The sequence below is a fragment of the Haloferax sp. Q22 genome, assembly GCF_001482285.1.
Classification (GTDB): Archaea; Halobacteriota; Halobacteria; order Halobacteriales; family Haloferacaceae; genus Haloferax.
The window spans coordinates 1-91,412 of record NZ_LOEP01000021.1; the positions used below are offsets into that span (position 1 = coordinate 1).

Below are 91,412 nucleotides of genomic sequence, written 5' to 3' on the forward strand. Positions count from 1 at the left end.
GAAGCCGCCGCGGGTCGAAACCGCGTCCTCGGCGGCGTCGGCGGCCGCGGCGAAGTTCTCGCCGGCGAGCGCGCCGCCGGGCTCAACCGCCGGGTCGATGGGTCGCGCGGGGGCGGACAGGTCGGCCGGGTCGACGACGGCCGCGAGGTCGACGCGCGTCTCCGTCTCCGTCGTCTCCTCGGTGTAGAACGTCTCGTTGCCCCGCCGCCACGTTCGGGTGGTCGTCTCGCTCGTCGTCACGATTCGGGAGCCGGCGTCGACGACGATTGTGTCGGCTTCGAGCGCCGGCGTTCGCGTCGCCACCGTCTCGACCGACGACGACGCCTCGGTCGCGGTGTCGACGAGCTCCCATTCGGTTCCGAGGTCGACCGACGGGTCATTACTCCGGGCGACGACGGTCGCGTCGGCTTCGACTGCGACGGTGGCACGATGGGCGTCCGCGACCACGTCGTCGTAAGCGGGCGCGTCGCCGTGGCCGTCGAGGAGACCGACCAGCGCGTGGTCGGCCGCGGAGCCGACGGAGGCGTTGATCGTCCGATTCGTCGGAATCTCGTTCGCGGCCGACTCGGCGGACGGATTGGGTGCGGGGAGCGTGTTCGCCAGTTCGGGCGCGGCGGGGACGCCGGTCTGCGAGAGCAGGCTCTGGGCACCGGCGCGGACGGCGGCGCGACCGGTCGCCCCGCGGGCGTCGGCGTCAGTCGCCCCGAACGCCTGCTGTTCGGCGAGCAGGACGCCGGCGTTCGTCGCCAGTGCCGCGTGATCGTTCGAAACGACGTTGTCAACGGGCGCGCCGACGTACTGGCTCCAGCCACGAGTCCACGCTGACGCCCACAGCGCCGTCGTCACCGTTGCGTCGAGCGTCCCGCCGTCCAGCGCGTTCGCGTCGAGACGGCGCTCGAAGGCCTCGGTTCGGTCGTGGAGCGCGAGGACGGGCGTCCGAACGCCGACCGTCGCGGTGACGGACTCGGCGGCGACGGTGCGACCGCCGCGAACGACTTCGACCGAGACGTTCTCGACGGTCGCGACGAGGACGGTCCCGTTCTCGCGGCCCGAGATGGAGACGCGATCCATCGCCTCGCGGAGGGTCGACTCGTTCGTCGGTCGCGGCAGGGTCGCGGTCGCGTTCACGTCGCCGCTGGCGACGGAAACGGCCCGAAGCCGCTCCGTCGCGGCGAGAGCGATGCGGAGCCTGAGATAGTCGCGGAAGGGGCGCTCGTCGGAGAGCAGTCGTCCGACGGTCGTGTTCGCGGGCGAGGTGACGGGGTTCGCCGCGACCTCACGAGCCGCGTCGCCGACGGCCGCGCGGACGGCGGCGTCGGCCTGTGCTGTCGCGCGGTCCATCGCGTCGTCGACGCGGCGGTCGGCCACGGGGTCGTGACCCGCGAGCGCGCCGGAGAACGTCGCGCTCCCGACGAGGAGCAACACGCCGAGCAGGGCGAAGGGAACCCGACCGCGGTTGTCGTCGGCGAGCCTCACGCTGACCACGTCCTGACGGCGATAGTGACGCGACCGACGGAGACGGCCTCGGCGGCGGCGCGCGGGGTGTCGTACCGGGCGCGCATCGCGTCGGCGAAGCGCGGGGCCAGCGCCGCCGCGAGGTCGGCGTTGGCGGCGCGAGTCTCCTCGCGGGCGACTTCGGGCGCGACGGAGGCGTTCACCAGCGTCCCGGCCCGCTCGTACCGGTGGGTCATCAGCGTCGAAACCGGCTCGTCGCCCCGGAGCGCGAGACGGGCGAGCGCGGGCGGGAACAGCCCCGAGACGGTCCGATTTGCGACGACGCGAGCGACGGCGTCGAAGCTGTCGTCGCTGGCGGCGAGCGCGTCTTCGCGGGCGGCGGGGAACCCGCTCGGCACGTCGAGCGTCGCGGAGTGGACCGTCGTCGAGGACGGCGGTTCGGGACCGAGCGTGTCGGTCGCGCGGACCGGCGCACCGGGGAACGGCCTCCACGCGACGGCGACGGAGACGCCGCGAGTCGGGAGTTCAGAGGCGACGCGAGCGGCGGTCCGCGTCCGGAAGTCGTCGCGGGCGCGGGTCAGGCGAACGCCGTCGACGGTGACCGCGCCGAGCGTCGCGCGGGCGAGGAGGCCGGCGAGGCTGCCATGGGCGGTCCGGTCGAGTTCACGGGCGTCGACGCCGCCGGCATCGAGGAGCGACGGGTCCGCGGCCTCGACACCGGGGGCGAGCGAGTAGGTGACCGTGGCGGTGCTCGTCGCCAGCGACGAGGCGACCCCGTTGGCGTCGATAGCGGCGTGGTTGGCGCTTGCACCCGCGCCGGCGTCCGCGGTGACGACGAGGCCAATGCTCGCGCTTACGAGCAGCAGGCAGACGGTCACGTCGAAAACGAGGTCAGTCATCGCCACACCTCGACCCGGAGCGTTCCGAAGCCGACGCGACCGGGTTCGACGCGGACGCTGACGTGGGTCGAATCGGCGTCGGCCTCGGTTGGCGCGTCAGGGCCGACGGCTCGGCGGTCGCCGTCGACCGCGACGACGACGCGGCAGGAAAACCCGTCCGGACAGGCGTCGGGCGCGTCCGAGAGTCGCGAGACGGCGACGACGCCCGAGTCGTCGGTGAGGGTGGATTCGACGTTCGACAGCGTCGCCGGTGCGAGGTCGCGGTCGGTGGTCGGCAGCGAGTCGTCGAGGACCGTCGCGTAGCCCGAAATCGCCGCGCAGACGACGAATAACGCGGTGAGCGCGGCGACGGGCGAGGTTTGTGCCCTACGCCGAGACGATAGTGACATCCGTTCCCTCCCAACTGATGTGGCGGACGACGAGCGGTTCGCTGACGGGGTGCCACGAGGCGTTCCGGTCGCGTGCGGTCTCGGCCGCGGCGGCGAACGCGGCGGGCGAGTCGAAGACGGCGCTCGGAGATGCGCCGGCGGCGACCGACCCGAGTCGGGAGTCGGGCGTTACCGGCGTCACCGGGCCGAACGCGAACGCGGCGTGTGCCGCGCCGCCGTCGTTTCGGAGGCCGATTCGGTGCGCGCCGAGGCGGACGGCGTCGGCATCGAGGTCGTGTTCGGCGGTCGCGTCGTACTCGGCGACGGCCACGGCGTCGACGGCGTCGGCGACTCCCGAGGCGTCGGGCGCGGGTGTCGTCGGGAGGCCGGCGACCGTCCCGACGAGGACGGTCGCGGCCAGCGAGAGCGCGGCCCACGTGTAGAGCGTATCGAGCGGTGCGTCGAGCATAGACCGGGGTGGTCCCGTTCGAGTATATAAACCTCAGCACGAGATGGCGACGGAAACGAAACCGGTGACGAGCGCCGCGAAGACCGCGACTCAAACGAGTGTTCCCGCGGCGGCGAATGCGACTGCGAACGTCGTCGTCGCCGACGCGAGCGCGCGGCCGACGCGGGAGGCAACGAGGTGGCGGTCGAGACCGTGTTCGACGCCGACCGAGAGCGTCGTCAAGATGACCGCCGAGAGGAGGACGTACGCGCCGACGGCCAGCCCGAGGTCGGCGGTCGAAAGCGGCGTTGCGACGGCCGTCTGGTCGAGCGTCTTCGCGGGGGCCATCCCGTCGGCGAGCGCGACGGTCGCGCCGGCGACGAGCGGCCCGAAGACGGCCGCCGTGTTCGACAGCGTCTCCGTGACTGACGCGAGTTCGCGTCGGGCCTCGGCGTCGAGTCGGGAGAGCGCCGAAAGTTGGTCGGCCATCGAGACGATTGCGCGGCCGGCGGGGCGGCCCTCGCTGGCTGCGAGTCCGAGGAGCGTCGCCACGCCCGCGACGCGGGAGCTCGGCGTCGATTCGAGGACGCCGTACTCGCCGCGGAAAGATTCGACGACGCCCACGCGGAGGCGGCGCTGGACGCCGACGGCCTCGTTCAGTAGGTCGCCCGTCTCGCCCGGGACGGAGGTGGCCGCGCGGGCGAGCGCGGATTCGACGGCCTCGCCCTCGCCGACGGCACGGCCGACGAGGTAGAGCGCGTCGGAGAGGCCGTCTTCGACCGCGCGGACGCGGGCTCTGAGCGCCACGACCGGACGGGCCGCGACGAACAGCGCGGTTCCGGTTCCGAGGCCAACGGCGGCGAGCGGCGCGAGCCACGGCGCGACGAGCGCGTCGGCGGCGACGAAGCCGACGATGCCGGCGACTGTGCCACCGACGACGCCGAGAGCACGGTGGTCGTCGACCGCGGGGTGGGACGAGTCGACCGAGAGCGGCGCGAACGCGACCGGCCGCCGAACGAGCACCCATCCGACGGCGGCGAGGAGGCACGCGGGAAGCGCCACGTCGTAGACGAAGGCGACGTGCGCGGCGGTGACGCCGACGCCGGCGACGCGGGCGGCCGGGAGCGCGCCGACCAGCGCGAGCGGGAGCAGGACGCCGAAGGCGTAGACCGCCGTCACCGGCCCGCGGACGGAGCCGACGAAGTCGGCGAGGCGGTCGCGGGTGCCCTCGCGGACGACCTCGTGGGCCCGGTCGAGCGCCCGGTCGCGCTCGCCGGCGGGAACGTCCGCGGCGGTCTGCAAGAGCGCAGTCGAGCGGTCGAGCGCCGGGAACCACGCGCGCCACGCGTCGGCGAACTCGGAGAGCCCCGCAGTCGGCGTCCCGCGTGCGCGGTCGACGTGTGCGGCGAGCGAGGCCGAAAGCGGGTCGTCGTCGCCGTGTGCGGCGAACGCGCTGGCCCGCTCGACCGAGGGCTCGATCCGCATCCGGAGTGCGATACGGCCGACGAGTTCCGGCGCGTTCCCGAGTGCCCGCGTCCGGCGGAGCGTCGCCAGCCAGACGGGGAGGGTGTGAACCGCGTGGGCCGCACCGAGCGCGGCCGCGAGCGCGACGAAGACGACCGTCACGGTCGGAAGCCGAGCGAGGAGAGCGACGACTCCGCCGAGCAATCCGGCGGGGGCGGCCGTGCCGTAGCCCGCGGCGACGACCGTCTCGGGAGCGAGATTCGAGCCGAGGAACGCGAGCGACCGGTGGAGTTCGTCGCTCGGTTCGGCGTCGATGGAGTCGGGCGAAAGCCGTGCGAGCGTCGTCGTGGCCGCGTGAAGTATCCGGGTCGAAGCGGCGTCCGCGCTCGCGCTCGTGGCCGTGTCCGGGTTCAGCATCCCGAACCACGCTCCGCGCGGGCCGCGGCGAGGTCGTCCGGTGTCGTTCGTCCCGTGTCAGCCAGCGATTCGAGACGCGCGGCGCGGGCGTCGAGCGCGTCGAGCACGTCCGCGTACGACTCGCCGGGGTGGGCCACGGATTCGACCGCGAGACTGTCGCCGCGGGCGACCGACCCCGTGGGTTCGAGGGCGCGCCCGTCGTGTTCGAACAGCGGCTCGAACGCGGCGTCGTCACCGACGGGGCGGACCTCCTCGACGCGGGCGACGCGGTGTGCGTCCGCGTGTTCGCAGGTGACGACGAGGTCGGTGGCGGCGAACGACGACGCCGGGACGCCGAGGTCGGAGACGACGCGCTCGCACACGTCGGCGGCCCCGTCGCCGTGAATCGTCCCGAGGACCGCGTTGGCGTTCGCGCCGACGCGCATCGCCTCGTAGAGGACGGCGGCCTCCTCGCCCCGGACTTCACCGAGTGCGAGCGCGCCGTCGCCAAGTCGGAGCGCCGCGTGGAGCGCCTCCTGCGGCGTCGGCTCCGGGCCGCCGGTCGTGTCGGTTCGGAGCGCCTGCACGTCGCGGTCGGCATCCAGCAGGCTCGACGCCGGGAGCTCCGGCGTGTCTTCGATGAGTACCGTGCGAACGTCGCGCGGGAGTTCCCACAGGAGCGACCCAAGGAACGTCGTCTTGCCGGCCCCGCGCGACCCGGCGACGAGGACCGAGGCACCGCGTTCGACCGCGAGCGAGCAGAGCGCCGCGGCGTCGGCCGACAGCGTCCCGTTGGCGACGAGCGCGGGGAGCGTCAGCGGCGTCTCGTCGTGGCGGCGGAACGCGAAACCGAGGCCGTCGCTTGCGGGCGCGGTCACGCCCGCAACCCGAACGGTCGCACCGCCGGCCTCGACCACGGTGTCGAGTGTCGGGTCGGCACGGGAGAACGACGCGCCACTCACGCGACGCAGGCGGGAGGCAAGCGACTCCGTGCCGCCGGGCGCGAGGCGGACGTTCGTCGGCATCGAGACGCCGTCGGCGACGACGCGAATCGGGTTCTCGTCGGCGGGCGTCGAGACGTACACGTCCGAGACCGTGGGGTCCGAAAACAGGTCGTCGAGGACGCCGTGGCCCGCGGTGTGCTTCGCCAGAATCGCCGCGAGCGTCTCGACCGGGTCGTCCGGGTCCGCGACGAGTCTGACGGCACGGCCCGGCGCGCGCGGGCCGGCATCGACAGCGCCGCGGGCGAGTTGGTCGTGGGCGGCTTCGAGCGTGCGCGCGGCGCGCTCGTCGAGCGTCGATTCGGGCGGCGTGAGGTGGTAGACGGGACCGCGCGGGCACTCGTACCGGCGGGCGACTGCGCCGGTGGCGAGGTCGGTCGTTCCGACGAGTCGCCCGTCGGACGGGGGGCGAGGGTCGACACGGGAGCGCGCGAGCGTCGGGCCGATGACCGCCCGGAGCGCGTCGCCGTAGTCGGCGCTTCGAGACGCGCCCTCCGCGAGGCCGGTTTCGACGGCCGCGCGGCGAACCGGTCCCGCGCGACCCGTTGCCTCGTGGGCGGCCCCGAGTGGGTCCTCGCGGGCGCGCTCGGCGAGGCGGTCGTCGCGAAAGCGGACGCGCTCTGCGAATCGACCCGCGGCGACGAGCAGGCCGGTCGCGGCGTCGTCGTACCGGCGTTCCAGTCCGTCGGCGCGGACGACGAGCCGGTCGGCGTCGCGGGTTTCGAGCGCCTCGACGACCGTCGCTCGACAGGCGGGCGCGGTCGAGAGCGACCCGCGATGTGGGCAGCCGCTGGCGTCGACTGCGAGTGTCACGGTATCGTCGTCGGGGCGGTCCGTGGGCGTCGAGAACGCGGTCACACAGCCACACCCGTCGGTCGAATCGCAGGGCGCGACCCGAGCACCGGTCACGTCGGCGAGTCGGTCGCCGAGCGCGTTCGGGAGCGCCGCGGCGACGGTTTCGGAGAGGGAGCCGATGGAAGAGGAGTCGAGGGGCATACGGGGGCGTGGTCCCGTCCGGGTATTTGAACCTACGCCGCCGGCGGGTCGGCCGTCGCGGGGGCGAGAACGACGACAGAACCGCCCGCGTCGGCTTCGAGCGTCAGTCTGAGGCGGTGTTCGCCCGGCCCGAGGACGAGTCGGTCGCCGACGACACGAATCCGCGGCCCACCGACGCGGCGGACGACGGTCGGGCCGCCGACGACGCTCGCCGATAGCTCGACGCCGTCGCCGCCGCGAACCGCGAGTTCGGAGACGCCGGCGGCCCGCCACGAACCGGCGGGAACGTCGAGGACGACGTGACGGCACGCACCCGCCACACCGGCGGGTGTCGGGTCTTCCGCGGCCGCGAGCGCCGTCGCGGCGTGCGCGATGTCGTCGGCCATCGAGCCGATTGTGACGGTCGTCGCGTCCGCTCTCGCGGCGTCGGCCGCCGGGAAGACGACGCCGGCGATAGCAACCGCGAGGAGACACGTCAGAACGACGCGAATCACAGCGCGTCGCGGAGACGGGCGGCCAGTCCGCGGTCTGCGGAGTCGTCGCGAGAGTCGGCGGCGTGAATGTCGGATTCGCGCCTAGGAGTACCGCCGCGCCCCTCGGTGGGTCGTTCGGCGTGGGACGCCGCCTCCGCGGCGAGCGCGTTGGCCGACCAAGAGGGTGTGGGAGACGCCGTCTCGTCGACGAGTTCCGCTTCGAGCGATTCGGCCTTGGCGAGCGCGGCGTTCGCCCGTCGCTCGACGTCCTCGTTGACCGCGCGGACGCCGCCGAGGTAGCCGCGCATCGCCTGCGTCGCGGCGTCCATCTCGTCGAGGCGCTCGGTGAGCGACTCGACCGACGATTCGAGTTCGGAGACCCGGCGCTCGACGGCCGCGAGGTCCTCCAGCGACGAGAAGTCGGCGTCGCCGTCGGTGAGGGTTCGCTCGACCGCGTCGAGCCGCGCGGCGAGGTCGGCAGTGCGGTCGGCGGTGTGGTCCGCCGCGACCGGTCCGCGGGAAGCGGGTGTTCCGGTGTCTGTGTCACCGTTAGCGTCGAAGTGGACTGGGTCGGTCGTCATGTGGCGGCCTGGTCCCGTCATCTGATATAAAGCTCCGGCGCGGTCGGAGCCGACCACGACCCGAGCGGTCGAACAGTTCGCCCGTGGGGAATGTTCAAGACGAGCGACGGAGTGGATTGTGGTATGAAAACCGTCCTGATTGGTGTGGGGCAAGCGGGTGGGAAGCTCACCACCGCTCTCCAGTCGTTCGACCGACAGATGGGGTTCGGCGCGGTACTCGACGCCGTCGCGGTGAACACCGCAAAAGCGGACCTCCAGCCGCTTCCTGTCGAGACCGTCCTCATCGGCCAAGACCGCGTCAACGGTCACGGCGTCGGCGGCGACAACGAGCTCGGAGCCGAGGTCATGGAGTCGGACCAGACCGAGATCATGTCCGCCCTCGACGGCCGCGTCACGGCCGAAGCGGAATCGATTTTCGTCGTCGCCGGGCTCGGCGGCGGCTCGGGTTCCGGCGGCGCACCCGTCCTCGCGAAGGCGCTTCGCCGCGTCTACGACGTGCCGGTGTACGTCCTCGGAATCCTGCCCGGACAGGACGAGGGGGCGATGTATCAGGTGAACGCCGGTCGGTCGCTCAAGACCATCGCCCGCGAGTCCGACGCTGTCCTCCTCGTCGACAACGACGCCTTCCGCTCGTCCGGCGAGTCGATGAGCGAGGGCTACGACGCCATCAACGAGGCCATCGCCCGGCGCGTCGGTCTGCTCTTGGCGGCCGGTGAGGCGACCGAGGGCGTCGGCGAGAGCGTCGTCGACACCTCCGAAGTCATTAACACCCTCCGTTCCGGGGGCATCGCCGCGCTCGGCTACGCGAGCGCCGAGGCCTCCCCGGACGCCGAGGACAACATCAACACCATCATGAGCACGACCCGCCGCGCCGTCCTGACGGGAACGAGCCTGCCGGACGCGAGCGACGCGGACTCCGCGCTCGTCATCGCCGCCGGCGAACCCGACACCATCCCGCGGAAGGGCGTCGAGCGAGCGCGCCGCTGGGTCGAAGAGGAGACCGGCAGTCTGCAGGTCCGCGGCGGCGACTTCCCGCTGGAGAGCGGCCGTCTCGCGTCGCTCGTCCTCCTCGGCGGCGTCGAGCGCTCCGAGCGGGTCGAGTCGTTCATGGAACGCGCCCGCGAGGCCATCGACCAGGCCAAGACCGAGAAACGAGAGGATCCCAAAGAGATGTGGCACAACGACGACCTCGATGACCTGCTGTGATAGCGACCGGCCGCCACTGACGCGACTAACGACCACATAATCTCACGTTTTCAAGACGTTCGTCCACCGAATGGCGGTCTCCTCCTCAATCTGCGAATGATTTTTCCGTCATGCCGCCAATCCGTGCTATGTGTTAACAATAACTGGAGGTGGGTGGGACGAAACGATACGTGTGAGACTCGACTCGGCACGCCACCGGTGTCATCATGTCTGAATCGACTGACCCGCTCCGGCGAAGTATCGAAGTCGAGTACTGGGTCGTCGAGGACGACGGGTCGTTCAGCGACCCGGACGACCTGCTCGACGCCTCGCCGGGGGCCGAACGGGAGTTCGTCGAGCCCGTGTTGGAGGTGAAGACGACGCCGTGTGACTCGGGGGCCGAGTTGCGCGCGGAGTTGTACGAACGACTCGGCGACGTGCTCTCGCGGGCCGAGGAGGTCGGAAAGCGACTCGTCCCGCTCGCCACGCCGGTGAGTTCCGAGGCGGTGACGGAGCGCCGGAGCGACCGGACCCGCATCCAGAACCGCGTCGTCGGGTCGGACTTCCAGTACGCGCGGCACTGCGTGGGGACGCACGTCCACGTCGAACAGCGGCCCGGCCGCGAAATCGACCAGTACAACGCGCTCGTGGCGCTGGACCCCGCGCTGGCGCTCGTGAACTCCTCGCCGTACTACGACGGAAAGCGGCTGGCGGCGGGCGCGCGGTCGAAGCTGTACCGGCGGATGACCTACGACGACGTGCCGCATCAGGGTCGGCTGTGGCGCTACGCCGACGACACGCGGGAGTGGTCGCGCCGTCTCGAACGCCGGTTCGAGGAGTTCCTCGTGCGCGCCGAGGAGGAGGGCGTCGACCGGGCGACCATCGAGGCGAACTTCGACCCCGAGAGCGCAATCTGGACGCCGGTGCAACTCAGAGCCGAGTTCGGCACGGTCGAGTGGCGCTCGCCCGACTGCGGCCTCCCGAGCGACGTGCTCAGGCTGGCGAACAGCGTCGCGGACGTGGTGAACCGCCTCGACGACGCGGAACTCAGAATCGAGGGTGACAGGGGGCGCGTGGCGGACGACCAGGTCGTCCTTCCCGAGTTCGACGCGGTTCTCGGCTACGTCAACGCCGCCATCGAAGACGGACTCGACTCCGAGGCGGTGCGGTCGTACCTCGACCGGATGGGCTTCGACGTGGATGCCTACAGCCCGGTGTCGCACGAGATAGACGGCCGCGAGACGGTCACGGCCGCGGAGGCGCGGGAGATGCGACTGGCCCACGCGGACCGACTGGAACGGGACGTGCGGAGCGCAGTCCGGCAGTAAACCGCGAATCGCCGCGAGCGACTGCGAAAAAACGAATCCGGAAGCCGAAGCGGTCGCTTACTGCTGGATGAGGCTCGCGCCGTCGAGTTCGGTGCGGCTGTACTCGATGTCCATGAGGTCGAGGATGGTCGGTGCGATATCGTAGAGGTCGGCGTCCTCGATGACCGCGCCGGGGTCGTCGACGTAGAGCGTCGCGTTGTCGAACGAGTGCATGCCGTTGCGGGGGCCGACGCCGAACACGTCGTCGTGGCCTTTGAACCCGGACTTCAGGTCGAAGCCGTGGTTCGGGATGACGACGAGGTCGGGGGCGATGTCGTCGTGGTCGCCGCGGAAGGCGTCTTCCTTGACGACGACGCGGTCTGCGACCTTGTTGCCGTCGGGCCCTTCGAGCGCTTCGAGTTCGGCCTTGAGTTCGTCGCGGACGTCCTCGTACTCGGATTGCGGGACCGACCCGCGGGGCTCGCGCCCTTCGAGGTTGATGAAGAACCGGCCGGGGATGAGCGAGTACGCCTTCGAGTCCTCGTCGATATCCGAAAGCGAGTCGTGGTCGTCGTCCTCGTAGGAGAGCCAGCCGTTCTCCTCGAGCCACGTGTTGCAGTGGACCTCGTAGTCGAGCGAGGTGAAGCCGTGGTCGGACGCGACGATGAGCGTCACGTCCTCGGGAAGGGCGTCGCGGATGCGACCGAGGTAGTCGTCGACGGTGCGGTAGAACTCCATGAAGGCGTCCTTGTTCTTCCCGTCGCGCTCGTAGTCCTTGAACAGGAAGTGGTTGACGCGGTCGGTCGTCATGAAGACGCCGAAAAAGAGGTCCCAGTCGTCCTGGTCGATGTAGCGCTCGAACGCCTCGTAGCGCCGGTCGAGCGTCTTACGGGCGTCCTCCATGAACGCGGTCTTGTCGTCGTCGTGACCGAGTTTCGCGTTCACGTCGATTTTGTAGTTCATCTCGGTGAGCGCGTCGCGGAAGTCGTCGGGGTAGGCGGCCTTGTCGACGCCGGGCGAGAGGAAACCGGAGACCATGCGCTGGACGTTGCGCTGAGGCGGGAACGTCACGGGGACGTTCATGACGGTGGCCTTGCGGCCGGCATCGGTGACGCGGTCCCAGACGCGGGTGGCCTGCACGTCCCGACCCATCGGGACGTAGGTGTCGTAGGAGCCGACCTCGCGGTCTTGGAAGCCGTAGACGCCGGTCTCGCCGGGGTTGACGCCGGTCGTGAGCGCCGGCCAACACGCCGAGGACTCGGGCGGGACGATGCTGTCGATGTCGCCCGCCGAGCCCGCGTCGGCCAGCGCCGCGAAGTTGGGGAACTCGTCGGGATGCTCAGAGAGGAGAGTGAACGGGACCCCGTCGATGCCGATGAAGGCGACGCGGGGGTGGTCTTTGCCGCGGAGTCGGTCGAACAAACCCATACCTCACGGTATCCAAGAGAACCATAAGAAGGTTCGTCTCTCCGCCGGAGTTTGCGACGAGAGACGACGGATACGGGGCCGCTGTCGGAGAAAGCGGCGAATCTCTCCGGGCGGGAGCGACCGGTGACGCCGACGAGGACGTGTCAGACGCGAATCAGGCTATCTCGCCCGGTCGGCGGTGCGCGTGCGGGACCGTTCGCGGAAAGCCTAGGCCCGCGGCTGCCCGGGCATCGAGAACGGGCGCTCCTGGGCGACAGCGGTCCGGCCGCTGACCCGAAGCTCGCTCGCGACGACGAACGCCAGCCCCCACGCGACGAGCGCGACCGCCCACATCATCCCCACGCTGGACACCTGCGTCGGGAACGCGAGCGAGACCGCGCCGAAGTAGACGGCGAGGCCGCCGGTCAGCCACGCGACGAAGCGATGGCCGGGCGCGCCGGCGGCCGAAACGAGGCCGAGCAGCAACAGCCCGATTGCCATCGTCGTCATCTCCATGTAGTGGCCGGCGACGGCGTGAATGTCGCCGGTCGCCTGCAGGCCGAACTGGTTGACCGCGAACGCGAGCACCGGGAGCGCCGCGACCGCGACGAGGCCGAGGAGCGCCGGGCTGTAGTCGTCGCCGACCGAGACGATATCGCGGCCCGCGGGGTGGAACAGCACCATGAGCCCGGTGAGCACGAAGAAGGGGATGACCTCCTCGACCGGCCCGCCGCCGACGATGGTTCCGACGAGCACGAGCGTCGTCACCGCGAAGGCGACCTGCATGAGCGCGACGCGCTTCAGCGGGCGGTACAGTTGGCTCGCGACGCCGAGGATGATTATCCAGACGTTCGCCGCGATGACCATCAGGTGCAGGCGGTGCTCGGCGAGCACGTCGCCGCCCGCGCCCCAGCCGACGATGGCGAACGAAAGCAGTTCGCTGACGAAGACGGCCGCCATCCCGAGCGTCACGACCGTGAGCAGGTAGAACGCGTACAGCCGGGCCTGAACGAACGCAGCCGGCGAGTCGCCGGCGGCGTCCGGGGCGTCGGCACTATTATGTGGATTGGTGTCAATTGACATGGTTCAGAAGAGAGTACGACGGCCGAGAGAATAACCGTTATTCGGGGGTTTCGGACCTGTTTCTCGGCAGGACGCTCAGCGGATCGAGAGAGTTGAGCCGGACCGGGCGAAGGAGCGAAGTGCCGCGCGGGACAACGATCGGACGTGAAGGAGTTCGAGCGTAAACAGCTCTTGGAGCGCGTCAATCGGGAGGGTGCGACCGTCGGCACGCAGATTCCCGATCGCATCGAGGTCCAAGGCGAGGAGATAGACCTCAGGGAGTTCGTCTTCGAGATAAAGCGCCGCGACACCATCCCGTCGGGGGAGCGAGAACGCGTCGACCAAGCGAAGCGGAACCTCCGCCGCGAGCGCCTCGAACGGCTCCAGCGAATCGAGGACAACGAGGTGAGCTACGAAGAGGGGCGGCGACTGGCCGAGGACATCGTCGGCATCGACCGGGCGCTGAACGCCCTCGAACAGCTTCGGCCGGTCGACCTCGAACAGGAAGAACACCGCCAGAACGCCGCAGACCAGAAGCGCTGGATGAACTTCCTGAAGAAGGCGCTGGGCCGCGACGGCGGCAAGGGCAAGCGAGGGGGCCGATGAGCCGAAACGACGAGATAGCGAGCCTGCTGGAGGAGTTCGCCGACCTGCTGGAGGCGAAAGACGTGGCCTACAAGCCGTCGAGCTACCGCCGGGCCGCCGAGAACGTCCGCGAGTACCCGAAGCCCGTCGAGGAACTCGCCGAGGCGGGCGAGGACGCAGTCCAGGAAATCGACCGTGTCGGCGACGCCATCGCCTCGAAGATCGTCGAGTACGTCGAAACCGGCCGCATCGAGGAGTTAGCGGAACTCCGCGAGGAGTTGCCGGTTGACATGGCCGGCCTGACGAGCGTCGAGGGCGTCGGCCCGAAGACGGTCGGCAAACTGTACGAGGCGCTCGGCGTCGCCGACCTCGACGACCTCGAAGCGGCCGCCCGCGACGGAAAGATACAGGAGGTCAAGGGATTCGGCGTGAAGACGGAGGCGAACATCCTCGACGGCATCGAGTTCGCCCGCGAGGCGACCGGTCGCGAACTGCTCGGAAAGGCGCGACCCGTCGCCGACGACCTGCTCGCGTACCTCGGCGACCACGACGCCGTCGGCAGGGTCGAACCCGCGGGGTCGATGCGGCGGTGGCGCGAGACGGTCGGCGACATCGACGTGCTCGCCGAGAGCGCCGACGCCGCGGCGGTCATCGACCGCTTCCTCGCGTGGGACCTCGTCGGCGACACCATCGAGGCGGGCGAGCAGAAGGCGAGCGTCCGGGTGAACGGGATTCGGGTCGACCTCCGCGTCGTCGCCCCCGCGGAGTACGGCGCGGCGCTCCAGTATTTCACCGGGAGCAAGGACCACAACGTCCACCTCCGCAACATCGCCATCGACCGCGGCCTCAAGATGAACGAGTACGGGATGTTCGACATCTCGGACGTGGACGACCCCGACGACGGCCCGCGGGCCGGAACCCGCGTCGCCGGCGACACCGAGGAGTCGATGTACGCCGCGCTCGACCTCCCGCTCGTCCCGCCGGAGATGCGCGAGGACACCGGCGAAATCGAGCGCGCCGCCGACGGCGACCTGCCAGATCTCCTCGCGGAGGGCGACCTCCGCGGCGATCTCCACACCCACACCGACTGGTCCGACGGCGACAACAGCATCGCCGAGATGGTCGCGGCCGCCGCGGAGCGCGGCTACGACTACCACGCCGTCACCGACCACGCCACCGGCCCCGGCATGGTCGGCGGCGTCGGCGTCGAGGACGACGACCTGCTCGACCAGATTGACGAGGTCCGCGCAGTCGGCGAAGACGCCGACATCGCGGTGTTCACCGGCGTCGAGGCCAACATCGACGCCGAGGGCGGCATCTCCGTCGCCGACGACGTGCTCAGTGAACTCGACGTGGTGGTGGCCTCGCCTCACAGCGCGCTCGACCAGGACCGCGAGACGGCGACCGAGCGACTCGTCACCGCGATGGAACACCCCGCGGTGAACATCCTCGGCCACCCGACCGGCCGACTCATCAACCAGCGGCCCGGCCTGCCCCTCGACTACGAGCGACTCGCCGAGGCCGCCGTCGAACACGGCGTCGCGCTCGAACTCAACGCCAGCCCGTACCGCCTCGACCTGAACGGTGAGGCGCTCAAAATCGCCGTCGAGGCGGGCGCGACGGTCGTCATCGACACTGACGCCCACCGACCGGCCGAACTCGACCACGCCCGCTACGGGGTCCACACGGCCCGCCGCGGCTGGGTCGAGACCGCGGACGTGCTGAACGCGCGGTCGGTCGAGGAACTGTCTGACTTCCTCGCGTGACCGACGACGTTGGGGCCGACCACCCCGGCACGGTCGCCTCGGGCGTCGACCGCGCCGCACCCGGCGACACCGCGCTCCTCGTGGACGTGATGCTCGGCAAACTCGCCACATATCTGCGGATGTGCGGCTACGACGCCGAATACGTGCTCGACAGCGAGGACGAGGCGGGTGATTCTGAAGGTAACCACGACCCCCGAACCGACCCCGGCGACGACAGCCTGCTCGCGCGGGCGGACGCCGAGGGGCGCGTCCTTCTCACCCGCGACGTGCGACTGGCCGAGCGAGCCTCGCGGAGTGTCCTCCTCACCGAACGGGAGCCAATCGCGCAACTCCGCGAACTCGAATCAGTCGGGTTCGCGGTCTCGTTGGACGAGGAACCGTCGCGATGTGGCGTCTGTAACGGCCGCGTGGAGGCGGTCGGCCGCGACGAGTCGGTTCCCGACTACGCGCCGAGTCCCGCTGAGACGGCGCTGTGGCGGTGTCGCGACTGCGGGCAGGTGTTCTGGCGCGGGAGTCACTGGGGCGACGTGGAAGCGAGATTGAACGGCGGAGAACAGTGACGGTCGGCGGTGCGCCGGCGGTGTGTCGGTTCGCTGGCGGGACTACTCGCGGCGGCGCGGGAACCACTCGTCGCAGGCTTCCATGTCCTGCATCATCTCGTCGTGGGCCGCGCAGTAGGGCTTGAGTCCGTCGGAGGTGCGGACGTACTCGAAGTACGTGCAGTTGCCGCAGTAGCGGTCGCCGACCGTGGCGGTCGCCGGGCGGTCGGCGGCGGGGTGGTCGGCCGCGCCCGCCGGCGAACGCTCGGAATCGCTCGACTGGACGGTGTCGACGCCGGACTGGCTCGCCGCCGAGGCGTCGGGGGCGTTCGACCCGTCCGGCGACGCCGAGGCCGAGGCCGATGGTTCGGCGTCAAGCGGGGTGATGTCCTGCGTCGACGCGCCGCCGTCGGTCGCGCCGGCGTTCGGGGTGGCCCCGGCGCTGTTCGTCTGCGTCTGGACGTCCCCGTCGGGCGTGCCGCCGAGGAAACCGATTCCACCGAGACCGCCGCCGGACTTCTCGACTTCGACGACGCGGGTTTCGCCCTTCTTCGTCACCTGAACTGTGGCCGTGCCGCCGGGGTCGTTCCGCGTCTTGAAGTTGGCGACGCCGACGAACAGGCACCAGAACGTCGTGACCGTGCCGAAGAAGTAGACGCCGACGGTTTCGAGGGTGAGGTCGGGAAGGCCGGCCCCGCAGGTCGCGCCGGTCCACTGACACGGGTAGGCGTGCGAGAAGAGCGCAACGCCGAGAACGGCGATGCTCGCCCCGATGAGCGACGCGGCGCGGGTTCGACGGCTCGCGGGGAGGACCGCGAGGACGCCGAGGAAGACGGCGGGGACGCCGATGCCTCCGAGGATGCCCCCGAGTTCGCGCGCTTCGCCGAGGGTCGCCCCGCCGGACGTGTACACGTCGGTCGTCGCGACGACGATGCCCGCGACGACGAGCAACACGCCGAGGAGGAAGCCCCCGAAGCCCAGGGACAGCCGTCGGAGACTCGGCCCGCCCCGGCCGCCGTGGTACGCCTCCGAAAGACTGGTCATGGCCCCGACTACGAAAGCAGCCCCTAAAACGATGCGTCAGACGATTATCTGTTTCTCGACACGTCGCGGGCTGTCGATATCCCTAACCAGCCCGCCGGACGCGTCGCCGGCCCGTCATCGTGCATGCGAATCTCGAAGGGATTATCATGCGCGGTGGCTAACTCTCGCGCATGGCTGACGAGGAAGCAGACGAGGCACCCGCCGTCGAACTCGGTACGGGCGCGTCCGTCGAAGGTGCGCCCCTCGCGCGCGTCGCCTCCCGACTGACGTGGCCGCAAGAAAAGAGCAGCATCCTGAACAAAGAAGGCGACGCGGTCATCCGCACGCCCGACGGTCCCCAGACCCTCGACGACGTGCTCGCCGAGGCCGACGAGACCTACTTCGAGACGCGACAGACCTTCGTCGACGACGTGCTCGACATCGTCGGCCGCGGCCCGGTCCAGACGGAATAACGGTGCTGCGCCGCCGGCTCGCCCGCCTCCCGTGGCTCTACCGCGCCCTCATCGTCGGGGGCGTCGTCGGGGCCGCGTGGAGTCTCTGGCCGCTTCCCGCCGGCGACCTCACCTACCGCGCGGTCCACGACGCCCTCCTGTTCATCCTCGTACCCGGAGCGCTCGCGCTCGCCCACGGCCGCAACCTCGGCTGGAACGTCGACCGCGCGGCGCTCCGCAACACGGTTCTCCTCGCGCTGTTCGTTCTCCCCTTCTACCTCGTCGGGTCGAGCCTGCCGTCGATTCGGACGTACTACCCGATGTGGCACACCTCGACCGCGCTCGCGGAGTTTCTCCCGCACGCCGCCCAGCAGTTGCTCGTCGTCGTCGCGGCCGAGACGTACTACCGCGGCCTGCTCTGCGTCGGCGTCCGCGAAATCGGCCGGAAGAGCGCCCTCATCAGTCCGATTCTCTACGCCTTCCACCACGTCGGCAAGCCGCCGATAGAGCTTCTCCTGTCGGCCCCGACGGACGTGCTGTTCGGCCTCGTCGACTACGAGAGCGACTCGATTCTCCCCTCTATCGTCGCCCACGGCGGCGGCCTCATCCTCTTGGACTGGCTCGTGCTCCACCCACCGCTGTTGCCGCCCGACCGGGTCGCGGCGGCGCTCCAGTGGCTCCCGATTCCGCTATGAGCGACGACGACCGCAAGGACCGGTCCGCGGAGGACGCCGAGCCGTCTCCATCGCTCGGCCTCGCCCGCGGCACCGTCGAACTCGTCACGCACGACCCGCGCTGGCGCGAGGCGTACGAGCGCGAGGTCGAGCGTCTGCGACCGCGACTCTGTGCCGACGACGAGAACGGCATCCGGTTCGAACACGTCGGGAGCACCGCGGTTCCGGGACTGGCCGCGAAACCCATCGTCGACCTGCTCGTCCTCGTCTCCGACCGCGACGACGCTGGCGGCGTCGCGCGGGCGCTCGAAGCCGCGGGCTACGAGGAACGACCCGACGACGACGTTCCCGGCCGCCGATTTTTCGTCCGTGGCCCGCCCGAACGCCGAACCCACTACCTCTCTCTGACCGAAGTCGGGAGCGACTGCCACCGCGAGCAGGTCGCCTTCCGCGACGACCTCCGCGCGGACGACGACCTCGCGGCCGAGTACGAGCGACGCAAGCGCAAACTGGCCGAGGCGCACCCGGACGAGCGGAGTCAGTACACGAACGCGAAGGCGTCGTTCGTCGAATCGGTGCTCGGCGACGTGCTGTACTCGGGTGACGGCGACTCGCTCGTGTAGGGTGAGCACACTACCATACCTTTTCACCGACGGAGAGCAAAGGGTTGGTCATGGCACTCCCAATCGACCCCAGCGCCATCAAACCGGAAGACATCGGCGAGGAACGCGTCGTCCTCGAGATGGAACACGAGGCGGCAATCGAGCGCGTCCGCGAGGCGTTCACCGACGCCGGGTTCGGTGTCGCCACCGAATTTTCGCCCTCCGAGATGCTCAACGAGAAAGTGGACGCCGGCCGCGACCCCTACTACGTCCTCGGCGCGTGTAACCCGAACATGGCGGACCGCGCGCTCGACGCCACCGACAAGAAGATGGGCGGACTCTTCCCGTGTAACGTGGTCATCTGGGAGGAAGAACCGGGCAAGCAGGTGGTCTACCACCTGAGCATCATGCGTGTCGCCCGACTCATCGGTATCGCACCCGACAACGACGAGATGGCCGACATCATCGCCGACACGGGCGAACTCGTCGAACAGGCGCTCGCCAACCTCGACGCGGCCGAGGCGTAGGCGAGATAGCAAGTGGACGCGGCCGTCTCGACTTACAGTCCGTCTCGCGCGTCGAGCGCGTCCGCGATGCGCTTCACGTCGCCGCGAATCTTGTACAGCAGGTAGAGCGCGACGAGCGCCGCGACCACGGGGAGGAGCGCGAAAATGCCGTAGATGAGGATGATGATGAGCAGTTCGGGACCGCCGGGAACCTGTAACGGGACCATGCGGAAACGTATTATCCGGCTGTCAAAATACGTTGCTCACGTGAAGTCGAAGATGTCGGTCTGGAGGCCCGCGGCCATCGTGGATTTCCGCCGGAGGTCTGCAAGCGACACCGGGAGGTACTCCGTCACGTCGCGGACGGCGTCGCCGAACGTCTCGGCTTCGGCCATCTCGCCCTCGAACGCGTGGCGGATAGACTCGCGTATCTGCCAGACGCCGACGGGTCCCCAGTAGTCGTCGGAGACGTGTCTGATGACGAGCGCCTTCGCCTGTCGGCCGCGTTCTTGGAGGTGTTCGAGGACGCCGAGTCGGGAGGCGTGGTACGCGCCGGCCGTCTCGTTCACGTAGCCGGTCCGGCCCTCGTAGCCCTCGCGGTCGGCCGCGAGGTACATCCCCGCCTCGGGGTCGGGGTTCCAGACGCTCCCCGGCGCTTTCAGCTCTATCAGTTCGAACTCCCAGCGACCCGGCGTGAGGATGACCCAGAAGGCGTTGCCGATGAACTCGTTGCGGTAGATTTCGACGCCGTCGATGCTGTCGGCGTGTTTGACCTGCCCGCGGAGATACTGTCCGAGCGTGTCGTCGACGGCGGTGATAGACCAGCGCGTCGGGACGAGTCGGCGCTGTTCGGTCTGGCCGAGCGCGCCCGCAGAGAGGATGGTGTTGATGTCGTACACGTCGAAGCCGCGGCGGTAGAGGTACGTCATCGCGCCCTCGGCGTTCCAGTCGTCGTCTTCGAGCGTCTTTTTCACCAGTTTGGGGACGTGCGGGTTCTCCGCGAGGTCGGCCGAGCGGGCGCGGGCCCGCGGGCCGACCGGCGTCGCCACGTCGTCGGCGCTGGCGTCGAGGTCGAGAGAGGGCTTCCCGTCGAGGCCGATTTCGACCGTCACGGGGCGGTCGGCGATGGCGACCTCGCGTTGCGTCCCGAGGAAGCCGTCCCACGAGTCGGCGACGTTCGTCACCTTCGTCCCGCGATTTGAGTTCAGAAGCGAGGTGCGCCGCTGGAACACGTCGTCGATGCTCACGCCCTCGTCGTACCACGCGGCGCTCGTCTCGAACGAAGCCGCGTCCTCGTCGTGGCCGACCGGCGAGAGGATTCCCGTCGAGACGTTCGGGTAGTTCGACCGCCCGACGAAGATAGACGGGGAGACGCCGCCGTACAGCGAGTCTCCCTGCACCGTCTCCTCGAACCGGTCTTGGAACGTTTCGAGGTGGTCGAGGATGCCGTAGGACTTCTCCTCGGCGAGTCGCCGCCGCTCGGCGCGCTCGTCCCGCTCGATGTCCATGTACTCGTCGAGCCGCATTCACCCGATGTGGGTCGCCCGCGGGTATGAACCTTCGGCGACGCGTCCGGGGTCAGAAAGGGATGCGACTCGCGTGGGCGGGCTCAGGTGTGGATGCCCATCGCTTCGATCTGTTCTTGGTAGCGGTTCCGGATGGTGACCTCCGTCACCTGCGCGACCTCCGCGACCTCGCGCTGGGTCTTCTTCTCGTTGCAGAGAAGCGACGCGGCGTAGATTGCGGCGGCGGCGAAGCCAGTCGGCGACTTCCCGGAGAGAAGCCCCTGTTCCGCGGTCGTCTCGATAATCTCGTTCGCCTTCGACTGGACCTCCTTCGAGAGGTCGAGTTCGGACGAGAATCGCGGGACGTACTTCTTCGGGTCCACCGGCCGCATCTCCAGGCCGAGTTCCTGCGAGATGTAGCGGTACGTGCGCCCGATTTCCTTGCGCTCGACGCGCGATACCTCGGAAATCTCTTCGAGGGAACGGGGAATACCCTCCTTCCGACAGGCGGCGTACAGCGCCGAGGTGGCGACGCCCTCGATGGAGCGCCCGCGAATCAGGTCCTCGCTGAGCGCCCGGCGGTAGATGACCGAGGCGACCTCGCGGACCGACCGCGGGACGCCGAGCGCCGACGCCATGCGGTCGATTTCGCTGAGGGCGAACTGGAGGTTGCGCTCGCCGGCGTCTTTCGTCCGAATGCGCTCTTGCCACTTGCGCAGGCGGTGCATCTGCGACCGCTTCTTCGAGGAGATAGAGCGGCCGTAGGCGTCTTTGTCCTTCCAGTCGATAGTCGTCGTCAGCCCCTTGTCGTGCATCGTCTGCGTGGTCGGCGCGCCCACGCGAGACTTCGACTGCCGCTCGGAGTGGTTGAACGCCCGCCACTCCGGGCCGGGGTCGATGCGCTCTTCTTCGATGATGATGCCGGTCTCTTCGTGAATCAACTCGCCGTCGCCGGTCCGAACGACTTCCTCGGGGTCGAGGTCGTCGAGGTCCAACTCCTCTTCTGATGTCTCGTCGTCCTGTGACTCGTCTCCCCATCGAGTCCGGTCGTGCTCACGCTCCCGCTGGCGGGTAGGCCGTTTCATCGCATTTATATATTGTCTATTTCCTTGCACTTCAACCTTTGGCGGGGTTCGTCGGAGTGTCGCTGCGCTCTCAGCGGCGAACGGAGCGCCTTTACCGAATCACCGGTGAGGTGACGGTATGCCGACCGTCGAGTGCGACCCCGACGAAGCCCGACGACGACTCGAAGCCGCGGGCGTGTCCGTCTCGCCCGGAAACACCGACCACGAGCGGTGGCGCGCCGAACGCGGTGACGCCAGCGCCGTCGCCTACGACGGGAAAGTCGTCGTACAGGGGTCGCGGCCAACGGATCTGCTCGCGCTCATCCAGCCGAAAGGCGGCCGCGCGCACGTCTACTTCGACGGCGCGAGCCGCGGGAACCCCGGCCCTGCGGCCATCGGTTGGGCTATCGTGACCAGCAACGGTATCGTCGCCGAGGGCTCGAAGCGAATCGGCGAGACGACCAACAACCGCGCGGAGTACGAGGCGCTCGTGGAGGCGCTGTCGGTCGCCGAGGAGTACGGTTACGACGAGGTCGACGTGCGCGGGGACTCGCAGTTGATCGTCAAGCAGGTCCGCGGCGAGTGGAACACGAACGACCCCGGTCTCAAAGAGCGCCGCGTGAAGGCCCGAGAGCTGCTGTCGGCGTTCGACCGCTGGTCGCTGGAGCACGTACCGCGAGAGATAAACGACCGCGCCGACTCCCTAGCCAACGAGGCCCTCGACGATGCCTGAGTCAGAACTCCCCGAAGACGTGCTCGCGGAGGCAGAGCGGTTGACGCGGCTGGCCCGCGACGCCGTGGACCCCGACGAGGCCGCGACGTACCGGTCCGTCCGCGACGACCTCGTGAGCGACTACGAGTTCCGCGCGCGACACCGCGAAGAGGACGACGTGTTGGTGCTCCACCCCGACGAGTGGGTCGACGACGACGGAGTCGTCAACCCGACCGAGATAGACGACGTTGACCGCGGAATCGAGCGCCCCCTGTCGGGGGCCGGAGAGGACCACGAGTGGGGCGCGGTCGAAGAGCACAACGCGGCGTACGTCGAGGCCGTCGCCGAGGAACACGGCGCGGACCACGCGGCGAACGCGCGGGCGTTCGCGGACTTCCTCGGGAACCACTACGTCCGGCGAATCGAGATGGCTGGCGCTCCCGAAGTGCACGAGTTCGTCGAAGAATATTATCCACGCAACGCGTGGCCGACCGCTGAACAGCGGTCGTTGTTACCGGAGTCGCTCGAGTTGCTCTTCGACGCCGCAGACGCCGAAGTGCCCGAATACAACTGAGCGAACCCCGCGGTTCGTGCGGTGTGTTCAGCCGATTACAGCTTGCCTTCGACGAGCTCCGAGACCATCTCGGCGCGCTCGTCGTCGGTGACGAACTTCGAGAGCATCCAGTCGAAGCGGTTAAGGACCGCCTGGAGGCCGTCGTCGGTCAGTTCGTACTGGTTCGTCCGCTTGTCGAGTTCGCTCTTTTCCACCAGACCCATCTCGACGAGGTCGTCGAGGTTGGGGTACAGACGCCCGTGGTTGACCTCGGTGTCGTAGTACGATTCGAGGTGACGCTTGATAGCCAGGCCGTACATCGGTTCCTCGGCGAGAATGACGAGGATGTTCTGTTGGAACGCGGTGAGGTCCCGAGCCGCACCGGATTTGTTGCCAATTGTTTGTGCCTCTGACATGCATATGGAAATGTCACCTTCCTATTTAAACTTTGTCAACGAGCAGTCTGTTTCGCCGTCGTACGGAGGGCCATTATACAAAGAAATTGGGGCGGAGCGCACACGAGTGCCGGGTATTGCACAGAGTCGAGTCACGGAGACAAACGGAAGACGACGCGTAGTAGCCGGACGGGCATACCCGGGGAATATCTCAGACGCATAGGAGTAGCGTCGTGGGATTCTGTGGGGAATACCTCTACATATAGAGGGGTTCGAAGCGGCCGACGGGACTCGGATGACAGCGGTACGAGACCAATCCCGAAAGGACTTTTGCCCGCATCGAGGATGGGTTCGGTATGGTGAACCTCTGGGAAGACATGGAGACCGGCCCGAACGCGCCGGACGAAATCTACGCAGTCGTCGAGTGCCTCAAAGGTGAGCGCAACAAGTACGAGTACGACAAGGACATCCCCGGCGTCGTCCTCGACCGCGTGCTCCACTCCAACGTCCACTACCCGTCGGACTACGGCTTCATCCCGCAGACGTACTACGACGACGAGGACCCCTTCGACGTGCTCGTCCTCGTCGAGGACCAGACGTTCCCCGGCTGCGTCATCGAGGCCCGCCCGGTCGCGCTCATGAAGATGGACGACGACGGCGAGCAGGACGACAAGGTCATCGCCGTCCCCATCGAGGACCCCCGCTACGACCACATCGAGGACCTCGAAGACATCCCGCAGCAGACGCTCGACGAGATTGACGAGTTCTTCGCGACCTACAAGAACCTCGAGGCCGGCAAGGAAGTCGAGACGCTGGGCTGGGAAGACAAGCAGGCCGCAAAGGACGCCATCGAGCACGCGATGGACCTCTACGAAGAGAACTTCGCGTAAGCGACTTCGCCGCGCGCTTTTTTCGACGCCACCCTTCGAGCGAGAGCGTCGCCGCCGACCGCGGCGTCGACTCCCGAGACGCGTCCGACGGAAACCGACCAGCGTCGGCGGCGCGGATACCCGACAGTTATCGCCGGCGCATCGACCGATAAATTATGCGCATGGGTAATCTTTAGTTCCTGTGTCGGGTACGTCGAGACGAGTATGGCAGCCAAGCAACCCCGTCTCGGGCTTCAGCACCCGACCGTCGTCCCCACGAACTTCACGCCCGCCGACGAGGCGGACGAAGACGCCGAGGAAGCGTCCTCCGAAGACGCGTAACCCCGAATTTCTCGCGCGGTGACTACCGAGAGCGACAGCGATGTCTCCGAGGACAACAGCCACGCGACCGCCTCTGAGATAGCGCACGACCGACGGGTTGGAGCGACGAAACGCCTGAATCCATCCGCCGAAACGTCGTATGTTCACACACCGCATTCATGAGGGAACCCCTTTTTATCTCGCCGCTGTAAGGCGTTGGTAATGCCTATCTGCGACGTGTGCGGCAAAGACGAGAGTCTGCCGTACCGCTGTTCACGGTGTGGCGGGACGTTCTGTTCCGAACACCGCCTCCCCGAGAACCACGACTGCGCGGGGCTCTCCGACTGGGACGACCCCGCTGGCGTCTTCGATAGCTCTTTCGACGACTCGGTGAACAACAAGGGCGGCCGCGGCGGCGGACTGCTGAGTTCGCTCACGGGCGCCGGCGGCGTGCTCGGCTACTTCCGCGGGAACGTCACCTACCTGTTCCTCGCGCTGATGTGGCTCACGTTCTTCGCCCAACTCGTCTTGGAGCAGTTCCTCGGACTGCCCAACCTCTCGATCAGCGCCTTTTACCTCACGAGCATTCACCCCGAGTACGTCTGGACGTGGGTCACCTCGATATTCGCCCACGGCGGCTTCTACCACATCGTCGGCAACTCCATCGTGTTGTTCTTCTTCGGCCCGCTGGTGGAGCGCTACGTCGGGTCGCGGAAGTTCGCGGCGCTGTTCCTCATCAGCGGGATGCTCGCCGGACTGGCGCAGGTCGGCTCGTCGATGCTCCTGTCACCGCTTGATCCGAGCGCCGTCGTCGGCGCGAGCGGAGCCATCATGGCCGTCCTCGGCGTCCTGACGGTGCTCAACCCGGGGCTCCGAATCTATCTATACTTCATCATTCCCGTGCCGCTGTGGCTGTTCACGCTCGGGTTCGCCGGCATCTCGGTGTTCTTCTTCGTCAGCCAGAGCGCCGACGGTATCGCCCACTTCGCGCACCTCATCGGCCTCGTCATCGGCCTCGTCTACGGCCAGCGCGTGAAGGGTCGCCAGAGCGTCCCCTCGCAGATGTCGCTCGGCGGTCGTGGCCCCGGTGGCCCCGGTGGCCCCGGCCGCGGCCGGTTCTGAGATGCGCCCGGTCCGCTCCGACCTCGCGCCGCGCCCCGGACTCTCGCGCGACGAAATGGAGTCGCTTCAGCGCCGAGTCGCCGAGGCCGCTGTCTTCGAAGACGACCTGCCGTTCGACCCGGCGCGCGTCTCGCTCGACTCGCCGGAACGAGAAAGCGAGACGCTCACGGACGCAACGGTACCCGGCGGTGACGCCGATTCGCCACCGCCGCTCGTCGCCGGCATCGACCAGTCGTTTCTGGACGACCGCGCGCTGAGCGCCGTTGTCGTCCTCCGCGGCGGCGAGGTGGTCGAGCGCGTCCACGCCGTCTCGGACCTCGACCTGCCGTACATCCCCGGCCTGCTCTCGTTCCGTGAGGGCGGCCCCATCCTCGACGCACTCGCCGAACTCGACTGCGACCCCGACCTGCTCGTCTTCGACGGCTCCGGCCGCATCCACTTCCGGCAGGCCGGCCTCGCCACCCACCTCGGCGTCGTCTGCGACGCGCCGAGCATCGGCGTCGCCAAGTCCCTCCTCTGCGGGACGCCGGGCGAGGACGTTGACGGCCGGCCGGAGGGCTGGCGAACGCCGATTCGCGCCGACGACTCGGTCGACCCGGTCGGCGGCCACCCCGCCGACCCCGAGACGACTATCGGCTACGCCTTCCAGTCGCGGCAGTACGACTCGCGGCCCATCGTGAACCCGCTGTACGTCAGCCCCGGTCACCGCCTCTCCGCGGAGACGGCGGTCGACCTCGTCTCCCGGCTCTCGGGGTCCTACAAGCTCCCCGAACCGACTCGACTGGCCGACGCCTACGCCGACGAGGCGAAAGCGCAGTACGAAGCGTGAGCTGAGCCCGCGGGCACTTCGAACCCGCGCGCGCTCGCATCGGCTTCTCCGGCCGCCGTCCCGACGAACGAGACCCAATCGTGGCGAACCGCGTACACTTAACAGCGCGCGGTTCGACCTACCGACGTGCATCAAAAGACGGTCCTCATCACCGGTTGCTCCTCGGGAATCGGGCGCGCGACGGCGCTCGACTTCCTCGACGAGGAGTGGGAGGTTTACGCCACCGCCCGGAACCCGGCCGACATCGAGACGCTGGGGGAACGCGGCGCGAACATCGCGACGCTCGACGTGACCGACCAGGGGGACGTCGACCGCGTGGTCGACCGCATCGCCGACGAGCAGGGCCGCATCGACTGTCTCGTCAACAACGCCGGCTACGGCCAGATGGGCCCCGTTGAGGACGTGCCGACCGAGAAGGTCCACGACCAGTTCGACGTGAACGTCTACGGCCCGCACCGACTCATCCGGGCCGTGTTGCCCCACATGCGCTCGCAGGGCGACGGCACCATCGTCAACGTCTCCAGCGTCGTCGGCCGCGTCGCCTTCCCCGGCACCGGCATTTACGCCGGCTCGAAGTTCGCGCTCGAAGCGATGACCGACGCGCTCCGCACCGAGGTCGAGGAGTACGGCATCGACGCCGTCCTCGTCGAACCCGGACCGGTCGAGACGCAGTTTTCGAACCGCGTCGACGACGAGGTCAACGGCAACGGCGAAGACGCCGACGGCCTCGAACGCTCGGGCGCGTACGAGAAACTCTACAAGCTGTTCGACGACTCGCAGGCGCTCGGCAGCAGCGGTCCCGGCGCGATTCCGCCCGAGCGGGTCGCAGAAGACATCGTCAACGCCGCGAGTTCGACCAAGCCGCGGGCGCGCTACCAGCCCGGAACCGTCGCCCGCGTCGGCGTCCTCGCGCGCTTCCTACCCGACGCGTGGCGCGACGCGCTCTACGGTTTCGCCCGCAAACTTCCCTGAATCCGACCCGTCGCGATCGGCCTGCGCCGACGGCCCGCGCTGACGACCCCTTCGACTCCGCACGGCGTCAGTCGAGACAGGTCGCGACGACTCGGAGGGCGTCTTCGCCCTGTACTTGTTCTGCGAGCAGCGGCACCCGCTTCACGTCGCGGCCGCGGAAGAGGTTCGTCGCCGAGCGGAGCGCGTCCTGTTGGACCTGCCAGCGGCGCTGGCAGAAGCCGCAGTTCTCCAGGTCGGGCGACTCTATCCACTTGGGGTCCACGTTCGCCACGTCCTCGACGGACTCCATGACGCGATTGACGACGAGCGTCTGGACGGGGATGCCGAACTCGTCGAGCCGCGAGACGAGGCGCTTGGACTCCACGACGCTCATCTCCTCGGGAATCATGACGACGCGGAAGTCGGTCCGCGTCGGGTCGCGGAGGACCGCGCGCAGGCGTTCGATGCGCTCGCGGAGGTCGTCGAGGTCCGCCATGCCGGCCTGCGGGTCGTCGGGGCCGCCGCCGAACATCCCCTTGAGGTTGTCCATCATGCCGGAGAAGCGCTGGCGCATGCGGGCGATGCGGCCGAGCATGGAATCCATCAGTTCGGGGAGTTCGAGCAGGCGGAGCGTGTGGCCCGTGGGGGCGGTGTCGATGACGACGCGGTCGAACCGCGGGTCGTCCATGTATTCGAGGAGCTGCTGCATCGCCGCGGCCTCGTCCGCGCCGGGCATCGGCCCGCCCATCCCCATCGGCCCGTCGCCGCCGAGGAGGTCCTCGAAGCCGCCCATTCCGCCACCCATCCCGCCGAACGGGGAGTCCGAGTCGCCGCCGGCGAAGGGGTTGTCGTCGTCGTACTCGCCGGTCTCGAAGTCGGTCTCGTCGTCGAACTCTTCGCCCGAGCCGTCGCCGCCGGCGAACGGCCCGTCCATGACCGCGTCGGGGTCGATTTCGGCCGCGTAGAGGGGGATCTCCTCCCGAATCCGAGTCGGCTTGTCGGGGATCGGCACGCCGAGCGTGTCGGAAAGAGAGTGCGCGGGGTCCGTGGAAACGACGAGTGTCGCGGTGCCGTCGGCCGCGCTGGCGAGCGCCGTCGCCGCGGCCATCGTGGTCTTCCCGACGCCGCCCTTGCCGCCGTAGAGGACGTAATCCGGGGCGTCGATGCCCTCGGGGAGGTCCTCGGTGTCGGTCGACGTGACCTCGTCGGGGTCGGTGACTTCCACCTCGATTTCGGCCGGCCCGTCGTCGCCGGCGTCGTCGTCTTCGTCGGCGTCGGGTCGCTCCGTCGGCTCAACGTCGATGTCCATGTCGGACCCGACACCGCGGGGCTTTGTGTACTTCTCGGTCTCGGAACCGCCGGTGGACTTTTAGCCGGTCGCTTCGGTGCCGACCGCGGCACCAACCCCGCAGGTAACTTCCCCGACCGCTTTTGTCCCGACCGCCCGTCGTCGGTCGTATGCGCGAGTTCGCATCCGACCCGCCCGAGGAGGTCCACGTCGGCGACGCCCTCCGCGAGGCGGACCACACCGTCGCGGTCGCGGAGTCCTGCACCGGCGGTCTCATCGGGTCGCTCCTGACTGACGTGCCCGGCTCCAGCGACTACTTCGACCGCTCGCTCGTCACCTACTCCTACGACGCCAAGCGCCACGAACTGGCAGTCTCACGGGAGTCGCTGGACGAACACGGAGCCGTCTCAGAACCAGTCGCCCGCGAGATGGCCGCCGGTGTCCGCGACGTGGCCGACGCGACGTGGGGGCTGGCGACGACAGGTATCGCCGGCCCCGAGGGCGGCCTCCCCGGCAAGCCGGTCGGCACCGTCTTCGTCGGCGTCGCCTTCGCCGCGCCGTGGGGGTCCGGCGACTCGTACGCCCGCGTCGAGCGCTTCGAGTACGACGGGTCGCGGACGCAGGTCAAAGAACAGATTGCACGTGGGGCGCTCGCACTCCTCCACGAGGAAATCGAGTCCGCCACGACCGGCTGAGCCGGTCGCACGGCCGCCGTCGGTCGGTTCCGTGGGAAAGCTTTGTATCCCGCCGGACCAGTCTGCATCCATGAACAAGAAGGGACACGTGCTCAACGCCATCCTGTTGGCGCTCGGGCTCGGCGTCATCCTCACCGTGGACCCGCGGTCGTTCGAACCGACGATGGATTCGGCGTTCCTCCTCGCCCAGAAAATCGGTCAGTTGTCGCTTCCCGTCGTCCTCGGCGCGCTGTTCCCCGACGTTGACACCGCCTTCGGCAAGCACCGCAAGACGCTCCACAACCTCCCGGTGCTGGCGATATTCCTCGCGTTCCCGCTCGTCTTCGGCAACCTCCACTTCGTCTGGATCGGTGTCGCCACCCACTACGTCCTCGACATGGTCGGCTCGAAGCGCGGCATCGCGCTGTTCTACCCGCTTTCGCCGCAGGAGTACGACCTGCCGACCGGCGTGGCGACGAGTTCGAAACACGCCGACGCGGTGACCGTCGTCGTCACGGTCGCCGAACTTGGCGTTCTCGCGGGCGTCCACTACTACCTCTTTTCGCTCGACGTGTCCCTCGCGGACGCCGCGGCGACGTTCACCGCGGTGCTCTGAGGGCGGGGCGGCCGCGATGCTGACGGATTCTGGCGGGGTCAACAGAACTCCGCTCAACTCCGCTCCGCGAAACTCAGTAGACGCTCACGTCGTCGAACCGACCGTCGTAGGCGATGTGGCTCGGGTGCGTCGGCTCCATCCCCGAAAGCAGGAGTCGGTCGACCTTCCCCCACGAGTTCTCGTAGCCGAGGTGGGCGAACTCGGCCGCACCGCGGAGCGCGTGGGAGACCCCTGTGCGGCGGACGACCCGGCGTTCCGCTCCCTCGCGGAGTGCAGTGACGAGGTCGGCCTCGGAGTCGATGTCGCAGTCGAACTCAGTCCACGCCTCGCCGACGGTGCCGCGGAGGTGCGCGTAGGACGACGCGAACCCCGGCAGCCCCGTCTCGCGGGCGATGTCGCGCCCGCGGCGGTTGTCCCGCGGTAGGGTCTTCGTGTTGTACGTCTCGACGGCGTCGATGTCGTCGCGGCGGGCGGCCACGTCCTCAGCGGTGAGACTCACCGTCAGGAACTCGGGGTGCGGGACGAGCGTCGCCGCGTCCTGCCGGTCGAACTCCGCGAAGGCCCCGTCGAGGGTGATGAAGTCGGGCACTGGGTCCGAGAGGCCGACCGCGAGGACGTGTTTCCGGTCGCGCCACGACCCCGTGAACACCTCGCGGGCGGGGACGACGAGCAGGTCGTCGTCGGAGAATCGTTCCGCGCGGGCGCGGATGTCGGGCAGGCGGACGAAATGCGGCGCGTAGACGAGCACGTCGACACCGCGGGCTTTCGCGCGCGAGACGACCCGCTCGTCGAGAATCTTCACGTGCATATCGACCCGCGTCGTCGTGGTCGCGCTCACACGGTACGGTCGGGTCAGCCATCAGTTAGTGGTTGCTATTTGTCGAACGCCGGGCGGTCGAAGAAACGGTTTTGTCGCTCACGTCCGTCGGTGGGAACATGTCCCGGTGGAAGTGCGGAATCGAAGGGTGTGACGGTCGGTTCGAAGACGCGGAAAGCGCGGTCATCCACCAGACGGTGGAACACGAGCGCCACGAGTGCAAGGTGTGCGGGACCATCGTCCCCGAGGGCTACTTCGCGATTCGACACGCCTTCGACGAGCACACCCGCGCCGAGTTCGTCCGCGCGTACGACGCCGACTCCTCCGCGGTCCGCATCCGCGAGGACGTAAAGGACGCCGTCGAGGCGGACGCCGACCTCAACAGCGTCGTCGAGACGCTCCGCGAGCAGGGCGCGCTGTAGACGAGTCGGAGAGTCAGGCTGGTCGCGGTGGGACGCGACACGGTCGTGCGAGACGGCCTCGTCGGTGACTGTCGGGGGACATGGGAGTCACCGGGTGGGTGGATATCGACGGGGGACGCGGCGCTCTTCGCGCGGTGAGTCGAGCCGAGACTGAGAGAGAAGAGAGTCCTCGTCGGGGCGGACGCTTACCGCTCGTCGGAGTCGAGGACGCGAATCTGGTCCCCGCGGACGGTGACCGGAATCGGGACCGTCGCCTCGTACAGTTCGACGGTGACCTGGTCTTTCGTCTCGTCGATGCGCTGGACGCGCGCCTTCTCGCCTTTGAACGGGCCGGCGATGAGTTCGACGATGTCGCCCTCCGCGATACCCTCCACGTCCGGCGTCGGCGAGAGGAAGTGTTCGACTTCGGCCATGCTGGAGGTGCCGACCGCGCCGCCGCTCTCGACGAGGCCGCGGGCGTGCGGAATCTCCTCGAGGACGCGCGTGACGATACCGTCGTCGTCGGCTTCGACCATCACGTAACTCGTGAGCGAGTCGGGCGCGAGGACGGCGTGAATCTCGGCGAAGTCCTTCGACGCGATCATGTCTGCAACCGTTCGCTCCTGGCGAGCGGTGGTCTTTACGGCGAAGATGGGCATCTCAGACCCCTCCGGGGAGGAAGCTCATGACCGCGAAGATGATGAAACCGAGCAGTCCGACGAGGAAGATACCCGCGCCGGCGATTTTGGAGATCTGGGAGAACTCCTGCCAGGACGGGGTGCTCGCGAGTTTCAACACGCGAACGTAGCTGTTCAGGTCGTACTTAACGTCCATGTTGCTGGGGCCTAAGGCGTCGGGCTTTTTCTATCTATTGATGCACCGTCGAGCCGAATTCGGTCTCGAAGGCGAGCGAGAACGCCGAATCCGGCGGAGTGACGCCACTACTCGGAACGCGAGGGGAGGAGAACGGAGGGCATCCGGACCGCGAGGACCGGTGGACGCGTTCCCGGCCGCGTCGCCGACGGCGACTACTCGACGTAGTCGATGTCTTCGAGGCGACCTTCGGCCTGCGACTGCACCTCGCCGTTGCGGCCGTAGATTTGAGGCGACTCGACGCCGGTGACGACGATCATCGTCCGCATCATGCCTTCGAGCTCGTCGTCGACCGAGGTCCCCCAGATGATGCGCGCGTCGGGGTCGATGCGGTCGTAAATCTCCTCGACGACGCCTTCGGCCTCCTCGATGCTCATGTCGGAGCCGCCGGTGACGTTGACCAGCGCGGAGTTCGCGCCGGAGATGTCCACGTCGAGAAGCGGCGAGCGGAGGGCGGACTTGACGGACTCTTGGGCCTTGGACTCGGAGTCGGACTCGCCGAGACCGATCATGGCGACGCCGCCGCGCTCCATGACCGTCTTCACGTCGGCGAAGTCGAGGTTGACGAGACCGGGCTTGGTGATGAGTTCGGTGATGCCCTTGACCGAGCGCATCAGTACCTCGTCGGAGACCTTGAACGCCTGCCGGACGGGGAGTTTGCCCACGGCGTCGAGCAGGCGGTCGTTCGGCACGACGATGACCGTGTCCGAAACGTCGCGGAGCCGTTCGAGACCGGCTTCGGCGTTCGTTCGTCGCACCTCGCCTTCGGCCGTAAAGGGCGTCGTGACGATGGCGATGGTGAGCGCGCCCGACTCGCGGGCCGCCTTGGCGACCACGGGGGCCGAGCCGGTACCGGTACCGCCGCCGAGTCCGGCGGTGACGAACACCATGTCGGAGCCCTCGATGGCGTCGTAAATCTCCTCTTGGGATTCGAGGGCGGCCTCCTCGCCGACCTGCGGGAGCGAGCCCGCGCCGCGGCCTTGGGTCTTCTGCTCGCCCATGAGAATCTTCGTGTCAGCCCCGATCTCCACGAGGTGTTGCACGTCGGTGTTGGCGGCGACGAGCTTCGCCCCCTTGATTCCCTCCTCGTGCATCCGATTGACGGTGTTCCCGCCGGCACCGCCGCACCCGACCACCGTGATGTTGGTCTGGAGGTCTTTGAGAACCGCTTTCAGTTCGTCGTCAGTCATCGTCCCGGACCGGTTGATGTTGGTCGAGTCGTCGACCTGAACCGACTCATCCCCCATGTCCTCGGCCTCGGCCTCGTCAATTGCGTCGCCGACGATAGAGTCCATATTTATGGAGACGGTTTACGGAGGACGACTAATTATCTTTCCCCCTTCCGTCAGACATCTGTCCGACGAGCCGCCGATTCGTGCCGAAACGTGACATGTGAGCCCGCGGCACAGAACGGCTCACGGGCCGAAATCGGTTGGCCGCGCTCCGCCGGGGGTCACACCGTGAACTCGACCAGCCGCTCTTTCGAGACGTCTTCGGGCGCGACGGTCTCGCCGTCAATCTCGACCGGTTGCCCGGCCGAGAGCTTGCCGAACGCCGGGCCCTCGGGAACGCCAAACTCGCGTGCGGCGGCGGGGTCGAACGCCCGAGCCGCCGCCGTGACCGCCCCGTCGTCGCGGACGACGCTGTCGTATTTCTCGCGAAGCACGTCGCAGAGCCGCGACACGAGTTCGTCGTAGCCGTCGCCCGCGACGGCGGCGCGACCCACCGCGCGCGTCCCGCCCTCGGTCGTGTGGAAGGCGACGGTCGTCTCACGGACCGCGTCGAGCGCGGCGTCGAGGTCGATGCCCTGCGCCTCGCCGAGCAGGCCGTCGGGGAGCGAGACGACCGCGTAGTCGTCGGCGTGGACGTGCGCGCCGAAGCGGAGGCCCTCGTCGACCGCGGTGATGTCCGCTTCGAGAGCGGCGACGCGGTCGAGGGGGACGCCCGAGGTCTCGCGGACCCACGTCTCGGAGACGACCCGAAACCCCTCGGCTTCGAGGGCGGCCGCGAGGTCGTCGCGGTCGCCGTCGACCAGCGCGAGGTCGGCCGCGGAGGCCTCGAACGCCCGGCGGAGCACGTCGCGGTTGTTCTCGGGCGCGCCCATCGCCTTGAGCTGCCAGTCGGCAGCGATGTGGCCGACGCGCCAGTCGGTCTCGCGGAGGACGCGCTCGAACCGCGGGGCGTAGTGGCCGCCGCCGAAGCCGACGAGTTGACGGTCCGCGTCGGGCGCGACGCCCTCGATGTCGAGGACGGCCGCCGCGACGGCGCGGGCCCCCTCGGGGTCTCCCCACTGTTCCTCGTCGCTCCCGAGTTCGACGAACATCGAGGGGACCGTCGGCTCGGTCGGGCCGTGGTGGGTCGCTTCGATGCCGACTTCGTAGTCGTCCGGCGCGCGCTCGCGGAGCGCCTCGACGACGGCGCGCTGGGCGTTGGGGCACGCGCGGGCGAACTGCCCCGGATCGCCACCGTAGTCGGCGGGGCCGAAGTTCCCGGTGAAGTGCGCGGTCAAGAGCGCGCCGGTCTCGCCGGAGTGCCGGGAGACGACGACGAGGAGGTCGAGGTCGGCGTCGAACGCCGCAGCCGGGTCGTCGAGGTCGATGTGCAGGTCGTCGAACTCGCGGAGTTCGAAGCCGTCGCAGAAGAAGACGGTGCCGCCGCCGTCGGCGTCGGGTCGGTCCCCGTCGGTTCGTTCGTCCCAGTCGGCGAGTTCGAGCAGGTGCTCGCCGATGTGAACCGATGCGCTGTCGGCGCGGCTGACGACGATTCCAATCACGATACGAGGGTCGCCGAGGTCGGCGAAAAGGGCGTCGGAAGCGGCGAGGGAAGCCGGTCAGTCTTCGACCGCGGCCGGAATCTCGTTCGCGCCGTAGTCGCCGCGAACGCGTCGAACAGAGAGCTTTGCGACCGCAGCGAGTTGCTTGCGCCGCCGGACGAAAAGCGCCGTCCCGACGACCAGATAGATGACCGAAAAGCCAATGAGCGAGGTTGCGCCGTCGAAGGTGACCACCCCAAGTCCCGGAATCGGGAGCGTGAGCGCCAGTCCGGTGACGGAGTAGACGAACTGCGCCAAGAAAAGCCCAAGCAGGGCAACCGCTTCGCGGAGACTGATGGAGAACGTGATGAGGATGGCGATGGCGAAGTAGCTCTGGGCGGCCGTCAGCCAGAGTTCGCCCATCTGGTGGGTGTCGAGCGGGAGCGGGCCGTAGTAGCCGAGCGAGAGGCTGTAGACGAGCACGAGCGTCCCGATGAGGAGCGTCCACTGGTTGAGCTTCGAGGAGATGAGCGCGTTGAAGCCGGCGGTCGACCGCGCCTTGTTGACGAGGTAGGCCACGACGATGAGTTCGGGGCTCTCGCTCGCCAGCGGCGCGACCCACTGAATCATCAGGAACGAGGGGATGCCGACCGACTTCCCGAGCGCTTCGAGGCCGTGAGCGAACGGTTCGACGGCGACGAGGATGACGATACCCGAGAAGACGAACAGCGCGAGCGTCGTGGCGATGCGCTTTGGTTTCCGATACGACTGGAGGTACGCGGGCACACCGATCTGCTCTTCGTCCTCGTGCGGCGAGTTCATCGCCACGAAGATGTACGCGGCGTAGAGGCCGACGAGGACGAACATGTCAACCGCGCCGATGCCCGCGCCGAGCGGGACGAAGAAGGCGAACACGGTCGCAGCGAAGAGGAACAGAATCTCGGTCGCGATGCCGTGGTCGAGACGGACCACGTCCGCGAGGAAGCCGGGACGGGACTCGACCGCCTCGTCGCCGGTGTCACGGGCGCGGTAGACGGTGAAGAGGGCGATTGCGGACCAGCCGATGCCGATGAGGATGCGATTTGCGCCGGTCATGTTGGCGACCGCGAGGCTCGCGGCCTCGGCCGATTCGGGGGAGCCGGGGTTGATGCCAGCCTCCCAAGCGTAGAGGGCGTCAACGGCGTATTCGGGGGCGACCGCGAGGACCGCGAGGATGGCGAGCGCGAACGCCCGCGGCACGTCGGCCTCGGCGGTCTCCGCGCCCCACGCGAGGAGGAACGAAGCGCCGAGAACGGCGATACCGCTGAGGGCGACGGTGACGCCGGTCGTGAGGTCAACGCCGAACACCGTGTGGAGGCCCAGCCACGGGACCGTCAGGAGCGCGGCGCCGAACACCGCGGTCAGCGGGTGACTGAGTCGTTGTCCGACCATCGTGGCTACAAGGGCGAAGCCGAAGCCGGTAGCTCTTGTGTTTCAAAATCGGCCCGACACGGCGTGTAGGACGCCCGAAGTCGTCAGCGTGCTCGTTAGGGGAGAATGAGCCAGAAGAACACGAGGTAGCCGCAGACGAGGATGCCGCCGTCGAGGCGGGACACGTCGCGGTTGCGGAGCATCAGCGCGATGACCCCGAAAGTGAACACGAGAAGCGCCGGGAAGTCCAGCGAGATGGTGCTCGCGGGGACGTTCACGGGAACCATGATGGCGAGGATACCGAGGACGGCGACGACGTTGTAGATGTTGGAACCGACGACGTTGCCGATGCTGAACTCCGACTCGCCGCGGACCGCGCTGATGACGGACGCCGCGAGTTCCGGCAGCGACGTGCCGAACGCGAGGACCGTCAGCCCGATGAACCGCGGACCGAACCCAAAGGATTCGAGCAGTCCCTGTCCGCCCTGAATGAGCCAGTTCGAGCCGACGAACAGGAGGAGCAGACCGAGTCCGAGGTAGACGACGTCCTTGAACTGCGCGGAGACCTCGTCTTCGTCCTCGATGTCGATTTCGTCCGCGCCGATGGCGTCTGCCGTCGCCGACCGGGCGCGGTAGAGCAGATAGCCCGTGAACGCGACGAGGATGAGCAGGAGGACACCGCCGTCGACGGCGCTGAGGTTCCCGTCCATCCCGAGGGCAACGAGCGCGACCGCCGCGGCAATCATGAACGGGACGTGCCGGCGGAGCGTCGCGGTCGAGACGCCCATCGGCTGGATGAGCGCCGAGATTCCGAGGACGAGGCCGATGTTGGCGATGTTCGAACCAACGATAGCGCCGAGGCCGAGGTCGGAGCTGTAGCCCAGACCGCTCAGGACCGCGACGAAGAGTTCGGGAGTGGTCGTCGCGAACGCGACGATGGTCACACCGACGATGGCCGCCCGAAGACCGAGGCCGATGGCGAGTCGAGATGCGCCCTCGACGAGCGCCTCGGCCCCGAGGTAGAGCGCGACGATACCCGCCACGAGGAGCGCGGTATCGAAGGAAAGCAGGGTTGCGAGTGCCGACATACGCGGGAGTAGACCAACGGGGGACTAAAAGCGCGCCGGTACACCGTGGGCCCGCGACAATCTATCACGGGAGAACAGACGGGTGGACATCCGCGCCTCGCGGGTCACTGAGTCCCGGCGGAATCCGACGCGGACGGGCGAGTTATATCGTCGGCAGGTCACCTCCCGCCCATGCAAGTCTACGGTCTCGTCGGCAACCCCGTCGGGCACTCGCTGTCGCCGCCGATGCACGAGGCGGCCTACGAGGAAGCCGGTCTCGACGCCCGGTACGTCACGTTCGAGCCCGCCCGCGACGACATCGCGGCGGCGGTCGGGGGCGCGGACGCTCTCGGAATCTCGGGGCTGAACGTCACCATCCCGTTCAAACAGGACGTCCTCGAACTGGTCGACCCCGACCCGCTCGCCGAGCGCATCGGCGCGGTCAACACGGTCGATTTCGGCGGGGAGACGCCGAAAGGGTACAACACCGACGCGGCGGGCGTCACCCGGTCGTTCGAGCGCCACGGCGTCGGCCTCGACGGACGGGAGGCCGTGGTCGTCGGTGCCGGCGGGGCGGGGCGGGCCGCCGCGTTCGCCCTCGCCGACGCGGGCGCGTCGGTCCACGTCGCCAACCGGACCGCCGAGACCGCGGTCGAACTCGCTGAGGCCGTCCCCGGCGCGACCGGCGGCGGACTGGACACGCTCGACCGGATTCGGGACGCGGACGCCCTCGTCAACGCGACCAGCGTCGGGATGGAGTCGCCCGACGAGACGCCCGTGTCGTCGGAGTACCTCCACGGCGACCTCGCGGTGCTCGACGCGGTCTACACGCCGCTTGAGACTCGACTCCTCCGCGAGGCGGCCGCGGCCGGCGCGGTCACCATCGACGGCGCGTGGATGCTTCTCCTACAGGGCGTCGAAGCCTTCGAACTGTGGACCGACCGCGACGCGCCCGTCGAAGCGATGAACGCCGCGCTCCGGGGCCACCTTGAGAGCGACTGAGGCCGCTGGTTTTTAAATAACGGGATTGCATAGGAGAAGGTAACATGGGCTTGCTTGACACTATTTCGTCGCTCTGGAAATCCCTCGTTGGTGGCGACTCGTCGTCTTCCTCGAAGGAGGGACGTGACGACACGGCGACCGTTACGGTCGAACGCGACACCAGAACCGAGCGCGAGGAACCGGACACCGAGACCGAGGCCGCGGTGAAGGAACCGGTCGAAGAGACGGAATCGGCGGACGAGACGGCGGACGAAGAGACCGACGACGCGGTCGAATCAGCGGTCGAAGACGAAGCCGACGCGGAGTCCCAAGTGGACGACGAGGACGCCCGCGATGACGCCGAGGTGGCGGCCGACGCCATCGAGGAAGCCGAACCGGAGGACGAAGACGCCGAAGCGGAGCCCGAGTCCGAGTCCGAATCCGAATCCGAGGACGAACCCGAACCCGAGGACGAACCCGAACCCGAGGACGAACCCGAACCCGAGGACGAACCCGAACCCGAGGTCGAAGACGAGTCTGAATCCACTGACCCCGACGAAGACGAAGCCGAGGAATCGGACGAAGAAGCAGTCGACGAAGGCGACGAAGAAGCGGAGGCTGAAGACGAAGCGGACGACGAGGAAACTGCAGACGACGAAACGGCCGATGAGTCGGCCGCCGACCCCGACGCGCCGACCGTCGACACGATTCGCGGCATCGGCCCGGCGTACGCCGAGCGCCTCTCGGAAATCGGTATCGAGACCATCGCGGACCTCGCGGCGGCCGACGCCGACGAGGTCGGCGACGAGATCGACGTGTCGCCGAAGCGCGTCCAGCGCTGGATTGACCGCGCCGGCGACGCGTAACCGACGCGCGTCTCGGGCGACCGACGCGACTTTTCTCCCGACTGGCGACCGCTTCCGACATCTCGTAGATACGTCGCGAAACCGTTTACTCGGCGGACAGACTGGTGTGCGTAATGACCGCATTGACCGTCGTCACCGACCGCGACGACTTTCGTGCGACCGCCGCGGTCGCGCCCGCCGGTGCACGCGTCCCCGTCGAGGTCCGTGTCGTCGTCTCGGACCCCCTCGACGCCTATCGACGCGCCCGCCGGAACACCGGCGGCTTCTTTTACGAGACGACCGGCGGGCAACCCGGCTGGGGTGCCTTCGGCGTCTCCCCCGCCGAGCGCCTGACCGTCGACGACCCGACCGACGACGACTGGGGCGACCCCGGCGTCGACACCGCGCCGAGCCTCGCCGCGCTCGAATCGCTCGTCGACTCGGAGACGCTCGTCCGCGGCGACTGCGACGTGCCGTACCCCTGCGGCCTGTTCGGGTGGCTCTCGTACGACGCCGCCCGCGAACTCGAATCGCTCCCCAAGCAGACGACTGACGACCGGGGGCTCCCGCACCTCCAACTCGGCCTGTACGACCTCGTGGCGTCGTGGGCGGAACCCCGACCCGACGACGGCGAGACGACGCTCCGCGTCACCTGCTGTCCCGTCGTCGAGAACGACGCTGACCTCGACGCCGTCTACGACGAGGCGAGAACGCGGGCGACCGACCTCGCCGTCGAAGCGGTCGAAGGCGACCCTGCGCCGGTCTCCGCGCCCGTCGAGGCCGACGAGGCGACGTTCGAGAGCGCCTGCGGCCGCGAGGCGTTCGCCGACCGCGTTCGCGCCGCGAAGCAGTACATTCGCGACGGCGACACGTTTCAGGCGAACCTCTCGCAGCGACTCGTCGCACCCGCCGCGGTCCACCCGGTGGACGCCTACGCGGCGCTCCGGGAGGTCAACCCCGCGCCGTACTCGGGCCTGCTCGAACTCCCCGGCGTCGACCTCGTGAGCGCCAGCCCCGAACTCCTCTTGCGCGTCGAGGGCGACCGCCTCGTCACCGAGCCCATCGCCGGCACCCGCCCGCGAGGGGCGACGCCCGAGGAGGACGACGCGCTGGAGGACGACCTGACGACCGACGAGAAGGAGCGCGCCGAGCACGCGATGCTCGTCGACCTCGAACGCAACGACCTCGGAAAGGTCTCCGAGTACGGGTCGGTCGAGGTGACGGAGTACCGCCGGGTAGACCGCTACTCGGAGGTGATGCACCTCGTCTCGCTGGTCGAGGGAATCCGACGCGAGGGGACCAGCCTCGCCGACGCCATCGCCGCGGTGTTCCCCGGCGGGACCATCACGGGCGCGCCGAAACCCCGGACGATGGAGATAATCGACGAACTCGAAGCCACCCGGCGCGGCCCCTACACCGGGAGCATGTTCGCCGTCGGCTTCGACGACCGCGCGGTGCTGAACATCGTCATTCGGACGCTCGTCCGCTTCGAAGACGAGTACCATCTCCGCGTGGGCGCGGGCATCGTCCACGACTCCGACCCCGACAGCGAGTACGACGAGACGCTTGCGAAAGCGCGGGCGCTCATCACCGCCATCGACGAGGCGCTCGGCGAGCGCGCGGACATGACCGTGGGGGCCGAGCGATGACGCGTATCCTCGTCGTCGACAACTACGACTCGTTCGCCTACAACCTCGTGCAGTACGTCGGCGAGGCAGTCGCGGAGGCGCGGGAGGAAAGCGGAGACGAGAGGGGCTCGACCGCCTCGGACGACGTGCTCGTCTACCGCAACGACGCGCTCTCGGCCGACGACATCCGCGACATCGACCCGGACGGCATCGTCGTCTCGCCCGGCCCGGGCACCCCCGCGCAGGCTGGCGTCTCGGTATCGGTCTTCCGCGACCTCAACTACCCGACGCTCGGCGTCTGTCTCGGCCACCAGTCGCTCTGTGCCGCCCTCGGGAGTCGCGTCGGCCACGCGCCCCACGTCGTCCACGGAAAGCCGTCGCTCGTCGAGCACGACGGCGCGGGCGTCTTCTCGGGGCTGCCCGAGCGAATCGAAGTCGGACGCTACCACTCACTCGCGGTCGAGCACGACGACGTGCCATCCGAGTTGGCGGTGACCGCCCACACGGTCGCAGCGGGGTCCGAAACCGGCGGGTCCGATACTGACGAGAGAGACGAACCATCGGTCGTGATGGGCGTTCGTCACCGCGAGAAGCCCCACGTCGGCGTGCAGTTCCACCCTGAGAGCATCCTCACCGACTCGGGGAAGGACATCGTCCGCAACTTCGTCGCGCTCGCAGCCGGCGAGAGCCCGGCGGCCGACGCGTGGAGGGCGGAGCGATGAGCGACGACAGCGACGACAGCGACGACGGCGACGACGGCGACGACGGCGACGACGAAAGTCGGTCGCTTCGCTACTACGTCGACGGCGAACTCGTCCCCGCGGAGTCGGCGTCGATTCCGGTCACCGACCGCGGCTTTCTCTACGGCGACGCGGCCTTCGAAACCCTCCGCGCCTACGGCGGTGAGGTGTTCCACTGGGACGCCCACGCCGACCGACTGGCCGAGACGTGCGACGCGCTCGGGATGATCCACGGCCTGTCCGACGACGACCTCCGTGCGCGAATCGACGAGACGCTGGCGGCGAACAGCCTCAACGAGGCGTACGTCAGACTCTCCGTCACCCGCGGCAGTCAGGGCGGCCGCCTCACACCGGCCGAGGCGGTCGACCCCCGCGTCGTCGTCATCGTGGAACCGCTCGCCCGCGGCGGCCGCGGCTCCGACCCCGTGTGGGACGGCCCCGCGTCGGTCCAGACCGTCAAGACCCGGCGCATCCCCGACCGGTCGCTTCCCGCGCGGGCGAAGACGCACAACTACCTCAACGGCATCCTCGCCCGCGTGGAACTCCGCGTCACCGGCGCGGACGAGGCGCTCATGCTCGACGCCGACGGCTACGTCACCGAGGGCGCGACGAGCAACCTCTTTTTCGTCGAGGACGACGCGCTCTGCACGCCGAGTCTCGACGGCCCGGTCCTCCCCGGCATCACCCGCCGCGTCGTCCTCGACCTCGCCCGGCAGGAGGGCATCCCGATTCGTGAACGACGCTTCACGCCGGACGACGTGCGCGGCGCGAACGAGGCGTTCCTCACGAACTCGACGTGGGAACTCCGCCCGGTGGAGACGGTCGACGGCATCCAAGTGGGCGATGGACCGGTGACGAAACTGCTCTCGCGGCTCTACGACGACTACGTGGAGCGACGCCACTACGGCGGCGCAAGCGGCGACAGCGACGGCGACGAGAACTGAGTCGCTCTGCCGCGTCCCCCGTCAGAACTCGACGTTCGAACTCGAACTCCGGTCGGCGGGGTCGGTCTCGATTTCGCCCTGTCCGACGTAGTCGAACTCGTCGTCCGAGAGGAAGACGTGGTCGCCGTCGACCGTGATGTCGAGGTCGTCGAGCACCGCGCCCTCGCAGGGGCCGTAGTTGCAGTAGCCCGTGTCGGCCTCGAAGTACGCGCCGTGGTTCTGGCAGATGACCTCGCCGTTTCGCATCGGCGCGCCCGACCCCTTGTCGAGTTTGATGTGCGTCAGGTGCATGCAGTAGTTCAGCCACCCTTGGATGCCGTCATCGGTGCGCACGAGGATGGCCTCGCGCTCCTCCGCGTCGGCGTCGTCGGCCGCGCGGACCCGAAAGAGAAAGGTCGTGTCGTCGGGCACGTCGCCGACCGCGCAGATTCGTTCGAGGTCGCTCATTGTGCTCTCGTTGGGTCGGGGTCGAAAATCTCCTTCGAAAGCGGTCAGTACGGTCCCGTGTCCGAACCGCGCGACGAGTCATCACCGACCCACAGCAACCACCCGGCGTGTAGGAGGACAGCCACGGCGGCGACACACAGCGGCGCAGCGATAAACAGGGCGATCGCCACGGCTGCACCCGGTGGCAACGGTACGTCCGACGAACGGTCTACGACGACGAACGGAACGACCGGTGCCGCGAGTGCCGAGAGCGTTTCGACCGTCCGAAAGACGCCGTGGACGAGATGCTCTCGGCCGTCAAGCACGCCGGTTTTTCGACGCCGAAGCAGTCGCCACGCGTCGCCGAGGGCGTGCGCGACGAGAAGAACCCAGAGCGCCATGAGCGAGAACAGGGCAGGTCCCCACAACCACCCGACTCCAGCCGGTGCGGAAAGCCCCGTCTCCGAGAACAGGACGAACGGAACCACGCCTATGGCGAGAAACACGACGGCGAGGACGACCTCAACGGCGAAAATCCGAGGGAATGGGGTGAGACGTGTCAGGGAGGGCATGGGTGGAGCAAAGCGACAGGGCCGATACGGAGGGTACTGGAGACAACTGAATAAGTTTTGTCGGCGAGGTAGAACGGTCGAGACGCGCTGCTTGGGGTGTCGTTTTCAGGAGAATAACGGGAGGTAGATTTGAACCCCGGTCGCTGACGCTCCCCGGTTCAAATCTACTGAGCTATGAGGCCGACCTCGTGGGTCGCGCCGAGCCGAGACTCGGCGCTCAGGAGTTGAGGTCGGCAAAACCATAGCGGGAGGTAGATTTGAACTACCGATCTCCGGGTTATGAGCCCGGCGGAATCTCCTGGCTATCCCATCCCGCTGAATCAACAAACGAGTCTGCTATTGTTAAGACTTCTGTTTCGGCCGCTGTGTGTCAATTTTCACCGTGAGTCGCGCTGACTCGAACGGGTCGCGATGCGCCACGTGAACAGGCTCTCTGCGACGTAGTTCAGGAGCATCGACGCGCCGATAGCGAGGGGGAGCGGGATGAGTTCCCAGAGGTCGATACCGGCGACCGGAATCGACAGCGGCACCTCGCCGAGCGCCCGGACGACGAGCACCTGCACGAGCAGGCCGCCGCTCCTCACGAGGTTCGACTTCACGAAGCGCCGGACCTTTGCGGTGAGGAGGTCCGAGCCGGCCCCCGCGAACGTCCAGCGGTCGTTGATGACGAACATGACGATGATTGCGAGCTCCGCGCCGGCGAGCTTCGCGAGTTCGTTGGCGACGCCGAAGAAGACGATGAGGAGACTGCTCAGAGAGAGGTCGAACACCGCACCGACCGCGCCCACGGAGGCGAACTTGCCGAACCGGGTGCCGGAGACGAGCGCCGAGAGCCGGTCAGTCATCCGTGACCTCCGCCGAGAACTGCTCGACGAGGGTCCGCTCGTCGTTCCGAGCGTCGATGAGTTCGTGGAGGCGGTCCTCGCGAATCGTCCGGGCGCGGTGGCGCGACCGGAGCAGCCCGCGGGCCATCTTGAGCGTCGTATCGACCGGCGAGACCGTCGAGTTGGGCTGGTCTTCCCAGACGACCGGTACCTCGGCCACACGGTGACCGAACGCGCCCGAGACGGCGATGAGTTCGATGTCCCACGCGAACCCGGGCTCGTACAGGTGAGTCCGAACGTCGTTCCACGCCGCGGCGGTGATGGCCTTCGCGCCGCACTGGTAGTCGTACAGCGGGACTTCGGTCAAGTGGCGAGCCAGCCACGCGAAGCCGTCGCCGAGGTAGCGCCGGGCGACCGTCTGGTGGGAGGCGACGGTCGCGTTCGGGTGGCGGCGCGACCCCACGGCGAGGTCGGAGCCGTCGCGGACGGCGGCGACGACGTCGGCCATCGACGCGGCCGGGGTGCTCCCGTCGGCGTCGGCGAACGCGAGGATGTCCGTGCGGAGCGACTCGAACCCGGCGGTGATGGCCGCGCCCTTGCCGCGGCGGGCGTCGACCGGGTTCACGTGAGCGACTGCGGGGAGAGCGTCGAGGGCGTCGAGCGTCTCGGGCCGCGGTGCGTCGAGTTCGACCCGGACCACCTCGGGGTCCAGTTCCTCGACGAGAGCGTGGACGTAGGGGACCAGACGCTCTGGGTCGGGTCGATAGGCGGGGACCACCACCCCGACAGACTGCAACATGCACGACCATTCACTCAACGGGGTAAAAAGCGAACCGCTCTGTTTCGCACCGGCCATCACAAAACGTATTGCACCCGCGGCGCAGTCATCGGACAGATGGAGTACGCCCTCGTTGTCCGGTGGTTGCTGCTGTTCGCGACCCTCTGGGCGGTCGGCCTTCCCCTCGCGACCCGCCTGTTCCGACGCCTTCCGGGTCGCGGTGCCGGACTCGCCCTCCCCGTCTCGCTCGTCGTCTTGACCCTCCCCGCCTACTACGTCGGCCACCTCTCGTTCGGTCCCGTCGCCCTCATCGCCGGCGTCGGGACGCTCCTCGTCACGTCCGCGGTCGCGGGCCTCGACCTCGGCGCGCTCCGCCGTGGCGACCTCCGACTCGCGTCCGACCTCGACATCGACCGGCGCGCCGTCGCCGACGCGGCCGCGGTGTTCCTCGTCGCCTTCCTGTTCGCGGTCTCGCTCCGGGCGCTCGACCCGTCGGTCCACGCCGGCGGCGGCGAGAAGTTCCTCGACTTCGGCCTTCTCCAGTCGCTCGCCCGCGCGTCGGTCCTCCCGCCGGAGGACATGTGGTTCGCCGGCGAACCGGTCCGCTACTACTACGGCGGCCACCTCGTGTCGATTCTCCTCGCGCGGCTCACCGCCACCGACCCGTCGTTCGCCTACAACCTCGCGCTCGCCGGCTTCTTCGGGGTCCTCGTCACCGCGGCGTTCGAACTCGGGCGGGGGGTCGCGGCCGCCTCGGGGGCGAACGGTCGAATCGGCGGCTTGCTCTCGGCGTTCTTCGTCGGCTTCGCCAGCAACCTCGTCACCGCGGGCCGGTTCGCCCTCGCCGCGCTCCCCGAGGGGGTGCGCCGACCCGTCGCGCAGGCCGTCGCCGAGCGGTCGCAATACACCGTCGAGCAGGTGCTTGCCGGGGCCTCGAACTTCTCGTACTGGAGCGCGAGCCGCGTGATTCCGGGTACCATCAACGAGTTCCCGCTTTTCGCGTGGCTCAACGGCGACCTCCACGCCCACATGATGGGCACGCCGTTTCTGCTCCTCGCGGCCGGCCTCGCCTTCGCGTACTTCCGGACGCCGGAGGACGCGGTCGGGGAGCGCCGCCTCCTCGTCGCCGCGACGACGCTCGTCGGCGCGCTCCAAGTCGTCATCGACACGTGGAGTTTCCCGTCGGTGTTCGGCGTGCTGTTCCTTGGGATGGTCTTCGCACCCGCGCGCCCGTGGACGTTGTTCCCGGGCCGAGAGCGCGTTCGCTCGGCCGTCGGCGACAACCCAATCGCCGGCGAACTCGCTCGTCTCGGTGGCACAGTTGCGGCCGTCGGGCTCGCCGGCGTCGTCGCCGCCGTCCTCGCGAGTCCGTTCCTCCTCGGCGCGGTCGCGGGCGGGGGGAGCGCCCGGACGGTCGAGATTCTCTCGCCGGACCAGCGAAGCGGGTTCGGCGCGCTGGCGCTCGTCCACGGGGCGTTCCTCGCGGCGTTCGCGGGCTACTACGTCCGTCGCCTCGGGGCGCAGAACGGCCTCGGCGGCCGCGAGTGGGCTGCACTTCTCGGGAGCTTCGCGGTGCTGACCGTCGTCGCGGCCGTCCACTCGTTCGCCGCGCTCGCGCTCGTCGCGCCCCTCGTCGCCGTCGGCTGGGTACTCCTCCGGTTCGCCGACGACCCGCGGTTCGAGACGGTGCTCGTCGTCGCCGGCGCGGGCCTCGTGACGCTCGTCGAACTCATCTACGTAAACGAGCAGGCCGGTCCCGGTCGGATGAACACGGTGTTCAAGACGTACATGCAGGTCTGGGTGCTCTGGGGGAGCGCGATGGGGGCTGTGTTGGCCGGCTTCGTCGGCGACGCGGTCGCCGCGAGCGACGTGTCGCTTCCGAGCGTCGACCTCAGCGTCCGCGGGGGCGCGGTCAGCGCCGTCGGCGTCGCCTTCGTCGTCCTCCTCGTCGCCTCCACCTCGGTGTACGGCGGACTGGCCGTCGCCGACCACGCGAACTCGCCCCGACAAGAGGAGACGCTGGACGCGACGGCCTTCGCGGAGTGGTGGCACGGAAACGAGTCGACGGCCATCACGTGGCTCGACGAGAACGTCGAGGGTAACCCGACGATGCTCACCGCGCCGGGGACGACGTGGTCCGCGACCGTGAGCGACGAGCGCGAGACCGTCATGTACGGCTGGCGCGGGAACCCTGAATCCAGTCTGACCGGGGTGCCGACGGTCGCCGGCTGGGCACACGAGGTCGGCTACCGCGGCCCCGACACCTACTACGACCGCGTGCGCGATGTGGACGCGATGTACGTCGGCAACGAGTCGACGCGGGCGCGGCTCATCGAGCAGTACGACGTGCAATACGTGTGGGTCGGCCCGGGCGAGCGCGCCCGCTACGGGGAGATAGAGACGGACGTGGCGTGGCTGACGCCGGTCCACCAGTCGGGGTCGGTCGTGGTCTACGAGGTAGAAGAAGCGAGACTACCTTAGGCCGCGCCGCGCTCGCGAACGACCTCGACGGCCTCGGCGTCGACGCCCTCGGTGTCGAGCCAGTGCGGGACGAACTCGCGCTTTTCGAACGCCTCGCGCTCGTCTTCGGTGCCGACGGTACACCACAGCTGGACGCGGTCGGGGCCGTGCCAGTCGCCCTGTCGGTCGACGGAAAACAGGATGTACTCCTCGCCGTCGTACTCGATGACGCCGTCGCGGCGGACGCCGGGGTCGCCGTGGATGATGAGCTTCTTCATGTGCCGGGATTGGCACAGTCACCGCTTAATCGCTTCGGCTTCGGGCGTGCGGTGTGCGGCGGGGGAACCGCGGACGGTGCAGTCACCGTGGGCTGCCCACACGTGACACGGCGAACGCCCGGTTGCGGCGAGTTCAGGGGCCGCGTCGAACCAAACGGGTTTTAACGGGCCACACCAAAACCCAGCACAAGGTCGATATCTATGCAGATGCCACGCCGTTTCAACACGTACTGCCCGAACTGCAAGGGTCACCACGAACACGAAGTGGAGAAGGTCCGGAAGGGACGCCCGACCGGCATGAAGTGGAACGCCCGTCAGACGCGACGCGGCAAGGCCACCATCGGTAACGCCGGTAAGTTCTCCAAGGTTCCCGGTGGCGACAAGCCGACGAAGAAGACCCACCTGAAGTACATCTGCTCCGACTGTGGCAAGGCCCACATGCGCGAGGGCTGGCGCGCCGGTCGCCTGGAGTTCCAGGAGTAAATCATGGCAGGAAACTTCTACAAGGTCGCGTGCAGCGACTGCGAGAACGAACAGGTCGTCTTCGGAAAGGCCTCCTCGGTCGTCAACTGCGCCGTCTGCGGGACGACCCTCGCCACGCCGACCGGCGGCAACGCCGAATTCCACGGCGAGGTCGTCGAGACGGTCGAGCGTCGCGACAGCGACGAACTTGAGGCGTAACTCCCTGGAGGACCTCGTATGAAGTACAGCGGATGGCCTGACCCCGGCGAACTCGTCGTCGGAAAGGTAGACGACATCGCGGACTTCGGCGTCTTCGTCGACCTCGAAGAGTACGAAGACAAACGCGGCCTCTGCCACATCAGCGAGGTCGCCAGCGGATGGATCAAGAACGTTCGCGACCACGTCCGCGAGGGACAGACAGTCGTCGCTAAAGTGCTCGAGGTCAACGAGAGTTCCCAGCAGATCGACCTCTCGATAAAGGACGTCAACGAGCACCAGCGCAAAGAGAAGATTCAGGAGTGGAAAAACGAGCAGAAGGCCGACAAGTGGATGGCGCTGGCGTTCGGCGAGGACATCGCCGACGACCGCTACCAGTCCATCGCTAACGCCCTGCTCGCCGAGTTCGAATCGCTCTACGACGGCTTCGAGCAGGCCGCGATTCACGGTCTCGAAGCGCTCGAAGACGTCGAACTCGACGACGACGAGATCGATGCCATCGTCGACACCGCGCGTCAGAACGTGTCGGTTCCCTACGTCAACGTCACCGGCTACGTCGACCTGCGCTCGCCCGCGGGCGACGGCGTCGACGACGTAAAGGAGGCCCTGAAGGCCGCCGAAGGCGACGGCGAAATCGGCGACGAAATCGAACTGTCAGTCACGTACGTTGGCGCGCCCGAGTACCGCGTGAAGGTCAAAGCGCCCGACTACAAGACCGCCGAGACGGAGCTCGAATCGAGCGTCGCTCGGGCCCGCGAGGTCATCGAGGCCGCGGGCGGAACCGCGGAGTACCACCGCGAACGCAGCGGCGACGAAGAATAATCGCATGAAATCTGACATCCGGGTGTGCAGCGCGTGGCGCAACCGCCACGACCGCCCGGTGTACTCACTTTCTGAGACCTGTCCGGAGTGCGGCGCACCAACCGAGAACAGCGCGCCCGCCCCGTACAACCCCGAAGACCCCTACGGCGAGTACCGCCGCGCGCGGAAGCGCCGCCTCGCCGAGGAGTCGGAGTAGCTGCGTCTTCGGCTACCGACGCTCTCTTAACCGGCGCGGCCGCCACTACGTGCATGGACGACATCGAAATCGAGGCTGTCGAGGAGGTCGACCTCACCGACCCGGTCCTCATCGAGGGGCTGCCGGGCGTCGGGAACGTCGGCAAACTCGCCGTCGAGCACCTGCTGGAGGAGTTCGAGGAGGCCACGCTGGTCCGCCGCGTCTACGCCGACGTGTTCCCGCCGCAGGTGAGCATCGACGAGGGCGTCGCCGAGCTGACCCACGCCGCGATTCACGCCGTCGAGACGCCCGGTGAGGGGCCGGACCTGCTCCTCCTCACGGGCGACCACCAGGCGCAGTCCAACGAGGGTCACTACCACCTCACCGACGCCTTCCTCGACGTGGCCGAGGAGTTCGGCGTCGAGCGACTGTTCGCGCTGGGCGGCGTCCCGACCGGCGAACTCGTCGACGAGCCGTCGGTCCTCGGGGCTGTCGCCGACGAATCGCGCCTCGACGAACTCGAAGAAGCGGGCGTCGAGTTCCGCGAAGACGAACCCGCCGGCGGCGTCGTCGGCGTCTCCGGACTGCTTCTTGGCCTCGGCGCTCGCCGCGGCCTCGACGCGACGTGCCTGATGGGCGAGACGAGCGGCTATCTCGTGGACCCCCAGAGCGCGCAGGTCGTCATCGAGGTCCTGCAGGACCTCCTCGAGTTCAGCGTCGACTTCGAGTCGCTCGAAGAGCGCGCAGAAGAGATGAAGGAGGTCGCCGCGAAGATTCAGGAGATGCAACAGCAACAGCAGGGAACCATCGCCAGCGACGACGACCTCCGGTACATCGGCTGAGGCCCCCGAGCGTCGCGGTCCGTCGCGGTCCGTTCCGTCTCGTTTCACCTCGTTTTCGAACTGGAGTTTCAGGCTTCGATGATGTCGTCGTCTGCGAACTCCGGAACGACGATTTCGCCGTCGAGCGACTGCACCGCGCGGCCGCCGACGCGTATCTCCGCGCCGACTCGCACGCGGACGGTTCCCGGCCGGTCTACGAAGTGACCCTGTTCGAAGCGGAGTTCGTCCGGCATGGAGTCGAACGCGCCGACCTGCCGGAGGTACGCGCCGCACGCACCCGCGGCGGTGCCGGTCGCGGGGTCCTCGGAGATGCCGATACCGGGCGCGAAACACCGCGCATGGAGCGTTGAATCGCCGTCGATGGCGTCGAAGGTGAAGGCGTAGACGCCCGCGGCGTCGTGTTCGGCGGCGAGGTCGGCGATGGCGGCGTCGTCCGGGTCGGCACCCGAGAGATGTTCGAGGAAGTTGACCGGGACGACGAGGAAGGGAAGCCCCGTGGAGGCGACCGCGACGGGGAGGTCCGCGCCCACGTCGCGGAGGGCAGCATCGTCGACGCCGAGGGCCGCCGCGAGGCGGTCGTAGTCGATTTCGAGCGGGCGCACCGTCGGCGCGTCCTGCGTCATCCACACCTCGCCGAGGTCGCCGAGTTCGATGTCGAGGGTGCCGACGTTCGTCTCCAGCGTGTGCGTGCCCGGTTCGAGTTCGCGCTCGGCCGCGAGGTGTGCGTGGGCCGCGATAGTCGCGTGTCCGCAGAGGTCGACTTCCTGCTTCGGCGTGAAATAGCGGATACGGCGGTCCGCGGCGGCCGACGAGCAGACGAACGCCGTCTCGCTCGCGCCGAGTTCGGCGGCGACGGCGCGCATCTGTTCCGCGTCGAGGCCGTCGGCGTCGGGGACGACCCCGGCAGCGTTACCGGACAGCGGTTCGGTCGTGAAAGCGTCCACGAGGAGGGCGCGTCGGCTATCCATGGAAAGGCGCACTACACGGCGATGTATCAAACCAGCGGGTCGGCGGCCGGATTACGTGAGAAGTTGGAGAGAAGGAAGGTGCAAGAGCGATACGGGCGCGAGTCGGTCGGCGTCGGCCGATTCACGCGCGGGTCCACCGGACGCGGCCGCTCGTTTGAGCTGCGCCGTCGCCCTGCATCACTTCGCGCATGTTCATACAGCCTGGACACCCGACGACCTCGTCCATGTCGTTGCCGAAGACGCGGACGAAATCTCGGGAGACGAACTCACCACAGTTACCACACGTGTGCATTCTGTTTCACCTACAAATCCGCATACTCCGGCACTCGACATAACTATGCCCCTTGTTAACATGCGTTAGTGTCCGCCTGAACGACGGGTTTTCCCGTTAGTCGTCGCATAACGTCGGTTCGAGCGGTTTTGACACGCCGACACACGGGCAGGGCGAGTCGTACAGATTAAAGGGCGTCAGGCGCGGCAGTACGCACGGTGAACGGAAGATATGGGCGACCTCCCCGACGAGTTTAACTGTACTATCACGAACTGGGAGTACATCTACGGCCTCTGCCGCGACGTTTCGGACGAGGTCAAGACATCCGAGTTCGAACCCGACGTCATCGTCGCGTTGGCCCGCGGCGGCTGGTTCGCGGGCCGGTGTATCTGTGACTTCCTCGGGCTGGACGACCTGACGAGCCTGAAGATGGAACACTACGTCGGGACGGCCCAGAAATCGAACGAGCCGGAGGTCCGCTACCCGATGCCGGAAGGCAGCGTCGAGGGCAAGGACGTGCTCATCATCGACGACATCGCCGACACCGGCGGCTCCATCAAGCGCGCACACGAGTACGTCAACGAGCGCAACGCGGGCGAGGTCCGGACTGCGACGCTCCAACTCCTCCAGACCAGCGAGTTCGAACCCGACTACGTCGGCGAGCGCCTCGAAGAGTGGGCGTGGGTCGTCTACCCGTGGAACTTCATCGAGGACATGATAGACCTCACCTCGGGCGTCATGGCGAAAGCCGACGACGACACCTTCGAACTCGAAGACATCCGCCACTACCTCGCGGAGTTCCACGACGTGGACCGCATCGAGATGGAGATCGCCCAACCCGACCGGATGCCGGAAGTCATGTCCGAGATGGAGCGCCGCGGCTACGTCGAGTCCACCGGCGACGGCGCGTGGCGACTCCTCGAAAACGACGGCGTCGGTGCCTGAGCGCGGACGCATTCGGTTCGACCGATTCTTTGACTGCTTCGACCGTCGGTTTCATCTCTCTGGCTTTGTTGGAATCCGCAGCCGCTGATAGGTTGCTGAGGCCGTGCTGAATACAGCGCGCAAGTCGGTCACTTGACCCCGCTGGTCTCGATATTAAGTATTGAAGAGATAATTGATTTTCATTCCAGTGAAAAACTAACTTTTGGACCATTTGTGATATTCACGGGAATTCTCACTGAATCAGACTTCGTATCCGGCCCAAGTTCAGCTTGAAACAGTTCTGTCGTGGAATTTTTTTGTAGATAAACCTTAGCAGTGAGCTTTTCACTCCTAGTTCGGTCGAGAGTTTCTTCATAACTAACTGATTCCTGAGCTTCCCAGCCGTTTCCATCACTACCCAACACTTCGCTCATGTACTGATCAAGAACGACTAGATCGCCCTGAAAATATTCGCTTGTCTCATTACTAACTAGTACCTGCACGTTCATCTCGTTTGACGTATTCCGTCTCTCTGGAGCGGTACTTTGCTCAGTCTGAGAATTAAGACACCCCGACAAACCGATTAGAACACTTGACAAGATTTGTAATACCCTTCTCTTTGAGATTTGCATTGTAGTTGAGACTTTATCTCCTGCGGGCAGATGTATCTATCTACAGACTGCTTCATAGCTAAAAGAACCGAATGAACAGACATTCACCTGCTGAACTCACCCTCTCTATTCAGCACACAACATCTGTCAGGTCCTGAGGATTTCAACAGAGTCATTCTCTCTGCTCACACTCGACCTCCTCCCGGACTCCCCCGAAGCGAAACGTTCGTTTGCGTGACGGACCTCGGAATTCGCATGTCGCTGTTTTCTATCTTCGTCACCGCGCTTCTGCCGATTCTCGCTATCGGTGCGGTCGGCTTCGCCCTCGGTCGCGTCCGCGACGTTGACCCCGAGCCGCTCAACACGGTTACGGTGTACGTCCTCGCGCCGGTCCTCGTGTTCTACAGCCTCGCGACGACCGAACTCGCCGGCGAGACGCTGGCGACCATTACCGCCGGCGTCGTCGCCTACCACGTCGCCATGCTCCTCGTCGCGGGCGGCGTCGCCCGACTCGTCGGCGTCTCCGAACCACTCCTCGGCGCGCTCGTCCTCGTCGCCGCCTTTCCGAACTCCGGAAACTACGGCATCCCCGTCAGTTCGTTCGCCTTCGGCGACACCGGCCGCTCGACGGCCGTCGTCTATCTCGCCGTCCAGAGCGTCCTCATCTACACGTTAGGCGTGTACATTGCCGGGCGAGGGACCGACCGCGACGACGGCGTGCCGGGGTGGCGCGTCGGCCTCGAACGCATCGTCCGTATCCCGCTCGTCTACGCGGTTGTCGCCGCACTCGCCGCTCGGTGGCTCGGCGTTGTCCCGCCGACAGGCGTCCCCGCGATGGAGACGCTCAGGCTCGTCGGCGACTCGTCGATTCCGATGATGCTCCTCATCCTCGGCATCCAGCTCGCGGGTGCCGACCTCGGCTCCACGCTCTCGGAGGTCGGCGTCGTCGCCGCGCTCAAGATCGTCGTCGCGCCCGCAGTCGCGGTCGGCGTCGCGCTCGTCGCCGGCTTCGGCGACCCGACGGTCGCGCGGACGTTCGTCCTCGAATCCGCGATGCCCGCCGCGGTCACGCCGCTCATCCTCGTCGCGGAGTTCGGCGACGCCACCGGAACCGGCTCTGCTACCTCGCTCGCCGAGTTCGTCTCCGCGGCCGTCTTCGCGACGACGCTCCTCAGCGTGCCCGCGCTCTCGGTGCTCATCTACCTCTTGAACCACGGCTTCGTGGTGTAGGCCCCGTTTCGCCACGATTTTGTGCGCCCTCCCCCACCTCCGAGTATGAAAATCGGATTCATCGGTGGCAGCGGTATCTACGAGGCGCTCCCGCTGGAGAACACCCGCCAGGAACCCGTCGAGACGCCGTTCGGCGAGCCCTCGACGACGCCCATCGTCGGCGAGTTCGGCGACACCGGCCGCGAGGTCGTCTTCCTCCCGCGACACGGTCCGGACCACCAGCACTCGCCGACGACGCTCCCCTACCGCGCGAACATCTTCGCGCTCAAGAAACTGGGAGTCACCCACGTCCTCGCCAGCAACGCCGTCGGCAGCCTCAAGGAGGACCTGCCGCCCCAGACGCTCGTCGTCCCCGACCAGATTTACGACCGCACGAAACACCGCCCGCTGACGTTCTTCGACGAGGGCATCGTCGTCCACCAGCCGTTCGCGATGCCGTACGACGAGGAACTCGTCTCCATCCTCGCCGAGGCCGCCGCGGAGGCGACCGACGCGACGGTCCAAGAAGGCGGCACCTACGTCTGCATCGAGGGGCCGTCGTACTCCACGAAGGCCGAAAGCGAACACTACCGCGCGCAGGGCTGGGACATCATCGGCATGACGACCATCCCCGAAGCCAAACTCGCCCGGGAGGCCGAGATGGCCTACGCGACCATCACCGGCGTCACCGACTACGACGTGTGGAAGGAAGACAGCGAAGTCACGCTCGACGAGGTGCTGAAGAACGCCGCGGCCAACGAGGAGGCAATCAAAGAGACCGTCGAGGCCGCCATCCGCAAGATTCCCGACGACCACGAGACCGACAGCCACACCGCGCTCGAAGGAACCATCAACACGCCCGACGAGGCAATCCCCGCCGAGACGAAAGAGACGCTCGCGCCGCTCATCGACAAGTACGTCGACTGAGCCGGCGGTTCAGTCGTTCAGTTCTGCGGATTCTTTCGAGACGCCCTCTGGCTCCGCGACTTCGCGTTCGCCACGCGCCGCTTCATCGTCCGGCGAGAACTCGGCCGCGTGACAGCGCGCGCAGTACTCGTTTTCCCCGCTGTCGGTCGTCGCGAGCGGGATGCCCGCGACGACGAGTTGCGTGCTGAACTCCCGGCCGACGCCCCGGTCGTCTGCCTCGCCGCAGACGACGCACTCCCGGACCGCCCGCGGCGACGTGACCACCTCGCGGACGCGACCGAACGAGGTCGGACTGTACGAGACGTAGCCGGGGAAGTAGCAGTGCAACCAGAAGATAGGCAGGAAAAACAGGAGCGCCCACGTCCAGATAGCCGACTGGGGAAACAGAATCGCCGCCGCGAGCGCCGCGAACAGCGTCGACGTGACGAGCGAGACCGCAACCGTCAGTCGTCGAAGCGTGCTGGAGAGCAGGGTCGGATGGGGCACGTCCGAGACTGACGACGGGGCCGATAAAATAGCTAGTCGTCCGCGATTGCCTCGGCTTCGAGTTCGGGGTCGTCGCCGTCGTCAGTGTCGTTAGCGTCGTCAGCGGCGGCGTGGGAACCGCGGTCGACCGTCTCCGCCTCGGCGTCCGCTCTGTCGGCATCCTCACCGTCCGCGTCCACTTCCGACCCCGCACCGGGGTCGGCGTCGAACACCTCGGGGTTCCGAATCCAGAGGTCGCCGAACAGGTCGTCCTGTTTGAGGTAGACCGTGCTCCGGTGGGACAGAAACAGGAGCGCGAGGTAGGTCGTCATCACGGTGTCGGCCACGTCGCGTATCTCGGCGAACAGCACCTCGTCGCGGCCCTTCTCGTAGTGGGTGGCGAGCACGTCGCCGACCGCTTCGACGACCGCCTCGATGTCCTCGTTGTGGGCGGTCCCCGTCACGTCGTCTTCCGTGGGTTCGCCCGCGCCGCGCATCTCGCCGGGCGTGTGGTAGTCGAGCGTCTGCGTCCCGCGGGAGAAGCCGCGCGGCGACTCCGTGGTGTCGTACTCGCGCCGGCGCTTCCACCACGACCCGCGTTCGACCTCCCGGAGTTCGCGGACGAGTTCGTCCAGCGTCTCCGGCGACCCGCGGGCGTGCTTGCGTTCGAGCCGGCGGTCCATCTCGTCTTCCAGCGCGTCCACGGGGTCGAAGCCGGGCGCGCCGTCGCCGTCGTCGCCGGGGTGGCCCTCGTCGCCGCCGCCCTGTAAGGCGAGTTCCCACGGTTCGAGTTCCTCCTCGTCGGGTTCGTCCGGCGCGAGGAGTTCGTCGGACTTCATGCGCAGGAGGACGCTCGCGTAGAACAGCGCACGACCGGTCGTCCGGAGGTCCATGGCGTCGAGGCGGTTCAAGAAGGCGTCTGTGACCTCCACGATGTCGATGTCCCACGGGTCGATGGTGCCCTCCTTCGCGAGTTGGACGAGGAGTTCGACCGGTTCGACCTCGTCGTCGTCGGTCTCCGAGACATCTTCCGGGAGGACCTCATCCATCGCGTCGGGTTCGGCGGGGGCGGCGTCCGCCTCGGAGTCGGACGCGGCGTCGTCGGTGGCGAACGAGAAGACGTCGTCGTCATCGTCGCCGCTCGCGTCGCGCTCGCCACGCCCGCGAGAGAGGTTCAGTTCGGGAATGTCGTCAGTCATCCGCCGGAACCTCCGCTTCCACGTCCGCGTCGGCTCCGCCGCCGTCACCACCGTCTGCGTCGTCGTCGCCGCTCCCGCCGTCGTCTCCGCCCGGTCCGTCCGCGTCGCGGCCGTCGCTTCCAGCCTCGCCGTCGCCGCCGAACTGGATTCCCGTGACGGCGCTGACGTTGTCGCCCTGCATCGTCACGCCGATGGCGCGCTCGGCGCGTTCGAGGAGCGCAGAGCGGTGCGAGACGACGACGAACTGGGCGTCGCCCGCGAGGTCGTCGACCATCTGGCCGACGCGCTCGGCGTTCGCGGCGTCGAGGAAGGCGTCCACCTCGTCGAGCGCGTAGAACGGCGCGGGGTTGTGGCGCTGGATGGCGAAGATAAACGCGAGCGCCGTCAGCGACTTCTCGCCGCCGGACATGGCGTCGAGGCGCTGGATGGGTTTGTCGCCCGGTTGGGCCTTCATCGTCAGGCCCTCCTCGAAGGGGTCTTCGGGGTTCTCCAACTGGAGGTGGCCCGTCCCGTTCGACAGGCGCTCGAAGATGTCGGTGAAGTTCTCGGCGATGGCGTCGAACGACTCCATGAACGTCGCCTTCTTCTGGGACTCGTACTGGTCGATGCGGTCGGCGATGGCGTCGCGCTCTTCGACCAGCACGTCACGGCGCTCCTGGAGGTCTTCGAGGTCGGCCTTCACGTCGTCGTACTCGTCGATTGCGAGCATGTTGACGGGTTCGAGCGCCTCCATCTCCTCGGTGAGGCGCTCGATTTCGGATTCGACGGTGTCGTGGTCGGGAATCTCCTCGGGGTCGTAGTCGCCGACCTGCGACTGAAGTTCGTCGATTTCCCACTCGAGGCGCTCGGCGGCCGAGCGCATGCTTTCGAGCTTGGATTCGACCGCGTTCACCCGGTCTTTCTTCTCGTCGCGGGCGCTCCGGGCCTCGCGGAGGTCGTCCTGTAGTTCCGTGCGGTCCTCCTTGAGGTCGACCAGTTCCTCTTCGAGTTCGGCGACCGCCTCGCGCTTGGCCTCGAGGTCGTCCTCGCGCTCCTCGATTTTCGACTCCGCCTCGGAGATAGACTTTCGAGCCTCCGCCTTGCGGTTCTGGGCGGCCTCGACCGTGTCGTGGAGGTCGTCGACCGCGTCTTCGGCGTACTGCTTTTCGAGTTGAATCTCGTTGAGCCGGCCGTCGAGCGTGGACATCCGGTCTTCGAGGTCGTCGATGTCCGCGCGAATCTCGTCGGCGCGAGCGGTGAGCTCCGGAATCTCGGAGTCCGCGAGTTCGGACTCGATGTCCTCGATGGCGGCCTCAACCGTCTCGATTTCGTCGTCGAGATCGGCGATTTCGTCGTCGAGGTCGGACATCTGTTCGTCCACCGACTCGCGTTCGGACTGGAGTTCGTCGAGCCGGTCGTCGAGCCGGTCGATTTCGGCTTCGGCGTCCTCGATGTCCGCCTCGGCGTCCTCGATTTCGCGCTCGATGGTCCGGACGCGGTCGGCGGCGTCGGAGGCCCGCCCGCGGGCGTCGTCGAGGTCGTCGTCGATGTCTCGAATCTCCTCGTTGAGCGAGCGACGGCGGTCTTCGAGCTTCGTAATCTCCTTCGCGAGGCGGTCGAGTTTGCCCTCGCCGGACTTCGAAAACGAGTAGCGAGAGCCGCCGCCGGAGCCGCCAGTCATCGCGCCGGAGCGCTCCACGAGGTCACCGTCGAGGGTGACCATGCGGTAGTCGCCCATCAGGTCGCGGGCGGTCTCCATGTCCTCAACGACGAGCGTCGAACCGAGGACGTAGGAGAAAATCGACTCGTACTGCGAATCGTAGTCGACGAGGTTGCGCGCGAAGTCCACGACGCCGGGACGGTTCGGCTTGCGCGGGAGGCTCCGGTTGTCCATCTTCGTGATGGGCAGGAACGTCGCGCGGCCCGCGTTGCGGGACTTCAGGTGGTCGATACAGGACGACCCCACGCCGTCGTCGTCGACGACGACGTTGGCGAGGCGGCCGCCGGCGGCCGTCTCACACGCCTTGGCATACTCGCCGTCGACGGAGCCGAGTTGGCCGACCGCACCGTGGACGCCGGAGATGCCGGCGTTGAGGATGGTCGTGACAGCGCGGGGCCACGAGTTGTCGCCGTCTTTGCCGGCGCGGGCTTCGAGACGGGCGTACTCCGACTGCTTGGTCTGGAGTTCGTCCGTCACCTCCGAGAGTTCGTCGTTCAGGTCGGCCTTCTCGGCCTGCAGGTCCTCGATGACGCCGTCTATCTTCGCCTTGTTCTTCTCGGCGGTGTCGAGTTCGCTGTGCAGGTCGGAGACGGTCGCCTTCAGTTCGGGGATGCGCTCGCGGGCGCGTTCGAGTTCGTCTCGGGTCTCCGAAATCTGGTTCGAGCGGCGGCGCGCGTCGTCCAGCAGGCGGTCCTTGGCGCGCTGGCGGTCGTTCTTCTCGTCTTTAAGGTCGTCGAGCGTCTCCTTTCGCTCCGCGAGTTCGGACTTCAGCTCGTCGAACTCGGTGTCGACCGAATCGATTTCGGCCTGCACCTCGGAGAGTTCGACCCGCTTGGACTGGATGTCGCTTTTGACCGACGCCTTCTCGACTTTGACCTCGCGGATGTCGTCTTCGAGGTCGTCGATCTGCTCTTGCTTGCGGTCGATGTCGATGAACGCCTTCCGGCGCTCGGCCTCGGCGTCGTCGCGCTTTTCCTCGGCGGCCTCGATGGCGTTTTCCAGCCGGGAGATGTCGCCTTTTATCTCCTCCATCTCCGACTTGATGCGGAGCTGTTCGTCCTCGCCTTTCCGCTCTATCTCGCGGGTGAGGTCTTCGAGGTCCTCTTCGAGACGGGTGACTTTCCCCTGTCGCTCGTCGAGTTCGGCCTGTAACTCTTCGAGGTCGGCCTCGGTGGACTCGATGCGCGATTCGGTCCGCGAGAGGTCGTCGCGCTTGTCTTCGAGTTCCGCGGCCTTCAGGTAGCCCTCGTACTCCTCTTTCTCCTCGCGGAGTCCCTTGTAAGTGAGCGCGGTCTCGCGCTCGTCGGCGAGTTGGTCGAGACGCGTCTCCTTTTCTTCGATGCGGAGGTCCGCCTCATCGACGCGCTCTTCGACCGCCTCCAACTCCTCGAAGGCGGCGTCTTTCTTCTCGTCGAACTCGGCGACGCCCGCGATTTCGTCGATGATGCCCCGCCGCTGGTAGGGCGTCATGTTGATGATCTCGGTCACGTCGCCCTGCATGACGACGTTGTAGCCCTCGGGGGTGATGCCCGCCTGCGCGAGCAGGTCCTTGATGTCCGAGAGGTTGACCGAGCGCTCGTTGAGGTAGTAGTACGAGTAGTAGTTGTCCGGCGTCTCCTTGACGCGGCGCTTGATAGTTATCTCCTCGACGTCGCCGACCTTGTCGGTCCCGGCGGCGTTGACGACCTGCGAGCGGTCGAGCGTCCCCTCGGAGTTGTCGAGGACAACCGTGACGCTCGCCTCTTTCGGCTGTTTCGCGGCCTCGTCGCTGCCGTCGGCGTGGCCGGGGTTGTAGATGAGGTCCGTCAGCTTCTCGGCGCGAATCCCGCGGGTGCGGGCGAGGCCGAGCGCGAAGAGGACGCCGTCGATGATGTTCGATTTGCCGGAACCGTTCGGGCCCGTAACGACCGTGAAATCCTCGTAGAACGGGATGCGAGTCGGCCGCCCGAAGCTCTTGAAACCGTCAAGGACGAGCTCTTTGATGTGCATGGGTTGGTGTTCACGCGGGCGACGCCCGCAGGTGGAGCGCGCCGCATGAACACGGGGCGCGCTCGCGTCGGACGGCGCGCCCGATTACGCGACGATGATGTCGTCGTCGGGGGTCTCGCCGTCGCCTTCGTCAGTCTCGTCGGTCTCGTCCGGTTTAGTCTCATCGCCGTCGGCCGACGACGCCTCGTCGGCTTCGGCGGCCTCCGCAGCGGACTCGTCTTCGGTCTCCCAGTCGCCGCGACGGGTCGCGGCCCGCGAGGGAACGTCCACGTCGTTGGCGTCTTCGAGCTGGCGAAGTCGTTCTTTGGTCTCGACGAGTTCCTCGGTGAGCCCGTTCACGGCGGCCTGCAGTTCTGCGACTTTGGATTCGAGTTCCTCCACCCGGTTACTCATGGGTAACATAGCCCCTCGCGTGAGACATAAATGTGCGTCAGACAATCACCGAAAATGTGATACGTGTGCGGGCGACCCCGCCTTCGCACGCTCGCCGCCGCCCCTCAGTCCCGGTACGACTCGGTCGTCGTCTTCCGGAGCGAGCGGACCGCGCCGAGATACTCTTCGCGACTGCGCTTTTCTGCTTTCGCGGCGCGGACCTCAGCCATCGCCTCGGGGCTCGTGAGCAGGTCGACCAGCGTGCAAGCGGTGAGTTTCGCTGGGATGACGTAAGCCATCTCCTCGTCGACGACGCGGAAATCGCGGGCGTGGACCGCACCCTCGAAGCCGCCGGTCCACGGGTGGATGCCGGGGACGAGTTGCGTGATGTCGCCCATGTCCGTCGACCCCGAGAGGTGCGGCGTCCCCGCCGTGACCGCATCGGGGCCGACGATGTCGCGGGCGTTCTCGTCGTAGAACGCGACCATCGTCTCGTCGGTCCGAAGCGGCATGTACCCGGGGTAGTCCTCGATTTCCACGTCGCCGCCGACACCCATCGCGCCGGACGCGAGCGCCCGGTTGACCGACTCGTTCGCCTCGGAGACGGCCTCGACGGAGGCCGCGCGGACGTACGACTCCATCGTCACCTCTGCGGGGACGACGTTGACGCCGTCGCCGCCGCGGGTGATGATGGGGTGGACGCGGACGTGGTCCTCGTCGCGGAAGCGCTCGCGCTGGGCATGAACCGCGTTCATCCCGAGCATCGCGGCGTTGAGTGCGTTGACGCCCTCTTCGGGGGCCGCGCCGGCGTGCGCTTCGGTCCCGCGATAGGTGACGAACTTGCCGACGAAGCCGTTCGTCGAGAAATCGCTCGTAATCGTCCGTTCGGGCGTGTCGCTGCCGGCGTGCATCATCGCGGCGGCGTCCCAGTCATCAACGTAGCCGCGGCGGATGAGTTCCTGTTTGCCGCCGAAGAACTCGATGTCACCCGCTTCGAGCAGGCCGCGCCGGTAGTCGAGGTCGAGATACTCCTCAGCCGGGACGGCGACGAACTCGACCGCGCCGTCGAGGTCGTCCACGACGCCGCTGCCGACGAGGCCGACGGCGGTCCCCACGAGGTGCGCGAGTTGGGCGTTGTGGCCGCAGGCGTGGACCGCGCCGGTCTCGGGGTCCGCCATCGGATGGTCCGGGTTGACGAGCGCGTCGAGTTCGCCGAGGACGGCCGCGACGAAGTCGCCGGAGCCGGCTCTGGCGCGCGCGCCGGTAATCGCCAGTTCCGTCTCCACGTCGAGATCGAGGTCTTCGAACAGCGAGACGACCTTCTCGGTCGTCTTGACCTCCTTGTAGCCGAGTTCCGGTTCGGCCTGCACGTCCTTCGCGAAGGCGATAATCTCGTCTGCGCGGTCGTCGATGGCGTCGCAGACGCGGGCTTTGAGGGCCGCGGTTCGGTCGTCGCCGGTCATCGCGTCTCACTCCGGCGCGCGCGGCGGTCGGTCGCGGGAGTCGCGGAGGTTGCGGGGGTCGCCATCAGATAATCCCCTGCGCGGAGAGCACGGCCTGCGAGATGAGCGCGGAGCCGAAGAACGTCCCGAAGAAGACGAACACCGCCACGAGGACGAGCTTCCAGCTGACTTCCTTCATCTTCCCGGTCTGGAGGCCGATAGAGAGCCCCGCGTAGGCGAGAATCGGCGTCGTCGTCGCGAGGAAGTCGACCTTCCCGACGGCGGCCAGAAACGGCGCTTGGACCGGCGAAAACGGGAGCGCCAGAGCGAACGCGAGAATCATCGCGTAGGCGAACGCCGGCAGGTCGAGTGGAATCAGTCGGCCCATGAGCAGGGCGACGAGGCCGATGAGGACGATGAGCGCCATGCCGGGGAGTGCGGCGAGGAAGCCGGTGCCGGTGGCGAGGAGGTTCGCCGTCAGCGTCAGGAACGCCACCACGAGCAGCATCTTCAGCGACTCGACGGAGAACTCCGGGGTCGACATCGACATCTCACTCACCTCCGTCGGTCGCGGCGGCACCGCGGCCGAGTACGGGTGCGAGGACCGCATAGAGGCGCGTGATGACCGGGAGGCCGACGAGGATGACCATGTAGAGCCCCGTGATGCCGGTCAGGAGGTTACTCGTCGCGGCGAAGCTCAGAATCTGGTCCTCGGCGACGCCCGCGCCGCCGACGGCCGCCGCCAGCGACGTGGAACAGGCGGTCATCATGCTCGCGGAGCCCATGCCGCAGGCCATCGAGAGCGCGAGCGGGTGGAGTCCCGTCGCGGGGGCGAAGCCGCCGAGCAGACCGAAGAAGACGGTTCCGAGGACCGTCCCCGTCATGTAGGTGCCGAGGACGCCGCGGCCCTCGGGCGACTCGATGCCGTACTTATCGGTGATGACGCCGAGGGTCGGTTCGCGGGCGATGCTGACCGCGGCCCCGATGGACTCGCGCTTGAGGCCCAAAAGCAGGGCGAGCGGGAGCGCGATAAGAATCGTACCGAGGTTACCGAACTCCTGTAAGACGAACGCCGGCCCGGCCGCCACGAGGTCATAGAACGACGGCGCGACGAGCGTCCCGTACTTGACGCCGAGCGGCATCAGCGCGATGACGAGAAGTGGCGAAGCGATGCGGCTCACGTCCTCGTCGACGACCCGCCGGAGCGGTTCGAAGAGCGACCCGAGGACGCTGTAACTGAGGACGAGACCGAGGACGACGGCGTACAGGAGCGGCAGGAGCACGACCTGTCCCGGCCCGAGCGGGAACGTTATCGTGCCGATGAGTTCCGCGACGACGACGATGAGAAGAACCGTCAGGTGCGTCCGGAGGTGCGCCGAGAGTCGGCCGCCGGTGCGAATCGGTGCCCATCTATCCGCAGTAGTATCGTTTGTCATATGTGAACAAATTCTGCGAATCGTGGAGATGAAACGCTAGTATATAAAACCTCGTTAGTGATTGTCTGTCGGTTGCGGCAGGGATCGGTGTCGGCGTCGATGACCCACAGACGGGGTTCGCTGCGAGCGGTCCCGTTAGTCTTTAGCCCACCGCCGTCGAAGCGCGCCCAATGACTGCGCAAGCGCTCGAACAGCGCGAACTCGCGGTCGTCATCGGGCTGGAGGTCCACGTTCAACTCGAGACGGCCACGAAGATTTTCTGTAGCTGTTCGACCGAGCCTGCCGAGGACGAGGAGCCGAACACCCGCGTGTGCCCCGTCTGTCTCGGGCTGCCGGGCGCGCTCCCGGTGCTCAACGAGGCGGCGGTGGAGTCGGCGGTCAAAATCGGCAAGGCGCTGAACGCCGACATCGCCGAGGACACCCGCTTCCACCGGAAGAACTACTACTACCCCGACCTGCCCAAGAACTTCCAGATCACCCAGTACGACGCGCCCATCTGCGCCGACGGGACGCTGGAAGTGTCCGTCGAGGGAACCCGCCGCGACATCGGCATCACGCGCGCCCACCTCGAAGAGGACCCCGGCAGCCTCCAGCACAAAGGCGGCAGCATCGACACGGCGGACTACACGCTCGTCAACTACAACCGCGCCGGCACGCCGCTGGTCGAAATCGTCACCGAGCCCGACTTCCGGAGCCCGCAGGAGACCCGCGCGTTCCTCGCGAAGCTCGAAGAGGTGCTCGAATACCTCGGCGTGTTCGACGCCACCCGCGACGGCTCGCTCCGCATCGACGCCAATATCTCGCTCGTCCCCGCCGACGAGGTCGACGACGACGGCTCGATTTCCGACGAGGCGCTCGAAGCGGCCAACCGCACTGAGGTCAAGAACATCTCCAGCCACAAGGGCGCAGAGAAGGCGCTGGCCTACGAGGTCACCCGCCAGAAGAACGCCATCAAGCGCGGCCGCGCCGTCGAACAGGAGACGCGCCACTGGGACGAGTCCCGCGGCATCACCGTCTCGATGCGCTCGAAGGAAGAAGAAAAGGACTACCGCTACTTCCGCGAGGCCGACCTCCCGCCGCTGCAGGTCGCCCACTGGAAAGAAGAGATTCCGATTCCGGAACTCCCCGACGCCCGCCGCGAGCGCTTCCACACCGAGTACGGCATCGACGAGGAGTCCGCCTCGAAGCTCACCTCGACCAAGGAGGTCGCGGACTTCTTCGAGGACGTGGCCGCCGAGTTCGACGCCGACCTCGCGGCGACGTGGGTCGCCGACAACCTCCTCGGCGAACTCAACTACCGTGACATGCACATCACGGACGTATCGGACCGCCTCGACGAGTTCACGCGACTCGTCGAACTCGTCGACGCCGACGAGGTGACGACGAAGAACGCCGAGGAAATCGTCCTCCGCGAGATGCTCGACGAGGGCAAAGACCCCGACACCATCGTCGACGAAGAAGGCCTCGGCAAGGCTGACGACGACGAAATTGGCGGCTTCGTGCAGGAAGCCATCGACGAGAACCCCGACGCCGTCGAGGACTACCACAACGGCGAGGGCGGCGCGCTGAACTTCCTCGTCGGGCAGGTCATGCAGAAGTCCAAGGGGAGCGCCGACCCCGGCACCGTGAACCAGTTGCTCCGCGAGAAGCTAGACGAGTAAGAAAACGCACGAATATTTTTCGCGCTCCTGTGTCACGTGCTCCAGATTAGTCTAAAATGTACTTAGAGACGTGGACGACCGACTTTTGGTGCTCTATGTACCACCCATTCTGTGCTGGCTTGTTACTGTTCGTATACTTTGGTAGCGAGTCGAGTGTCGATTGAAGCTTTTTCTTTTCACTCTTTTTGACTGCGACGTGAGCTGGCGACTCGTCAATCGCCGATTTGACTGTCTCCCGAATCAACGACTCGTCTGAAATTCGAGAATCAGACAGTGGGATAACTTTCGCACTTTCAGGGGCATCTGGAACGCGACGGCCGATTAATTCGATGTTGCTTCTAACATCACCACTAAATCCGATATGTGGTACTCGGGCATTACATCCGGCCACCAGAATGGTACTGATGGCAGCGGTGGTACCGATAAACTTTCTTCGACTGGGTTTTGGGGACATTGTTTGTTATGTGGTTTGTATTTGACTACTGTATTGCAAAAAATATCGTACGCCAATCAGAGTTGGTCACCCACACACATGGGAGTTTGCTGCTACGAAACGAACGTTTCGCAAGAACATCGTCGGTCTCACAACCAATGGCTCGTGTCACGGCCGAACAGCACCACCGTTCCAACAATTACCGACAGCCACGTGAGAATTGCTTCAACCTGAGGGCTGGACGACAGCAGTTGCGTCTGTTCGGTGTGGTACACGACGAAGTACGCACCGTCTTCTCTGACGATTTGTGCGCCACCGTCTCTCGGCCAGAGTCGCTCCTCGGTTCGGACGCTCCCCTCGCGAATGGCTGTTGCTGTTTGCGGGTATGGTGCTGTTGACGACGAGATGTTTTCTAACGCGTTCGTCGCAGACATTCGTTCTGTCCAGATGGCATAGTGGCCGTCTTCCCAGACGGAGTGGCGCTGGAACACTCGTCCGTCGGCGTACGCGAGATACCACTCATCGGCGTATAGTGGGGCAGAGCTGACGACGATATCGGGGTGGTCGGCTTCGACGCTCCGGTTCAGCGTCATCGCTTCGAGTGCGCAGTATCGAGTCGCCCTGCGGTTGTAGTAACAAGCGAGTCCGTCAACGCCCGAGAGATGTCTGAGCGCTCGTTCGTCCTGAATCACCAACCGATTGTCCTCGACGACGATTTCAGTCGCTTCGTACGTGTAATCGGGACCTGTGAGAGCGAGTGCGGGTCCCCACCACGGGGTGAGAATCAGGACGACAGCGAGCAGGAACCGTGATACTCGGGAGGAGAGCAGTCGCATACCGACTGGCGACGCCGCGTCAGAAAAGTTGTTTCGGCTGTCAGTTTCAGTCGTCGCCCGCCGCCGGCGTCGCCCCGCGGTCGATAACGCCCTCGCGCCACGTGCCGAGTCGGAACCAGACGACTGCGACCGCGAACGAGGCGACCGCGCCAGCGACGTAGGCCCACCAGAGGCCTTCGACGCCCCACGCGAGACCGGAGATGGGACCGATTCCGGGAACCGTGACGGTCCACGCGAACGCGACGGCGAGCGCGACGGGGACGCGGAAAATCCACCGCGAGAGGAACGACAGCGCCATCGCGGCCTTGGTGATTCCCGCGCCGCGGAACGCCCCCTGAATCACCATCACGCCGCCGAAGAACGCCCACGACGGGGCGACGATTCGGAGGAACGTCACGCCCGCGTCGATGACCGGCTGTTCGTCGATAAAGAGGCGCATCGCCTCGGCCGGGAAGGCCACGACGAGCCCCGCGGCGGCGAAGAGCAGCCCCATCGTCCCCGCCATCGCGGTCCACGCGACCGAGGCGGCCCGGTCGGGCGTCCGCGCGCCGAGGTTCTGGCCGACGCCCGTCGCCGTAGCCTGTCCGACGGCTCCCGAGACGGACCACGAGACAGACATCAGGCGCAGGCCGATGCCGTAGGCCGCGGTCGGCGTCGGGCCGAACCGGGCGACGAACGCGGCCATCACGACCGCCGAAAAGCTCCGCGCCCACCCGTCGAGGGTGGCCGGGTAGCCGATGTCGACCAGCTTTCTGAGGCGTTCCGGGTCGGGTCGGAGGTCGGCGAGTCGGAGCCTGACGCCCCAGTCACCGCGCAGGAGGATGTAGACGCCGGCGGCCGTCGCGAACAGGCGGGCGACGAGCGTCGCAATCGCCGCGCCGCGGGTTCCCATCCCCGCAATCGGTCCCCAACCGATGATGAGAATCGGGTCGAGGACGACGTTGAGGCCGGCGGAGGCGACCATGAGCCACATCGCGGTCTTCGTGTCACCCGCGCCCTGGAGCGCCGCCCGAAACGCGAAAAACAGGAACGTGAGCGGGAGCGAGAGGAAGATGATCTCGATGTAGGCGAGCGCCTCGGTGAAGACGGCACCCTCCGCACCGATGAGTTCCAAAAGCGGATATCTGAACGCGAAGCCGGCGACGGCGAGGACGACCGAGACGGCGAGGGTGAGAAGCACCGTCTGACCGACGACGCGGTCGGCCTCGCGGTCGTCGCCCGCGCCGACGTGCTGCGAGACGAGGGCGATGGTCGCGGCGGTGATGCCCATCGCAGTCGAGACGAACATCCAACTCGTCGGGAACATGAGCGAGACGGCGGCGACGGCGTCCGCGCCGACGCGGCCCACCCAGAACACGTCCGCGAGGTTGTACAGCGTCTGGAGGAGGTTCCCCGCGACGAGCGGCCACGAGAGCGAAAGCAGTTTGGGGGCGATTGCCCCCTCGGTCATGTCGATTCGCGAATCACCCGACACGGTCTCAGGTTCGGCGGGTAGGGGTTATCGGTTCTGGTGTCGCGGGCGCTCCGCACCGAGGTCGCGTCCGCGCGAGCGAGCCGGTGAAATTGAAATCCGACGGGAGACGCGGCGTGTGGCGGACGCGTCGGCAGACACACACCTTCGCGCGCGAAGCGCGCTCACCCGCACGCCCGTATCCGCGCGCGTTGAGGCCGCTACGCTCCGAATTCGGCACGAAAGGTTTAGGACAACCCCCATCATATCGCCGCTCAATGAGCAGGGGTCCGGAACTCATCATCACCGAGAAGGACAACGCCGCGAGGCGCATCGCCGACATCCTGAGCGGCGAGACCGCCTCCGCGGAGCGAATGAACGGCGTGAACGTCTACAAGTGGGGCGGCAAGCGCTGTATCGGGCTGTCGGGCCACGTCGTCGGCGTGGACTTCCCGCCGGAGTACAACGACTGGCGCGACGTGGAGCCGGTCGAACTCATCGGCGCGCCCGTCGAGAAACACCCCACGCAGGAGAACATCGTCGCCGCGCTCCGCCGGCTCGCCCGCCGCGCGGGGAACGTCACCATCGCGACCGACTACGACCGCGAGGGCGAACTCATCGGGAAGGAGGCGTACGAACTCGTCCGCGACGTGAACGAGGACGTGCCCGTCGACCGCGTGCGGTTTTCCTCTATCACGAAGCGCGAGGTGACGGAGGCGTTCGAAAACCCCGACGACCTCGACTTCGACCTCGCCGCCGCGGGCGAGGCCAGACAGATTATCGACCTCGTCTGGGGGGCCGCGCTCACGCGGTTCCTCTCGCTTTCGGCCCGCCAACTCGGCAACGACTTCATCTCGGTCGGCCGCGTGCAGGGGCCGACGCTGAAGCTCATCGTCGACCGCGAGCGCGAAATCGAGGCGTTCGACCCCGAGGACTACTGGGAGCTGTTCTCCAAGCTGACGAAGGACGCTGACGGTGACGCCGAGTCCTTCGAGGCGCAGTACTTCTACCTCGACGACGACGGCACCGAGGCCGAACGCGTCTGGAACGAGGAGGACGCAGAGGAAGCCTACCAGACGCTCCTCGGCGTCGAAGCCGCGGAAGTTGCGTCGGTCAACCGCCGCACGCGGACCGACACGCCGCCCGCGCCGTTCAACACCACGCAGTTCATCCGCGCCGCCGGCTCCATCGGCTACTCCGCCCAGCGGGCGATGAGCATCGCCGAGGACCTCTACACGGCCGGCTACATCACCTACCCGCGGACCGACAACACGGTGTACCCCGACGACCTCGACCCGCGCGAACTGCTCGGCGCGTTCGAGGGCGACCGGCGGTTCAAGGAGGATGCCGAATCCCTCCTCGAACAGGAGGAAATCGAGCCCACCGAGGGCGACAACGAGACGACCGACCACCCGCCGATTCACCCGACCGGCGAACTCCCCTCGGCGTCCGACCTCACCGAAGACGAGTGGGACGTGTACGAACTCGTCGTCCGGCGCTTTTTCGCCACCGTCGCCGAGGACGCCGTCTGGGAGCACCTCCGCGTCGTCGCCGAGGTCGAGGGGCTCTCGCTGAAGGCCAACGGCAAGCGCCTGCTCGAAGCGGGCTACCACGACGTCTACCCGTACTTCAACTCCAGCGAGTCGTTCGTGCCGGACGTCGAGGAGGGCGAGTCGCTCGTGCTGTCCGACACGCACCTCGACGCCAAGCAGACCCAGCCCCCGCGGCGCTACGGCCAGTCCCGGCTCATCGAGACGATGGAACAGATGGGCATCGGGACGAAGGCGACCCGCCACGACGTGATTCAGAAGCTCTACGACCGCGGCTACATCGAGAGCGACCCGCCGCGGCCGACCCGCCTCGCGCGGGCTGTCGTGGAGGCCTCCGAGGACTTCGCGAAGCTCATCGTCAGCGAGGAGATGACCTCGCAGCTCGAATCCGACATGCTGGCTATCGCCCGCGGCGAGGCCACCCTCGAAGACGTGACCGAGGAGTCCAAGGAGATGCTCCAGGACGTGTTCGAGGGGCTGATGGAGTCCCGCGAGGAACTCGGAAAGCAACTGCAGGACTCGCTGAAGGCCGACAAGACGGTCGGAACCTGTCCGGAGTGCGGCGGCGACCTCGTCGTCAGAAAGAGCCGCCGCGGCTCGTACTTCATCGGCTGTGACTCCTACCCCGACTGCACCCACACCCTGCCGCTTCCTTCCACGGGGAAGCCGCTCATCATGGAGGAGTCCTGCGAGGACCACGACCTCCACCACATCAAGATGCTCGCCGGGCGCAAGACGTTCGTCCACGGCTGTCCGCTCTGTAAGGCCGAGGAGGCCGACGAGGAAGACGACCTCGTCATCGGGACGTGTCCGGAGTGCGGTGAGGAAGAAGGAGGAGAGCTAGCTATCAAGCGGCTCCGCTCCGGCTCGCGGCTCGTCGGCTGTACCCGGTACCCCGACTGCGACTACTCGCTGCCGCTGCCCCGTCGCGGCGACATCGAGGTGACGGACGAATCCTGCGACGAACACGACCTCCCGGAGCTCCGGATTACCTACGAGGGCGACCGCGAGCCGTGGGAACTCGGCTGTCCCATCTGCAACTACCGCGAGTATCAGGCCCAGCAGAACGGCGAGGGCGGCTCCGACTTGGAGAGCATCAGCGGCATCGGCGCGAAGACCGCCGAGAAGCTGAAAGACGCCGGTATCGAGGACGTGAAGACGCTGAAGGCGTCCGAACCCGACGACATCGCGGCGAAAGTCGAAGGCGTTGGTGCGGATACGGTTCGGAAGTGGCAGACCGCGGCGGACTGAAGAACAAATCGTAACGTCACAGACACGAACCGCCCGATACCACCCGAACCCCTCATTTCATCCGCACGCTTTTTACGCCCCCTCAAGCAAAGAGCGACCAATGAGCTATCCGTGGGAAGACTGGGATCATATCACCAAAATCGACCCTGACAAGGACCTCGTCGACGGCGAGACGTTCGAAGACGTGTGTGAGACGGGCACCGACGCCCTCGAAATCGGCGGCACGCTCGACATCACAGAGGAGAAGATGGAACGCGTCATCGAGGCCACCTCGAAGTACGACGTGCCCATCTACCAGGAGCCGTCGAACCCCGGCGTCGTCATCGACGACGACGCGCTGGACGGCTACCTCATCCCGACGGTGTTCAACGCGAGCGACTCGTTTTGGATCACCGGCGCGCACAAAGAGTGGGTCCGCATCGAAGACGGCCTCGACTGGGACCGCACCCACACCGAGGCGTACATCGTGTTGAACCCCGAGTCGTCGGTCGCCGAGTACACCGACGCCGACACCGACCAGTCCGCCGAGGACGTGGCCTCCTTCGCCCGCGTCGCCGAGAAGATGTTCGGCCAGAAAATCATCTACGTCGAGTACTCGGGCACCTACGGCGACCCCGAGAAGGTCGGCGCGGCGCACGACGCGCTCGACGACGCGACGCTGTTCTACGGCGGCGGCATCCACGACTACGAGTCGGCCTACGAGATGGGCCAGCACGCGGACGCGGTCGTCGTCGGCAACCTCCTGCACGACGAGGGCGTCGACGCGGTGCGCGAGACGGTCGAGGGCGCGAAGGACGCGACCGCCGAACTCGTCGCCGAGTAATCCCCACGGACGCAGTTTCCGCTTCTACGCCGATTCCATCGGCTCGGCCGACCCCGAGTTTGCGTCGCCAGCGCGCGACTCCCGAGTCACGTCCACGCCGAGCGTCGTGGCGTCCGGCGCGCCGCGGCCGAGGAGCGTCGCGGCCGCGACGAGAAAGCAGAACGACGCGGTCGCGGCGAGCGCGGCCCCGGCGACCGGCACCGCGGCGCAGAGGGCGACGAGCAGGCGCGCGACGAAGCCGACGAGCGCGACGGCTGAGGCGACGCGGACGAACGAGCGGTCGAGCGCGAGGTCGCGTGTGACCGGAATCGCCGCGACGAGCGACCGCTCGCGGGCGAGGGCGACCGTCGCGGCCACCGAGAGATACGAACCCGCCAGCGTGGCGACCCCGGCCGCGGCGAGCGTGGCGGTGTCGAGCGGGGAGAGACCGAGAAGCCCGAACATCGCTGGATCGGTCGCGTGCGTGAGCATCGAAAGCGACGGCGAGGACCCCGGAAGGGCGGCGGTCGCGAGGCCGACCGCGGGGAGTTGGAGCGCGACGAGCGCAGCCGAGAGGCGAGCACCGTCGACGGCCATACCGGTGAGGTCGTCGAACGACGGGAGCGCGGTCGCCTCGCGGTCGCCGGCGCGAACGAGGCGGATGACGTAGCCCGCAAGGAGAACGCCCGCGAGCGGCGTGGCGACCGACGCGAGCGTCGCGAGGACGCCGACGAGCGTCGTATCGAACGAGGTGTCTTCGGCGAGCGGAAGGGCGAACGCGGCTTCGAGGTCTGAAACGTCCATGGCCGAGGCGAGGTGGCCGCGGGTTCGGATATAAACCTCAGCATCAGCCGTCGCGGTGGAAGGGAGAAGCGATTCACACCTCGTCGGTCGGCTCACCGTCCCAGTAGCCGACGTCGGCGTCTCGCGGATAGTAGCCGTGGAGCGTCCGGGCGTTCTTGTCGCCGCCCGGCGGCGCGCCGCAGAACACCCCGACTTTGTCGGAGTCCGGGTAGACCGTCACGTCGGGGTGGTTCATGGTCGAGAGCGCGAGGTATCGGAGCGGTTCGTCGCCGTCGTTCTCGATTTGTCTCGCGTAGTCGGCTCCCGCGGGGAGCGCGACGTAGGTGTCCGGTTCGAGGTCGAGGTCGGCCGCGCCCCCTCGTGTCCGGAGCGTGCCGGTTCCGGAGAGCACGTACAGCGCCTCTTCGTTGCCTTCGTGGTAGTGCGTCGGCCACGGACGCTTCCCCGGCGGGACTTCGTAGAGCGAACAGCCGAGGTCGCGGCCGCCGGCGTCGTCCGCGAGTCGCTTCCGGCGGAACGCGAAGCGGTCGCCCCGCTCGCTTTCGGACCAGTCAAGGTCGGCGGCCCGGGCGGCCTCCGGTGCCGGCCCGGACGCCGAGGCGGCGTCGGCATCGGTTCGCGGTTCGTCCGCCGGCCCGTCCGGTGAGTCGGGAGCCATACCGAGAGGACACGTGCCGCGAACTAAGTACCACGGTACCACAGACCCCGTCAACGTGTGTCCCGCGTACGTTCCGCTTCTCGGTGGATTCGACACTCGAACGCGTCCGAGCGAGGCGAAGACACGATGTTTAAGACGAACGGTCGGGAACCACGTCGTATGCGAAACCGAACGTACACGGCCGACGCCGAACCCGGTGACACGGTCACCGTCGCCGGCTGGGTCCACGAAGTTCGTGACCTCGGCGGCATCGCGTTTCTGATTCTCCGGGACACCTCCGGCAAGATTCAGGTCAAGTTCGAGAAAGACGAGATGGACGACGACCTCGTCGAGACGGGTCTCGGCGTCCACCGCGAGAGCGTCATCTCCGTGACCGGCGAGGTCGCGGAAGAGCCCCGCGCGCCGACGGGCGTCGAAGTCACGCCCGAGAGCCTCGACGTCATCGCCGAGGCCGAGGCACAGCTCCCGCTCGACCCCTCCGGCAAGGTCGACGCCGAGCTTTCGACGCGCCTCGACAACCGCACGCTCGACCTCCGCAAGGACGAGGTCAAGGCCATCTTCGAGATTCGCGCCGAGGTCCAGCGCGCCGTCCGCGAGCAGTTCCGCGACCTCCGCGCGACCGAGATCAACACGCCGAAAATCGTCGCCACGGGGACCGAGGGCGGCACCGAGCTCTTCCCCATCACCTACTTCGGCAAGGAGGCGTTCATGAACCAGTCGCCGCAGCTGTTCAAGCAGCTGATGGTCGGCTCCGGTCTGGAGCGCGTCTTCGAGGTCGGCCCCATCTTCCGCGCCGAAGAGCACAACACGCCGCGACACCTCAACGAGGCGACCTCCATCGACTTCGAGTCGGCGTTCATCGACCACACGGAAGCGATGGACGTGTGCGAAGCCGTCGTCACGGCCGCCTACGAGGCCGTCGAGGAGAACTGTCAGGACGAACTCGAAGCGCTCGGTCTCGAAGACGAGTTCGAAGCGCCGTCCGACGAGTTCCCGCGACTCACCTACGAGGAGGCCATCCAGCGCATCAACGCCACGGGCAAGCTCGACGAGCAGCTCGTCTGGGGCGACGACCTCCCCACCGAGGGCGAAAAGGCGCTCGGCGAGGACGTCGGCGAGCACTACTTCATCACCGACTGGCCCAGCGAGATCAAGCCGTTCTACATCAAGGACCACGACGACGACGAGACCCTTTCGACGGGCTTCGACATGATGCACCCGAACATGGAACTCGTCTCGGGCGGCCAGCGTGAACACCGCTTCGACCACCTCGTCGCCGGCTTCGAACAGCAGGGTCTCGACCCCGACGCGTTCGAGTACTACACGAAGATGTTCAAGTACGGCATGCCCCCGCACGCCGGCTTCGGGCTCGGCGGCGAGCGGCTCATCATGACGATGCTCGGACTGGAGAACATCCGAGAGGCTGTTCTGTTCCCGCGCGACCGGCAGCGTCTGAGCCCGTAAGGGCGAAGACGTGGCGAGCTAACGAGGCGAGCGCACGCGAGTCTCGTCAACCCGACAGCGTCTGTCGCCCTAGGCGACGGCGCAACACGAGCGCGGGAACAGGGAGCAACGCGAAGCGTTGCGAGTGGGTTCCCGCGCGATCGCCAGCGTCTGAGCCCGTAAGGGCGAAGACCTGACGAGCTAACGAGGCGAGCGCACGCGAGTCTCGTCAGCCCGCCAGCGCCTGTCGCCCGAGGCGACGGCGCACCACCGACGCGCCTCACTTTTTGCGAAACAGTCGTTATCTCCCGGGCACGTTAGACCACCATGCACGAACGTCGTCGTCGCGAGGGATACCGATGACCAGCCCGAAGCGAATCGTCGACGACGACACCGACGACGCGGCCGACGACGAGGATTCGGCGCTCGAAGAGCTGGTCGCCGGTGTCGTCATGGCGCTCATCTTTCTGGTTGGCTTCGGCCTACTCGCGCTCGGAGAGTGGTGGTTCTGGATCGTCTTCCCGGTCGGCTTCGCGGGCGTGCTCCCCGCCGCGCTCGCCCTCGTCCGCATCTACGAGTCCCGCCGCGGCGGCGGCGGCGCGGACGAGTCGTTGACGACCGAGACCGAAGACGCGCTCGAAACGCTCCGGCGGCGCTACGCGACCGGCGAACTCTCCGAGGAGGAGTTCGAGGCGAAAGTCGAGCGGCTGTTGGAGACGGAGACGGTCGCCGATGCCCGGGAGTCGACCGCGGCACGCCGGCGCGAGGGCGAAGCAGGCGATGCGGAGCGAGAGGCGGCGTTCGACCGCGACTGACGCGGACGCGACGAAACGCAACACCGTTAACCGACCCCCGTCGTAGAACGACCGATGAGCGACGACGCGACGGCGTTCGTGCCCGGTCACGTGACGGGGTTTTTCAGCGCCCACCCCGCCGACGACCCGGCGACCGCCGGTTCCCGCGGGGCGGGGCTGACACTCTCCCACGGCGTCACCGTGACGGTCGAACCGGCGCAGGAGACGACCGTCACCCTCGACGGCGAGGCGGTCGAGATGCCGCCCGTCGCGGACGTGCTTCGGTCGCTAGGCGTGACGGCCGCCGTCGACGCGGAAAGCGACCTGCCGCTCGGCGCTGGCTTCGGTGTCTCGGGTGCGATGGCGCTCGGGGCGGCGCTCGCGTCGAACGCGGTCTTCTCCCGCGGACGCTCGGAAAACGAACTCGTCACCCTCGCCCACGTTGCCGAGGTCCGCGCGGAGACCGGCCTCGGCGACGTGGTCGCGCAGGCCCGTGGCGGGATGCCGATCCGGGTCGAACCCGGCGCGCCGGCCCACGGCCGGATGGACGGCGTCCCCGCGCGCCCCGAAATCGAATACGTCGCGTTCGGCGGCCTCTCGACGGCCGACGTGCTGTCGGGAGACACAACAGCACTCACTACGGCCGGCGAGGCGGCCCTCGAAGCACTCCGCGCCGAGCCGACGCTCGACCGATTTGTCGTCGAGTCGCGGCGGTTCGCCCGCGACGCAGACTTGCTCACCGACCGGGTCGAAGCCGCAGTCGACGACGTGCGCGCGGCCGGCGGCGACGGCTCGATGGCGATGCTCGGCGAGACGGTGTTCGCGGTCGGGTCGGGGCTGTCGGACGCCGGCTACGACCCAGAGCGCTGCCGCGTCCACCCCGCGGGCGCGACGCTGCTGAGTGAGTAGGCGGCCGCGAGGCCCTCTCGGACCGGCCGGAGCGTTTCAGCCACCCAGCCGCCCCGATGAGAAAACGTGTTACTGTCGCGGCGACGATCCACCACCAATGAGCGACATCGAGATTCCCGAGAGCCACCCGAGATACCAGTCGCTTCTCACCCGTCACCGCATCGAAGAGGGCGTCGAGAAGGGTATCACGAGCCGGCAGGGACTCATCGCGCAGGGGCGCGGCGAGGCGTTCGACTACCTCCTCGGCGAGCGGACGATTCCGAGCGCGGACGAGGCGGCGCGGGCGGCCGCGGCGCATCTCCTGCTCGCAGACCACCCGGTCATCTCCGTCAACGGGAACGTCGCGGCGCTCTGCCCCGGCGAAATCGTCGAACTCGCCGCGGCCGTCGACGCCGACATCGAGGTGAACCTGTTCAACCGCACCGACGAGCGCATGCGGGCCATCGTCGACCACCTGCGCGACCACGGCGCGGACGAAGTGAAGGGACTCACCGCCGACGGGCGGATTCCGGACATCGACCACGAACGCGCGAAGGTCGACGCCGACGGCATCGGAAGCGCCGACGTGGTCGTCGTCCCGCTGGAGGACGGCGACCGGGCCGAGGCGCTCGGCGCGATGGACAAAGTCGAAATCGTCGTCGACCTCAACCCGATGTCGCGGTCGGCGCAGGTCGCTACAGTCCCCATCGTGGACAACATCGTGCGCGCGGTGCCGAACATCACCGCTCACGCCCGCGACCTTCGGGCGGCGGAAGCGACGCGCGAGGAACTGGAAGCCATCGTCGCCGACTTCGACGCCGACGCCGCCCTCGACGCCGCCGAGCGGGCGATTCGGAGCGGAAGCGACGAGTGAGGAACGGGAACAAAATCATTTCTGGGCGACACGAGACGTACCGGTATGGACCATCAGCGAACGCTCGTAGTCGTGATGGCGGTCGTCGGTTTCGGAGCCATCGTCGCCGGAGTCCATCAGGAACTGCTCCACGTCGCACCCGGATACGACGGGACGATAACGACGGGATGGGACGGCCGACTCAACCACGAGGAGTACTTGCTGGCGCGACTCGGGGGCGTCGGCGTCGTCGGGGCGCTGGCCGCGCTCCGGTGGAAGCACGCCGCGGGCCTCCCCGTAGCAGTCGGTGGAGTCGAAATCGGCTTTTCGCTCGTAGCCGTGTCCCACTACGTTCGGGACCCGGGACTCTACACCACGGTCCAGACGTTCGACGGGACGACGCGACTCGTCCTCGGGGCGGAACCGTTCTTACTCGTCGTCGGCGGCCTCCTGTTCCTCGGTGCCGGCGTCGCCGCGTGGCGAACTCACGGCGAGCGCGCCGCGGGCGTGCGAGAGTTCGTCGCCGACGCGGGACGCGAACAGCGTCTCGTGGGACTCCGCGACGAGTGAGAACCAGCGACCCCGTCCACAGAAAGCATTTCCACGTTGACAGGCATAGCGACGAGCGTGCCCTCCAGCGATTCGAGCGGGTTCGACGAACCCAGAGCGACGGACGTACAGGACGCGTCGACCGACGACGCGACCGACGAGGACGACGAGCGCGAAAAGACGATTCTGGACCGCTTCGTCGACGTGCTGTGGATTCTCCCGTGGTGAGCGTCGCTATCCGAACCCGCTCACCAGCACCGCGAGCCATTGGGCCGGGTCGCGTCGCCGACGGACCTCGACCGAATCGACCCACTTGACCCACTGGAAGCCGCGGCGGTTCGGCGCGACCAGTCGGAGCGGCGCGCCGTGGCCGTGCGAGAGCGGTTCGCCGCCGACGCGGGTCGCCAACAGCATCTCGCGGGCCTCCGCGATTGGAAACGACCACCGAAAGCCCGTCACCGACCGGACCGTCACCCACCGCGCCGACGAGTGAACACCGGCGCTATCGAGCGCGTCGCCGAGTCTGACGCCGGTCCAGTTCTGCTCGGTGTACCAGCCACTCGTGCAGTCCAAGAGCGCCGACCGCGTCTCGTCGGGCGTGAGGTCGGCACGGTCGAGTTCGAGCGGGCGGTCGACCAGCCCCGAGATGGAGAGCGACCACGAGTCGGCGTCTATCGGGTCGGGGTCGTCGGCGACCCAACTCGTCACCGGGAAGGCGTCGTTGCCCTCACCGGGCGGGAGCGGCCGCGACCCGGTGAAACGACGGCCGACGCCACGGAGCGACCCCACCGTCTCGGTCGCCCGGTAGGTCGCCGCGCCGAAGACGAGTATCGCGCCGTACTGGAGCGCCCGGCGACGCTCCGCGAAGTCAACCGCGCGAGGCGGGCGAAAGCGAGACCGGAGATGGACGAGAAGAATCGGCAGCACGAGCAGGCCGAGGCCGATGTGGACGTTGAGAAGCGTCCAGAAGGCGATTCGAACCTCGACGCCGAGTACCCACGCGACGCCGGTGCCGAGGGCTGCGAGCGCGACGACCGCGAGGAGCACCGAGAGCGCGGTGTGACGGTCGCGGAGCCGCGAGTCGAGCACGCGGTGGCGGACCCGATAGAGTTTGAAGCCGACGAGAACGACGAGCGAGAGGCCGGCGACGCCGTGAGCGACGAACAGGAGGCCGTTGGCCGGGTGGCCAGCCCCGAGGCCCAACACGCCCGAGAGCGTCTCGAAGACGACGAGCGCGAAGATGGACCAGTCGACCGCCCGCGGCGGCGGTTCGAACCGCCGGAGGGCGCGAGCCGCGCGGCTTGCCATGAGAAGTGATAGCGCTTCGAGCGGGAATAGGGTGTCGCGGGAGACGGCGAGAGCGGAGACGAAAACGAGACGGGCGCGGCGGCTCAGTTGTCAGGCGTCAGCGCCGGTGGGAGGTCCGCGTCGAATCGGTCTCTGTCGTGCGGTTCGGAGAAGTCGAGGTCCGGGCCGACGCCGTAGATTCGCTTGGGGTTGATGTCGCCGTGGCTGACGAAGTAGTGCCGGACGATGTGGTCCATGTTGACCGTCTTCTCGATGCCGGGGAGTTGGTAGAGTTCCTTCGTGTAGTTCCAGAGGTTGTCGTACTCGTGGATAGCCTTCTTGTTGCACTTGAAGTGCGTGTGGTAGACGTGGTCGAAGCGAATCAGCGTCGCGAACATCGCGATGTCCGCCTCGGTGAGCACGTCGCCCGCGAGAAACCGCTGGTCGTCGAGCACCTCGTCCCAGTGGTCGAGCGCGTCGAACAGCTCCTCGACGGCCTCTTCGTAGGCTTCCTGGGTCGTCGCGAATCCGGCGCGGTAGACGCCGTTGTTGACCGGCTCGTAAATCTCGTCGATGAGGCGGTCGACCTCCTCCTCGTAGCCGTCGGGGTTGAGGTCCACGTCGTTGTCGGCGAGGGGGTCGAACGCCTCGTCGAGCATCCGCATGATCTCGCGTGACTCGTTGTTGACGATGGTCTCGCGCTCTTTGTCCCACAGTACGGGCACGGTGACGCGCCCGGTGAACTCGTCGTCGGCGCGGAGGTAGATGTCGCGGAGGAACTCCTCGCCGTACAGCGGGTCCGGGAGGTCCTCGGAGAACTCCCAGCCGTCGTCGATGCGGACGGGTTCGACGAGCGACAGCGAAATCGCGTCTTCGAGGCCCTTCAGCGCGCGCGTCATCGCGGTGCGGTGGGCCCACGGACAGGCGCGGCAGATGTAGAGGTGATACCGGTCGGCCTCGACCGGGAACCGCTCGTCCTCGCCGACCCAGTTGCGAAAGTCGGTCGTCTGGCGCTCGAACTCGCCGTCCTCGTTGTTGGCGACGAACTTGTCGGTTCGCCACTCGCCTTCGTAGAGCATGTTCATGCTACCACGACCTGGAGTGCTCGCATGTCCGTTCGTTAGGACGTGAACACCAAAAGTTGGGAGGCGACATCGGTGTAACCGGCCATCTATCGGGGCCGTCGTCGCGTGTCTCAGTCTCATGTAAAAAGTTCGGAATAACTGGTCCGGGCCCATGTAATTCGATTACACAGTCACAGCCGCGCGACTGACTCAGTGAGTGTCACGTTGAGAAAAAGTCATCATAGATTATGGCAATTGTTGGTACGTCACATGGTGGTACTAGACATCGAGACGGAGGATGGACAGCGCGAGGCGCTTCGCCGGATGCTCACGATTCGGGCGTTCGACACGAAAGCGGCCGACCTATTCAGCGACGGCGAACTCCCCGGGTTCGTCCACCTCTACGTCGGTGAGGAAGCGGTTGGGGTCGGCGCGTGTTCGGCCCTCGAATCGGACGACTACATCACGAGCACCCACAGGGGACACGGCCACTGTATCGCGAAGGGACTCGATCCGGACCTGATGATGGCCGAACTGTTCGGGAAGGCCAACGGCTACTGTAACGGCAAAGGCGGGTCGATGCACATCGCGGACGTCGACGCGGGGATGCTCGGGGCGAACGGCATCGTCGGCGCGGGGCCGCCGCTGGCGACGGGTGCCGCGCTCACGTCGCACCTGAAAGGCGAAGACACCGTCGCGCTGGCGTTCTTCGGTGACGGCGCGGTCGCACAGGGGCAGGTCCACGAGGCCATCAACCTCGCGGCGACGTGGGACCTCCCGGCGGTGTTCCTCGTCGAGAACAACCAGTACGGCGAGGCGACACCCGTCGAGAAACAGCACAACGTCCAGAATCTCAGTGAGACCGCGGAGGCGTACAACATCCCCGGCTTCACCGTTGATGGCATGGACATCACTGCCGTCTACGAGGCCGTCAAGGAGGCGCGCAAGCGGGCCGCCGACGGTGAGGGACCGACGTTCATCGAGGCCGAGACGTATCGGTACCACGGGCACTTCGAGGGCGACCAACAGCCGTATCGGACCGAAGAAGACGTAGCGATTTGGAAGGACCGCGACGCCATCGAGTCGTTCAAGCGACGACTCGTGGATGCGGGGACGATAACCGGAGCCGAGTTCGACGAGATGAAAGCCGAAATCGACCAGCAGATCGAAGACGCCGTCGGGAAGGCGAAAGACGCGGCGTACCCCGACCCGAGCGAGGCGTACGAGGACATGTTCAACGCGGCCGTCCCGGAGATTAGCGACTTTTCCAGCGGGATGCGGGCCGACGGAGGTGAAGACCGATGAGCACAGAGACCAGCAGCGGAACCGGCCCGGACCGGACGAAGGAGATGACCATCAGGGAGGCGATTCGACTCGCCCTCCGCGAGGAACTCGAACGCGACGACGACGTGTTCGTCATGGGCGAGGACGTCGGCGCGTTCGGCGGCGTCTACGAGGTCACGGGCGACCTCGTCGAGCAGTTCGGCGAGGAGCGCGTCCGCGACACCCCCATCAGCGAGGCCGGGTTCATGGGCGCGGCGGTCGGCGCGGCGGCGACCGGGACGCGACCGGTCGTCGAAATCATGTTCTCGGACTTCATCGGCGTCTGCTCCGAGCAGATAATCAACCAGATGGCGAAGAACCGCTACATGTTCGGCGGCAAGACGGAGATGCCCGTCACCGTCCGAACGACCGAAGGCGGCGGCAGCGGCGCGGCCAGCCAGCACTCCGGGACGATTCACACGTGGTTCGCCCACTTTCCCGGCGTGATGGCCGTCGCGCCCGCGACGCCGGCGTCCGCCAAGGGGCTCCTGAAGTCGGCCATCCGGTCCGACGACCCGGTCATCGTCTTCGAGAACAAGCAGATATACGAACAGAAGGGCGAGGTGCCGCTCGACGACGACTTCACCATCCCAATCGGCACCGCGAGCGTCGAACGCGAGGGCGAGGACGTGACTGTCGTCGCCACCCAGCGCATGGTCGGCGAATCGCTCGAACTCGCCGAGGAACTCGCCGGACAGACGAGCGTCGAGGTCATCGACCTCCGGTCGCTCTACCCGATGGACACCGACACGCTGGTCGAGAGCGTAAAAAAGACCGGGCGCCTCGTCATTGCCGACGAGAGCCCGCTGTCGTACGGGACTCACGCCGAGGTGGCGACGCGCGTCATGGAGAACGCGTTCTACAGCCTCGACGCCCCCATCCAGCGGGTCGGCGTCGCCGACGTTCACATCCCTTTCAGCCCCGCGCTCGAAGAGGAAGTGCTCCCCCACGGCTCCGACGTGGAGGCCGCAATCAACCGCATCGTGTAAGTGACGACCGCTATCGGACTCGTCGTCAACCCCGCCGCCGGCCGCGACATCCGCAGGCTCACCGGCGGCGCGAGCGTCAGTAACAACTACGCGAAACGCCGCACCGCGGGCTGCGTCCTCGCGGGGCTGACGCTCGTCGACGACGTGGACGTGCTCGTCATGCCCGACAGCACGGGGCTCGCCGACCGCATCGTCGACGACGCGCCCGACGACCTCGGCGTCGAATTCGTGGACATGACGGTCACCGCGTCGGGACGGGACAGCCGAGCTGCCGCGGCCCACTTCGCGGACCACGCCGACGCCGTCGTCGTCCTCGGCGGCGACGGCACGACGCGAGACGTGGCCCAGACTATCGGCGACGTACCGGTCGTGAGCATCTCGACGGGGACGAACAACGTCGTCCCGACGCCCGTCGACGGCACCGTCGCGGGCGCGGCCGCCGGCCTCGTCGGCAGCGGAGCAGTCCCCGCGGCGGAGGCGACCACGCGCCACGGGACCGTCGAGGTCGACGTCGTCCGGTCCGAAGAGACGACGGTCATCCGCGGACTCGCGACCGTCGGCGTTCTCGACCGCCCCTTCGTCGGCACGCGGGCGATTCTCGACCCGAGCGACATCGTCGGCGGTGTCGTCTCGCGGTCGTCGCCCGCGGAAATCGGGCTCTCGGGCATCGCCGGCGGTCTCGTCACGCACCGACCGGACGACCCCGGCGGCGTCGGCTTCCGGCTGTCCCGCGATGGCGAGAGCGGAGCGACCGCCCCGGCGACGAGGGTCAAGGCGATTACCGTCCCCGGAAACCTCTCGACGGTCGACGTGGCCGAACACCGCGTCCTCGACGACGGCGAGGACTACGCGTTCGAGGTGGACCGCGGAGTCATAAGCGTCGACGGCGAGCGAGAACACGAGGTTCGGGACGGAACCGTCCGCCTCCGTCCGGTGAGCGACGGCCCGCGACTGGTCGACGTCGAGTCGGTCCTCGAACGGGCGGCCGACGAGGGCCGCTTCAGGCTCGGGTGAGCCTTTTTCACCGCCCGCCGGCGGCGATGACGAGCGACCACGGATTCTCGACGTGTTCGACGAGCGTGCCGAGCATGCGGGCGGCGTCCGCCCCATCGACGATGCGGTGGTCGAACGACAGCGAAAAGGAGATAACCCGCCGGACGGCCACGTCGCCGTCGTCGGTCGGCACGGCCTCCCGGCGAATCGTGTTGACGCCGAGGATGGCGACCTGCGGCGGGTTGATTATCGGGTCGAACGACTCGACGCCGAGGACACCGAGGTTCGAGACGGTGAACGTGCCCCCGGAGAGGTCGTCCATCGTGAAGTCACCCGACAGCGCCCGCTGGGTGACCTCGGCGCGGGTCTCGGCGAGTTCGGCGAGCGACAGGGAGGCCACGTCGCGGACGACCGGCGCGATGAGCCCCTCGTCGATGTCGACCGCGACGCAGACGTTGTGTTCCCCGTGGAGCCTGTGGACGCCGTCCTCGAAGGTCGCGTTGAACGCGGGGTGTTCGTCGAGCGACGCCGAGAGGGCGAGGAGCAGCACGTCTGTTATCGATACGTCCACACCGAGGGCGTCGTCGGCGGCGTTCGCCGCGGCGAGCAGTTCCTCCGCGTCGGCACGGCGGTCGATCGTGACGTGGACCGCCTCGCGGTAGCTCTCGCCGAGGCGGTCGGCGATGGTGCGGCGCATCCCCGACAGCGGCCGTTCCGTTTCGACCGGTTCGCTTGCGGCGGTCGCGTCGGTCGCGTCGTCGCCGGCGGCCGCGGAGTCGGTTGCCGCCGCGCTCGCGCCGCCCGCCGCCCGCACGTCGGATTCGGTGATGCGGCCGTTCTGTCCCGTGCCCTCGACCGCCGCGATATCGACGCCGAGTTCGCGGGCGAGGCGACGGGCGCTCGGCGGGGCGAACACGCGCTTTTCGGCCGCTGCGGCCGTCGTTCCGGCGTCGTCGGTCTCGGCGGGCGTCGCGGAGTCCGCGGCGGCCTCCACGTCGCTCTCGGTGATTGCCCCCTGCGGACCGGTGCCCTCGACGGCTGTGAGGTCGACACCGAGGTCGTCCGCGAGCCGCTTCGCGCGCGGCGACGCGCGGACCTCGCCGTTCCCCGTCTGCCCGTCAGACCCGCTCGACCGTCGCTTCGTGACCGACGAAGCGTCTCCGCCACCGGACGCCGCCGCCGTCTCGGTCGTCTCGGCCGCACCAGAGTCCGCCGCCGCGTCGTCAGTCGCGGCGGGTTCGTCGCCGCCCTCACCGACGCCCGCATCCGCCTCCAACCCGGAGATGTCCTCGTCCGCGCCGGCGACGATGGCTATCGCGCCGCCGGGCGCTGTCGACTCGCCCTCCGCGAGGACGACGCGCCGCAGGACGCCGTCTTCCTTGGCGTCTATCTCCGCCGTCGTCTTCTCCGACTCGATTTCGGCGATTGGCTCGCCCTCGGTGACCTCGTCGCCCTCCGAGACGAGCCACGCCGAGAGTTCGCCTGACTTCATCTCCAGTCCCAGTTTGGGCATCTTGACTACGTACGCCATGGCAGTAATATACACAATAGAACGTGATATACCTAGGTCGCCGTGAGAGCGACCAACAGGTTTTACTACTAGGTGGTATCACTAGGTGATATGTCGTTCGACGGCTTCACCGACGCGACAGAAGCACAGGTCACACGCGCAATCTCCGACTCGTGGATGGAGGAGTTCCGCGAGCGCACCGACACGGAGGTCATCGTCGTGGGCGGCGGCCCCTCCGGGCTCGTCGCGGCCAAGGAACTCGCCGAGCGCGGCGTCGACGTGACCATCGTGGAGAAGAACAACTACCTCGGCGGGGGCTTCTGGCTCGGCGGCTTCCTGATGAACAAGGTGACCGTCCGCGACCCGGCCCAGCGCGTCCTCGACGAACTCGGCGTCCCCTACGAGGAGAGCGACGAGGCCGAGGGGCTGTACGTCGCCGACGGCCCGCACGCCTGTTCCGCGCTCATCAAGGCCGCCTGCGACGCCGGCGCGAAAATCCAGAACATGACGGAGTTCACCGACGTCGTCCTCCGCGAAGACGACCGCGTCGGCGGCATCGTCATGAACTGGACGCCAGTCCACGCGCTCCCGCGCGAACTCACCTGCGTCGATCCTATCGCGGTCGAGTCCGACCTCGTCCTCGACGCGACGGGCCACGACGCGGTCGTCCTCTCGAAGCTCTCCGAGCGCGGCGTCCTCGACGTGAACGGCATCGAACACGCCAAGGAACACAATACGGGCATGGACAAGACCGCCGACGGCGAGTACGGTGCGCCCGGCCATGACTCGCCCGGCCACGACTCCATGTGGGTCTCTGAGAGCGAAGACAGCATCGTCGACGCGACGGGTGTCGTCCACCCCGGCGTCGTCGCCTCCGGGATGGCCGTCGCCACCGCGCACCACCTGCCGCGCATGGGGCCGACGTTCGGTGCCATGTTGCTGTCCGGGCGACAGGCGGCGCAGTCCTGTCTCGACGAACTCGGCCGCGACGCGCCCGAGGTGAGCATCTCCGGTCCCGCCCCGGCCGACGACTGACTGCCCCCCTTGCGGTCCGATTGTCGGCTCCCCCGACGCCTCTGACACTTTTTCGGGTCGCTCCCGACCCGTTTTCGACGTATCGTAAACTCCCCAGAAGTAGCAACAGCGCGGCGCTCGAAACGGCTCTTACTCAACCACGCCCGCACGAACCCGCGCGAAGCCGAGTGCGTGCGTCGTCTCGTGGGTCACCCGACACCGCGATTCGAGCGCCCGGTGGGCCGCGACGAGCCGACGGTTCAGCAGCTTCGTCGGCGACGCGCGCATCGTGCGCGACCCCGGTGGCGCGGTGACGCGGACGAGCGCCCGAAACACCGGGTTGAGCGGTCGCCAGCGCCGGTCGGTCGTCTCCGCGAGGTCCACGAGACAGAGCCGCCCGCCGGAGCCGACGAGGTCGACCCACGACGAAACCACGGCCGCGGAGTCGTCGAACATCCCCGAGACGAAGGTGGCGAGGACGGCGTCCGGCGATTCATCGAGTTCGGGTGCGACCGGCGGGCGGGTCGCGTCGGCGCGGACGAGGTGGACGTTCGGGTACTCACGGGTCCGCTCGCGGGCCACGTCGAGGACGCCGGGAGAGAAATCGATGCCGACGACGGTTCCCTCGGGACCGACGCGCTCGGCGAGGTACGGCAGGTTCGCGCCCGTCCCACAGCCCATCTCGATGACCGTCTCGCCCGGGGCGAGCGTGAGCGCGTCGGCGGCTTCGGTTCTGACGCTCCCGACACCAGGCGCGCGACGAGCGAGCGCGTCGTACAGCGTCGCCCACCGGGTGTAGAACGACTGGGCGACAGACGACGGAGAGCGGGAACGAGAGCGAGAGGAGGACTGTTCGGTCATAAGACGGACCTCAGAGCAGGACGCGGACCACGTCGGCGACGGCGGGCGCGTCGGGACCGAGGATGTACGTGATGGGTTCGATGCCGTAGCCGCCGCTCTGGTAGACGACGAACGTCTCCGGGAGGTCGCGGGCGGTGAGGAGTTCGCGGACCGGGTCGGTCGGCGCGTCCGGGTCGAACTCGATGCACTCGTAGCCCGCGGCTTCGAGGTCTTCGATGACGCCCGCGTCGTAGACGATGTTGAGCGCGGCGTTCACGTCGGCACCGGCGGCACGGGCCGAAAGCAGGACGCCCGCGACGTGGCCGCTGACGCCGAACTCGGGTTCGCCGGGGACGGTCGCCTGCCCCTTCACGTCGAAGATGCGGCCGGGGATGGCGGCGATATCGTCCACGCTGTCGGCGTCCGGCAGCGACTCTACGAGGTTGGAGCCAACGTTCGGGATGAGCCCCGCGAAGCCGGAGGTGTTCGTGAGCATGCGGAGGCCGCGGCGGACCGACGAGCGGACCTGTTCGACGGTTCGAAGGCGGCCCTCGGGGTCGTGGATGCTCCGGAAGCCGTCGTGGGAGGCGAGTTCGGGCATCTCCTCCTCGTGGAGGTCGGACAGCAAGTCGCCCTCTTCGAGTTGGCGGATGAGGACTTCGGCCTCAACGAGCGCCTGCACGGGCGTCATGTCGCCGGTGGCGAGGCCGTCGCCGACGCGGGAGACGAGGTCAACGACGCGGGGGTCGGTGGCGACCCGCTCGTTCGTGGTGACCTCGCTGTGGGCGTACTTCGAGACGGCGCTCTGGCTGATGCCGAGCGCCTCGGCGACCTCGGACTGGGTGAACCCGCGGTCGCGGAGGTCCTCCGCGAGGAGCGCGCGGAACGTCGGGAGGAACGCGTCCACGACGATTTCCTCGATGAACTTCATTCGTCGCCACCGAACTCGGGGTCGGAACTGAGCCGCGACGCCTGCGGCCCGCGCTGACCCTGATACTTCGAGCCGCGTTCGACCCCGTAAGGGCGGTCCGCGGGCGACTTCATCTCCGTGAACACGAGTTGGGAGATGCGCATGCCGGGGGTGAGCGCGACCGGCGCGGTGCCGAGGTTCGACAGTTCGAGCGTGATTTGCCCCTCGTAGCCGGGGTCGACGATGCCCGCAGTGGCGTGGATGACGACCGCGAGGCGGCCGAGCGAGGACCGCCCCTCGACGGTCGCCAGCAGGTCGGCGGGAATCTCCACGCGCTCTTTGGTCGTGCCGAGGACGAAGTCGCCGGGGTGGAGGATGAAGTCGTCGCCCTCCGGGACGTACGTCTCGCGGACGTACTCGGAGACCTCGCTCTCGCGGTTCGGGTGGATACAGGAGATGTTCGTGCGCTGGAACTCCAGGAATTCGGTGCCGAGACGGAGGTCGACGCTCGCGGGCTGGACCTGCATGTCCACGTCGTCTATCGGGTCGACCACGAGGTCACCCTCGGCGAGGCGAGCGAGGATGTCCGAGTCGGAAAGTATCATACTCGAAGGGAGCGCGTCGCGGACAAGTAAATCCACCTTTCGACGGGCGACAGCGCCCCGCTTCGACGCCGCTCAGAGGAGTTCGAACAGGAGGCCGACGAGGCTCAGGCCGACGGTGACGACCGCGGCCGACTCGACGTCGAGGTCGCGGGCGCGGGCCATCCCGTAGGTCCGGACGTACGTCGCCCACGCGACCGTGATAACCACGACGACTCCGCTGACGAGGCCGAAGCCGGACAGCGCGGACTGCATCGCGGTGACCGCGGCCTCGGGCGTCGACGGGAGGTCGATTCGCGGGAGGGCGTAGGCGAGGTAGCCGGCGAGCGCGATGGCGCGGGCCGCACTCGGGACCATCCCCCACGCGGCGACCGTCAGGGACTCTGCGAAGCCGCCCTCGCCGCCGACGAGCGACGTGCCGAGGTGGAGTACCGCCCCTTCGAAGAGCCAGAACAGCGGCACGCCGACGAGCATCGCCCACGGGACCCACGAGATTTCCTGCCAGACGAGGTCGCCGAGGCGCTCGTCGAGCTGTTCGGGGACCGAGGGGTCGCAGCCCGCGGGCGCATCCATGTCGGCGAACGGGCCGCCCTCTTCGTAGTTTTCGCACATCCAGTCGGGGGCGTGTTCAGGGTTATCGACGCTGACCTGCTGGTCGAGCTGTTGGGTGAACGTGACGAGGATGCCGCCGGTGGCGGCCGCGACGACGAGCGTCACGAGCGCGACGACGGCGAGCGCCCGCCCGATGTCGAGCGGTCGCGGCCGCGACGCGAAGTACTCGCGCGGCTTGCGGAGGGGCGTTCGGGGACCTGCCATCGGTCGAACCACGGAGATATCAGTGAAATGTCTTCTGCCCCGAACGCGACGCCCGCGATGGGAGGACATTTACCGCGTCGGCGGGGAGTAGCGGGCATGAAACAGGCCATCGTCGCACGCGCCGACCTCGGCATGGGCCGGGGGAAGCTCGCCGCGCAGGTCGCCCACGCCTCGCTGTCCGCCTACGAGGACACCGACTCGCAGACCCGGAAGCGCTGGAAGGGCGAGGGACAGAAGAAGGTCGTCCTCAAGGCCAACGGCGAGTCGGAACTGTTCAAACTCGCCGACAAGGCCGAGCGGGCGGGCATCCCCCACGCCATCATCCGCGACGCGGGGCACACGCAACTCGACCCCGGCACGGTGACGGCGCTGGCCGTCGGCCCCGCTGACGACGAATCGGTCGACCGCGTGACCGGCGACCTCTCGCTGTACTGATGCGCGAGGCACACCCGCTCGAACGCGCGGTCGGTATCGACAGCTACGTGAGCGACGCCGACGGCGTCGGCGGCCGCCTTCGGGTCGCCCCCGAGGACTTCCGCGTGCGCGAACTCGAACTCGACTCGCTGAACGTCCGCCCGCCGGACGCCCCGACCGGCGACTTCCCGAACCTCGTCCTCCGCGTCACCCTCCGCGGCTGGGACACCAACGACTTCGCGGGCCGGCTCTCGGACGAACTCGACGCGAGCAGAGAGCGCGTCTCGTGGGCCGGCACGAAGGACAAACACGCCGTGACCACCCAGCTGTTCACGGTCAACGGCGGCGACGCCGACGACGTGCCCGAGATTCCGAACGCCGACATCGAGGTCGTCGGTCGCCTCGGCCGCACGCTGAACTTCGGCGACCTCGCGGGCAACGGCTTCCGAATCCGCGTCCGCGACCCCGAGAACCCCGACAACGCCGCGGCCGTCACCGACGCGCTCGCCGAGTTCGGTGGCCGCGAGGACCGCGTGGGCGTCCCGAACTTCTTCGGGCACCAGCGGTTCGGCAGCATCCGCCCCATCACCCACAAAGTCGGCCTCCACGTCGTCCGCGGCGAGTGGCGCGAGGCCGTGTTGGCGTACTGCGGCGGGCCGACCGAGGACGAACCCGAGGAGACCCAAGAAGGCCGCGCCGTCGTCGACGAGGAGGCCGCGTCGGCCGACCCCGACTGGCACCGCGCGCTCGACCGGATTCCGGGCTACCTCGGCTACGAGCGCGGCATGCTCCACCGACTCGCCGAGGACGGCGCGGAGACCGACGAGGACTGGCGCAACGCGCTCGAATCGGTCCCGTCGAACCTCCAGCGACTGTTCGTCAACGCCGCGCAGTCCTACGCGTTCAACCGGATGCTCTCGGAGCGCCTCGACCGCGGCCTCCCGTTCGACGAACCCGTCGAGGGCGACGTGGTCTGCTTCGCCGACCGCGACGCGCCCGAGGGACTGGAACTCCCCGACGTGAGCCGGCTCCAGACCGCGACGGGCCGCCGCGTCGAGGTCATGAGCCGCCACATCGAACGCGGCCGCGCGTTCGTCACGGCCCCGCTCGTCGGCACCGACACCGAACTCGCCGAGGGCGAACAGGGCGACATCGAGCGCGCCGTCCTCGACGACCTCGACCTCGAACCGGGCGACTTCGACCTCCCCGGCAACTTCCGGTCGACCGGGACGCGCCGGGCGATTCTCGTCCGCACCGACCTCGACGTGGACCGCGAGCGCGACGACGCCGACGGCGCTGGCGACGCTGATGACCTCGTCTTCGACTTCGCGCTCCCCCACGGCTCGTACGCGACGGCCGTGATGCGCGAGTATCTGAAGGCCGGCCCGCTCGACCTCTAGAACGGAACGCGAGACGCGAACCTCGAAGCTACTGTTCTACGGCGCTCGCGGCGGGGCTGGCTCCCACCTGTCGCCTCGCGTCCGCGGTGCGCGTGGTCGCGTAGCCGATGGCCGCGAACGGAAGCGAAAAGAGCGTCGCGGCGACTGCGAACCCGAGCGCGAGACCGACGGTTCCCAGCTGGAAGCCGGCGGCCTCCGCGGCCGGCGGGAAGTACGACCACGCGGGGACGGCGAACGCGAGCGCCGAGACCGTCGCGCCGAGGCGGAACCGACCGCGGGCGCTGGCGACGCCGAGCGCGTAGCCGACGGCCAGCGGGAGCGCCAGCGTCGCGGTCCGGGCGACCGAGGGACCGGCGACGAGCGAC

95 protein-coding genes, 1 tRNA gene and 2 pseudogenes are annotated in these 91,412 nt (G+C 67.7%); 47 read left to right on the forward strand and 51 right to left on the reverse strand.

Annotation, left to right across the window (positions count from 1 at the left end; all coding sequences use genetic code 11):
- From AM590_RS09040 to AM590_RS09075, 8 genes and pseudogenes are all read right to left on the reverse strand, one after another.
- A pseudogene (locus AM590_RS09040) lies at positions 1-1,485 on the reverse strand (hypothetical protein); the annotation flags it as partial.
- Positions 1,473-2,354 carry a hypothetical protein gene (locus AM590_RS09045; RefSeq protein ID WP_058827198.1) on the reverse strand — a complete coding sequence of 294 codons (882 nt, stop codon included), beginning with the start codon at positions 2,352-2,354 and terminating at the stop codon, positions 1,473-1,475. The gene AM590_RS09045 and the pseudogene AM590_RS09040, both read right to left, overlap by 13 nt.
- Positions 2,351-2,743, reverse strand: a complete 393-nt coding sequence (locus AM590_RS09050) for a hypothetical protein (protein WP_058827199.1) — start codon at positions 2,741-2,743, stop codon at positions 2,351-2,353. Before AM590_RS09050 ends, AM590_RS09045 begins: the two co-directional genes overlap by 4 nt.
- On the reverse strand, positions 2,721-3,191 hold the full coding sequence (locus AM590_RS09055) for a hypothetical protein (protein WP_058827200.1): 471 nt from the start codon (positions 3,189-3,191) through the stop codon (positions 2,721-2,723). The genes AM590_RS09050 and AM590_RS09055 overlap by 23 nt, the downstream gene beginning before the upstream one ends.
- 90 nt (positions 3,192-3,281) lie before the next feature.
- On the reverse strand, positions 3,282-5,051 hold the full coding sequence (locus AM590_RS09060; protein ID WP_058827201.1) for a hypothetical protein: 1,770 nt from the start codon (positions 5,049-5,051) through the stop codon (positions 3,282-3,284).
- Positions 5,045-7,027, reverse strand: a complete 1,983-nt coding sequence (locus AM590_RS09065) for a type II/IV secretion system ATPase subunit (RefSeq protein WP_058827202.1) — start codon at positions 7,025-7,027, stop codon at positions 5,045-5,047. Before AM590_RS09065 ends, AM590_RS09060 begins: the two co-directional genes overlap by 7 nt.
- A gap of 32 nt (positions 7,028-7,059) precedes the next feature.
- Entirely contained in the window at positions 7,060-7,521 is a 462-nt protein-coding gene (locus AM590_RS09070; protein ID WP_058827203.1) for a hypothetical protein, read from the reverse strand.
- Positions 7,518-8,081, reverse strand: a complete 564-nt coding sequence (locus tag AM590_RS09075; protein WP_058827204.1) for a hypothetical protein — start codon at positions 8,079-8,081, stop codon at positions 7,518-7,520. Before AM590_RS09075 ends, AM590_RS09070 begins: the two co-directional genes overlap by 4 nt.
- Positions 8,082-8,204: 123 nt before the next feature.
- Here AM590_RS09075 and AM590_RS09080 point away from each other — a divergent pair, with 123 nt between their 5' ends.
- Together AM590_RS09080 and AM590_RS09085 are read left to right on the forward strand one after the other, a co-directional pair.
- Entirely contained in the window at positions 8,205-9,287 is a 1,083-nt protein-coding gene (locus tag AM590_RS09080) for a tubulin/FtsZ family protein (protein ID WP_058827205.1), read from the forward strand.
- A gap of 206 nt (positions 9,288-9,493) precedes the next feature.
- A complete protein-coding gene (locus AM590_RS09085; protein ID WP_058827206.1) occupies positions 9,494-10,594 on the forward strand; it encodes a glutamate-cysteine ligase family protein in 1,101 nt (366 codons plus the stop codon).
- A gap of 57 nt (positions 10,595-10,651) precedes the next feature.
- Here AM590_RS09085 and AM590_RS09090 read toward each other — a convergent pair whose 3' ends face one another.
- Both AM590_RS09090 and AM590_RS09095 read right to left on the reverse strand, forming a co-directional pair.
- On the reverse strand, positions 10,652-12,001 hold the full coding sequence (locus AM590_RS09090) for an alkaline phosphatase family protein (RefSeq protein WP_058827207.1): 1,350 nt from the start codon (positions 11,999-12,001) through the stop codon (positions 10,652-10,654).
- A 207-nt stretch (positions 12,002-12,208) separates the two neighbouring features.
- Positions 12,209-13,063: a hypothetical protein gene (locus AM590_RS09095; RefSeq protein WP_058827208.1), complete on the reverse strand. Its 855-nt coding sequence runs from the start codon at positions 13,061-13,063 to the stop codon at positions 12,209-12,211.
- 144 nt (positions 13,064-13,207) lie between these two features.
- On the opposite strand from AM590_RS09095, the gene AM590_RS09100 reads away from it, so the two are divergent.
- Genes AM590_RS09100 through AM590_RS09110 form a run of 3 tightly spaced genes read left to right on the forward strand, consistent with a single transcriptional unit; the run spans position 13,208 to position 15,953 of the window.
- Positions 13,208-13,648, forward strand: a complete 441-nt coding sequence (locus tag AM590_RS09100; RefSeq protein ID WP_058827209.1) for a DUF5788 family protein — start codon at positions 13,208-13,210, stop codon at positions 13,646-13,648.
- Entirely contained in the window at positions 13,645-15,393 is a 1,749-nt protein-coding gene (polX, locus tag AM590_RS09105) for a DNA polymerase/3'-5' exonuclease PolX (RefSeq protein WP_058827210.1), read from the forward strand. Before AM590_RS09100 ends, polX begins: the two co-directional genes overlap by 4 nt.
- Positions 15,390-15,953 carry a Mut7-C RNAse domain-containing protein gene (locus AM590_RS09110; protein WP_058827211.1) on the forward strand — a complete coding sequence of 188 codons (564 nt, stop codon included), beginning with the start codon at positions 15,390-15,392 and terminating at the stop codon, positions 15,951-15,953. Before polX ends, AM590_RS09110 begins: the two co-directional genes overlap by 4 nt.
- 42 nt (positions 15,954-15,995) lie before the next feature.
- Here AM590_RS09110 and AM590_RS09115 read toward each other — a convergent pair whose 3' ends face one another.
- Positions 15,996-16,976, reverse strand: coding sequence for a hypothetical protein (locus tag AM590_RS09115; protein WP_058827212.1), 981 nt, complete (start codon positions 16,974-16,976; stop codon positions 15,996-15,998).
- Between the two features lie 170 nt (positions 16,977-17,146).
- Here AM590_RS09115 and AM590_RS09120 point away from each other — a divergent pair, with 170 nt between their 5' ends.
- From AM590_RS09120 to AM590_RS09135, 4 genes are read left to right on the forward strand one after another with little or no spacing between them, the layout of a single operon-like run.
- On the forward strand, positions 17,147-17,428 hold the full coding sequence (locus AM590_RS09120; RefSeq protein WP_058827213.1) for a DUF5789 family protein: 282 nt from the start codon (positions 17,147-17,149) through the stop codon (positions 17,426-17,428).
- A 2-nt stretch (positions 17,429-17,430) separates the two neighbouring features.
- Complete coding sequence (locus tag AM590_RS09125; protein WP_058827214.1) at positions 17,431-18,102, forward strand: type II CAAX prenyl endopeptidase Rce1 family protein; 672 nt, start codon at positions 17,431-17,433, stop codon at positions 18,100-18,102.
- Positions 18,099-18,704 (forward strand): GrpB family protein, encoded by a 606-nt coding sequence (locus tag AM590_RS09130; protein WP_058827215.1) that lies wholly within the window; start codon positions 18,099-18,101, stop codon positions 18,702-18,704. The genes AM590_RS09125 and AM590_RS09130 overlap by 4 nt, the downstream gene beginning before the upstream one ends.
- Before the next feature lie 50 nt (positions 18,705-18,754).
- Entirely contained in the window at positions 18,755-19,210 is a 456-nt protein-coding gene (locus AM590_RS09135; protein WP_004972792.1) for a DUF302 domain-containing protein, read from the forward strand.
- Between the two features lie 32 nt (positions 19,211-19,242).
- On the opposite strand, the gene AM590_RS20825 is transcribed toward AM590_RS09135, so the two are convergent.
- The 3 genes from AM590_RS20825 to AM590_RS09145 all read right to left on the reverse strand — a co-directional run bounded on the left by AM590_RS20825 (position 19,243) and on the right by AM590_RS09145 (position 21,779).
- Positions 19,243-19,416, reverse strand: coding sequence for a hypothetical protein (locus AM590_RS20825; RefSeq protein WP_172795784.1), 174 nt, complete (start codon positions 19,414-19,416; stop codon positions 19,243-19,245).
- A 36-nt stretch (positions 19,417-19,452) separates the two neighbouring features.
- Positions 19,453-20,715 carry a DNA repair protein NreA gene (nreA, locus tag AM590_RS09140; RefSeq protein WP_058827216.1) on the reverse strand — a complete coding sequence of 421 codons (1,263 nt, stop codon included), beginning with the start codon at positions 20,713-20,715 and terminating at the stop codon, positions 19,453-19,455.
- An 83-nt stretch (positions 20,716-20,798) separates the two neighbouring features.
- Entirely contained in the window at positions 20,799-21,779 is a 981-nt protein-coding gene (locus tag AM590_RS09145) for a transcription initiation factor IIB family protein (RefSeq protein ID WP_042663705.1), read from the reverse strand.
- Positions 21,780-21,897: 118 nt separating this feature from the next.
- On the opposite strand from AM590_RS09145, the gene rnhA reads away from it, so the two are divergent.
- Positions 21,898-22,491 carry a ribonuclease HI gene (gene rnhA, locus AM590_RS09150; RefSeq protein ID WP_058827217.1) on the forward strand — a complete coding sequence of 198 codons (594 nt, stop codon included), beginning with the start codon at positions 21,898-21,900 and terminating at the stop codon, positions 22,489-22,491.
- Positions 22,484-23,044: a hypothetical protein gene (locus AM590_RS09155; protein ID WP_058827218.1), complete on the forward strand. Its 561-nt coding sequence runs from the start codon at positions 22,484-22,486 to the stop codon at positions 23,042-23,044. Before rnhA ends, AM590_RS09155 begins: the two co-directional genes overlap by 8 nt.
- A 35-nt stretch (positions 23,045-23,079) precedes the next feature.
- Here the strand turns inward: AM590_RS09155 and AM590_RS09160 are convergent, their stop codons facing one another.
- On the reverse strand, positions 23,080-23,439 hold the full coding sequence (locus AM590_RS09160) for a PadR family transcriptional regulator (protein ID WP_042663701.1): 360 nt from the start codon (positions 23,437-23,439) through the stop codon (positions 23,080-23,082).
- A gap of 335 nt (positions 23,440-23,774) precedes the next feature.
- Here AM590_RS09160 and AM590_RS09165 point away from each other — a divergent pair, with 335 nt between their 5' ends.
- The 4 genes from AM590_RS09165 (at position 23,775) to AM590_RS09180 (ending at position 27,531) form a co-directional block, all read left to right on the forward strand.
- Positions 23,775-24,308 carry an inorganic diphosphatase gene (locus AM590_RS09165; protein WP_058827219.1) on the forward strand — a complete coding sequence of 178 codons (534 nt, stop codon included), beginning with the start codon at positions 23,775-23,777 and terminating at the stop codon, positions 24,306-24,308.
- Between the two features lie 522 nt (positions 24,309-24,830).
- Positions 24,831-25,730 carry a rhomboid family intramembrane serine protease gene (locus AM590_RS09170; protein ID WP_058827220.1) on the forward strand — a complete coding sequence of 300 codons (900 nt, stop codon included), beginning with the start codon at positions 24,831-24,833 and terminating at the stop codon, positions 25,728-25,730.
- Position 25,731: 1 nt separating this feature from the next.
- Positions 25,732-26,559 carry an endonuclease V gene (locus tag AM590_RS09175; RefSeq protein ID WP_058827268.1) on the forward strand — a complete coding sequence of 276 codons (828 nt, stop codon included), beginning with the start codon at positions 25,732-25,734 and terminating at the stop codon, positions 26,557-26,559.
- Between the two features lie 126 nt (positions 26,560-26,685).
- Entirely contained in the window at positions 26,686-27,531 is an 846-nt protein-coding gene (locus AM590_RS09180; protein ID WP_058827221.1) for an SDR family oxidoreductase, read from the forward strand.
- 67 nt (positions 27,532-27,598) lie between these two features.
- Here AM590_RS09180 and AM590_RS09185 read toward each other — a convergent pair whose 3' ends face one another.
- Complete coding sequence (locus tag AM590_RS09185; protein ID WP_058827222.1) at positions 27,599-28,819, reverse strand: ArsA family ATPase; 1,221 nt, start codon at positions 28,817-28,819, stop codon at positions 27,599-27,601.
- A gap of 149 nt (positions 28,820-28,968) precedes the next feature.
- Between AM590_RS09185 and AM590_RS09190 the strand changes: the two genes are divergently transcribed.
- On the forward strand, positions 28,969-29,493 hold the full coding sequence (locus AM590_RS09190) for a CinA family protein (RefSeq protein WP_058827223.1): 525 nt from the start codon (positions 28,969-28,971) through the stop codon (positions 29,491-29,493).
- Positions 29,494-29,563: 70 nt separating this feature from the next.
- Entirely contained in the window at positions 29,564-30,088 is a 525-nt protein-coding gene (locus tag AM590_RS09195; RefSeq protein WP_058827224.1) for a metal-dependent hydrolase, read from the forward strand.
- 73 nt (positions 30,089-30,161) lie between these two features.
- Here the strand turns inward: AM590_RS09195 and AM590_RS09200 are convergent, their stop codons facing one another.
- Positions 30,162-30,926, reverse strand: coding sequence for a PHP domain-containing protein (locus AM590_RS09200; protein WP_172795785.1), 765 nt, complete (start codon positions 30,924-30,926; stop codon positions 30,162-30,164).
- A gap of 98 nt (positions 30,927-31,024) precedes the next feature.
- On the opposite strand from AM590_RS09200, the gene AM590_RS09205 reads away from it, so the two are divergent.
- The gene (locus tag AM590_RS09205; protein WP_049905009.1) at positions 31,025-31,327 is read left to right on the forward strand and encodes a hypothetical protein; all 303 of its coding nucleotides are present in this window, start codon (positions 31,025-31,027) and stop codon (positions 31,325-31,327) included.
- Between the two features lie 185 nt (positions 31,328-31,512).
- Here the strand turns inward: AM590_RS09205 and AM590_RS09210 are convergent, their stop codons facing one another.
- From AM590_RS09210 to AM590_RS09235, 6 genes are all read right to left on the reverse strand, one after another.
- Entirely contained in the window at positions 31,513-31,965 is a 453-nt protein-coding gene (locus AM590_RS09210; RefSeq protein WP_058827225.1) for a transcription elongation factor Spt5, read from the reverse strand.
- Between the two features lies 1 nt (position 31,966).
- A complete protein-coding gene (locus AM590_RS09215) occupies positions 31,967-32,140 on the reverse strand; it encodes a protein translocase SEC61 complex subunit gamma (RefSeq protein ID WP_004044219.1) in 174 nt (57 codons plus the stop codon).
- A gap of 194 nt (positions 32,141-32,334) precedes the next feature.
- Complete coding sequence (gene ftsZ / locus AM590_RS09220) at positions 32,335-33,474, reverse strand: cell division protein FtsZ (protein WP_058827226.1); 1,140 nt, start codon at positions 33,472-33,474, stop codon at positions 32,335-32,337.
- A 158-nt stretch (positions 33,475-33,632) separates the two neighbouring features.
- The gene (locus AM590_RS09225) at positions 33,633-34,952 is read right to left on the reverse strand and encodes a D-aminoacyl-tRNA deacylase (protein ID WP_058827227.1); all 1,320 of its coding nucleotides are present in this window, start codon (positions 34,950-34,952) and stop codon (positions 33,633-33,635) included.
- A 57-nt stretch (positions 34,953-35,009) separates the two neighbouring features.
- Positions 35,010-36,326 (reverse strand): sodium:calcium antiporter, encoded by a 1,317-nt coding sequence (locus tag AM590_RS09230; protein WP_058827270.1) that lies wholly within the window; start codon positions 36,324-36,326, stop codon positions 35,010-35,012.
- 131 nt (positions 36,327-36,457) lie between these two features.
- On the reverse strand, positions 36,458-37,429 hold the full coding sequence (locus AM590_RS09235; RefSeq protein WP_058827228.1) for a calcium/sodium antiporter: 972 nt from the start codon (positions 37,427-37,429) through the stop codon (positions 36,458-36,460).
- 171 nt (positions 37,430-37,600) lie between these two features.
- Between AM590_RS09235 and AM590_RS09240 the strand changes: the two genes are divergently transcribed.
- The 5 genes from AM590_RS09240 (at position 37,601) to AM590_RS09260 (ending at position 42,546) form a co-directional block, all read left to right on the forward strand.
- On the forward strand, positions 37,601-38,410 hold the full coding sequence (locus AM590_RS09240; RefSeq protein ID WP_058827229.1) for a shikimate dehydrogenase: 810 nt from the start codon (positions 37,601-37,603) through the stop codon (positions 38,408-38,410).
- 44 nt (positions 38,411-38,454) lie between these two features.
- Positions 38,455-39,255 (forward strand): helix-hairpin-helix domain-containing protein, encoded by an 801-nt coding sequence (locus AM590_RS09245; RefSeq protein ID WP_058827230.1) that lies wholly within the window; start codon positions 38,455-38,457, stop codon positions 39,253-39,255.
- Between the two features lie 113 nt (positions 39,256-39,368).
- Positions 39,369-40,883 carry an aminodeoxychorismate synthase, component I gene (pabB, locus tag AM590_RS09250; protein WP_058827231.1) on the forward strand — a complete coding sequence of 505 codons (1,515 nt, stop codon included), beginning with the start codon at positions 39,369-39,371 and terminating at the stop codon, positions 40,881-40,883.
- Positions 40,880-41,584 carry an aminodeoxychorismate/anthranilate synthase component II gene (locus tag AM590_RS09255; protein ID WP_058827232.1) on the forward strand — a complete coding sequence of 235 codons (705 nt, stop codon included), beginning with the start codon at positions 40,880-40,882 and terminating at the stop codon, positions 41,582-41,584. Before pabB ends, AM590_RS09255 begins: the two co-directional genes overlap by 4 nt.
- Positions 41,581-42,546 carry an aminotransferase class IV gene (locus tag AM590_RS09260; protein WP_058827271.1) on the forward strand — a complete coding sequence of 322 codons (966 nt, stop codon included), beginning with the start codon at positions 41,581-41,583 and terminating at the stop codon, positions 42,544-42,546. Before AM590_RS09255 ends, AM590_RS09260 begins: the two co-directional genes overlap by 4 nt.
- Before the next feature lie 21 nt (positions 42,547-42,567).
- On the opposite strand, the gene AM590_RS09265 is transcribed toward AM590_RS09260, so the two are convergent.
- From AM590_RS09265 to AM590_RS09285, 5 genes are all read right to left on the reverse strand, one after another.
- Entirely contained in the window at positions 42,568-42,993 is a 426-nt protein-coding gene (locus tag AM590_RS09265) for a Rieske 2Fe-2S domain-containing protein (RefSeq protein WP_004064939.1), read from the reverse strand.
- Positions 42,994-43,037: 44 nt separating this feature from the next.
- On the reverse strand, positions 43,038-43,478 hold the full coding sequence (locus tag AM590_RS09270; protein ID WP_253805915.1) for a hypothetical protein: 441 nt from the start codon (positions 43,476-43,478) through the stop codon (positions 43,038-43,040).
- A 308-nt stretch (positions 43,479-43,786) separates the two neighbouring features.
- Positions 43,787-43,861 (reverse strand) — tRNA-Met (locus tag AM590_RS09275).
- A 60-nt stretch (positions 43,862-43,921) separates the two neighbouring features.
- A complete protein-coding gene (locus AM590_RS09280; RefSeq protein ID WP_058827234.1) occupies positions 43,922-44,389 on the reverse strand; it encodes a GtrA family protein in 468 nt (155 codons plus the stop codon).
- Positions 44,382-45,167, reverse strand: coding sequence for a glycosyltransferase (locus tag AM590_RS09285; protein WP_058827235.1), 786 nt, complete (start codon positions 45,165-45,167; stop codon positions 44,382-44,384). The genes AM590_RS09280 and AM590_RS09285 overlap by 8 nt, the downstream gene beginning before the upstream one ends.
- Positions 45,168-45,263: 96 nt before the next feature.
- Between AM590_RS09285 and AM590_RS09290 the strand changes: the two genes are divergently transcribed.
- A complete protein-coding gene (locus AM590_RS09290) occupies positions 45,264-47,627 on the forward strand; it encodes a DUF2298 domain-containing protein (protein ID WP_058827236.1) in 2,364 nt (787 codons plus the stop codon).
- Here the strand turns inward: AM590_RS09290 and AM590_RS09295 are convergent.
- Positions 47,624-47,884 (reverse strand): HAH_0734 family protein, encoded by a 261-nt coding sequence (locus AM590_RS09295; RefSeq protein WP_058827237.1) that lies wholly within the window; start codon positions 47,882-47,884, stop codon positions 47,624-47,626. The genes AM590_RS09290 and AM590_RS09295 overlap by 4 nt on opposite strands.
- Before the next feature lie 201 nt (positions 47,885-48,085).
- Between AM590_RS09295 and AM590_RS09300 the strand changes: the two genes are divergently transcribed.
- Genes AM590_RS09300 through AM590_RS09320 form a run of 5 tightly spaced genes read left to right on the forward strand, consistent with a single transcriptional unit; the run spans position 48,086 to position 50,401 of the window.
- Entirely contained in the window at positions 48,086-48,367 is a 282-nt protein-coding gene (locus AM590_RS09300) for a 50S ribosomal protein L44e (RefSeq protein WP_004972860.1), read from the forward strand.
- A gap of 3 nt (positions 48,368-48,370) precedes the next feature.
- On the forward strand, positions 48,371-48,565 hold the full coding sequence (locus tag AM590_RS09305; protein ID WP_004044235.1) for a 30S ribosomal protein S27e: 195 nt from the start codon (positions 48,371-48,373) through the stop codon (positions 48,563-48,565).
- Positions 48,566-48,583: 18 nt separating this feature from the next.
- Positions 48,584-49,384 carry a translation initiation factor IF-2 subunit alpha gene (locus AM590_RS09310; RefSeq protein ID WP_058827238.1) on the forward strand — a complete coding sequence of 267 codons (801 nt, stop codon included), beginning with the start codon at positions 48,584-48,586 and terminating at the stop codon, positions 49,382-49,384.
- A 4-nt stretch (positions 49,385-49,388) separates the two neighbouring features.
- Complete coding sequence (locus AM590_RS09315; protein WP_058827239.1) at positions 49,389-49,580, forward strand: RNA-protein complex protein Nop10; 192 nt, start codon at positions 49,389-49,391, stop codon at positions 49,578-49,580.
- 53 nt (positions 49,581-49,633) lie between these two features.
- A complete protein-coding gene (locus tag AM590_RS09320) occupies positions 49,634-50,401 on the forward strand; it encodes a proteasome assembly chaperone family protein (protein ID WP_058827240.1) in 768 nt (255 codons plus the stop codon).
- 68 nt (positions 50,402-50,469) lie between these two features.
- Here AM590_RS09320 and AM590_RS09325 read toward each other — a convergent pair whose 3' ends face one another.
- Together AM590_RS09325 and AM590_RS20830 are read right to left on the reverse strand one after the other, a co-directional pair.
- The gene (locus tag AM590_RS09325) at positions 50,470-51,369 is read right to left on the reverse strand and encodes a PhzF family phenazine biosynthesis protein (RefSeq protein WP_058827241.1); all 900 of its coding nucleotides are present in this window, start codon (positions 51,367-51,369) and stop codon (positions 50,470-50,472) included.
- A gap of 121 nt (positions 51,370-51,490) precedes the next feature.
- Positions 51,491-51,661 carry a hypothetical protein gene (locus tag AM590_RS20830; RefSeq protein WP_004970126.1) on the reverse strand — a complete coding sequence of 57 codons (171 nt, stop codon included), beginning with the start codon at positions 51,659-51,661 and terminating at the stop codon, positions 51,491-51,493.
- Between the two features lie 210 nt (positions 51,662-51,871).
- Here AM590_RS20830 and AM590_RS09330 point away from each other — a divergent pair, with 210 nt between their 5' ends.
- A complete protein-coding gene (locus tag AM590_RS09330; protein WP_004044241.1) occupies positions 51,872-52,585 on the forward strand; it encodes a phosphoribosyltransferase in 714 nt (237 codons plus the stop codon).
- A gap of 179 nt (positions 52,586-52,764) precedes the next feature.
- On the opposite strand, the gene AM590_RS20460 is transcribed toward AM590_RS09330, so the two are convergent.
- A complete protein-coding gene (locus AM590_RS20460) occupies positions 52,765-53,073 on the reverse strand; it encodes a hypothetical protein (protein WP_157575449.1) in 309 nt (102 codons plus the stop codon).
- Between the two features lie 336 nt (positions 53,074-53,409).
- Between AM590_RS20460 and AM590_RS09335 the strand changes: the two genes are divergently transcribed.
- Complete coding sequence (locus AM590_RS09335; RefSeq protein WP_058827242.1) at positions 53,410-54,405, forward strand: AEC family transporter; 996 nt, start codon at positions 53,410-53,412, stop codon at positions 54,403-54,405.
- Between the two features lie 45 nt (positions 54,406-54,450).
- A complete protein-coding gene (mtnP, locus tag AM590_RS09340) occupies positions 54,451-55,311 on the forward strand; it encodes an S-methyl-5'-thioadenosine phosphorylase (protein WP_058827243.1) in 861 nt (286 codons plus the stop codon).
- A 9-nt stretch (positions 55,312-55,320) separates the two neighbouring features.
- On the opposite strand, the gene AM590_RS09345 is transcribed toward mtnP, so the two are convergent.
- The 7 genes from AM590_RS09345 to AM590_RS09375 all read right to left on the reverse strand — a co-directional run bounded on the left by AM590_RS09345 (position 55,321) and on the right by AM590_RS09375 (position 63,913).
- The gene (locus AM590_RS09345) at positions 55,321-55,797 is read right to left on the reverse strand and encodes a hypothetical protein (protein ID WP_058827244.1); all 477 of its coding nucleotides are present in this window, start codon (positions 55,795-55,797) and stop codon (positions 55,321-55,323) included.
- A 32-nt stretch (positions 55,798-55,829) separates the two neighbouring features.
- Positions 55,830-56,975, reverse strand: coding sequence for a ScpA family protein (locus tag AM590_RS09350; protein ID WP_058827272.1), 1,146 nt, complete (start codon positions 56,973-56,975; stop codon positions 55,830-55,832).
- Positions 56,968-60,663, reverse strand: a complete 3,696-nt coding sequence (gene smc / locus AM590_RS09355) for a chromosome segregation protein SMC (protein ID WP_058827245.1) — start codon at positions 60,661-60,663, stop codon at positions 56,968-56,970. Before smc ends, AM590_RS09350 begins: the two co-directional genes overlap by 8 nt.
- 84 nt (positions 60,664-60,747) lie before the next feature.
- Complete coding sequence (locus AM590_RS09360) at positions 60,748-61,056, reverse strand: hypothetical protein (RefSeq protein WP_058827246.1); 309 nt, start codon at positions 61,054-61,056, stop codon at positions 60,748-60,750.
- A gap of 104 nt (positions 61,057-61,160) precedes the next feature.
- Positions 61,161-62,498 (reverse strand): amidohydrolase, encoded by a 1,338-nt coding sequence (locus AM590_RS09365; protein ID WP_058827247.1) that lies wholly within the window; start codon positions 62,496-62,498, stop codon positions 61,161-61,163.
- 64 nt (positions 62,499-62,562) lie between these two features.
- Positions 62,563-63,027 (reverse strand): hypothetical protein, encoded by a 465-nt coding sequence (locus tag AM590_RS09370; RefSeq protein WP_058827273.1) that lies wholly within the window; start codon positions 63,025-63,027, stop codon positions 62,563-62,565.
- 1 nt (position 63,028) lies between these two features.
- A complete protein-coding gene (locus AM590_RS09375) occupies positions 63,029-63,913 on the reverse strand; it encodes a DUF3100 domain-containing protein (protein WP_058827248.1) in 885 nt (294 codons plus the stop codon).
- A gap of 170 nt (positions 63,914-64,083) precedes the next feature.
- On the opposite strand from AM590_RS09375, the gene gatB reads away from it, so the two are divergent.
- Positions 64,084-65,574 carry an Asp-tRNA(Asn)/Glu-tRNA(Gln) amidotransferase subunit GatB gene (gene gatB, locus AM590_RS09380; protein WP_058827249.1) on the forward strand — a complete coding sequence of 497 codons (1,491 nt, stop codon included), beginning with the start codon at positions 64,084-64,086 and terminating at the stop codon, positions 65,572-65,574.
- A gap of 582 nt (positions 65,575-66,156) precedes the next feature.
- Here gatB and AM590_RS09385 read toward each other — a convergent pair.
- Both AM590_RS09385 and AM590_RS09390 read right to left on the reverse strand, forming a co-directional pair.
- Positions 66,157-66,843: a hypothetical protein gene (locus AM590_RS09385; RefSeq protein WP_058827250.1), complete on the reverse strand. Its 687-nt coding sequence runs from the start codon at positions 66,841-66,843 to the stop codon at positions 66,157-66,159.
- Positions 66,844-66,889: 46 nt separating this feature from the next.
- On the reverse strand, positions 66,890-68,317 hold the full coding sequence (locus AM590_RS09390) for an MATE family efflux transporter (protein ID WP_305728226.1): 1,428 nt from the start codon (positions 68,315-68,317) through the stop codon (positions 66,890-66,892).
- Positions 68,318-68,571: 254 nt separating this feature from the next.
- Between AM590_RS09390 and AM590_RS09395 the strand changes: the two genes are divergently transcribed.
- Together AM590_RS09395 and AM590_RS09400 are read left to right on the forward strand one after the other, a co-directional pair.
- Entirely contained in the window at positions 68,572-71,094 is a 2,523-nt protein-coding gene (locus AM590_RS09395) for a DNA topoisomerase I (RefSeq protein ID WP_058827251.1), read from the forward strand.
- A gap of 100 nt (positions 71,095-71,194) precedes the next feature.
- Positions 71,195-71,917 (forward strand): phosphoglycerol geranylgeranyltransferase, encoded by a 723-nt coding sequence (locus AM590_RS09400; RefSeq protein ID WP_004044255.1) that lies wholly within the window; start codon positions 71,195-71,197, stop codon positions 71,915-71,917.
- Positions 71,918-71,941: 24 nt separating this feature from the next.
- Here AM590_RS09400 and AM590_RS09405 read toward each other — a convergent pair whose 3' ends face one another.
- Both AM590_RS09405 and AM590_RS09410 read right to left on the reverse strand, forming a co-directional pair.
- The gene (locus AM590_RS09405; protein WP_082677705.1) at positions 71,942-72,700 is read right to left on the reverse strand and encodes a DUF4013 domain-containing protein; all 759 of its coding nucleotides are present in this window, start codon (positions 72,698-72,700) and stop codon (positions 71,942-71,944) included.
- Positions 72,701-72,773: 73 nt separating this feature from the next.
- Positions 72,774-73,358 (reverse strand): cupin domain-containing protein, encoded by a 585-nt coding sequence (locus tag AM590_RS09410; protein ID WP_058827252.1) that lies wholly within the window; start codon positions 73,356-73,358, stop codon positions 72,774-72,776.
- A gap of 159 nt (positions 73,359-73,517) precedes the next feature.
- On the opposite strand from AM590_RS09410, the gene aspS reads away from it, so the two are divergent.
- The 6 genes from aspS to AM590_RS20835 all read left to right on the forward strand — a co-directional run bounded on the left by aspS (position 73,518) and on the right by AM590_RS20835 (position 78,113).
- The gene (gene aspS, locus AM590_RS09415; protein ID WP_058827253.1) at positions 73,518-74,822 is read left to right on the forward strand and encodes an aspartate--tRNA(Asn) ligase; all 1,305 of its coding nucleotides are present in this window, start codon (positions 73,518-73,520) and stop codon (positions 74,820-74,822) included.
- Between the two features lie 338 nt (positions 74,823-75,160).
- Entirely contained in the window at positions 75,161-75,616 is a 456-nt protein-coding gene (locus AM590_RS09420) for an SHOCT domain-containing protein (protein ID WP_058827254.1), read from the forward strand.
- Between the two features lie 54 nt (positions 75,617-75,670).
- Entirely contained in the window at positions 75,671-76,504 is an 834-nt protein-coding gene (locus tag AM590_RS09425) for a pantoate kinase (RefSeq protein WP_058827255.1), read from the forward strand.
- A gap of 97 nt (positions 76,505-76,601) precedes the next feature.
- Positions 76,602-77,357: a 4-phosphopantoate--beta-alanine ligase gene (locus tag AM590_RS09430; protein ID WP_058827256.1), complete on the forward strand. Its 756-nt coding sequence runs from the start codon at positions 76,602-76,604 to the stop codon at positions 77,355-77,357.
- A 45-nt stretch (positions 77,358-77,402) separates the two neighbouring features.
- Complete coding sequence (locus AM590_RS09435; protein WP_253805916.1) at positions 77,403-77,906, forward strand: hypothetical protein; 504 nt, start codon at positions 77,403-77,405, stop codon at positions 77,904-77,906.
- A 57-nt stretch (positions 77,907-77,963) separates the two neighbouring features.
- On the forward strand, positions 77,964-78,113 hold the full coding sequence (locus AM590_RS20835; protein ID WP_172795786.1) for a hypothetical protein: 150 nt from the start codon (positions 77,964-77,966) through the stop codon (positions 78,111-78,113).
- 6 nt (positions 78,114-78,119) lie between these two features.
- On the opposite strand, the gene AM590_RS09440 is transcribed toward AM590_RS20835, so the two are convergent.
- Complete coding sequence (locus AM590_RS09440) at positions 78,120-79,193, reverse strand: molybdopterin-dependent oxidoreductase (protein ID WP_058827257.1); 1,074 nt, start codon at positions 79,191-79,193, stop codon at positions 78,120-78,122.
- Positions 79,194-79,276: 83 nt separating this feature from the next.
- Positions 79,277-80,257 (reverse strand): glutathione S-transferase family protein, encoded by a 981-nt coding sequence (locus AM590_RS09445; protein ID WP_058827258.1) that lies wholly within the window; start codon positions 80,255-80,257, stop codon positions 79,277-79,279.
- Positions 80,258-80,506: 249 nt separating this feature from the next.
- Between AM590_RS09445 and AM590_RS09450 the strand changes: the two genes are divergently transcribed.
- Genes AM590_RS09450 through AM590_RS09460 form a run of 3 tightly spaced genes read left to right on the forward strand, consistent with a single transcriptional unit; the run spans position 80,507 to position 83,562 of the window.
- Positions 80,507-81,541, forward strand: coding sequence for a thiamine pyrophosphate-dependent dehydrogenase E1 component subunit alpha (locus AM590_RS09450; protein WP_058827259.1), 1,035 nt, complete (start codon positions 80,507-80,509; stop codon positions 81,539-81,541).
- Complete coding sequence (locus AM590_RS09455) at positions 81,538-82,548, forward strand: alpha-ketoacid dehydrogenase subunit beta (protein ID WP_058827260.1); 1,011 nt, start codon at positions 81,538-81,540, stop codon at positions 82,546-82,548. The genes AM590_RS09450 and AM590_RS09455 overlap by 4 nt, the downstream gene beginning before the upstream one ends.
- Positions 82,549-83,562, forward strand: coding sequence for an NAD(+)/NADH kinase (locus AM590_RS09460; RefSeq protein ID WP_058827261.1), 1,014 nt, complete (start codon positions 82,549-82,551; stop codon positions 83,560-83,562). It abuts the gene before it with no gap.
- A gap of 7 nt (positions 83,563-83,569) precedes the next feature.
- Here AM590_RS09460 and AM590_RS09465 read toward each other — a convergent pair whose 3' ends face one another.
- On the reverse strand, positions 83,570-85,072 hold the full coding sequence (locus AM590_RS09465; protein ID WP_058827262.1) for a dihydrolipoamide acetyltransferase family protein: 1,503 nt from the start codon (positions 85,070-85,072) through the stop codon (positions 83,570-83,572).
- A 90-nt stretch (positions 85,073-85,162) separates the two neighbouring features.
- Here AM590_RS09465 and AM590_RS09470 point away from each other — a divergent pair, with 90 nt between their 5' ends.
- A complete protein-coding gene (locus tag AM590_RS09470) occupies positions 85,163-86,086 on the forward strand; it encodes a sulfide-dependent adenosine diphosphate thiazole synthase (RefSeq protein WP_004065032.1) in 924 nt (307 codons plus the stop codon).
- Between the two features lie 129 nt (positions 86,087-86,215).
- Here AM590_RS09470 and AM590_RS09475 read toward each other — a convergent pair whose 3' ends face one another.
- The 4 genes from AM590_RS09475 to AM590_RS09490 all read right to left on the reverse strand — a co-directional run bounded on the left by AM590_RS09475 (position 86,216) and on the right by AM590_RS09490 (position 89,233).
- Entirely contained in the window at positions 86,216-86,926 is a 711-nt protein-coding gene (locus AM590_RS09475; protein WP_058827263.1) for a class I SAM-dependent methyltransferase, read from the reverse strand.
- 10 nt (positions 86,927-86,936) lie between these two features.
- On the reverse strand, positions 86,937-87,836 hold the full coding sequence (locus tag AM590_RS09480) for a thiamine-phosphate synthase family protein (protein ID WP_058827264.1): 900 nt from the start codon (positions 87,834-87,836) through the stop codon (positions 86,937-86,939).
- Complete coding sequence (dcd, locus tag AM590_RS09485) at positions 87,833-88,420, reverse strand: dCTP deaminase (RefSeq protein WP_058827265.1); 588 nt, start codon at positions 88,418-88,420, stop codon at positions 87,833-87,835. Before dcd ends, AM590_RS09480 begins: the two co-directional genes overlap by 4 nt.
- 72 nt (positions 88,421-88,492) lie before the next feature.
- Positions 88,493-89,233, reverse strand: coding sequence for a Yip1 family protein (locus tag AM590_RS09490; protein WP_058827266.1), 741 nt, complete (start codon positions 89,231-89,233; stop codon positions 88,493-88,495).
- 96 nt (positions 89,234-89,329) lie between these two features.
- Here AM590_RS09490 and pth2 point away from each other — a divergent pair, with 96 nt between their 5' ends.
- Both pth2 and truD read left to right on the forward strand, forming a co-directional pair.
- The gene (pth2, locus tag AM590_RS09495) at positions 89,330-89,668 is read left to right on the forward strand and encodes a peptidyl-tRNA hydrolase Pth2 (RefSeq protein WP_004972937.1); all 339 of its coding nucleotides are present in this window, start codon (positions 89,330-89,332) and stop codon (positions 89,666-89,668) included.
- A complete protein-coding gene (gene truD, locus AM590_RS09500) occupies positions 89,668-91,047 on the forward strand; it encodes a tRNA pseudouridine(13) synthase TruD (protein WP_058827267.1) in 1,380 nt (459 codons plus the stop codon). Before pth2 ends, truD begins: the two co-directional genes overlap by 1 nt.
- A gap of 28 nt (positions 91,048-91,075) precedes the next feature.
- Here the strand turns inward: truD and AM590_RS09505 are convergent.
- Positions 91,076-91,412 (reverse strand): annotated as a pseudogene (locus tag AM590_RS09505) (hypothetical protein); the annotation flags it as partial.

Excerpts from the sequence above, each read along its gene's own strand:
- AM590_RS09045 (WP_058827198.1), bottom strand. The coding sequence starts at position 2,354 with ATGACTGACCTCGTTTTCGACGTGACCGTCTGCCTGCTGCTCGTAAGC.
- AM590_RS09050 (WP_058827199.1), bottom strand. The coding sequence starts at position 2,743 with ATGTCACTATCGTCTCGGCGTAGGGCACAAACCTCGCCCGTCGCCGCG.
- AM590_RS09055 (WP_058827200.1), bottom strand. The coding sequence starts at position 3,191 with ATGCTCGACGCACCGCTCGATACGCTCTACACGTGGGCCGCGCTCTCG.
- AM590_RS09060 (WP_058827201.1), bottom strand. The coding sequence starts at position 5,051 with ATGCTGAACCCGGACACGGCCACGAGCGCGAGCGCGGACGCCGCTTCG.
- AM590_RS09065 (WP_058827202.1), bottom strand. The coding sequence starts at position 7,027 with ATGCCCCTCGACTCCTCTTCCATCGGCTCCCTCTCCGAAACCGTCGCC.
- AM590_RS09075 (WP_058827204.1), bottom strand. The coding sequence starts at position 8,081 with ATGACGACCGACCCAGTCCACTTCGACGCTAACGGTGACACAGACACC.
- AM590_RS09080 (WP_058827205.1), top strand. The coding sequence starts at position 8,205 with ATGAAAACCGTCCTGATTGGTGTGGGGCAAGCGGGTGGGAAGCTCACC.
- AM590_RS09085 (WP_058827206.1), top strand. The coding sequence starts at position 9,494 with ATGTCTGAATCGACTGACCCGCTCCGGCGAAGTATCGAAGTCGAGTAC.
- AM590_RS09090 (WP_058827207.1), bottom strand. The coding sequence starts at position 12,001 with ATGGGTTTGTTCGACCGACTCCGCGGCAAAGACCACCCCCGCGTCGCC.
- AM590_RS09095 (WP_058827208.1), bottom strand. The coding sequence starts at position 13,063 with ATGTCAATTGACACCAATCCACATAATAGTGCCGACGCCCCGGACGCC.
- polX (WP_058827210.1), top strand. The coding sequence starts at position 13,645 with ATGAGCCGAAACGACGAGATAGCGAGCCTGCTGGAGGAGTTCGCCGAC.
- AM590_RS09115 (WP_058827212.1), bottom strand. The coding sequence starts at position 16,976 with ATGACCAGTCTTTCGGAGGCGTACCACGGCGGCCGGGGCGGGCCGAGT.
- AM590_RS09120 (WP_058827213.1), top strand. The coding sequence starts at position 17,147 with ATGGCTGACGAGGAAGCAGACGAGGCACCCGCCGTCGAACTCGGTACG.
- AM590_RS09130 (WP_058827215.1), top strand. The coding sequence starts at position 18,099 with ATGAGCGACGACGACCGCAAGGACCGGTCCGCGGAGGACGCCGAGCCG.
- AM590_RS09135 (WP_004972792.1), top strand. The coding sequence starts at position 18,755 with ATGGCACTCCCAATCGACCCCAGCGCCATCAAACCGGAAGACATCGGC.
- AM590_RS20825 (WP_172795784.1), bottom strand. The coding sequence starts at position 19,416 with ATGGTCCCGTTACAGGTTCCCGGCGGTCCCGAACTGCTCATCATCATC.
- nreA (WP_058827216.1), bottom strand. The coding sequence starts at position 20,715 with ATGCGGCTCGACGAGTACATGGACATCGAGCGGGACGAGCGCGCCGAG.
- AM590_RS09145 (WP_042663705.1), bottom strand. The coding sequence starts at position 21,779 with ATGAAACGGCCTACCCGCCAGCGGGAGCGTGAGCACGACCGGACTCGA.
- rnhA (WP_058827217.1), top strand. The coding sequence starts at position 21,898 with ATGCCGACCGTCGAGTGCGACCCCGACGAAGCCCGACGACGACTCGAA.
- AM590_RS09155 (WP_058827218.1), top strand. The coding sequence starts at position 22,484 with ATGCCTGAGTCAGAACTCCCCGAAGACGTGCTCGCGGAGGCAGAGCGG.
- AM590_RS09160 (WP_042663701.1), bottom strand. The coding sequence starts at position 23,439 with ATGTCAGAGGCACAAACAATTGGCAACAAATCCGGTGCGGCTCGGGAC.
- AM590_RS09165 (WP_058827219.1), top strand. The coding sequence starts at position 23,775 with ATGGTGAACCTCTGGGAAGACATGGAGACCGGCCCGAACGCGCCGGAC.
- AM590_RS09170 (WP_058827220.1), top strand. The coding sequence starts at position 24,831 with ATGCCTATCTGCGACGTGTGCGGCAAAGACGAGAGTCTGCCGTACCGC.
- AM590_RS09175 (WP_058827268.1), top strand. The coding sequence starts at position 25,732 with ATGCGCCCGGTCCGCTCCGACCTCGCGCCGCGCCCCGGACTCTCGCGC.
- AM590_RS09185 (WP_058827222.1), bottom strand. The coding sequence starts at position 28,819 with ATGGACATCGACGTTGAGCCGACGGAGCGACCCGACGCCGACGAAGAC.
- AM590_RS09190 (WP_058827223.1), top strand. The coding sequence starts at position 28,969 with ATGCGCGAGTTCGCATCCGACCCGCCCGAGGAGGTCCACGTCGGCGAC.
- AM590_RS09195 (WP_058827224.1), top strand. The coding sequence starts at position 29,564 with ATGAACAAGAAGGGACACGTGCTCAACGCCATCCTGTTGGCGCTCGGG.
- AM590_RS09205 (WP_049905009.1), top strand. The coding sequence starts at position 31,025 with ATGTCCCGGTGGAAGTGCGGAATCGAAGGGTGTGACGGTCGGTTCGAA.
- AM590_RS09210 (WP_058827225.1), bottom strand. The coding sequence starts at position 31,965 with ATGCCCATCTTCGCCGTAAAGACCACCGCTCGCCAGGAGCGAACGGTT.
- AM590_RS09215 (WP_004044219.1), bottom strand. The coding sequence starts at position 32,140 with ATGGACGTTAAGTACGACCTGAACAGCTACGTTCGCGTGTTGAAACTC.
- ftsZ (WP_058827226.1), bottom strand. The coding sequence starts at position 33,474 with ATGGACTCTATCGTCGGCGACGCAATTGACGAGGCCGAGGCCGAGGAC.
- AM590_RS09235 (WP_058827228.1), bottom strand. The coding sequence starts at position 37,429 with ATGTCGGCACTCGCAACCCTGCTTTCCTTCGATACCGCGCTCCTCGTG.
- AM590_RS09240 (WP_058827229.1), top strand. The coding sequence starts at position 37,601 with ATGCAAGTCTACGGTCTCGTCGGCAACCCCGTCGGGCACTCGCTGTCG.
- AM590_RS09245 (WP_058827230.1), top strand. The coding sequence starts at position 38,455 with ATGGGCTTGCTTGACACTATTTCGTCGCTCTGGAAATCCCTCGTTGGT.
- pabB (WP_058827231.1), top strand. The coding sequence starts at position 39,369 with ATGACCGCATTGACCGTCGTCACCGACCGCGACGACTTTCGTGCGACC.
- AM590_RS09255 (WP_058827232.1), top strand. The coding sequence starts at position 40,880 with ATGACGCGTATCCTCGTCGTCGACAACTACGACTCGTTCGCCTACAAC.
- AM590_RS09260 (WP_058827271.1), top strand. The coding sequence starts at position 41,581 with ATGAGCGACGACAGCGACGACAGCGACGACGGCGACGACGGCGACGAC.
- AM590_RS09265 (WP_004064939.1), bottom strand. The coding sequence starts at position 42,993 with ATGAGCGACCTCGAACGAATCTGCGCGGTCGGCGACGTGCCCGACGAC.
- AM590_RS09280 (WP_058827234.1), bottom strand. The coding sequence starts at position 44,389 with ATGACTGACCGGCTCTCGGCGCTCGTCTCCGGCACCCGGTTCGGCAAG.
- AM590_RS09285 (WP_058827235.1), bottom strand. The coding sequence starts at position 45,167 with ATGTTGCAGTCTGTCGGGGTGGTGGTCCCCGCCTATCGACCCGACCCA.
- AM590_RS09290 (WP_058827236.1), top strand. The coding sequence starts at position 45,264 with ATGGAGTACGCCCTCGTTGTCCGGTGGTTGCTGCTGTTCGCGACCCTC.
- AM590_RS09295 (WP_058827237.1), bottom strand. The coding sequence starts at position 47,884 with ATGAAGAAGCTCATCATCCACGGCGACCCCGGCGTCCGCCGCGACGGC.
- AM590_RS09300 (WP_004972860.1), top strand. The coding sequence starts at position 48,086 with ATGCAGATGCCACGCCGTTTCAACACGTACTGCCCGAACTGCAAGGGT.
- AM590_RS09305 (WP_004044235.1), top strand. The coding sequence starts at position 48,371 with ATGGCAGGAAACTTCTACAAGGTCGCGTGCAGCGACTGCGAGAACGAA.
- AM590_RS09310 (WP_058827238.1), top strand. The coding sequence starts at position 48,584 with ATGAAGTACAGCGGATGGCCTGACCCCGGCGAACTCGTCGTCGGAAAG.
- AM590_RS09315 (WP_058827239.1), top strand. The coding sequence starts at position 49,389 with ATGAAATCTGACATCCGGGTGTGCAGCGCGTGGCGCAACCGCCACGAC.
- AM590_RS09320 (WP_058827240.1), top strand. The coding sequence starts at position 49,634 with ATGGACGACATCGAAATCGAGGCTGTCGAGGAGGTCGACCTCACCGAC.
- AM590_RS09325 (WP_058827241.1), bottom strand. The coding sequence starts at position 51,369 with ATGGATAGCCGACGCGCCCTCCTCGTGGACGCTTTCACGACCGAACCG.
- AM590_RS20830 (WP_004970126.1), bottom strand. The coding sequence starts at position 51,661 with ATGCACACGTGTGGTAACTGTGGTGAGTTCGTCTCCCGAGATTTCGTC.
- AM590_RS09330 (WP_004044241.1), top strand. The coding sequence starts at position 51,872 with ATGGGCGACCTCCCCGACGAGTTTAACTGTACTATCACGAACTGGGAG.
- AM590_RS20460 (WP_157575449.1), bottom strand. The coding sequence starts at position 53,073 with ATGAACGTGCAGGTACTAGTTAGTAATGAGACAAGCGAATATTTTCAG.
- mtnP (WP_058827243.1), top strand. The coding sequence starts at position 54,451 with ATGAAAATCGGATTCATCGGTGGCAGCGGTATCTACGAGGCGCTCCCG.
- AM590_RS09350 (WP_058827272.1), bottom strand. The coding sequence starts at position 56,975 with ATGACTGACGACATTCCCGAACTGAACCTCTCTCGCGGGCGTGGCGAG.
- smc (WP_058827245.1), bottom strand. The coding sequence starts at position 60,663 with ATGCACATCAAAGAGCTCGTCCTTGACGGTTTCAAGAGCTTCGGGCGG.
- AM590_RS09360 (WP_058827246.1), bottom strand. The coding sequence starts at position 61,056 with ATGAGTAACCGGGTGGAGGAACTCGAATCCAAAGTCGCAGAACTGCAG.
- AM590_RS09365 (WP_058827247.1), bottom strand. The coding sequence starts at position 62,498 with ATGACCGGCGACGACCGAACCGCGGCCCTCAAAGCCCGCGTCTGCGAC.
- AM590_RS09370 (WP_058827273.1), bottom strand. The coding sequence starts at position 63,027 with ATGTCGATGTCGACCCCGGAGTTCTCCGTCGAGTCGCTGAAGATGCTG.
- AM590_RS09375 (WP_058827248.1), bottom strand. The coding sequence starts at position 63,913 with ATGACAAACGATACTACTGCGGATAGATGGGCACCGATTCGCACCGGC.
- gatB (WP_058827249.1), top strand. The coding sequence starts at position 64,084 with ATGACTGCGCAAGCGCTCGAACAGCGCGAACTCGCGGTCGTCATCGGG.
- AM590_RS09385 (WP_058827250.1), bottom strand. The coding sequence starts at position 66,843 with ATGCGACTGCTCTCCTCCCGAGTATCACGGTTCCTGCTCGCTGTCGTC.
- AM590_RS09395 (WP_058827251.1), top strand. The coding sequence starts at position 68,572 with ATGAGCAGGGGTCCGGAACTCATCATCACCGAGAAGGACAACGCCGCG.
- AM590_RS09400 (WP_004044255.1), top strand. The coding sequence starts at position 71,195 with ATGAGCTATCCGTGGGAAGACTGGGATCATATCACCAAAATCGACCCT.
- AM590_RS09405 (WP_082677705.1), bottom strand. The coding sequence starts at position 72,700 with ATGGACGTTTCAGACCTCGAAGCCGCGTTCGCCCTTCCGCTCGCCGAA.
- AM590_RS09410 (WP_058827252.1), bottom strand. The coding sequence starts at position 73,358 with ATGGCTCCCGACTCACCGGACGGGCCGGCGGACGAACCGCGAACCGAT.
- aspS (WP_058827253.1), top strand. The coding sequence starts at position 73,518 with ATGCGAAACCGAACGTACACGGCCGACGCCGAACCCGGTGACACGGTC.
- AM590_RS09420 (WP_058827254.1), top strand. The coding sequence starts at position 75,161 with ATGACCAGCCCGAAGCGAATCGTCGACGACGACACCGACGACGCGGCC.
- AM590_RS09425 (WP_058827255.1), top strand. The coding sequence starts at position 75,671 with ATGAGCGACGACGCGACGGCGTTCGTGCCCGGTCACGTGACGGGGTTT.
- AM590_RS09430 (WP_058827256.1), top strand. The coding sequence starts at position 76,602 with ATGAGCGACATCGAGATTCCCGAGAGCCACCCGAGATACCAGTCGCTT.
- AM590_RS09435 (WP_253805916.1), top strand. The coding sequence starts at position 77,403 with ATGGACCATCAGCGAACGCTCGTAGTCGTGATGGCGGTCGTCGGTTTC.
- AM590_RS09440 (WP_058827257.1), bottom strand. The coding sequence starts at position 79,193 with ATGGCAAGCCGCGCGGCTCGCGCCCTCCGGCGGTTCGAACCGCCGCCG.
- AM590_RS09445 (WP_058827258.1), bottom strand. The coding sequence starts at position 80,257 with ATGAACATGCTCTACGAAGGCGAGTGGCGAACCGACAAGTTCGTCGCC.
- AM590_RS09450 (WP_058827259.1), top strand. The coding sequence starts at position 80,507 with ATGGTGGTACTAGACATCGAGACGGAGGATGGACAGCGCGAGGCGCTT.
- AM590_RS09455 (WP_058827260.1), top strand. The coding sequence starts at position 81,538 with ATGAGCACAGAGACCAGCAGCGGAACCGGCCCGGACCGGACGAAGGAG.
- AM590_RS09465 (WP_058827262.1), bottom strand. The coding sequence starts at position 85,072 with ATGGCGTACGTAGTCAAGATGCCCAAACTGGGACTGGAGATGAAGTCA.
- AM590_RS09470 (WP_004065032.1), top strand. The coding sequence starts at position 85,163 with ATGTCGTTCGACGGCTTCACCGACGCGACAGAAGCACAGGTCACACGC.
- AM590_RS09475 (WP_058827263.1), bottom strand. The coding sequence starts at position 86,926 with ATGACCGAACAGTCCTCCTCTCGCTCTCGTTCCCGCTCTCCGTCGTCT.
- AM590_RS09480 (WP_058827264.1), bottom strand. The coding sequence starts at position 87,836 with ATGAAGTTCATCGAGGAAATCGTCGTGGACGCGTTCCTCCCGACGTTC.
- dcd (WP_058827265.1), bottom strand. The coding sequence starts at position 88,420 with ATGATACTTTCCGACTCGGACATCCTCGCTCGCCTCGCCGAGGGTGAC.
- AM590_RS09490 (WP_058827266.1), bottom strand. The coding sequence starts at position 89,233 with ATGGCAGGTCCCCGAACGCCCCTCCGCAAGCCGCGCGAGTACTTCGCG.
- pth2 (WP_004972937.1), top strand. The coding sequence starts at position 89,330 with ATGAAACAGGCCATCGTCGCACGCGCCGACCTCGGCATGGGCCGGGGG.
- truD (WP_058827267.1), top strand. The coding sequence starts at position 89,668 with ATGCGCGAGGCACACCCGCTCGAACGCGCGGTCGGTATCGACAGCTAC.